Origin of the sequence: Spongorhabdus nitratireducens (genome assembly GCA_947387575.1) — a bacterium.
GTDB lineage: Bacteria > Pseudomonadota > Gammaproteobacteria > Pseudomonadales > Endozoicomonadaceae > CANDOC01.
This window is the reverse complement of record CANDOC010000008.1, coordinates 114,850-230,192: the sequence shown is the minus strand read 5'-3', so window position 1 is coordinate 230,192 and position 115,343 is coordinate 114,850. Positions and strand designations below refer to the sequence as shown.

General features: G+C 49.7%; 100 protein-coding genes (2 of these 100 only partly in view). 57 read left to right on the top strand and 43 right to left on the bottom strand.

Annotated elements, in window-relative coordinates; all coding sequences use genetic code 11:
* From ACYZZ0_RS15860 to ACYZZ0_RS15850, 3 genes are all read left to right on the top strand, one after another.
* A protein-coding gene (locus ACYZZ0_RS15860) for an ABC transporter substrate-binding protein (RefSeq protein ID WP_461537620.1) crosses the window boundary here: on the top strand, positions 1–1,125 show its 3' portion. It extends 159 nt beyond the left edge of the window; 1,125 of the gene's 1,284 nt are visible here — the last part of the coding sequence; the start codon falls outside the window, past its left edge; its stop codon occupies positions 1,123–1,125.
* 222 nt (positions 1,126–1,347) lie between these two features.
* Positions 1,348–2,724, top strand: coding sequence for a xanthine/uracil/vitamin C permease (locus ACYZZ0_RS15855; protein WP_461537619.1), 1,377 nt, complete (start codon positions 1,348–1,350; stop codon positions 2,722–2,724).
* Between the two features lie 137 nt (positions 2,725–2,861).
* Positions 2,862–4,478, top strand: coding sequence for an acyl-CoA synthetase (locus ACYZZ0_RS15850; protein ID WP_461537680.1), 1,617 nt, complete (start codon positions 2,862–2,864; stop codon positions 4,476–4,478).
* 751 nt (positions 4,479–5,229) lie between these two features.
* Here the strand turns inward: ACYZZ0_RS15850 and ACYZZ0_RS15845 are convergent.
* Positions 5,230–5,589: a hypothetical protein gene (locus ACYZZ0_RS15845; RefSeq protein WP_461537618.1), complete on the bottom strand. Its 360-nt coding sequence runs from the start codon at positions 5,587–5,589 to the stop codon at positions 5,230–5,232.
* Here ACYZZ0_RS15845 and uhpC (ACYZZ0_RS15840) point away from each other — a divergent pair.
* Entirely contained in the window at positions 5,580–6,902 is a 1,323-nt protein-coding gene (gene uhpC, locus ACYZZ0_RS15840) for an MFS transporter family glucose-6-phosphate receptor UhpC (protein ID WP_461537679.1), read from the top strand. The genes ACYZZ0_RS15845 and uhpC (ACYZZ0_RS15840) overlap by 10 nt on opposite strands.
* Positions 6,903–6,950: 48 nt before the next feature.
* Here uhpC (ACYZZ0_RS15840) and ACYZZ0_RS15835 read toward each other — a convergent pair whose 3' ends face one another.
* Positions 6,951–8,183, bottom strand: a complete 1,233-nt coding sequence (locus ACYZZ0_RS15835; protein WP_461537617.1) for a threonine/serine exporter family protein — start codon at positions 8,181–8,183, stop codon at positions 6,951–6,953.
* A gap of 271 nt (positions 8,184–8,454) precedes the next feature.
* Between ACYZZ0_RS15835 and ACYZZ0_RS15830 the strand changes: the two genes are divergently transcribed.
* Positions 8,455–9,264, top strand: a complete 810-nt coding sequence (locus tag ACYZZ0_RS15830) for an enoyl-CoA hydratase/isomerase family protein (RefSeq protein ID WP_461537616.1) — start codon at positions 8,455–8,457, stop codon at positions 9,262–9,264.
* A gap of 75 nt (positions 9,265–9,339) precedes the next feature.
* Here the strand turns inward: ACYZZ0_RS15830 and ACYZZ0_RS15825 are convergent, their stop codons facing one another.
* Both ACYZZ0_RS15825 and ACYZZ0_RS15820 read right to left on the bottom strand, forming a co-directional pair.
* Positions 9,340–10,053: a hypothetical protein gene (locus ACYZZ0_RS15825; protein ID WP_461537615.1), complete on the bottom strand. Its 714-nt coding sequence runs from the start codon at positions 10,051–10,053 to the stop codon at positions 9,340–9,342.
* Positions 10,054–10,210: 157 nt separating this feature from the next.
* Positions 10,211–11,092, bottom strand: coding sequence for a helix-turn-helix domain-containing protein (locus ACYZZ0_RS15820; RefSeq protein WP_461537614.1), 882 nt, complete (start codon positions 11,090–11,092; stop codon positions 10,211–10,213).
* Positions 11,093–11,309: 217 nt separating this feature from the next.
* On the opposite strand from ACYZZ0_RS15820, the gene ACYZZ0_RS15815 reads away from it, so the two are divergent.
* The 5 genes from ACYZZ0_RS15815 to ACYZZ0_RS15795 all read left to right on the top strand — a co-directional run bounded on the left by ACYZZ0_RS15815 (position 11,310) and on the right by ACYZZ0_RS15795 (position 17,120).
* Positions 11,310–12,812, top strand: a complete 1,503-nt coding sequence (locus tag ACYZZ0_RS15815) for a CoA-acylating methylmalonate-semialdehyde dehydrogenase (RefSeq protein WP_461537613.1) — start codon at positions 11,310–11,312, stop codon at positions 12,810–12,812.
* 85 nt (positions 12,813–12,897) lie between these two features.
* A complete protein-coding gene (gene mmsB, locus ACYZZ0_RS15810; protein WP_461537612.1) occupies positions 12,898–13,788 on the top strand; it encodes a 3-hydroxyisobutyrate dehydrogenase in 891 nt (296 codons plus the stop codon).
* A 157-nt stretch (positions 13,789–13,945) separates the two neighbouring features.
* Positions 13,946–15,430, top strand: a complete 1,485-nt coding sequence (gene betB / locus ACYZZ0_RS15805) for a betaine-aldehyde dehydrogenase (RefSeq protein ID WP_461537678.1) — start codon at positions 13,946–13,948, stop codon at positions 15,428–15,430.
* Positions 15,431–15,498: 68 nt separating this feature from the next.
* Positions 15,499–16,563: an SMP-30/gluconolactonase/LRE family protein gene (locus tag ACYZZ0_RS15800; protein WP_461537611.1), complete on the top strand. Its 1,065-nt coding sequence runs from the start codon at positions 15,499–15,501 to the stop codon at positions 16,561–16,563.
* 182 nt (positions 16,564–16,745) lie between these two features.
* Entirely contained in the window at positions 16,746–17,120 is a 375-nt protein-coding gene (locus ACYZZ0_RS15795) for a hypothetical protein (protein ID WP_461537610.1), read from the top strand.
* A gap of 52 nt (positions 17,121–17,172) precedes the next feature.
* Here the strand turns inward: ACYZZ0_RS15795 and ACYZZ0_RS15790 are convergent, their stop codons facing one another.
* Positions 17,173–19,311 carry a hypothetical protein gene (locus ACYZZ0_RS15790; RefSeq protein WP_461537609.1) on the bottom strand — a complete coding sequence of 713 codons (2,139 nt, stop codon included), beginning with the start codon at positions 19,309–19,311 and terminating at the stop codon, positions 17,173–17,175.
* A gap of 501 nt (positions 19,312–19,812) precedes the next feature.
* On the opposite strand from ACYZZ0_RS15790, the gene ACYZZ0_RS15785 reads away from it, so the two are divergent.
* Entirely contained in the window at positions 19,813–21,096 is a 1,284-nt protein-coding gene (locus tag ACYZZ0_RS15785) for a pyridoxal phosphate-dependent aminotransferase (protein WP_461537608.1), read from the top strand.
* Positions 21,097–21,108: 12 nt separating this feature from the next.
* Here ACYZZ0_RS15785 and ACYZZ0_RS15780 read toward each other — a convergent pair whose 3' ends face one another.
* Positions 21,109–22,140 (bottom strand): NADP(H)-dependent aldo-keto reductase, encoded by a 1,032-nt coding sequence (locus ACYZZ0_RS15780; RefSeq protein ID WP_461537607.1) that lies wholly within the window; start codon positions 22,138–22,140, stop codon positions 21,109–21,111.
* A gap of 282 nt (positions 22,141–22,422) precedes the next feature.
* On the opposite strand from ACYZZ0_RS15780, the gene ACYZZ0_RS15775 reads away from it, so the two are divergent.
* The gene (locus ACYZZ0_RS15775; protein WP_461537606.1) at positions 22,423–23,049 is read left to right on the top strand and encodes a LysE family translocator; all 627 of its coding nucleotides are present in this window, start codon (positions 22,423–22,425) and stop codon (positions 23,047–23,049) included.
* A 61-nt stretch (positions 23,050–23,110) separates the two neighbouring features.
* Here the strand turns inward: ACYZZ0_RS15775 and ACYZZ0_RS15770 are convergent, their stop codons facing one another.
* From ACYZZ0_RS15770 to ACYZZ0_RS15740, 7 genes are all read right to left on the bottom strand, one after another.
* Positions 23,111–23,251 (bottom strand): hypothetical protein, encoded by a 141-nt coding sequence (locus tag ACYZZ0_RS15770; RefSeq protein ID WP_461537605.1) that lies wholly within the window; start codon positions 23,249–23,251, stop codon positions 23,111–23,113.
* Between the two features lie 117 nt (positions 23,252–23,368).
* Positions 23,369–23,773, bottom strand: a complete 405-nt coding sequence (locus ACYZZ0_RS15765; protein ID WP_461537604.1) for a hypothetical protein — start codon at positions 23,771–23,773, stop codon at positions 23,369–23,371.
* A gap of 194 nt (positions 23,774–23,967) precedes the next feature.
* Positions 23,968–26,019 carry a heavy metal translocating P-type ATPase gene (locus ACYZZ0_RS15760; RefSeq protein ID WP_461537603.1) on the bottom strand — a complete coding sequence of 684 codons (2,052 nt, stop codon included), beginning with the start codon at positions 26,017–26,019 and terminating at the stop codon, positions 23,968–23,970.
* Positions 26,019–26,279: a YtxH domain-containing protein gene (locus tag ACYZZ0_RS15755; RefSeq protein ID WP_461537602.1), complete on the bottom strand. Its 261-nt coding sequence runs from the start codon at positions 26,277–26,279 to the stop codon at positions 26,019–26,021. The genes ACYZZ0_RS15760 and ACYZZ0_RS15755 overlap by 1 nt, the downstream gene beginning before the upstream one ends.
* On the bottom strand, positions 26,272–26,574 hold the full coding sequence (locus ACYZZ0_RS15750; protein ID WP_461537601.1) for a hypothetical protein: 303 nt from the start codon (positions 26,572–26,574) through the stop codon (positions 26,272–26,274). The genes ACYZZ0_RS15755 and ACYZZ0_RS15750 overlap by 8 nt, the downstream gene beginning before the upstream one ends.
* A complete protein-coding gene (locus ACYZZ0_RS15745) occupies positions 26,567–27,265 on the bottom strand; it encodes a hypothetical protein (RefSeq protein WP_461537600.1) in 699 nt (232 codons plus the stop codon). The genes ACYZZ0_RS15750 and ACYZZ0_RS15745 overlap by 8 nt, the downstream gene beginning before the upstream one ends.
* A gap of 11 nt (positions 27,266–27,276) precedes the next feature.
* The gene (locus tag ACYZZ0_RS15740; RefSeq protein WP_461537599.1) at positions 27,277–27,606 is read right to left on the bottom strand and encodes an HMA2 domain-containing protein; all 330 of its coding nucleotides are present in this window, start codon (positions 27,604–27,606) and stop codon (positions 27,277–27,279) included.
* A 216-nt stretch (positions 27,607–27,822) separates the two neighbouring features.
* Here ACYZZ0_RS15740 and ACYZZ0_RS15735 point away from each other — a divergent pair, with 216 nt between their 5' ends.
* From ACYZZ0_RS15735 to ACYZZ0_RS15715, 5 genes are all read left to right on the top strand, one after another.
* Entirely contained in the window at positions 27,823–28,179 is a 357-nt protein-coding gene (locus ACYZZ0_RS15735) for an HMA2 domain-containing protein (protein WP_461537598.1), read from the top strand.
* A 355-nt stretch (positions 28,180–28,534) separates the two neighbouring features.
* On the top strand, positions 28,535–28,801 hold the full coding sequence (locus ACYZZ0_RS15730) for a FeoA family protein (protein ID WP_461537597.1): 267 nt from the start codon (positions 28,535–28,537) through the stop codon (positions 28,799–28,801).
* A complete protein-coding gene (gene feoB, locus ACYZZ0_RS15725) occupies positions 28,770–31,103 on the top strand; it encodes a Fe(2+) transporter permease subunit FeoB (RefSeq protein WP_461537596.1) in 2,334 nt (777 codons plus the stop codon). The genes ACYZZ0_RS15730 and feoB overlap by 32 nt, the downstream gene beginning before the upstream one ends.
* Positions 31,093–31,353: a FeoC-like transcriptional regulator gene (locus tag ACYZZ0_RS15720; protein ID WP_461537595.1), complete on the top strand. Its 261-nt coding sequence runs from the start codon at positions 31,093–31,095 to the stop codon at positions 31,351–31,353. The genes feoB and ACYZZ0_RS15720 overlap by 11 nt, the downstream gene beginning before the upstream one ends.
* An 85-nt stretch (positions 31,354–31,438) precedes the next feature.
* Entirely contained in the window at positions 31,439–32,365 is a 927-nt protein-coding gene (locus tag ACYZZ0_RS15715) for an HAD-IIA family hydrolase (protein WP_461537594.1), read from the top strand.
* 65 nt (positions 32,366–32,430) lie between these two features.
* Here ACYZZ0_RS15715 and ACYZZ0_RS15710 read toward each other — a convergent pair whose 3' ends face one another.
* From ACYZZ0_RS15710 to ACYZZ0_RS15690, 5 genes are all read right to left on the bottom strand, one after another.
* Positions 32,431–33,471, bottom strand: coding sequence for a DUF2157 domain-containing protein (locus tag ACYZZ0_RS15710; RefSeq protein WP_461537593.1), 1,041 nt, complete (start codon positions 33,469–33,471; stop codon positions 32,431–32,433).
* Positions 33,472–33,513: 42 nt separating this feature from the next.
* Complete coding sequence (gene parE, locus ACYZZ0_RS15705; RefSeq protein WP_461537592.1) at positions 33,514–35,403, bottom strand: DNA topoisomerase IV subunit B; 1,890 nt, start codon at positions 35,401–35,403, stop codon at positions 33,514–33,516.
* A 147-nt stretch (positions 35,404–35,550) separates the two neighbouring features.
* Positions 35,551–36,180, bottom strand: coding sequence for a YqiA/YcfP family alpha/beta fold hydrolase (locus ACYZZ0_RS15700; RefSeq protein WP_461537591.1), 630 nt, complete (start codon positions 36,178–36,180; stop codon positions 35,551–35,553).
* A 113-nt stretch (positions 36,181–36,293) separates the two neighbouring features.
* Positions 36,294–37,178 carry an inositol oxygenase family protein gene (locus tag ACYZZ0_RS15695; protein ID WP_461537590.1) on the bottom strand — a complete coding sequence of 295 codons (885 nt, stop codon included), beginning with the start codon at positions 37,176–37,178 and terminating at the stop codon, positions 36,294–36,296.
* A 425-nt stretch (positions 37,179–37,603) separates the two neighbouring features.
* Complete coding sequence (locus tag ACYZZ0_RS15690; RefSeq protein ID WP_461537589.1) at positions 37,604–39,001, bottom strand: sodium:solute symporter family protein; 1,398 nt, start codon at positions 38,999–39,001, stop codon at positions 37,604–37,606.
* A 299-nt stretch (positions 39,002–39,300) separates the two neighbouring features.
* Here ACYZZ0_RS15690 and ACYZZ0_RS15685 point away from each other — a divergent pair, with 299 nt between their 5' ends.
* Entirely contained in the window at positions 39,301–39,615 is a 315-nt protein-coding gene (locus ACYZZ0_RS15685; protein WP_461537588.1) for an ArsR/SmtB family transcription factor, read from the top strand.
* Positions 39,616–39,754: 139 nt separating this feature from the next.
* The gene (locus ACYZZ0_RS15680; protein ID WP_461537587.1) at positions 39,755–40,186 is read left to right on the top strand and encodes a hypothetical protein; all 432 of its coding nucleotides are present in this window, start codon (positions 39,755–39,757) and stop codon (positions 40,184–40,186) included.
* A gap of 120 nt (positions 40,187–40,306) precedes the next feature.
* Here the strand turns inward: ACYZZ0_RS15680 and argR are convergent, their stop codons facing one another.
* Both argR and ACYZZ0_RS15670 read right to left on the bottom strand, forming a co-directional pair.
* Complete coding sequence (gene argR, locus ACYZZ0_RS15675) at positions 40,307–40,765, bottom strand: transcriptional regulator ArgR (RefSeq protein ID WP_461537586.1); 459 nt, start codon at positions 40,763–40,765, stop codon at positions 40,307–40,309.
* A gap of 115 nt (positions 40,766–40,880) precedes the next feature.
* Positions 40,881–42,272, bottom strand: coding sequence for a YfcC family protein (locus ACYZZ0_RS15670; protein WP_461537585.1), 1,392 nt, complete (start codon positions 42,270–42,272; stop codon positions 40,881–40,883).
* A 677-nt stretch (positions 42,273–42,949) separates the two neighbouring features.
* Between ACYZZ0_RS15670 and arcA the strand changes: the two genes are divergently transcribed.
* The 3 genes from arcA (at position 42,950) to arcC (ending at position 46,509) form a co-directional block, all read left to right on the top strand.
* Positions 42,950–44,170: an arginine deiminase gene (arcA, locus tag ACYZZ0_RS15665; RefSeq protein WP_461537584.1), complete on the top strand. Its 1,221-nt coding sequence runs from the start codon at positions 42,950–42,952 to the stop codon at positions 44,168–44,170.
* 168 nt (positions 44,171–44,338) lie between these two features.
* Positions 44,339–45,340, top strand: coding sequence for an ornithine carbamoyltransferase (gene argF / locus ACYZZ0_RS15660; protein WP_461537583.1), 1,002 nt, complete (start codon positions 44,339–44,341; stop codon positions 45,338–45,340).
* A 230-nt stretch (positions 45,341–45,570) separates the two neighbouring features.
* The gene (gene arcC / locus ACYZZ0_RS15655) at positions 45,571–46,509 is read left to right on the top strand and encodes a carbamate kinase (protein ID WP_461537582.1); all 939 of its coding nucleotides are present in this window, start codon (positions 45,571–45,573) and stop codon (positions 46,507–46,509) included.
* A gap of 68 nt (positions 46,510–46,577) precedes the next feature.
* Here the strand turns inward: arcC and ACYZZ0_RS15650 are convergent, their stop codons facing one another.
* Together ACYZZ0_RS15650 and pdxR are read right to left on the bottom strand one after the other, a co-directional pair.
* The gene (locus tag ACYZZ0_RS15650; RefSeq protein ID WP_461537581.1) at positions 46,578–47,957 is read right to left on the bottom strand and encodes an MATE family efflux transporter; all 1,380 of its coding nucleotides are present in this window, start codon (positions 47,955–47,957) and stop codon (positions 46,578–46,580) included.
* Between the two features lie 97 nt (positions 47,958–48,054).
* Entirely contained in the window at positions 48,055–49,557 is a 1,503-nt protein-coding gene (gene pdxR / locus ACYZZ0_RS15645; protein ID WP_461537580.1) for a MocR-like pyridoxine biosynthesis transcription factor PdxR, read from the bottom strand.
* A 102-nt stretch (positions 49,558–49,659) separates the two neighbouring features.
* On the opposite strand from pdxR, the gene ACYZZ0_RS15640 reads away from it, so the two are divergent.
* Positions 49,660–50,322: a pyridoxamine 5'-phosphate oxidase family protein gene (locus ACYZZ0_RS15640; protein WP_461537579.1), complete on the top strand. Its 663-nt coding sequence runs from the start codon at positions 49,660–49,662 to the stop codon at positions 50,320–50,322.
* Between the two features lie 4 nt (positions 50,323–50,326).
* Here the strand turns inward: ACYZZ0_RS15640 and ACYZZ0_RS15635 are convergent, their stop codons facing one another.
* The 6 genes from ACYZZ0_RS15635 to livH form a co-directional block, all read right to left on the bottom strand.
* A complete protein-coding gene (locus ACYZZ0_RS15635; RefSeq protein WP_461537578.1) occupies positions 50,327–50,923 on the bottom strand; it encodes an AAA family ATPase in 597 nt (198 codons plus the stop codon).
* A gap of 143 nt (positions 50,924–51,066) precedes the next feature.
* Complete coding sequence (locus ACYZZ0_RS15630) at positions 51,067–51,675, bottom strand: HAD family hydrolase (protein WP_461537577.1); 609 nt, start codon at positions 51,673–51,675, stop codon at positions 51,067–51,069.
* A gap of 48 nt (positions 51,676–51,723) precedes the next feature.
* Complete coding sequence (locus ACYZZ0_RS15625; RefSeq protein WP_461537677.1) at positions 51,724–52,425, bottom strand: ABC transporter ATP-binding protein; 702 nt, start codon at positions 52,423–52,425, stop codon at positions 51,724–51,726.
* 56 nt (positions 52,426–52,481) lie between these two features.
* A complete protein-coding gene (gene livG, locus ACYZZ0_RS15620) occupies positions 52,482–53,249 on the bottom strand; it encodes a high-affinity branched-chain amino acid ABC transporter ATP-binding protein LivG (RefSeq protein WP_461537576.1) in 768 nt (255 codons plus the stop codon).
* Between the two features lies 1 nt (position 53,250).
* Positions 53,251–54,600 carry a high-affinity branched-chain amino acid ABC transporter permease LivM gene (locus tag ACYZZ0_RS15615; RefSeq protein ID WP_461537575.1) on the bottom strand — a complete coding sequence of 450 codons (1,350 nt, stop codon included), beginning with the start codon at positions 54,598–54,600 and terminating at the stop codon, positions 53,251–53,253.
* Between the two features lie 11 nt (positions 54,601–54,611).
* Entirely contained in the window at positions 54,612–55,538 is a 927-nt protein-coding gene (gene livH, locus ACYZZ0_RS15610) for a high-affinity branched-chain amino acid ABC transporter permease LivH (RefSeq protein ID WP_461537574.1), read from the bottom strand.
* A 199-nt stretch (positions 55,539–55,737) separates the two neighbouring features.
* Here livH and ACYZZ0_RS15605 point away from each other — a divergent pair, with 199 nt between their 5' ends.
* A complete protein-coding gene (locus tag ACYZZ0_RS15605) occupies positions 55,738–56,286 on the top strand; it encodes a hypothetical protein (RefSeq protein ID WP_461537573.1) in 549 nt (182 codons plus the stop codon).
* 36 nt (positions 56,287–56,322) lie between these two features.
* On the opposite strand, the gene ACYZZ0_RS15600 is transcribed toward ACYZZ0_RS15605, so the two are convergent.
* The 3 genes from ACYZZ0_RS15600 to rpiA form a co-directional block, all read right to left on the bottom strand.
* The gene (locus ACYZZ0_RS15600; protein ID WP_461537571.1) at positions 56,323–57,216 is read right to left on the bottom strand and encodes an aspartoacylase; all 894 of its coding nucleotides are present in this window, start codon (positions 57,214–57,216) and stop codon (positions 56,323–56,325) included.
* Positions 57,217–57,376: 160 nt separating this feature from the next.
* The gene (locus tag ACYZZ0_RS15595; protein ID WP_461537570.1) at positions 57,377–58,492 is read right to left on the bottom strand and encodes a branched-chain amino acid ABC transporter substrate-binding protein; all 1,116 of its coding nucleotides are present in this window, start codon (positions 58,490–58,492) and stop codon (positions 57,377–57,379) included.
* A gap of 296 nt (positions 58,493–58,788) precedes the next feature.
* Positions 58,789–59,460, bottom strand: coding sequence for a ribose-5-phosphate isomerase RpiA (rpiA, locus tag ACYZZ0_RS15590; protein WP_461537569.1), 672 nt, complete (start codon positions 59,458–59,460; stop codon positions 58,789–58,791).
* Between the two features lie 199 nt (positions 59,461–59,659).
* Here rpiA and ACYZZ0_RS15585 point away from each other — a divergent pair, with 199 nt between their 5' ends.
* Together ACYZZ0_RS15585 and ilvA are read left to right on the top strand one after the other, a co-directional pair.
* Positions 59,660–62,275: a pyridoxal phosphate-dependent decarboxylase family protein gene (locus tag ACYZZ0_RS15585; protein WP_461537568.1), complete on the top strand. Its 2,616-nt coding sequence runs from the start codon at positions 59,660–59,662 to the stop codon at positions 62,273–62,275.
* Positions 62,276–62,480: 205 nt separating this feature from the next.
* On the top strand, positions 62,481–63,995 hold the full coding sequence (ilvA, locus tag ACYZZ0_RS15580; protein ID WP_461537567.1) for a threonine ammonia-lyase, biosynthetic: 1,515 nt from the start codon (positions 62,481–62,483) through the stop codon (positions 63,993–63,995).
* Positions 63,996–64,071: 76 nt separating this feature from the next.
* On the opposite strand, the gene ACYZZ0_RS15575 is transcribed toward ilvA, so the two are convergent.
* From ACYZZ0_RS15575 to ACYZZ0_RS15565, 3 genes are read right to left on the bottom strand one after another with little or no spacing between them, the layout of a single operon-like run.
* A complete protein-coding gene (locus ACYZZ0_RS15575; protein ID WP_461537566.1) occupies positions 64,072–64,383 on the bottom strand; it encodes a hypothetical protein in 312 nt (103 codons plus the stop codon).
* 9 nt (positions 64,384–64,392) lie between these two features.
* Positions 64,393–65,700 (bottom strand): ADP-ribosylglycohydrolase family protein, encoded by a 1,308-nt coding sequence (locus ACYZZ0_RS15570; protein ID WP_461537565.1) that lies wholly within the window; start codon positions 65,698–65,700, stop codon positions 64,393–64,395.
* A gap of 37 nt (positions 65,701–65,737) precedes the next feature.
* Positions 65,738–66,622 carry an ion transporter gene (locus ACYZZ0_RS15565; RefSeq protein ID WP_461537564.1) on the bottom strand — a complete coding sequence of 295 codons (885 nt, stop codon included), beginning with the start codon at positions 66,620–66,622 and terminating at the stop codon, positions 65,738–65,740.
* 217 nt (positions 66,623–66,839) lie between these two features.
* Between ACYZZ0_RS15565 and ACYZZ0_RS15560 the strand changes: the two genes are divergently transcribed.
* The 5 genes from ACYZZ0_RS15560 to arsJ all read left to right on the top strand — a co-directional run bounded on the left by ACYZZ0_RS15560 (position 66,840) and on the right by arsJ (position 72,018).
* Complete coding sequence (locus ACYZZ0_RS15560) at positions 66,840–67,313, top strand: phasin family protein (RefSeq protein ID WP_461537563.1); 474 nt, start codon at positions 66,840–66,842, stop codon at positions 67,311–67,313.
* A 175-nt stretch (positions 67,314–67,488) separates the two neighbouring features.
* Positions 67,489–68,283 (top strand): metalloregulator ArsR/SmtB family transcription factor, encoded by a 795-nt coding sequence (locus ACYZZ0_RS15555; RefSeq protein ID WP_461537562.1) that lies wholly within the window; start codon positions 67,489–67,491, stop codon positions 68,281–68,283.
* Between the two features lie 184 nt (positions 68,284–68,467).
* Positions 68,468–69,508, top strand: coding sequence for an OmpA family protein (locus ACYZZ0_RS15550; RefSeq protein WP_461537561.1), 1,041 nt, complete (start codon positions 68,468–68,470; stop codon positions 69,506–69,508).
* A gap of 265 nt (positions 69,509–69,773) precedes the next feature.
* Positions 69,774–70,769 carry an ArsJ-associated glyceraldehyde-3-phosphate dehydrogenase gene (locus tag ACYZZ0_RS15545; protein ID WP_461537560.1) on the top strand — a complete coding sequence of 332 codons (996 nt, stop codon included), beginning with the start codon at positions 69,774–69,776 and terminating at the stop codon, positions 70,767–70,769.
* 31 nt (positions 70,770–70,800) lie between these two features.
* Positions 70,801–72,018: an organoarsenical effux MFS transporter ArsJ gene (arsJ, locus tag ACYZZ0_RS15540; protein ID WP_461537559.1), complete on the top strand. Its 1,218-nt coding sequence runs from the start codon at positions 70,801–70,803 to the stop codon at positions 72,016–72,018.
* On the opposite strand, the gene ACYZZ0_RS15535 is transcribed toward arsJ, so the two are convergent.
* From ACYZZ0_RS15535 to ACYZZ0_RS15510, 6 genes are all read right to left on the bottom strand, one after another.
* On the bottom strand, positions 72,008–72,856 hold the full coding sequence (locus ACYZZ0_RS15535; RefSeq protein ID WP_461537558.1) for a hypothetical protein: 849 nt from the start codon (positions 72,854–72,856) through the stop codon (positions 72,008–72,010). The genes arsJ and ACYZZ0_RS15535 overlap by 11 nt on opposite strands.
* A gap of 355 nt (positions 72,857–73,211) precedes the next feature.
* Positions 73,212–74,672, bottom strand: coding sequence for a S41 family peptidase (locus ACYZZ0_RS15530; protein ID WP_461537557.1), 1,461 nt, complete (start codon positions 74,670–74,672; stop codon positions 73,212–73,214).
* Between the two features lie 101 nt (positions 74,673–74,773).
* A complete protein-coding gene (locus ACYZZ0_RS15525) occupies positions 74,774–75,964 on the bottom strand; it encodes a murein hydrolase activator EnvC family protein (protein ID WP_461537556.1) in 1,191 nt (396 codons plus the stop codon).
* 235 nt (positions 75,965–76,199) lie between these two features.
* The gene (gpmI, locus tag ACYZZ0_RS15520) at positions 76,200–77,735 is read right to left on the bottom strand and encodes a 2,3-bisphosphoglycerate-independent phosphoglycerate mutase (protein ID WP_461537555.1); all 1,536 of its coding nucleotides are present in this window, start codon (positions 77,733–77,735) and stop codon (positions 76,200–76,202) included.
* Positions 77,736–77,822: 87 nt separating this feature from the next.
* On the bottom strand, positions 77,823–78,395 hold the full coding sequence (locus ACYZZ0_RS15515) for a hypothetical protein (RefSeq protein ID WP_461537554.1): 573 nt from the start codon (positions 78,393–78,395) through the stop codon (positions 77,823–77,825).
* 68 nt (positions 78,396–78,463) lie between these two features.
* A complete protein-coding gene (locus tag ACYZZ0_RS15510; protein WP_461537553.1) occupies positions 78,464–79,039 on the bottom strand; it encodes a hypothetical protein in 576 nt (191 codons plus the stop codon).
* Positions 79,040–79,168: 129 nt separating this feature from the next.
* On the opposite strand from ACYZZ0_RS15510, the gene mutL reads away from it, so the two are divergent.
* Together mutL and ACYZZ0_RS15500 are read left to right on the top strand one after the other, a co-directional pair.
* Positions 79,169–81,136 carry a DNA mismatch repair endonuclease MutL gene (gene mutL, locus ACYZZ0_RS15505; RefSeq protein ID WP_461537552.1) on the top strand — a complete coding sequence of 656 codons (1,968 nt, stop codon included), beginning with the start codon at positions 79,169–79,171 and terminating at the stop codon, positions 81,134–81,136.
* 65 nt (positions 81,137–81,201) lie between these two features.
* Entirely contained in the window at positions 81,202–81,633 is a 432-nt protein-coding gene (locus tag ACYZZ0_RS15500) for a GFA family protein (protein WP_461537551.1), read from the top strand.
* A 14-nt stretch (positions 81,634–81,647) separates the two neighbouring features.
* Here ACYZZ0_RS15500 and ACYZZ0_RS15495 read toward each other — a convergent pair whose 3' ends face one another.
* Complete coding sequence (locus ACYZZ0_RS15495; protein WP_461537550.1) at positions 81,648–82,319, bottom strand: metal-dependent hydrolase; 672 nt, start codon at positions 82,317–82,319, stop codon at positions 81,648–81,650.
* Positions 82,320–82,473: 154 nt separating this feature from the next.
* Between ACYZZ0_RS15495 and miaA the strand changes: the two genes are divergently transcribed.
* The 18 genes from miaA to ACYZZ0_RS15405 all read left to right on the top strand — a co-directional run bounded on the left by miaA (position 82,474) and on the right by ACYZZ0_RS15405 (position 103,235).
* The gene (gene miaA, locus ACYZZ0_RS15490) at positions 82,474–83,427 is read left to right on the top strand and encodes a tRNA (adenosine(37)-N6)-dimethylallyltransferase MiaA (protein ID WP_461537549.1); all 954 of its coding nucleotides are present in this window, start codon (positions 82,474–82,476) and stop codon (positions 83,425–83,427) included.
* Positions 83,428–83,946: 519 nt separating this feature from the next.
* A complete protein-coding gene (gene hfq, locus ACYZZ0_RS15485) occupies positions 83,947–84,201 on the top strand; it encodes an RNA chaperone Hfq (RefSeq protein WP_461537548.1) in 255 nt (84 codons plus the stop codon).
* A 194-nt stretch (positions 84,202–84,395) separates the two neighbouring features.
* Positions 84,396–85,685: a ribosome rescue GTPase HflX gene (gene hflX / locus ACYZZ0_RS15480; RefSeq protein ID WP_461537547.1), complete on the top strand. Its 1,290-nt coding sequence runs from the start codon at positions 84,396–84,398 to the stop codon at positions 85,683–85,685.
* Between the two features lie 150 nt (positions 85,686–85,835).
* Positions 85,836–87,005, top strand: a complete 1,170-nt coding sequence (locus ACYZZ0_RS15475) for a hypothetical protein (protein WP_461537546.1) — start codon at positions 85,836–85,838, stop codon at positions 87,003–87,005.
* Positions 87,006–87,287: 282 nt separating this feature from the next.
* Positions 87,288–88,481 (top strand): FtsH protease activity modulator HflK, encoded by a 1,194-nt coding sequence (gene hflK, locus ACYZZ0_RS15470; protein ID WP_461537545.1) that lies wholly within the window; start codon positions 87,288–87,290, stop codon positions 88,479–88,481.
* Positions 88,478–89,350, top strand: coding sequence for a protease modulator HflC (gene hflC / locus ACYZZ0_RS15465; protein WP_461537544.1), 873 nt, complete (start codon positions 88,478–88,480; stop codon positions 89,348–89,350). Before hflK ends, hflC begins: the two co-directional genes overlap by 4 nt.
* Before the next feature lie 234 nt (positions 89,351–89,584).
* A complete protein-coding gene (locus ACYZZ0_RS15460; protein ID WP_461537543.1) occupies positions 89,585–89,776 on the top strand; it encodes a DUF2065 domain-containing protein in 192 nt (63 codons plus the stop codon).
* Between the two features lie 42 nt (positions 89,777–89,818).
* Positions 89,819–91,003, top strand: coding sequence for an ATP phosphoribosyltransferase regulatory subunit (locus tag ACYZZ0_RS15455; protein ID WP_461537542.1), 1,185 nt, complete (start codon positions 89,819–89,821; stop codon positions 91,001–91,003).
* A gap of 230 nt (positions 91,004–91,233) precedes the next feature.
* Positions 91,234–92,526, top strand: coding sequence for an adenylosuccinate synthase (locus tag ACYZZ0_RS15450; RefSeq protein WP_461537676.1), 1,293 nt, complete (start codon positions 91,234–91,236; stop codon positions 92,524–92,526).
* A gap of 228 nt (positions 92,527–92,754) precedes the next feature.
* A complete protein-coding gene (gene rnr / locus ACYZZ0_RS15445) occupies positions 92,755–95,412 on the top strand; it encodes a ribonuclease R (RefSeq protein WP_461537541.1) in 2,658 nt (885 codons plus the stop codon).
* Positions 95,413–95,526: 114 nt separating this feature from the next.
* Entirely contained in the window at positions 95,527–96,264 is a 738-nt protein-coding gene (gene rlmB / locus ACYZZ0_RS15440) for a 23S rRNA (guanosine(2251)-2'-O)-methyltransferase RlmB (protein ID WP_461537540.1), read from the top strand.
* Between the two features lie 99 nt (positions 96,265–96,363).
* On the top strand, positions 96,364–97,308 hold the full coding sequence (locus tag ACYZZ0_RS15435) for a D-2-hydroxyacid dehydrogenase (RefSeq protein WP_461537539.1): 945 nt from the start codon (positions 96,364–96,366) through the stop codon (positions 97,306–97,308).
* A 297-nt stretch (positions 97,309–97,605) separates the two neighbouring features.
* Positions 97,606–98,034 (top strand): 30S ribosomal protein S6, encoded by a 429-nt coding sequence (rpsF, locus tag ACYZZ0_RS15430; protein WP_461537538.1) that lies wholly within the window; start codon positions 97,606–97,608, stop codon positions 98,032–98,034.
* A 48-nt stretch (positions 98,035–98,082) separates the two neighbouring features.
* Entirely contained in the window at positions 98,083–98,307 is a 225-nt protein-coding gene (gene rpsR, locus ACYZZ0_RS15425; protein WP_461537537.1) for a 30S ribosomal protein S18, read from the top strand.
* Between the two features lie 27 nt (positions 98,308–98,334).
* Complete coding sequence (locus tag ACYZZ0_RS15420; RefSeq protein ID WP_461537536.1) at positions 98,335–99,201, top strand: hypothetical protein; 867 nt, start codon at positions 98,335–98,337, stop codon at positions 99,199–99,201.
* A gap of 115 nt (positions 99,202–99,316) precedes the next feature.
* Entirely contained in the window at positions 99,317–99,763 is a 447-nt protein-coding gene (rplI, locus tag ACYZZ0_RS15415; RefSeq protein ID WP_461537675.1) for a 50S ribosomal protein L9, read from the top strand.
* A 182-nt stretch (positions 99,764–99,945) separates the two neighbouring features.
* Complete coding sequence (gene dnaB / locus ACYZZ0_RS15410; RefSeq protein ID WP_461537535.1) at positions 99,946–101,379, top strand: replicative DNA helicase; 1,434 nt, start codon at positions 99,946–99,948, stop codon at positions 101,377–101,379.
* Positions 101,380–101,591: 212 nt separating this feature from the next.
* Positions 101,592–103,235 carry a hypothetical protein gene (locus tag ACYZZ0_RS15405; RefSeq protein WP_461537534.1) on the top strand — a complete coding sequence of 548 codons (1,644 nt, stop codon included), beginning with the start codon at positions 101,592–101,594 and terminating at the stop codon, positions 103,233–103,235.
* A gap of 62 nt (positions 103,236–103,297) precedes the next feature.
* Here the strand turns inward: ACYZZ0_RS15405 and uhpC (ACYZZ0_RS15400) are convergent, their stop codons facing one another.
* Positions 103,298–104,605 (bottom strand): MFS transporter family glucose-6-phosphate receptor UhpC, encoded by a 1,308-nt coding sequence (gene uhpC, locus ACYZZ0_RS15400; RefSeq protein ID WP_461537533.1) that lies wholly within the window; start codon positions 104,603–104,605, stop codon positions 103,298–103,300.
* A 442-nt stretch (positions 104,606–105,047) separates the two neighbouring features.
* Between uhpC (ACYZZ0_RS15400) and hppD the strand changes: the two genes are divergently transcribed.
* The 4 genes from hppD (at position 105,048) to maiA (ending at position 108,027) form a co-directional block, all read left to right on the top strand.
* A complete protein-coding gene (gene hppD, locus ACYZZ0_RS15395; protein WP_461537532.1) occupies positions 105,048–106,145 on the top strand; it encodes a 4-hydroxyphenylpyruvate dioxygenase in 1,098 nt (365 codons plus the stop codon).
* A gap of 18 nt (positions 106,146–106,163) precedes the next feature.
* Positions 106,164–106,952: a phenylalanine 4-monooxygenase gene (gene phhA, locus ACYZZ0_RS15390; protein ID WP_461537531.1), complete on the top strand. Its 789-nt coding sequence runs from the start codon at positions 106,164–106,166 to the stop codon at positions 106,950–106,952.
* Positions 106,953–107,015: 63 nt separating this feature from the next.
* Positions 107,016–107,354 (top strand): 4a-hydroxytetrahydrobiopterin dehydratase, encoded by a 339-nt coding sequence (locus ACYZZ0_RS15385; protein ID WP_461537530.1) that lies wholly within the window; start codon positions 107,016–107,018, stop codon positions 107,352–107,354.
* A gap of 46 nt (positions 107,355–107,400) precedes the next feature.
* Positions 107,401–108,027, top strand: coding sequence for a maleylacetoacetate isomerase (gene maiA / locus ACYZZ0_RS15380; protein ID WP_461537529.1), 627 nt, complete (start codon positions 107,401–107,403; stop codon positions 108,025–108,027).
* On the opposite strand, the gene ACYZZ0_RS15375 is transcribed toward maiA, so the two are convergent.
* Positions 108,024–111,293, bottom strand: a complete 3,270-nt coding sequence (locus tag ACYZZ0_RS15375; protein WP_461537528.1) for a mechanosensitive ion channel domain-containing protein — start codon at positions 111,291–111,293, stop codon at positions 108,024–108,026. The genes maiA and ACYZZ0_RS15375 overlap by 4 nt on opposite strands.
* Before the next feature lie 240 nt (positions 111,294–111,533).
* On the opposite strand from ACYZZ0_RS15375, the gene ACYZZ0_RS15370 reads away from it, so the two are divergent.
* Both ACYZZ0_RS15370 and ACYZZ0_RS15365 read left to right on the top strand, forming a co-directional pair.
* Positions 111,534–114,890 carry a hypothetical protein gene (locus ACYZZ0_RS15370; RefSeq protein ID WP_461537527.1) on the top strand — a complete coding sequence of 1,119 codons (3,357 nt, stop codon included), beginning with the start codon at positions 111,534–111,536 and terminating at the stop codon, positions 114,888–114,890.
* A 383-nt stretch (positions 114,891–115,273) separates the two neighbouring features.
* Positions 115,274–115,343, top strand: the 5' end (the start) of a protein-coding gene (locus ACYZZ0_RS15365) for a hypothetical protein (RefSeq protein ID WP_461537526.1). 2,930 nt of this gene lie beyond the right edge of the window; 70 of the gene's 3,000 nt are visible here — the first part of the coding sequence; the start codon lies at positions 115,274–115,276; its stop codon lies beyond the right edge, outside the window.

Genomic DNA, 115,343 nt, shown 5'->3' with positions numbered 1-115,343 from the left:
GCGGCTGCCGGTATTGAAATGGCGCTGGATCATGTGAATAAAAGTTATCCACAGGTGCCGCGTATACGGGTGTATATAGCGGATACCATGGGTAAGCAGTACCGCTCAAGGGAGATCGTTCAGCAATTGCTGCAGCAGCGTAAAGTAGATGTGCTGTGTGGTGTTGTTAACTCAAATATTGCGTTGGAAACATCCCGGCTGGCAAGAGAGCATCAAACTCTGTTTCTGGGTGCCGGCCACAGTACCTCTCGGGTATCCGAGGAAGAACTTCATCCCTGGTATTTTCATCTCAACAATGATGCCCAGCAGTCAATGTATGTTGGAGCGCTTTATCTGAAAGAGCTGCAACAGAAAGAAGATTGGAAAACCATTGCCTATATCGGTCCGGACTATGAGTACGGCCACCAGATCTGGCAGCAGCTGATAAAGAGCCTTGATCGTCTGGGAGTTAAATATAAGGTCATAGATGAATACTACAGTCTGCTGAATGAAACGGACTATGCCGCCTATATCGAAGCCCTTTCAAAAAATCCGCCCGATATTCTGGTGAATGGTCACTGGACCCGGGATCTGGTGCGCTTTATAGAGCAGGCGAATAATGCACGACTGTTTGAGAAAACCCAGTTTGTGAATTTTGATACCGGCGGTGGCTACTTTGTGCTGGATCGCCTGAAAGATGTGTTACCTGAAAATCTGGTGCTATCAGGACGGCATCATGTGAACTGGCCACGCACTGACAGAAATATGGCTTATGTTGCTGAATTTGAGCGGCGTAATAAACGCCTGCCGACTTTTGTGGCGCAGGGTGCCTATACGGTTTTTATTGCGCTGGCAGAAGCATGGCAGCAGGCACCAAAGAAAGATATGGCCTCTATTCGACAGACGCTTGAGGGATTGAAGTTATCTCTGCCAGAAGACCCCGAAGGATTTCAGTCGTGGATAAATGCTGAAACCCATCAGATTATGCAGGTACAGGCTATAGGGAGAACCAGGGCTGTACTCTCAGATGAAGATGCTGCTCATAGTCTGGTTCGTAACATCAGATTAAATAACTGGTCTGTCTATTACCCTTCCGATCTTACTACTAGAAAGTTACTGAATGGGCGCGAAACGCGCGCAGACTGAGCGATTTGCGATCAGTTTTATGAGCGAAAATCGCTCGCTTCTGGTGTAAATCAATACAGCTATTTTCGCTTTTTTATTGATAAACCCCGTTATATAAGCACTTTCTGATAATTGGCACTGTGCTTGCTAAACAGTCGTTGCAGACATAAGCAACCATGAGCCAGCAAGCTTTCATTCAGAACTTTCTGGCCTGGTACAAAAATAAAAACGATTGGAAGTACTATGTCGGTAATCAAGCGAAAGCACGGTGAGGAACAACCTTACTGGAGCGCTGGTCCTTTTCACGTTCGCCTGCCTTTTATTCACTATCGCTGGGAGTGGGCTGAAGCCATCCAGGGCATGATCATGTTCGTGGTCGGCATGGCGATGATCCCTTTGTTGGAAAAATACCTTGGCCTGCCATACGACGTAGCACTGGCTTACGTTGTTGTGTGTGGTATCGGCTTTATGCTGCCTAACCTGCTGGGTGTACCGCTGGTGCCCGGCTGGATAACACCTGCGATTCCTGTTGTTCTTCTGTTTCTGGGTGACTTCGAACCTGGCCCGGAAGCAATCAGAGCTCTGGTTGGCCTGCAGCTGATTGTCACCTTTATCTTTTTCTTCCTCGGTGTAACCCGCCTTGGCAGCAAGATGGTAGATCTTTTCCCGGATTCCATGAAAGCGGGCATCCTGATTGGTGCCGGTATTGCTGCCCTGACCGGTGAAATCAGTGAAGGCGGACGAGTTGCCAATACCCCGATCTCTTTGACGATCGGCTTTCTGGTAACTGCCTATGTATTGTTCTCACTGTCATTTAAAGACGTGATTGCCAAGAGCAAGATTCTTACCATTATCGCCGGCTACGGTATGGTACCGGGCACTCTGGTTGCCATGGGTATTGGCTGGGCTTTCAATGAATATCCGCTGCCGGATATCCAGTGGGGCTTCTCTGCACCGGCCTTTGGCGAAATGATTGACTACCTGCCATTTACTGTCGGCATGCCTTCAATGGATATGCTGATACTGGCCATTCCTACGGCAGTTATCGCCTACATTATCGCTTTCGGTGATATCGTAGTTGGCAAGAGCCTGCTGGATCGTGTTGACCATCTGCGTCCGGATGAAAAAATCGATCTGGATGTTGACCGTCTGCACCTGGTTACCGGTATCCGTAACCTGATTCACTCCTTCTTTGCTCCTTATCCTGGTCTGGCCGGGCCGATGTTTACCGGCGCCATGGCGACCATTGCCGAGCGGTACCGTCAGGGTCGCAACGCTATGGACAGCATCTACAGTGGCGCCGGTATCTTCTGGATCGTAGGCTTTATTGCACTGTTTGTGCTGCCGCTGATCACTCTGTTCAAACCTGTTCTTCCGATTGCCCTGTCTATCACTCTGCTGATTACCGGTTACCTGTGTATCAGTGTGGGTGTTGAGCAGGTCAAGAATGCCACCCAGATGGGTGTGGCTGGCACCATGGGCGTTATCCTCGCAGTTTACGGTGCGGGATACGGTCTGCTGGCCGGTGTTGTGCTCTACCTTTTGATCGAATGGCGTGGCAAGAATGCCAAGGCCAGTGATTTCGCAGACGAAGAACCTATCGAAGTGGTTGAAAGCTAAGCCTTTTAAAGCCAGGCCTTGGAAAATTAAGGCCGCTGGAAACTGATAGTTGAGGCTGGTCGTGTTATTAGTAAAAGAAAACACGACCAGCTGGCTGTGAGCTGTAATCTGCAGTAAAGGGAATAATAACAATGATAATGCATAATATTTACGACATTGGTCTGGACAAGAACGAAGCGAACTACACCAGTATGACGCCGATTTCGTTCCTGTACCGTGCAGCCCAGGTGCACCCCAACCGTACCGCTACCATCCACGGTGATGTTCACCGTAGCTGGAAAGAAACCAAAGAGCGTTGCGTCAAGCTGGCTTCTGCCCTGAAGGCGCATGGCATTGGTGAAGGTTGCACTGTTTCTGTGGTAGCGCCAAACCTGCCGGAAATGTTTGAAGCCCACTTCGGTGTGCCCATGTCAGGTGCGGTATTGAATGCCATCAATACCCGGCTGGATGCTGAAGCGATTGCCTTTATCCTTCAGCATGCCGAAAGCAAAGTTGTTATTGTTGATAAAGAGTTCAGCAAACTGGTCAAGAAAGCCCTGAAGATGGTGGCTCACCGTCCACTGGTTATCGCGATTGATGATCCGCTGTACCAGGAAGGGGAGCTGATTAGTGACCTGACTTATGAAGATTTCCTCGAAAAGGGTAACAGCAGCGAACAGCTGGAAATGCCGGCTGATGAATGGAATGCCATTTCCCTGAACTACACCTCCGGTACCACCGGCAACCCCAAAGGTGTTGTCTACCATCATCGCGGTGCCTACCTGAACGCTGTCAGTAATGTATTGTCATGGGATATGGGAAAGCATCCCGTATACCTTTGGACACTGCCCATGTTCCATTGTAATGGCTGGTGTTTCCCCTGGTCGATTGCGGCGACCGCCGGGGTCAGCGTCAGCCTCCGCCATGTCCGGGCTGACGCGATTTATTCGCTGATCAAAGAGCACAAGGTCGATCACTTCTGTGGTGCGCCGATTGTGCTGAATATGCTCAATAATGCTGATGATGAGCTGAAAGCAGGCATTAGCCACAATATCAAGGTTATGACTGCTGGTGCTGCGCCGCCTGCCTCTGTAATCGGTGGTATGGAAGCGATGGGCATCGAAGTGACCCATACCTACGGCCTGACTGAAACCTATGGTCCCTGCGTAGTCTGCGACTGGCAGGAAGAATGGGCGGATCTGGATCTGGAGCAGAAGGCGCGCAAGAAGGCCCGTCAGGGTATTCAGGCACCGATGCAGGGCGGCATGATGGTCGCTGATCCGGAAACCCTCGAGCCGGTGCCGCAGGATGGTGAAACCATGGGTGAAATCTTCCTGCGCGGTAACGTGGTAATGAAGGGCTACCTGAAGAACCCGACTACCACTGATCAGTCCATGGCTGACGGCTGGTTCCGTACCGGTGACTTGGCGGTATGGCATGAAGACAGCTATGTCGAAATCAAGGACCGTTCCAAGGACATCATTATTTCCGGTGGTGAAAATATCTCCAGTATTGAAGTGGAAGATGTGCTGTATCGTCATCACGATGTTGAAGAAGTGGCCGTTATTGCCATGCCGGATGAGACCTGGGGTGAAGTCCCCTGTGCCTTTATCAAGTTGAAGGACGGTGCCAAAGAAGACGAAGCAGCGATGATCAGCTTCTGCCGTGACCAGATGGCCCACTTCAAGGCGCCGAAGAAAATTGTGTTTATGGATCTGCCAAAAACATCAACCGGCAAGATTCAGAAGTTTGTGCTGAGAAAGGAGTTCGATTAACAGCAAACCAGTTTTTAGTTGGGAGAGAGCATTTGCTGTTTCCCGACTAAAAAGCGCGAGAGTGTGTGTGAGTGATTGTGGTTTGTAAAAACCATTTTTCGTAGATGAGTGCCTGCGCTTGCCAGGTCCGGACGGCCCCCCCCGTCCCATGACCTGGCTTTTTTATTGTTGAAAAAAGGTACTGTTGGTTATTGCTCAAGCTCGGACGGGTCGAATATAAATTGCTGATATTCAACAGGTACATCTCCCTCATTAAAATAACAGTACACCTCAACACTGTGATGAATTTCTCCTTCAATGTAATGAATGATATCAGGGTTATAAATCTTTCTTGAAACACTCTGCCCCTCCATCATGATTGCGACATCGGTAACAAAAGCAGGTTCGTTGTACGCTACATCAGGTTCATCTGCAGCAGGAAATATATAGAGCTCCACACCAGAGTTGAGTTTGAGATAACCTGGAACTTCTTGGGATACAGGTTGATATTGGCTCTGGCGTTTAATTACTTCGTCAAGAATCCATTGATATGTTTGCTCAAGGGCGAAAATGCAGTCTTGTACCGTAACTGCATGCAGCTTGGATACAGAAAATAAAAAAACAAAGAGAAAAACAGACTTGTTAATGAGTCTTTTTTTTCATGGATATAGAGCTTTAAAACTGTTTCAGAGCAATATCGTAGTCGATGAATGATATGTTTGCCCAAAGGTTACCCTGACAGAAGGAGGCAGTCTTTGGAGTATATGTGTGATCAAAGCGTCTTTCTCGAAGAGGAAATTATATTGGCAAGTATCATCTCCGCCAGAATCGACATAAAGATAATAAATGCCTGTGCTCCGACCAGGGGCAGATTCACAAAAATATTATGGCCGACGGCCTGATTTGGCTCGATATAAGCCTTGCTTCCCAGCACCAGTAGACAATAACGGACCAGTCCATGACCTAATTTTTTAGGCTCCTGAACTCCAAAAGCCTTTTTCTGTATTTTATTCAGTGCATCACCTGCTTGTCCTAACCAATAAGTACTCAATAAGTTGAACGAAAAAATAATTATTGCATCTAATGCGCATAAATATTGTTTTGGGCGGTGAGGTGTTTTTGATGGGGACATCAAAAGTATTATTAAATACTCATCTGAATCAAGGATATATAGATAAACAATATCAGTATTGGCGGCTGCATGTTTTTATTGGAATCTATATTGGCTATGTAGCGTATTACATTACACGCAAGTCTTTCACATATGTAACACCTGCCTTAATTCAGGATCTAGGTTTTGATAAAGCTGATATTGGATTAATAGGAACACTTTTTTATTTCATTTATGGTCTCAGTAAGTTCGTCAGTGGCCTTTTGAGCGATCATGCTAACCCACGCTATTTTATGGCAATCGGCCTTTTTATTACAGGTGTTCTAAATATTCTGCTGGGCTTGAGTGCTTCATTAATTGTTTTTGCTGCGATTTGGTCGATAAGTGCTTTCTTTCAGGGCTGGGGCTGGCCGCCTTGTTCAAAAGTGCTTAATTGCTGGTATTCACGCACTGAAAGGGGCTTTTGGTGGGGGCTATGGAACACCACTCAAAGCGTCGGCGGTACTATTGCTCCCGTCTTTCTGGGGTGGCTGGTTATGATTTTAAGCTGGCAGTATGGTTTGGGAGCCGCCGGCTTGCTGGCCATACTGGTGTCTTTTTTTATTGTATATCGGGTGCGGGACAAGCCGGAAACCATGGGACTGCCAACTGTCGGGCAGTGGCGAAATGATCAGCAGGAAATTGCTCATGAGCAGGAAGGGCTGGGGCTGAGCAATAAGGAAATTCTGCTGCAGTATGTGCTTAACAACAAAATGCTCTGGCTGTTGGGGCTGGCCTACATACTGGTATTTATCGTCAAAACGGCAATCAGTGACTGGGGCAACCTTTATCTGATTGAGACCCATGGCTACTCACTACTGGAAGCAAATTCTGCGCTGTCAGCCTCGGAGATTGGAGGCTTGATTGGCTGCCTTGTAGCCGGGTGGGGTTCGGATTGGTGGTTTCAGGGTAACCGTGGCCCCATGAACAGCATTTTTGCTATTGGGGTCTGTATTGCGGTTTTTGGACTCTGGATGATACCGGATGCCGGTTTTATCGCCCAGATAGCCCTGTTTTTTATCTTCGGCTTCTTTATCTATGGCCCTCATATGCTGATCGGGATTGCGGCAATTGAGTGTTCACATAAAAGCGCAGCAGGAGCATCCAACGGTTTTGTCAGTCTGTTTGCGTACGTTGGAGCTGCTATTTCCGGTTATCCTGTTGCTCTGATCATGGAGAGCTATGGCTGGAACGGTTTTTTTGTCACGCTCGCTACTTGCTCTGTCATTGTTATCGCTTTGTTTATTCCATTTATTGTATCCAGAGGAAAGTTCGGATTTACGCGCAGCACATGAAGGTTGATCTATATGAAAACACCCTGGCATTTGCCAGGGTGTTAAAGATTAGAGAGTTTTTCGTGACGGGAAAATAATGTTGGCAAATATCATCCCCGCCAAAATCGACATAAAGATAATAAATGCCTGTGCGCCAAGCTGGGGCAGGTTTGCAAAAACATCATGGCTGATAGCCTGATTCAATCCGATATAAGCCTTGCTTCCCGGAACCAGCAGTACAATACCGTGTAGTAAGACCACCATTGACGGTGCATTGGCGATTCTGGAGTAGGCATTGCTATAGATCCCGACCAGCAGGGCTCCGACAAATGGCCCGACACTGTCACCCAGATAAGCAGCTCCCATCACACTGCCGGCGTAGGCTATCAGTGCGGAAAGTACACCCCAGGGAATATCTCGCAACCGGTTTTTGAAGACGACAATCAATGTCAGCGACAGCAATGGTACGGCCAGCCAGATACTCCAGTCCGGAATGGGGACCTGTGGACCAACCAGTGCTTTTGGCTCCCAGATTAATTCCCCGAGAGCTCTGCCCAGCACCGATCCGAAGTACAGCTTGCACAGGCACATCAAACTATCCATCAGACGGTTGGTACCTGACAACAAATGTCGTGCGGCAAGATCCTTGAGCGCCATAGTGATCGAAAGACCGGGGATAAAGACAATGATCCCTGACAGGACGACCAGGGGTACTTTTATTCCGGGAACATAATGAGCGACAAAAGAAGCAAAAAGTGCAGATGCTGTCGCCGCCAATGCTTCAAGTGCTTCACCGTACTGACTGTTCTGTTCCGCTATATACAGGATGCCAAAAACCAGCAGACCGGTAAGGCTGGACACAATAATATTGGCCCAGCTTAATCCGACCAGCATGGCAAAGGCACCGCTGGTCACAATAAAGGCCAGCATGGTTGTGTATATATTGTAGGGGGCAGGTCGGGTATTTATTTCTTCCAGCCGGGCAATGGCCTCATCGACATCACAGCTTCCTGATGTCACTTCATCGACTAACTGATCAGCCAGTGCCAGTGCGCCCAGGTCCAGATCACCGGGTTTTACCCGGATATGGTAATTGTGTTTCTTCTTGTCCGGGTCTTCATTTGACCACAGCACAATAGTCTGCAGGGTCGGACTGACCATGAACTCACCTTCCATGCCGAGACTCTGGCAGACATTGGCCAGATGAGCTTCCAGTCGAAAGGCGGGGGTACCAAATTTATGCAGAGCCTTGCCGAGCTGAAGAACGAAGTTTCTCCGCTGGCTATAATTTTTTCGATCCATCCAGGTGTCCGGGTCAGAAGACGCTAGCAGAGAATGTCGCCCCCTCTTGAATCTAAAACAGCGACATTCTGATGAATAAAAACGGTGGATGATTGAACCGTCACGTTGGGCGGCATGTTATCGCAGTACAACCCTTTTGGTTACAGGGATTTACTGCATTTTTAAGGGGACTTTCAGCAGCAATTTCCCATCATCGGAAAATACATGACGGGGATAAATTCCCTGCTACCTTGATTAGCTGAAGAATCAACAAAAAGCAGGAAATTATCTAATGTCGGTTCAGTTAAAAAGTGATAATTGCTGGGTATCTATTGATCGTGTAGATGATGTCGCAATTGTGTATCTTGACCGCAAAGATGGTCGCCGCAATGCATTAAACGACAAGTTTCATCAGGAAATCGGAGATGCCTGGCATCGGCTTGGAAAAGATGAAACGTTAAGAGCGGTTGTGGTAACCGGTAAACGTGGCTGGTTCTGTGCCGGAGGTGATCTGGACTGGCTTAGTGCCGAGCATAGTCCCGATAATGTTCCCCTGATTAAAGCTACGCTGGCCTTCACTCGAAACCTGACCGGACTAAAAAAGCTGCATGTACCCGTTATTGCGGCGATTAACGGTGGCGCTGTAGGCGCAGGATTTTCACTGGCTCTGGCCTGTGACATGCGAATCACCAGCGCTGACAGTATTTTCTGTACCCGCATGATGGATGTAGGGTTAGGCCCGGGAGTGGGTTTATTGCAGGCCATGAATGCAATGATTGGTTCGGCCAAGTCATTTGAGTTGATGGCATTGGCTGAAGAGTTTTCCGGGCAGAAAGCGCTGGAGCAAGGGCTTGTAAATGCTGTTGTCGAACCGGATCAGGTTCTGAACAAGGCCATTGAGATTGCTCAAAGGCTGGCCGCAAAACCTGCCATTGCAATGGTGCCTTTTATCAATACATTCCGGGCACTGAATGTCGGTCAGAGCGATCTGTCGCATGTGGCGGAAGCTTATCAGCAGTGTTTGAGCTACTACAGTGATGAATACTTTGATGCGATTGAAAATGTGCGCAACACCAAAGTGAAAAGCTCAGCGGTAAAATAGCGCGTCCAGTGTACGGGTTCGGAAAAGTGAGGCTCTCATCCTTTTGAAAGCCTCACTTCTGCTATTCACTCAAAATTATGAGCAATAGTTTTTAATATCGCTGGTGGATTCAATTTCCACAGTAGCGCCTGCCTTTATCACAAACTCACTCAGACCTACTTCAGAATCCGGGTTGCCCCAGTCATAGGTATAGCCCAGGCGGGTCCAGGGGTAGCCATTGGTGCCGTATGAGGATTCTTTCAGATCATTGATCCACTTCTTGTGACTTTCGCTGACTTCCATACCGGCAGAAACCGGGAAGTTCAGCTCAGCTTCGTGGTCGCTGACTGAAGGGTCAGGACTGGGACGGAACATATCCTGTGGTGAAACCCACAGCTGAACAAAGCGGGTTTTACCACCATTGGGCGGCAGTCCCATTAACTGTTCCAGTCGCAGTGACTTATCAGCGTCGCTGGAAGTGAGATCCTTGCAGAATGCCTGAAGCTGGGGAGCAACGGTGACCCAGACATCACGAGACAGCGTCATTGAGTCGTTAACTTTCTTGTCGTAACCATTCCAGCCGGTCCAGGTTACAGCCAGCAGCTTTTCCTTTGATGCCTCTTTCCAGACCAGGTTTTTGTTGGTGCGGGAGATGGCTGTCAGATCAAAGGAGATCTCATCAGGTTCTGCCGTCTTGGCATCTTCTACTGCTGCCTGATACGCCTTGTTCAGGCTGTCAGTAGTTGCTGCAACTGATGAAATGGAGATAAGTGCGACGGGTAGTGCACATAGAAGGGCGCGATATCTCATGTTCAAACGATCCTATGTTTGAAGTAAGACCGCTAAATGCGGAATTGTTTTTGTTGTGAGAGCGAAGGATTGTGAGTGCTATTACCTGCTCAATCAAGCATTAGTAAAGGATTCTTGTTGGCTTTTGGTTAAGCACCTGACGAAAGGCCTGATCTTATTAGCCCTTGTTCTGTTTTCGATACAGCGTTGGAGAACTCCCAACGGTTTTACGAAACTGGCGCGAGAAATAAAGCGGATCGTCGTATCCCAGCTTGCTGCTGATTTCACTGATGGATAGTTGACTGCTGTCCAGCATTTCACAGGCCCGTTCCATTTTCATGTGGATAAAATGGCGAATCGGTGAATATCCTGTCAGCTGCTTGTACTTAGTGGCAAAGTGATATTTTGAAAGGTTAACGCTGGCCGCCAGTGTATCCAGATCCAGGCTGCTGCTGAGATTGGCGAGCATCAGCCCGTGAATGGCATCGAGATTGAAGTTATGGCGCGTGATAGCTGTCGTGTTTTTTACTTCAAGCGAGAGGTAGCACAACATTTGTCGCACCAGACTGGCACCATAAATAAAAATATTATGACTGTAACCACTGTGGCGCAGGCTCAGCAGTCGTTTAAAGTCAGCCATAAAGGAAGGCTGCAGACCAAGCTGAACAACCGGTTGTTCCGGAGTGTAATCCAGATCTTCAAGCAGCCTTTCCGACTGTAGCCCGGCAAAGTGCATCCAGTAGATTGTCCATGGCTGACGGGTATCGGCCCGGTAACGATGACTGGAGCCCTTTGGTAGCAATAGCAAGTCGCCCGCTGTTATCTCTCCGGAAAATGAGTTTGTGGTGACATGACCTTTCCCTTCCGCGCAGTAAATCAACAAGTTGTCATCATGCTGTTGGCGCTGCATCCAGTGTCCGTTGGCACGAGGGTAGTACCCGCAGGCAACGGGATAGCACGCCCTTGATAATGGGTTATTCGCAAGATGCTCCAGCATAAAGCGAGGGGTAACATAACGAACGGCGCCAAAGGTTAAAGGCCACTGTGATGGCTGGCTCATAATGCGGTACTGCCTTACTTTTTTTTCTGCTACTTGTTCCTGCTAGCAGGGATTATTTTTGGCTTTGTCGCAATATAGTCCATATTCACCGCAAGATCGTCAATCGGGCAATTGTGAATCAGCGTGCTAGGATGAGGGCGTCTTGAAAATAAAAACAACAAACACAACAAATGCGACGTTAGTCTTTAATGATGTATCGTTGCCGAGGTATCGCATTATGGTGCAACAAGTTCCTCTGTTCCTTGATGGTGAGTTCGTCACCAGTGAAAGCTCTCAGAAAATGCCTGTAACCAACCCTGCATCCCAGGAGTTGTTGGCAGAAGTTCCTTACGCCACTGAAGCTGAAGTTGAAAAAGCGATTGCCAGTGCCAAGGAAGCGTTCAAGACCTGGCGCAATGTAGCGACCCCTGAACGTGCCCGTCTGATGATGCGCTATGCCGTGCTGTTGAAAGAACATCACGACGAGCTGGGTGAACTGCTGGCCAAGGATACCGGCAAGACTTTTGAGGATGCCAAGGGCGACGTATGGCGTGGCATTGAAGTGGTTGAACAGGCTGCCAATATTCCGGCACTGATGATGGGTGAAACTGTCGAAAATGTTGCCGGTGGCATTGATACCTACAGCTACATTCAACCGCTGGGTGTTTGTGTCGGTATTACCCCGTTCAACTTCCCGGCCATGATTCCGCTGTGGATGTACCCGATGGCGATTGCCTGCGGTAACACGTTCATTATCAAGCCTTCCGAGCAGGATCCGCTGACACCGGTTCGCCTGATTGAACTGTTTGTTCAAGCCGGTGCTCCGAAAGGCGTGCTGCAGATGATTCACGGTGGCAAAGAACAGGTTGATATGCTGCTGAACCACCCGGAAACCAAAGCAGTTTCCTTCGTGGGTTCTGTGCCGGTCGGTGAATACATCTACAAGACTTCCACCGCCAATATGAAGCGCGCCCAGTGTTTCGCCGGTGCCAAAAACCATTCTGTGATTATGCCGGATGCAGACCCGACCAAGGTTGTGAATAACCTGGTGGGTGCTTCTGTCGGTGCTGCCGGTCAGCGTTGCATGGCGATCAGCGTGGCGGTGTTTGTCGGTGACAGCAAGAATATTATCCCTGAACTGAAAGAGTCCATGTCTAAAGTGCGCCCCGGTGCCTGGGATGATGCTGAAGCCGGTTATGGCCCGCTGATCAGCAAGGCGGCCCATGAGCGTGTAATTGGCTTTATCCAGAAGGGTAAGGAAGAGGGTGCAACCTGTCTGCTGGACGGTTCTGACTGCACTGTTCCCGGCCTGCCGGATGGTAACTGGGTAGGTCCGACCCTGTTTACCGATGTAACCCCTGAAATGTCTATCTATCAGGAAGAAATCTTTGGCCCGGTACTGTGCTGTATCTGTGTCGATACTCTGGAAGAGGCGATCGAACTGGTTAACAGCAGTCCGTATGGTAACGGTACTTCTATCTTCACCGAATCCGGTGGTGCGGCTCGCAAGTACCAGCATGAAGTGGAAGTGGGTCAGGTCGGTATCAACATTCCGATTCCGGTACCGCTGCCGTTCTTCTCCTTCACTGGCTGGAAAGGTTCCTTTATGGGTGACCTCCATGCTTATGGCAAGCAGGCGGTTCGTTTCTACTCTGAAACCAAAACCATCACTGCCCGCTGGAACTACAGTGAACCCTGTGACACCAGCAAGCAGCCCAACCTGACTATTCATCTCAAGTAAGTCATCTCAATCAAGTGCGGTGCGTCACAGAGTCCATTTTTTGACTCTGTGACTGCTTCAGAACTTTGTAGATAAGGAGAAGAATATGGCTAATGTAGCGTTTATCGGGCTGGGCAACATGGGTGGCCCTATGGCAGCCAACCTGCTGAAGGCCGGTCATAGTGTTACCGTTTTTGACCTGGTACCGGAGGCTGTTCAGCAGCTGGTGGATCAGGGTGCGACATCTGCTGAAAATGCGGCGGCTGCCGTTGAAGGTGTTGATTTTGTTATCAGCATGCTGCCTGCCGGGCGTCATGTTGAAGGACTGTATCTGGGCGAAAGCGGACTGCTGAACGTCCTGAATTCCAGCGCAGTTATTATTGATTCCAGTACCATTGATGCAGCTACTGCCCGCAAAGTGCATGCAGCTGCTGCAGAGAAAGGTATTGCCATGGTCGACGCACCGGTATCCGGTGGTGTTGCTGCCGCTGCAGCAGGCACCTTGTCGTTTATGTGCGGGGGCAGCGATGAAGCCTTTGCCAGCGTCAAGCCGCTGCTGGACGGTATGGGCAAGAATATCTTTCACGCCGGAGACAGTGGTGCAGGGCAGGTTGCCAAAGTCTGCAACAACATGTTGCTTTCAATCTTGATGGTGGGTACTTCAGAAGCTCTGCGACTGGGTGCGGATAACGGTCTGGATCCGGCCCGTTTGTCGGAAATCATGCTGGCCAGCTCCGGCCGTAACTGGACGCTGGAAGTCTATAACCCGTACCCGGGTGTAATGGAAAATGCACCGGCCAGTAATGACTACAAGCCTGGCTTTATGAATGATCTGATGCTGAAAGATCTGGGCCTGGCAATGGAAACTGCAGTTCACAGTGGTTCTGCCACTCCACTGGGTGCGATGGCTCGCAGTCTGTATGCCAGCCATGTCAGCAAGGGTAATGGCAAGCTGGATTTCTCCAGTATTCTGCAGTCACTGGGTGGCAATGACTGATCCGATTCTGGATAGTTATTGGCTTGCATAGGCCAGACTTGCTGCGCATGTCTGGCTGAGCCTGCATTCATTCTTCACCATTGATTTATTGACCCTTTCCAATCTTGAATTAGCCTTGATGCTGTGTCGTTGTAACTCTTGCAGGTGAGAACCGTTGATACAGCATTCAGGTTTCTATATTCACGGTAAGGTATGTGAGCCACGTCCTCGAAAGACCTTTACTTCGCTGAACCCGGCAACGTCTGAAACCGTTGCCACAGTCTGTCAGGTTTCTGTTGAGGATATAGAAGACGCTGTTTCATCATCCCGGGCCGGTTTTGCAGAATGGTCAGAGATGCCGGCGGCTGAAAAAGCAAGAATCATGCAACGGGCTGCAGTTTTACTGCGGGCAAGAACAGACGAATTGGCAGAGCTGGAAGCCAGAGATACCGGTAAGCCTTTGCAGGAAGCATTGCAGATTGATATCCCGACGGCTGCTGATGCGATTGAATACTTCGCTGGTTTAACGACGACGCTGCATGGTTTGCATCACGACCTGGGGACGGAGCAGTTTTTCTATACCCGGCGTGAACCATTGGGTATTTGCGCCGGAATCGGCGCCTGGAATTATCCGTTGCAGATTGCTTGCTGGAAATCTGCACCGGCACTGGCCTGCGGTAATACCATGATATTCAAACCGTCCGAACTGACACCATTGACGGCGATTCGGCTAGCTGAAATTTATACCGAGGCTGGATTACCCGACGGTGTATTTAATGTGGTTCAGGGCGACGGAATGGTTGGCCAAAGGCTGGTTCGTCATCCGGCAATAAGCAAGGTGTCGTTTACAGGCTCAGTGACTACCGGCCAGCAGGTGATGATTGATGCAGCTTCGTACCACAAACCGGTCACGCTGGAGCTTGGAGGTAAATCACCGTTAATTATTCTGGATGATGCTGAACTGGACGTTGCAGCAGATACAGCCGTGCAGGCCAATTTTCTGACGCAGGGAGAGGTCTGTACCCAGGGCTCACGGGTTTTTGTACATCATTCACTGCAAGATGATTTTCTGCGTCGGGTAAAAATGCGGACTGAAAAGCTGGTCGTCGGTAACCCGCTTGACCGTAAAACCCGGATTGGGTCACTGATTTCAGAACGCCACCTGCAAAAAGTGCTGTCATATATTCAGCAGGCAAGAAGTGCCGGTGCAAAGCTGATTACCGGTGGTCACAGAGTCACTGACGGATTGCTGGCCAAGGGCTGCTTTGTTGCACCGACAGTCTTTGCTGACTGCACTGATGAAATGCCACAGGTAAAAGATGAAATTTTCGGGCCGGTGATGTCGGTGCTGACCTTTACCGATGAAAAAGAAGTACTGAATCGAGCCAATGCCTCAGAGTATGGTCTGGCGGCCGGTGTCTTTACTCGTGATATCAGCCATGCTCACCGCATGGCCAGCCAGTTACAGGCTGGAGTCTGCTGGATTAACAGCTGGGGTGCCACGCCGGTTGAAATGCCGTTTGGTGGTTTCAAGGCATCCGGCCTTGGCTATGAGAACGGGCTGGAAGCATTGCGTCAGTACACCAAAGTGAAAAGTGTCTATGTCGAGTTGGGCAGGCAAAAATTGTCAATTCTGGATAACGGTAGTACAGCGGACAGATAAACCGAACCAAAGTCGTTATACTCGAAAAAATGCCTGATTATAAAAACTAAGAAAGATGGATCTTTTATATGTTTTCACCTCTATCAAGGTTAATGCCTGCATTGGTGGCTTTAGGGCTTGCCGGGTGCAGTCTTGATTCGGCGCCCTGGTTACCGGAGCGGGCTCCGAAGCTTCAGGGTGTCTTGGCACCCAATCAACAACTGAAAAGTGTCGTTAAAATTGATACCGCTGACTGTGAAGGTCCGGAAGATGTTGACCGTGATAACCAGGGGCGCATCTATGGTGGCTGCAGTGATGGCCGGATCATCCGTTATGCACAGGATGGTCAGCGTGAGATTTTTGCTGATACCGGCGGTCGTCCGCTGGGACTGCACTTCGATCAGGAGGGTAACCTGATTGTCGCAGATGCCTGGAAAGGCCTGCTGTCGATTGACCCTGAGGGAAATATCAAGGTTCTGACAACAGAAGCCGAAGGTGTTCCGTTTGCCTTTGCCGATGATCTGGATATTGCATCGGATGGCACCATTTATTTCTCTGATGCCAGTAGTAAATATCATCAGCCGGATTACTTGCTGGATTTGCTGGAAGCACGTCCTTACGGCCGACTGCTGGCCTATGACCCGAAAACAGGAAAAACGTCGGTTTTGCTGAAAAACCTGTTTTTTGCCAACGGAATTGCCCTGTCCCGCAATGAAGACTTTGTACTGGTCAACGAAACCTACCGTTATCGAATCAAGCGATACTGGCTGAAGGGGGAGAAAGCCGGAACCCACGATACCTTTGCAGACAATCTGCCGGGTCTGCCGGATGGTATATCCAGCAATCGTCAGGGCATGTTCTGGGTTGCCATGGCGACACCTCGCAAAGGTGTGCTGGACTTTATGCACCGCCACCCGAAGATCAAGAATACGCTTGCCAGTCTGCCTCGCAGCATGTGGCCGGAGCCTACAGAGTACGGGTTGGTACTGGCCCTGAATGAAAAGGGGGAAGTTATCCACAGCCTGCATGATCCTGACGGTGAAAATGTGCATATGATCACTTCGGTTCAGCAAAGTGGTGATGAGTTACTGCTTGGATCACTGACACATCCGTGGATTGGGCGGTTGCCTGTTCCTGAGCTTGATAGTGAATAACCTTTGCATTGATCGAGCCTGAAAAGGCCTCTTGGCAGTCGTGAGGGTTAACGATAATCTGTAATTTCAGCCTGAAATAATTCCGGGCTGATTTGCGAATACAGTCACCGCTGCTGTCATGGATAGACAGCAGGTGACAGTACTTTTTTATACCCGTCGTTCTCAGGGACCGAGGCGATTATATGACAGACCCCATGTCACTGGATGAGCTGATCGATGTGATTTCCCAGCTCAGCAGGGAAGAGCGTGATGTAGTTTTCTTTGCACTGTTTGCAGACATCCATTTGAAAGATGCGGTTACACTGCAGCGGCATGATCTTAAAACCCGCCCCTGGCTTCGTGCTGAAAGCGGTGCTGTGGCTGACAGGATTGTGCGTAACGCACCGTTTTATATCCGTTCCCCCTATGTTTTCTGGGAGCTGCGTGCCGGCCATGCCGAACCTTTGACCGATATTCACAAGCGACTGTTTGATGTGACCGGTATGTCATTTGAAGAGTTCAGGGAGCGCTCACAGGATTCCCTGAAGTTGGTAGCAGACAGTGTGGTCAATGGATAAGCAGCATTCGAGGTTATGCCCGAATGCTGCGGCTTGAGATTAAGATATGGTGTCAGAAGCTGAAAGTCGGGAAGTTATTACCGCGACTGAAGCCATAACCCCGGCCGTTTGCTGCCCGCTTGTTGGAAGTTGACCACTTGCCGCAACCTCTGTTGTCCAGCGAGAAGGAAGCACCGACCCAGTGGCTGTCATCCCGGTAACAGAGAGAACCTGTCTGACCGCTGTGCAGTGGCACAGGTATTCTTTCACCGGAGATAGCGGCACCTGCTGCAGCATCCACGACCTGATATTCATCGCTGGCAAAGCCTTTGATGCCTTCCAGCGAGTTGTTTTCACCAATAGAACACTGGTTATCAGCGGTCACAAAGCCAAACTCCTGAGTAAGCTTGTAGCTGAAACGGCAGAGGGTTTTGTCACCGACTCTGGTTGATACAACCAGTGGCTGGTCAACTGTACCGGGTGCTCCCCAGTAAGGACTCTCAGGCAGAGGCCTGAGCTTGCCGGTATCAAGCATGGTGTGAGTTGAGCTGCGCTCACTCCAGTTCTTGCCACCGGCATTGGTCATGGAAGCTTCACATCTTCCGTTATCGTTATTTTTAAAACCAAGTCCGTCATAGTTTTCATCCGAACCGGAATGGAAGCACAGCTCCATAACCTGATCACGCTGGGTGACCATAGATTTCAGGTTGCCATAAGCCAGATCAGGGTCGTCTGTTGCTACCATCTGAAAACTGGCAGATGAGAGTCCCTTTTCTCCCTTGTAGGCATTGTCTTCACCGATAGTACAGCGTTCTTCGGCTACATATCCAAACAGGGTGATAACCTTCAGTCCCTGTTTAACTTCCTGGAATTTGCAGACAGGAACCTGCTGGCTTTTGTATTTAAAAGTCAGGGGATTGCTGACCGGATCAGAGGTCCAGAGATCAGAAGCCGGGAACTGGCGTTTCATCTGTTCCCTGAGTTCAGCAAGCTCAATTTCTCTCTTCTCGTATTCAGCCGGGGTGGTATCAACCAGAGCCTCGAACTCATCGGGAGAAGCGACACCAATATCCTCAGCATCAAGAATCAGGTTTACCGACTGTAGTTTGCCTTCAACTTCGGCATTGATCAGGATTTTAAAATCACTCTGGCGGGCGGCCATTGGCAGGGTAATGGTGTCAGTTGTATGAGCTGTGGCGCCGACTTTGGTGGTGTCGGTATCGTAGATGATATCAACCCGGTCAAAACTGAAGCTGCCATCAGTATTTCTGGCGTACAACCGCAGTCCCTGTTCCTTGTCGTAATGCCAGAAATAGTTATTGGTTGTCGGCAGCACTGTTTCATTGGATGTCAGCTCGTCCAGAATTGTCTGGAAGGTAATGCTTCCCGCGTGACCATCCCAGCCGTAGGCCATACCTGACCAGTGTTTGAAGCCCATGGTGTGAGCATATTCATGGCTGTAAAAGGCATAGGCACCGGTATAGTTTGGTTGGGTCACAACTTTATCCAGATGCTGTCCGCCGACCGCCAGCCAGCTGCCACTGGCAACTCCGGTTTTAGCTGTTACCTTGTGCGCCTTGGGAATGTCATAGGTCATGGTACGGAACCACTTGGCCCAGGCATTACGACGGGGCTCGTCACGCTCATTGGTAAAGTAATCCAGATAGCGTTCATAGTTTGCTGCCCGCCCGTAGGCAACCTTGAAGTTATTCTGGATGCGGTGATAAGCCAGTATTTGCTGCGAACTCAGCAGTTCAGAGTAATTATGGCTGTTGGGATTAAAGAGAGGATCTGGATCAAGGAAGGTGATATCGGATGAGTCTTCAGGAGTGATGTCTTTAACCAGTATTTGTAGCTCGGTAAAGTCATCCAGTGGCTGATTCAGCGTAATGCCCGAGCCATCGATATCCAGGTTGATATCCATAAACCGGCGCATGGTTCGGTTGGTTAGCTTGAGCAGTATTCCGTCTGCCCGAACCTCCAGTATTTCCGGAACAATATCGCTGACGGTAATACCATCATTTTCAGTGCGTTCTACCTGAACTTTGGACTGTACTTCATATTTTGCGGCCTGAAGTAATGTCGGTGCAAAACCGTCGGTGACAATATCCTGTTTAACAACAGGCTGAACCTCGTATGCTGCCTGCGCTGTGGAACCAATAGCCACCCCCATGGCTATTGCCAGCGGCAACAGTGTTGTTTTTATTTTCAACTTCTATTCCCCCGGTATGGCGTAAATACGCCAGGCAATTCAGAAGAGCCTGAAAATAGGCATTTCCTCAATAAACAAAGCTAGATTTATGCCAATACGATTATTCTGATTCATATCAAGAAAAGCCAATCGGACGACGCCGGTTCTGTATATTTTTTGTTTCAGGGAGGATGATCAGAACAGAGGGACGTTGGAACCTCTATGGCTTCAATCAAGCCGCTGTAATTGATTTACGGAAAAACAGTTTTTATCGACTATGTTTGATTACTTTCTGTCTGCTTATGCAGAAAGACAGGAGGTGTTATGTCGATAGCGTCCAATTGCAGCGTGTTATTTAGAAAACAGGCACTGTGTTCTCATCCATGGATACAGGGAATTCGGGCAAGCTTTGCGGTACTTGTCTGGTTACTGCTTGTTTGGTTATTAGTAGTGCCTGGTCTGACTGAAAATGCAGTGGCTGCCTGTTCTTCACAGGACAATGCTTCAAAGGAACTTGTCAGCATGAGCCAGCTTAATACCGCTGTTAGCAGTCTGCAGCCTTCAGCAACGTTGCAGATTAATGAACTGTCTGAGCGCCTGATTCGGGAAGGCCGGGATATCATCCGGTTGGGATTTGGCCAGTCTCCCTTTCCGGTACCTGAAATTGTGGTGGATGCATTACGTCAGCATGCCGCCAGCAAAAGTTATTTACCGGTAAAAGGTTTGCAGCCTTTACGGGAAACGGTTGCAGCGTATTACCAGCAACGGGATGGCATCAAGCGAACCGCTGACTCAGTAATGATAGGCCCCGGTTCAAAAATGCTTTTGTTTCAACTGCAGGAAGTATGCAAGGGTGAGTTGATACTGCCTTCACCCAGTTGGGTGAGTTATGAACCCCAGGCTCATCTGCTGAATAAGCCTGTACGTTATATTCCGACTTCTCTGGATACCGGCTGGCGCATTTCACCGGATCAACTGGATCAGTTGGGGCCACCGGAAAAAGACACTACCCGGCTATTAATCCTGAATTACCCTTCTAACCCCACCGGTGCGACTTATGAGCCGGAACAACTGAAAGCACTGGCCGAAGCGGCACGACGTAATCAGATCATCATGGTTGTCGATGAAATTTATGATGAATGCCGGTTTGATGGCGAACATCACTCCCTTGCCAAATGGTACCCGGAAGGCACGATTATCAGTGGTGGACTCAGTAAATGGTGTGGTGCGGGCGGCTGGCGGCTGGGAGTAATGATCTTTCCTCACGAACTGATGCTGCTGCAGGACAAGATGGCGGTCATTGCCAGTGAAACCTGGAGTGCTGTAGCTGCACCGATTCAGTATGCAGCGATCACTGCCTATCAGCAGCCCCCGGAAGTCAAGGCCTACCTTGGGCACTGCAGACAGGGACTGAAAGCCGTTGCGGGATATATGCAGGAACATTTGACCCGTTCCGGCGTAGATGTTGCGCCTTCAAGCGGAGGTTTTTATCTGTTTCCCGGCTTTGACAAGTATCGGGAGCCTTTGGCTGCAAAAGGGATAAAAACGGCAGACCAGTTCTGTGTGAAACTGATGGAAGATACCGGCGTGGCTCTCTTGCCGGGTACAGCCTTTGGCTTCCCGGAAGACCGGATTTATACTCGGCTGGCTTATGTTGATTTTGACGGAGGGGCTTTGCTAAAAGCTATTGCTCAGAAATCAGGGCAGCCATTGGACAGTTCATTGGACAATGCCTTTGTTGAAAAGCATTGTCCAAAGATAGCAGAGGTTTGTCGTAGAATAGATGGCTGGCTTAAAGCGCTCTAAGTACCAAAACAGTTATAAAGCGGGATCAGGAATCCGTTTGTGAATGGCTTCAATTTCATTCAGAACGGTTTCGCTCAGCGTCAGTTCTGTAGAGTCAATATTAGTACGGAGCTGCTCCAGTGTGGTAGCTCCGATAATCGTGCTGGTGACAAAGCTGCGACTGTTGACGTAAGCCAGCGCCATTTGTGCCGGATCCAGTCCATTATCTTTGGCAAGGGTAACGTAATCGCGAACAGCGGCTTCGCATGCTCCGCTGACGTAACGCTGGTAGCGGGGGAATACGGTGATACGTGCCCCTTCCGGGCGAGCACCATCCAGGTACTTGCCACTTAATACCCCCATTCCCATGGGAGAGTAGGCCAGCAGGCCAATGTCTTCCCGGTGGGCAATTTCAGCCAGCCCCACTTCGAACTGCCGGTTCAGGAAACTGTACGGGTTCTGAATCGAAACCGCTTTGGGCCAGCCTCTTTCCTTGGCAAGTTGAAGAAAGCGCATGGTTCCCCAGGGCGTTTCATTGGAAAGGCCGATATGTCTGATTTTGCCGGCTTTCACCATATCGTCCAAAACTTCCAGCGTTTCTTCTATAGGTGTGGCATCTTCCTGTTCGTGGTGGGTATAGCCGCGTTTTGCAAAGAAGTTGGTGTTACGGTCAGGCCAGTGCAGTTGGTACAGGTCGATGTAATCTGTCTGCAACCTTTCCAGGCTGCCATTCAGGGCACGCTCAATATGCAGGCGGGTAAACTTTCTTCCGCCGTCGATATAGTTAAGCCCCGGGCCTGCGATTTTGGTGGCCAGCACAAGATCATCTCTGCGGCCACGCTGTTGTAGCCAGTTACCCATCATGGTTTCGGTTCGGGTATAGGTTTCTGCACGGGGGGGAACCGGATACATTTCGGCAGTATCAAAAAAAATCACGCCCCGTTCGACGGCATAATCCATCTGGGCAAAAGCATCCTGCGATGTGTTCTGTTCGCCCCAGGTCATCGTTCCAAGGCAGATCAGACTGACACGGGTATCGGTACCACCCAGATAATTGTATTTCATTAGTGTTATTTCCTTATCCGGTTAAATATTCAGGCAGGCCGGTCTGCCGAGTGTATCGAAGTTTGGAGTCTCATCAGGTTAGCTGCAAGAGGGTTGTAGTTCGAATCATTATGCTGGTTAACCCGGTGCTTCACTGCTTTGGCTGATTAGGTAAAGATTGCTGATTGGCGATAATTTATTCCGCAATACCCCGGTTTTTTGATAAAAAATCGTGTAAGGGCGTATGTCGGGGAAAAATAAACTGTGAAAGAATGGACGCCTGTCGTTTGAAAGGAGGTTCGTATGCTATCTACAGAAACAATTATTACATTTTTAACGACTGCTACACTCCTTTCGTTTATCCCCGGGCCAGACAATATTTTTGTGCTGATGCAGTCTGCAACCATGGGAAGAAGGTCCGGTATCTTTGTTACGCTGGGACTGTGTACCGGCCTGATTGTACATACTTTGGCTGTTGCCATGGGTGTTGCAGTGATTTTTCAGGTCAGTATTGTAGCCTTTACAGCACTTAAAGTTGTGGGTGCGGCCTATCTGCTTTACCTGGCATGGGGCGCATTCAAAGCATCTTCCACACAACTGGCCGAGGGCAGCAAGAAGTCGGTGAGTAATTTCGCGTTGTACAAGCGCGGGATTATTATGAATATCACCAACCCTAAAGTGGCTATTTTCTTTATGGCCTTCCTGCCGCAGTTTACTGACCCGGCTGCAGGTTCTGTTTCCGTTCAGATGATCATGTTGGGTGGTTTGTTTATTGTGGCGGCGCTGGCAAGTTTCAGCCTGATTGCTGTGCTCTCCGGTTCGCTTAAGCAACTGCTGACAAGCTCTCGCCGTTCCCAGGAAATGCTGAACAAGGTAGCAGGCTGTGTCTTTATCGGTCTGGCAGCCAAGCTGGTGACCAGCCAGAAATAAAACAGTCCATGTTCCTGTGCAGATGCACAGGAACATGCTTATGGTCTTTTAATACTTCTTTTCAGCTCTTTCCTGATTCGCCCTTACGGCTGCCCAGCCACATCAAAAAGGGCTTCACACTGAACATAAAGGCAAAAAATCCCAGACCGATTAACAGGGCAAGAAACGGGTGATCCTTGGTTATCCACAGTACAGTATCCATGCGCTCTCCCCTCTGAGTAAAAAGTTATATTAGCTAAGGCTAAATTAGCTGGGAGAGGTGGATTATGCGATAGATCAAAAACCGCTGGTTTATTCCTGCTCAGACAAAAAAGAGTGGTTAGGCTCTTCGTTTTGCCTTCTTCTGTGCACACTTGCACAGGCCGCCAGATTTAGCCGGACAGGCTTTGCAAGGTGGTGACTTGTACGGAAAGCGTGCCATGGATACGACTTCGGCAGGATTTTTCCGGGGTGGCGTAGCGGTTCTTACAACACTCTGTTCTTGCTGGGGTGTGCCCTGCTGCTCCAGCCCTTCTGACAGCCAATCCAGCAACGGATTCAAGGGTGCCATCAACTCGCGTACGGCACTGGCACCGGCATTTTTTCCAACCCGGGTCAGCTCCACCTTGAGTTTAATTTTTACATCTTTGGTTTCTGCAGACAGCGAGAGACGCTGGCGGTTGGCCTTTTTGTAATACTTCCCTTTCTTGGCCAGCTTCTTCAGCTTTTTTTTGGTCGACGACATAATTACGCGGATACAGGCAGTAATGTTCTGTTTGTATGATTCGTTATGCTGCTGCGAAGTTAAATGATAAGCGCTCGCATTCGCAATGTTTGGCAGGGATTGTAACAGGTGCCTGACCACCCGTCAGAAGAAATCTTCAGGTGATCAGGTTTGAAGTGTCATCAGGTTGTTGTTACGGAGGCATACCGTGGTGGCTAGCCGTTTCTAATAGCAACAGCTCTGGCAAGCACCGCCAGTGTTGTACCATTGTGTAGCAAGGCACTCATTCCAGGGCTGAGATAACCCATTGCTGCAGCCAGCATAATGCCGCTGTTAACCCGCTCTGCCAGACGAATATTGCTCTGAACCAGGTTAATTGCTTCATTTGCCAACTGTCGTGCATCAGCGACGCCGGCCAGACAGTCATTCAGCAGTACTGCGTCAGCTGCCATATGGGCAAGCTCGGTCCCTTTAGACATTGCCAGACCAACATCAGCCTGAGTCAGTGCGGGGGCGTCGTTAACACCATCGCCGACAAACAGTACTTTATGCCCCTTTCGCTGCAATTCAGCCACAACCTTGGCCTTGCTTTCCGGCGTCGCTTCGGCAAAGAACAGGTCAAACCCAAGTTCGGCTGTCAGCTGTCTTGCCTTGGATGCAGTATCTCCGGTAAGCAGCACCAGATTTTTAATGCCACTGTCCCGCAGTGCTTGCAGGGTTTCCCTGACTTCAGCCCGCAGCGTGTCCTTCAGCCCGATAACACCGATCGGCTTTTGGTCGCTGGCAATAAACAACATGTGCTTTCCGGCCTGCTCCAGCTCGCAGATTGTTTCTTCGAGCAGAGTGAAATCAACATTCTCATGTGATTCCAGATAGTGCCGGCTGCCAATCAACAGTGGCATGTCGTTTATGCTGCTTTTGAGACCATGGGCAATAACATACTGCACTTCACCATGATCGATATGAGGCAATTCATGGTGATGGGCCGCATCAACAACAGCCTGCGCTAATGGATGATTACAGTGCTCTTCGACTGAGGCCGCCATAGCCAGAAGCTCACGGGCGTTTTCCTGTTCTCTCAGACAGATGACGTCAGTGACTTCCAGATCGCCGTAAGTCAGAGTGCCGGTTTTGTCGAAAATACAAGTATCGGCTTCGGCAAGGTTCTCAATCGCCCGTCCGCCCTTAAGCAACAGACCATGTTTTGCTGCACGATACATGATGGACTTGAATGTTACCGGTGTGGATAACTTCAGGGCACAGGAGTAGTCGACCAGGAAAACAGACGCCAGACGTTCAAAGTCCTGGGTCAGAGCAAACACCAGAGAGCCGATGGCCAGGGTGATTTTAACCCGGCGTTCAGCCATCTCGGTGGTGGTCATCTGGGTCTGGCTTTTTTCCGACAACGACTGGGCAATGATTTCACCAATCTTTGCTGTTGTCGTTTCCGAACCTACCTTGTCGATCTCCAGTTCGGCCCTGCCATCATGAATAACAGTACCGGCGTAGAGATAAGCACCGTCTTCACGTCGTACAGGCACTGACTCACCTGTCAGTGAAGCCTGATTGACCAGTGCATTGCCGGAAGTAATCGTGCCATCGGCAGGCACTGCATCACCCGGTCCCAGCAATACCCGGTCACCAATGACCAGTTCATCAGAATTTAGCTGGACTTCTGCATCACCCCGTCTGACCCAGACCTTGCTATGCCGCGGCTGCATCAACTCTGACAACAGGGCATCACTGTTGCGGCTGGTCTGCTGCTCCATGTATTCACCGGCACTCAGTAGTGTCTGGGTCAACATGGCCGTGCGGTAATCACCGCGTGCTGCAGACAGACCGATGGCGGTAGCGTCAAGAACCTCTGTGCCTATCTTGCCCTGACTTAGCTGGCTGACACCTTCAACCAGGGTATTGGCTATCAGGGGGTAGGTTGTGAAACCGCTTACACCTTTGGGTATAAAGCTGGCTGCCAGCAGCCCCAGAAGGTTGAGGGCAATATCACCGCGGGTAAACACCGGCTCCGACTCGGACTGTGTCGCACTTGACCAGTTCAGCTGATCCAACCACTGCTCCAGTTCATCCGGCGCAGTTAACTGGGAGTCGTAGTCAATAACAATCGAGGCTGCGGCCTCATTGATACGGACAGCCTTGACTCCCTGAATGGCCAAGAGGCCCGTACGTAACCACTCTGACAAGCCATCCAGTTCTGTTCCGGAAACCCTGAAACGGATTCGCCCCGGGAAATGGTGCCTGATGGAGATCATTACTTGTCCTTGTGCAGGTTGCGGTAATACTCCAGTTCGGCCTGAGTGTCTTCAAGCCGTTCTTTCAGTTCTTCAACTTCACCGCGCACGGCAGACCATGCCTTGTTACCTACATTGGACATACCCTGTTGTACTTTTTTATTGGACAGCAGGTAGGCGACAGCAGCACCGGCAACGATGCCGGTCAGCAGATGGGTGCGGCTGTTTTGTTGCTGATACGGTGTGGTCATGTAGCCGTTACGGTTGTACTGGTCAGCCATGATTCTTTTCCTTCATTTCATCAATCAGGTATAGCCCGGCAGCGCCTGCAGCCAGCAATGTCGTGAATGAAAGTAGTGGTCGCCCTGCCATCTGGCTGGCAACTGCTGTTGCGATACCGCCTGCCACGCCGGCTTTGGCAGCATCCTTGAGTACTTTCTTGCTGAGCTGCTGCACGTCGATTTCACCCTGCTGGTAATCAGACCACTGGGTGATGACCGAGGCACTGCCACCTAACAATGCACTGGCAAGCATGGTTCGGCTGGCAGGACTGAGCTCGTTGCCTGAGTTACTCATTGGGGCCAGCTACGCTGTTGTTGTCATCGGAAGTCTGAGCTGGAGTCTCGGCCTGTTGCTCGGCTTTTGCTGTCTTGTGACGTTCAACCGATTCCTGGAAGCCGGCTTTGCCTGCTGCGAATGTGTCGCGGAAGACGTCGCTGCTCATGGAAACACTGTCGCTGACAGAGCTGGCTGTTGATGCGGCCCCCTGTTTGACCTTTTCACCGCCGGTCTTGAGCATGCTGCCGGCATTACCTAATAGTCCCATCAACTGATTACGGACATTTTCATTGCTGAAAATCAGTGCGGCTGCTGCACCGATCATGGCGCCTTTCCAGAATTCCTTGTCGTCCATGCCCAGCTTGTGCATCAGATCTTTAAACAGACCGGCCTGTTCTCCCATAACGCCTTCAAGCATCTGCTGGGAATGAGCGAAGAAAGCATCCTGCTGTTGCTGGTTATGGTTGTGGTGATGAGCATGATGGTGGTCATCATGAGGCATCTGTTGTGGCGCCGGCTGTGGTGCTTGCTGAGGCATCGGCGGCATCTGTGGCGGGTAAGGGTAGCCCGGAGGCGGCATGTGAGCATGTGCCATACCATGATGTTGATGATACATGCCTGGATGAGGTGGGTAACCCGGATGAGGAGGATAGCCCCAGGGATTGGGATGATAATAGCCGTTAGGAGGTAACTGTTGTTTGTCGTTCATAGGGTTAAATCTCAGATTTGATGTGCAGCAACAACATCATGAAACAACTGGTGGCAGGCACTCTCTGCATCACCCATGTCTTCACTGAATAACCGGTGAAGGAGCTGTGGATCTATGATCGCCGGGTCATATTCCAGAATGGCACTGCGACTGGCAGGGTGGACTTCATAACTTTTCAGGGCATGAAATCGGCTCAGCTGCTCCGACATACTGTCAGCTTTAAAATTTGCCCACTGGGTTTCCAGACCGGAGTTGAATTTCAGCCGGATTCTGCCGGGAATATGATGAGCAAGCCGTACCCGGTTGCGAAGTTGCAGTAAATAGGCGTTGAGTTCTGTCATTTAGTTATGATGAGAAAAGCCCGCTTACTTGTGTCTGAATCCAGAGGGTACTTCAGGTATGAAGTTATTCAGATAAACCAGCAGGAGAGGTTAATTTTAGTGGATGGTGGCACTTTTGATAGGTGACCAGCTTGAGGCATATCAACAAACATTCATTGATGGGTTGTTATTTGGGTAGTATCATGAATGAAAATCGCTCTCATTAAGGTTACGGGCATGTCCACTTACATTCATCAGACTGAAAGCAGATTGCGCGTTCGCTCAGACTATATTCTGGATAATGCAGAGCAGGTTCGTTCACTGATCGCGGAGCTGGAACAGATTCCGGCTATTACCGATATACGGCATCGCAAGTTTGCCGGTTCAGTCACTATTCGTTTTAACCATCAAGAAGTTGAAGCCGAGTCGCTGCTGGAAATGCTGGAAAGCCATGGTTGGTTGCGCTCCCGTCAACGTAGTGACTTTGTGGGTAACGCAGTACGAAATGGTTCCCGTACCTTGCTGAAAGGTATTACTGTTATGGCAGTAAAACAAATTGTTGGCGGTAATTTATTACGTACTATTTCGGCCTGATGATTTTAAAATAAAAATCAGAATATTTTTAAATACAAAATTCACTCAAAATCATTTGTATTTAACCTGTCGTCAAGATTCTATTATCCGACCCTGTTGGTTGATTTGTATCAAGAGGGTTTCGAATCTTACTGGGTATGATTCTCAATAAGATTCGCTTACTGCAAAAGTATCAGTGCTTATCGAACCCTTCCTGCCGGTAGCTCCTGATGCGAACAATTCTCACTTTTTTATATGCTGACTGTTCTTGATCAGTTGCCGTTGCGAATCCTCTCAACTGCAAATCGCTGAATGATTATTCTGTTGCCCTTGTTCATCTGGCGAGTTGCCTGATCTGTGAATTAAGGAATACCAAATGAAGTTAACGCTGGGTGATCTCGAGGTTGGCGACGCCGGCCGGGTATCTGGCTATGCCGGTGGGGGCGGATATCGCCGCCAGTTGTTGGCCATGGGGCTGACACCGGGAACAGGCCTTAAAGTTATCCGTCGAGCACCGATGGGTGATCCGATCGAGCTTGAGATTCGTGGTTTCAGTTTGAGTCTGCGTCGTGATGAGGCTCAGTGTGTACTGGTAGAGAAGGAGTCTTGCAATGGCGCAGGTAACTGTTGCTGTCCTCGGTAATCCGAACTGCGGCAAAACAACGCTCTTCAATGCCCTGACCGGGGCGAAGCAGCAGGTTGGTAACTGGCCGGGTGTAACGGTTGAACGTAAAACCGGTAGCTATGAGCATGCCGATCGTTCCATCGAGTTGGTTGACCTGCCCGGCACTTATTCTCTTGATGTTGGCATCGGCAATACGGCGATTGATGAAAAGCTGGCCCGCGACTATGTGCTGGCCGATGAAGCTGATCTGTATATCAATATTCTTGATGCCGGCAATATCGAACGAAACCTCTATCTGACGACTCAGCTGCTGGAAATGAACCGGCCAATGCTGGTGGTTCTGAATATGATGGATGTGGCTCAAGAGAAAGGCGTGAAGATCGACGTCAAAGCTCTGGCTACCCGTCTGGGCTGTGATGTGATTCCGGTTATTGCCAGTCGCAGTAATGGTGTCGACCCACTGAAGCAGGCAATTGAGAGCTATCTGGCAGGGAATAAAAGAGATAACCGGGTCAAAGTCAGCTACACCGATGCCATTGAAAATGCACTGGAGCCTCTGAAGCCGGTTGTTGCTGCCAAGGCGGCAGAGCTGAATGTTTGCAAGCGCTGGCTGGCAGGTCGCCTGCTTGAAGGTGATCAGAGCCTGGAAAGCATGATGCCGGCTGAAGCCATGGCCGAAGTCATCGGTGCCCGCAATGAGCTGCAGGCAGTTGATGACGAAGATGTTGATATCCTGTTTGCCGATGCCCGTTATGGCTTTATTGATGCCCTGACCAGTGGTGTTGTATCCCGCAGTCAGAGTATCAGTAAGTCTGTAACCCAGAAGATAGACTCTGTCGTATTAAGCCGGGTGTTTGGCCTGCCGATTTTCTTCGGCATCATGTACCTGATGTTTATGTTCTCAATCAATCTGGGCAGTGCCTTTATTGATTTCTTTGATATTTTCTTCGGTACCGTTTTCGTTGATGGCGTTCGCCATGTGATGGAAAGTCTCGGGGCACCGGAGTTTCTGATAACCCTGCTTGCCGATGGTATTGGTGGTGGTATTCAGACCGTTTCCACCTTTATTCCGGTGATCGCATTTCTCTATTTATTCCTGTCGATACTGGAAGATTCGGGTTATATGGCCCGCGCCGCCTTTGTCATGGACCGGGCAATGCGGGCACTGGGATTACCGGGTAAGGCGTTTGTTCCGGTGCTGGTGGGCTTCGGCTGTAATGTCCCGGCTGTTATGGCAACCCGGACATTGGAGCAGGAACGTGACCGTAAACTGACTATCCTGATGAGTCCGTTTATGTCTTGCGGCGCTAGACTGCCAGTTTATGCCTTGTTTGCCGTAGTGTTCTTCCCGCAAAGTGGCCAGAACGTGGTATTTGCACTTTATCTGACCGGTATTCTGGTTGCTGTATTGACCGGTCTGATTATGAAAAACACGCTGCTGCCAGGCAATATGGCGCCTTTCGTAATGGAATTGCCGCGCTATCACCTGCCGACGCTGAAAGGTATGGTGCTACGAACTTGGGATCGTCTGAAGTCGTTTATTGTCCGTGCGGGTAAAACTATTGTGATGGTAGTAGCTGTACTGGGCGTGCTTAACTCTATTGGCACTGATGGCAGCTTCGGTAATGAAAACACCGAGAAGTCGGTACTGAGTCATATCGGTCAGGCCATTACCCCGGTGTTTGCGCCGATGGGTATGGAGCAGGATAACTGGCCGGCAGCAGTAGGTCTGTTTACCGGCATGTTTGCCAAGGAAGCAGTGGTCGGTACCCTGGACTCCCTGTACAGCAATATGTCTGCAGATACCGGGGAAGAAGCTTCTGATTTCAGTCTGATGGCCGGGGTCAGCGACGCGCTGGCCACCATTCCGGAGAACCTGTCCGGTGTTGTTGATACGCTGACCGATCCGCTGGGCCTGAGTGTAGGGACAACAGATGATGTTGAGCTGGCCGCTGAGGAACAGGGTGTTAATGTTGGCACCTACGGTGTGATGCGCAGCCAGTTTGGTAGCGAAGCTTCTGCTTTTGCCTATCTGCTGATGGTGCTGTTGTATGCGCCTTGTGTGGCCGTTATGGGTGCAATCAACCGTGAAGCTGGCCGGGCGTGGATGTGGATGGCCGGTGGCTGGTCCACCTTTATGGCTTACACCGTTGCCACTGTTTACTACCAGGCTTCTACCTTCAGTCTTCACCCCGGAGCCTCCGGCAGTATTCTGTTAGTGACCGGTGTTGTGTTTGCTGCAGTGCTGATGCTGCTGCGCAGAGCGGGCCTGAAAGAAAGCCAGAGTACTGATATGGCAGGGGCTGTCGGTGCTAAGTGATATTCGTCGCTTATTAATGTCCCGGGCAGAAATGGTCAGCTTGTATGAGTTGGCTAACCACTTTGATGTGGAAGAGTCTGTTATGTCCGGGATGTTAACCCACTGGCTGCGCAAGGGCAGGGTGATTCGAATGGAATCACCCTGTGATAAAGGCTGTGGCGGTTGTGATAAATCCAGTGATGGCGAGTGGTATCAGTGGGTTGTTGCGGCACAATCTTCAACACTTATTTCGTTGAGCTGCCAGAGCTGACTTTAGATTCGCGCTATATACATACCATCAGATTAGCGCTGGTTCAGATATAATGGCGTTTTGATTCAACTCCCATGAGCCCGCGATGATTGAAATTAATCTGTCGATTCTGAACCAGTGTTATGCCCGCAGAATGAACTGGTACCCGTCGGTAAATAACCCTGAAGGTGCTTCGGTTCGGGTAGGTGGTATTGAAGAAATACTGGATCAGTTCGATCTGATTATGCTCGATTCCTACGGGGTGCTGTGCCGCGGAGCAACGCCGATTGAAGGTGCGATTGATGCCATTGCCATGATGCGCCGTCATAACAAGGCGCTGTGTGTAGTTTCCAATGACACCATGACCAACAAGGCGGTGGCTGCAGAAAAGTATGCTGCCAGAGGTTTTGACTTCAGTGGTGATGAAGTGGTGACCAGCCTCGATATTACCGAGAACTGGCTCAAAACCATTGATAACCCCGGTCGCTGGGGTGTGATTGCACCGGATGTTCACCCGTCTGATGAACTGTTACAGGGTATGGTTCGCCTGAACAGCCAGAATGGTGTGATTCCCGAAGAAGTCGACAGCCTGCTGTTCCTAGTCGGTGGTATGGGTTGGACGGCTGAAATGCAGGCCAACCTGATTGCTTCTGCCAAAGATCGCCAGTTCACCATGGCACTGGGCAATCCGGATATGGGTGCACCATATTTCATCGACGGGAAAATTCATCTGGGTGCGACGCCGGGTTACTTTGCTGACTGTCTGGTTAAAGAGACCGGACAACAGGCGACACCAGAATTGTTTGGCAAACCGGGCGAAACCATTTTCCGTACAGTCATGGAACGTCACGGTATTACTGACCCGTCTCGTGTACTGATGGTGGGTGACACGCTGTACACCGATATTCTTGGAGGTAATGCGGTTGGCTGTAAAACACTGTTGCTGGAATGCGGTGTTTACCGGGGAACGGATATTGAGCAGGCGATTGCGGATGCCGGTATTGTTCCTGACTTTATTGCGCCGCATCTGTAAGTGGATAAAAAAACCCAATCAACCAGTTGATGCTGGTTGATTGGGTTTGATGAAAAAAGTCGTTTTCAGCCTGCTCGATTTTCCAGTAATTCTCGAACTACTGTAGGCATTTTTTGGCGCAAATGGCTGGATAAGCGGGCCTCATGTTTTTGCCACAAGACACCCAGCCAGATAATGCCCAGGCCAATCAAGGTCAATGATATCGGGAACAACCAGCTTTCCCTGAATACTTCCCAGGCCAGGTGTCCCAGATACCCGGCAACACCTAGTGCTCCGAAAATAACAAACACGCGCCGGATAATAATCACGCCAATACCGATCAAAACCAGATTGATACAGCAGTAAATAAACTTGTTCAGTTCACTGTCTGAGTTTTGTGATGAAAGCCCACACCAGAATGCAATGACGCCAAACAGATAAAGCCAGAAAGCAAAATCCAGTGATTTACGAGACCTGATATCCACCCAGAAAGCCAGCAGGGTGATTGCCAGACCAAACCACATAGTAAACAGACTTCGTTCATCCCAGCTGTAGTCCAGTCCAAAGAACATGGATGTCATATCCATCGACATATACCAGAGCGTGACCGCAACCGGCATCACCATAAACGGAAAGCGGTAGTGCCAGAGCATCAGCGAACCGACAACCAGAGTGCCGAGCTCCATATAGATCCACAAAAACCTGATTTTGTAGTGGTAATCGCGATAGGCCAGGTCGTCAGGCCATAACCCCATTGCCTGCTGCAGGCCATAAATCGCCAGTGGTGTGAGTGCTATAACAAAGGCAGCAATAATCCCGGCAGGAATCAGGCGCCCGGTACGCTGAAAAAAATTGGTAAGACCCAAACCTGCAACAGCATATAGACAGGATATGGCCATAATTCCCCAGCCACCAAACTGTTCCCAACCCAGGTTCATAAACAAAGTCAGTGCGCCGATGGCAATCATGCCGCCGAAGTAATAAAGCACATGGGTGAAGTCAAAACGGGGGCCGGGCTGGCTGTTCAGAAAGGTATGGAGCGGAGCAACCTGATCAGGTTGCAGAAGGCCTTGTTTGACTGCTTCGTTGAGTACAGCTTTTGATAATCTGGCCATTGTTTCCTCCATATCGGCTCCAGGAGCCGTATGGAGGAAATGGTGCCTAATTGCCTAGGCAATTTCAATCAGATTGCCTTTGGCCTCCAGCCAGGACTTGCGATCACCGCTTCGCTTCTTTGCGAGCAGCATGTCCATATTTTCTTTGGTAGCTTCCAGGTCATCCAATGTCAGCTGAACCAGACGGCGGGTGTCAGGTGCCATGGTGGTTTCGCGGAGCTGCAGCGGGTTCATTTCACCCAGACCCTTGAAGCGCTGTACATTAACCTTGCCGCGTTTCTTCTCGGCCCGCAGGCGATCCAGAACACCTTCTTTCTCGGCATCATCCAGTGCGTAATAGACTTCCTTACCCAGATCGATACGGTACAGGGGAGGCATGGCGACATAGATATGTCCCTGTTCTACCAGCGGACGGAAGTGCTGGGTGAATAGTGCGCAGAGCAGGGTTGCGATATGGAGACCGTCAGAGTCAGCATCTGCCAGGATACAGATCTTGCCATAGCGAAGATCTTCCAGCTTATCTGAACCCGGGTCGACACCCAGCGCCACAGAAATATCATGAATCTCCTGTGAGCCCAGTACTTCAGCAGAATCTACTTCCCAGGTATTCAGAATCTTGCCACGCAGCGGCATGATGGCCTGGAATTCACGGTCACGTGCCTGCTTGGCAGAACCGCCCGCAGAGTCACCTTCTACCAGGAACAGTTCTGTGCGGGTTACATCCTGACTGGCGCAATCGGCCAGTTTGCCTGGAAGCGCCGGTCCTTGAGTAACCTTTTTACGGGCGACCTTCTTGGCTTTACGCATCCGGCTCTGGGCATGACTGATGCACATTTCAGCCAGCTGTTCAGCCAGATCAATATGCTGGTTCAACCAAAGGCTGAAGGCATCCTTAACAACACCGGCTACAAAAGCTGCGCATTCGCGGGAGGACAGACGTTCTTTGGTCTGGCCGGAAAACTGGGGATCCGCCATTTTGGCAGACAGCACATAACTGCAGCGTTCCCAGATATCATCCGGTGTCAGCTTTACACCGCGGGGCAGCAGATTGCGGAACTCACAAAATTCCCGCATAGCTTCCAATAGACCGGTTCGCAGACCGTTAACATGGGTACCGCCTTGTGCGGTAGGAATCAGGTTAACGTAGGATTCGGTAATCAGTTCACCGCCTTCCGGCAGCCAGATAACAGCCCAGTCTGCAGCTTCCTTTTCACCGGCCAACGCACCGGTAAATGGAATTTCAGGCAAGCGATCCCAATCAGCACAGGCGCCGAGCAGATAATCTTTCAGACCATCTTCATAGTGCCAGGTTACCGTTTCTTCGGTAGCGACATCCGTGAAGGTGACTTTAAGGTTCGGGCACAGTACTGCTTTGGCACGCAGCACATGCTTCAGGCGGGGGACAGAAAATTTGGCAGAGTCAAAATATTGACTGTCTGGCCAGAATCTTACACTTGTTCCGGTATTGCGTTTGCCACAGCTGTCGATCACTTCCAGTTCACGGGTTTTGTGACCATCGCCAAAGCCAATGCTGTACACCTGACCGCCGCGACGAATGGTGATATCCAGCTGAGTGGAAAGGGCGTTCACCACGGATACACCCACACCGTGCAGACCACCGGAGAACTGGTAGTTCTTGTTGGAGAACTTGCCGCCGGCGTGCAGCCGGGTCAGGATCAATTCAACCCCGGAAACTTTATGCTGTGGATGAATATCCACCGGCATGCCGCGGCCATCGTCCACGACTTCCAGTGAGTTATCCGGGTGCAGGGTGACCTTGATCTCTGTGGCATGACCGGCCAGAGCCTCGTCGACACTGTTGTCGATGACTTCCTGGGCCAGATGATTGGGGCGGGTGGTTTCCGTATACATGCCCGGGCGCTTGCGAACCGGGTCCAGGCCACTCAGTACCTCTATGGATTCGGCGGTATAGTCGTTACGCATGGAGTCCTTGCGTCTTGTAGGCTGATATCAGTGAGTACGCTTCCATGAAAGACGATTCAGGGGGCGCGCGTCAATGGAGAATTCGAATAACAGCGGAATTCTAACGACTTGAACCCGCTCTGACTATCTTACTGTCAGGTCGGCCTTTCAGCTTGTACCTTGGCTCATCCCCAGGCCAAAGAAGCTGATGACTTCAGGAATAATTTCTTTTGAGCCCTGGAAGCTGTGGTCGCCACCTTCCTGAATAATAAGGTGGCATTCTTTGTATTTAGCTTCAGCATTGCGGTAATCCAATACTTCGTCACCCGTCTGAAGCAGCACCATAATATCCTTTGGCTTGTTCAGTGTTTCTACTTCGAGTGGTCTGAGCTGTTCGGCATGTTCCTCTTTTAGCTCATATTGCTCTCCGGTGTGATAATTGGTCTGGGTACCAAGATAATCCCGTAACAACTCCCAGGGACGAACAGCGGGATTGATGATTGCCAGTCTGCCGGTGTTTTCAGCATTGATTTCCTGAAGCCAGTTCTGCAACCAGGTACCCATAAATCCTCCCATGGAGCTACCCACGATATGTATCGGGCGGGTCATGACCTCTGCCAGCAATCTAGCCTGCAACAGCTTTACCACCTCTTCGGCTTCAATCGGGAGTTCCGGTATCCAGTAATCAGCCAGCCCGGGATGACGGTCAAGCCACTGCTTGAACTGCTGCGCTTTGGTTGAAGCCGGTGAGCTGTTGAAACCGTGAAGGTACACAATCAGAGGTAGAGGTTTGGTCATGGGTCAGATTAGGCGTTGTTATCATCGTAGGTCACAGTGTCCTTGATGAGAACGGGCTTCACAATGGTAACTTCTGGGGAAAACACTTCTTTAGTGATCCACTGATATTGCTTTCACCAGTTGACTTTTCCCGGGATATATTTTTCCACCAGACTTTTATAGTGTTTTTGAAGGGCGGGATCGTGGGCAACTGAGGTATCAGACTTACTGTACAGATCATGCTGGTTCAACGTCAGTACTGCAGAGAAGAGTCGCCGGTCATCATTATTCATCAATGCCAGATATCTTGGTTCCCTGGCCTGAAGCAGCGGGTAACAGGAGTGAAAACGAATGGCGAATAAAGCTTCTTCCGGCAGGCTGGATTGGGCACGTAGCACCTGATAGAGATACTCATCATGCCCCCAGGTCATGATGACATTATCCAGTCCGATACCTTCGTGATAAATACCATAGTCAGATTGATAGGCTGCAACCTTGCTGTCCGGGTTATCTGCCAGAAACGGATACTGGACAATGGATTCTGAAAAACGAAGTCCGGTTGGGTAAGTGTCGCCAACCACAGCCCACTGAGGTTCCCCCCACAACAGCAATGCCTTGCCCATATCATGTAACAAGCCAGCGACAACCATCCATTCCGGATGACCTTTTTGATGAATACTCTCGGCAACCTGAAAGGCGTGCTCCATTTGAGACAGGCTGATATCCGGATCGCTTTCATCTTTTATCTTGTCCAGCTGTTCCATCATATCCCATGCAGCATATTGTCCCTGCTGCAAGCGACCATAGTTTTCTCTTTTGCTGCTGGCAAAGTCGTAAGTCTGGTGGCGATGATGCTCTGCGTAAAAACGGGTGACGTGTTCGGGAGCAGCGTCATAATCGCGGAAAGAGCGTTCCTTTTTATCCGCAAGTATTTCTGTTGCGCTGAAGGTATAAACCGGTGGAGCCAACATCAGGGCTGATGAAGCGGTAATTACAAAACGACGGCGGGACAGTACCACGAGGTATCTCCTGCGGGTTTGTATTGTAATTAAGGTAGCAGCATAGTTATTCGGTTAATCCGGCAGATTCAGCCGTTTGTCGAATAATGGAAAAACGCCTGCAGGCACAAGGGTGGGGGGTAGCTGGCCTGCAGACGTGTAAAAACTGTATTGGTTCTTCATTCCTGAGAAGAGGATCCACATCCCTGTGGCTGCACTGTGACCTTAATTCAAGGGTGAAGCGTTACCCGTGACAGAGCTAAGGTACGGGAGTTATTGTGCAGCCAACGCAGTCATCAACATACAGGCATATGTCGACGCTGTCTGACGGATATATGAAGTGTGTCGTTCGGACTGCTTACATCGGTGTTGATGGGGTTGTGATGACATACCGCAACACCGGGCAGGGACTCCCTGCTTAAGTTAGTGAAAAACGAGGCAGGACTTCAGCTCATCATCATATGCTGGGGCTCGGTGCGTGCCTTGCGGGATAACCAGAAACTGACCATATTGCCACCGACTCCGGCTATCACCGGAGTAAAGTGCAGGGTGCCCTCCAGCACAGTTGACCATAACAGCATGCAGCATATACCAGTGAGTGCGCCGGCCATAAAATCGATCGAACGAGCCGGGATATCAAAGAACACTGCGAGCAATGGAACCAGCACGACCGGAGCCCAGAAGTTGTAGGCGTATAAAAGAACATCCAGCATATTGGTTGAATACATTGAGAACCCGACAGAAGCCATACCGATAACCAGTGTGGCCAGTTTGGCCAGTCGCAATAGTTGGGACTCAGCCAGCCTGTCACCGTAAAGTGGTTTCACAATATCGTTTACAAATGACACGCTGGCAGCATTCAGGAAACCGGCTGCAGATGACATGATGACCGCGACCAGGGCACTGATAACAAATCCTGTCACGCCTATGGGCAGCACATTACGAACTAGCCAGGGTAGCGCCTGATCAGCAGCCATATCCGGGTTCAGTGCCAGAGCAACCAGACCGGATGCACCGATAATCAGGAAAAACGGAATGGAAAGCAGACCGCTGAGGACTGTAGCATCACGGGTTTTTCGTGCATCTGCTGCCATAAAAAGGCGCTGGGTATAGGGAGGAACCAGTGTTTCACCCAGCATAAAGGTGATAAACATGGCGACAAAGAAGCCAAGGTTTTCGGTACTCGGCAACAGATTCAGGCGTTCGGGCGGAACATGCAATGCAACATTTTCCAAACCACCTGCCTGAAAAACACCCAGAATAAAAACCAGAGGCAAACCGACAAGCAGTACCAGAAACTGCAGGATATCGGTATAAACGACGGCCCGCATACCTCCCAGGGTGCAGTAGATGATGATAATCAGAAAGCTGGCCAGAGTGCTTTCAATAACACCCACTTCAAAAAAAGCGCTGAAAATAGCGCCCAGAGATCCTACCTGGGCTCCCAGTATTCCACAGCACACCAGCACTGCGAAAATACCTGTCAATATCCGGGCGGTTTCACCATAACGGCGGGCCATAATGTCGCCAACCGAGATGCAATCACGAAACCGGTTCATACGGGGTGCAATCAAACTGCCGACCAGAATTTCTTTCAGGCTGAAACCCAGCAGTGCAACTGCAAACAGCATGCCGCCTTCATAGACCTTGGCGGCGTTTCCCAAAGTGTAACCACCGCCAATAAATGAAGCCGATAATGTAGCGAGAATGGAGAACGTTCCGAAGTTACGGTTGCCGACCGAGAACTGGTTAAGTGATCCGATACCACGACTTGTTATCAAGCCCAGTAGCAGGTTGGCGAGTAAAAAGACCGCTATGATCAGGACATCAATGCTGACCGACATAAAATTTGGTTCTGTTTGTGGTGAACACCAACCATTTTTTTTCTGGAAGTATTTTCCTGAAAGCAGTGTTCAGCAGGTAGTAAAAATATCAGTGTTATTCCTGTATAGAACAGCTTTCAATATGTTGCACAGAAAAGTCGGCTTTGTTGGAGATTGTGATAGAACTGTACAGATCTGGCATCTGCATAGAGACAGATTCCATGTACACTATAGGCACGTCGGTAATAAATTTGAGTGTGCGTGCCAAGGTGCAAATTGTTTGCTCCGGGTACCAGAGAAGTAAATGGACTGGAGGACTTATGGCTCCGAAAGAGAAACTGGATATTCAGGAGATGCGATCGAGTGCCGGCGAAGCAGTAAAGCTGCTGAAAGCACTGAGCAACGAGAACCGTCTGCTGATTTTGTGCCATCTTGGACAGCAGGAAATGTCGGTATCGGAACTCAATAATCAGCTGGATCTGAGCCAGTCAGCACTTTCCCAGCATCTTGCTGTACTGAGGAGAGATGGTCTGGTAGCCACCAGGCGTGAGTCTCAGGTTATCTACTACAAGCTTGCCAGCCGGGAAGCTTCAATGATCATCGAGCTGTTACACCGTGAGTTCTGCAGCCAGTGAATATCAGGTGCTTGTCGGGCACCTGGAATACCGGCAAGCTGAGTCGTGAGTACTGGGATTTGCATTGAGCGAATCCTGACGGGCAATAAATAAAAATGCTGTAAGACAAGACCCCTGATTTCAAAAGCATGGAGGCTTTATGAAACTGAAAGTTTTTGTCCCTTCCCTGATGCTGTTTGGTGCTATTACCGGCAGCAGTCTGCTCCAGGCTGATAGTAGCCCCACCCCCAAATCCATTCTGTTTGACTATGGCTCATTGAATGAAACGGTTCTCCAGAAGGGGGGCGGTGGCGGCGGTGGTCATGGTGGTGGCGCTGGTGGTGGCCGTGGCGGTCATGGCGGCGGAGGCAAGGCTGGTGGAGGAAAAGGCGGAGGTTACGGTGGTGGTCATGGGCAGGGTGGTGACAAGGCATCCCAGCGAGGAGGTAATCGCGGTAAAGGTGCGGGTTCACGAGGTGGCACTCGCGGAAGCAAGGCTGATAGCACAGACAAGGATACCAAAGCCGGTAACGGGCGTGGCAAACGAGGCTCTGACAGTGAAGCGACCCGTGGTGATGTGTCTGAGAGTTAATACAGGTCAGCAGGCCGTTTTATGATACGGAAGTGACCTGACCACAAGTTGTATGGGGTTGTGCTCAGGTTCTTCCGATACTCTTTTCCTAGCAATTTCCAGAGTTATTTCCAGAGCGAGTCAATGCTTCAACAGCGCTGTCACCGTTTCGTAGAGACTTTCTACTGATGTACCACGCACCGGTGAGATAAACATGGTGTCATCTCCGGCAACACAGCCAAGAATACCATCTGATTTGCCCAGGGAATCCATCAGGCGGGCGATGATCTGGGCGGCTCCCGGTGTGGTTTTTACGACCACCATATGGTCGTTATAGTCGATGCCGATCACCATGCTGGACAGTGAGGCATTGACGGACGGTACACTAAGTTCTGCTGGCAGGCAGTAAACGCTTTCCTTGCGCGCATTGCGAGTCCGCACGGCTCCCAGCTGGGTCAGGATCCGGGATACCTTGGATTGATTGATACTATCGAACCCCTGCTCCTTCAGAGCGTCAACTATTTCAGCCTGGGAGCTGAACTGTTGCTCCTGCAAAAGAACCTTGAATGCTTCAATCAGAGTAGGATCCTGTACACGCATTGGATTTGATTACCCGTTTTTCAAATGACAAATAAGACAACGGGCAGAATATGAATCCTGCCCGGAAGTCAGATTAAGACAATATAGTGTCAAGCGGCACTAAATGTTGCATTTATTACATGGCTGCGATGCTCAGTGCAGTGACAGAGATTGCACCCAGGATCAGCAGCATGGGCCACATGAAGCGGAACCACTGAATAATTGATACGCGGCCAATCGCCAGCGCAGCAACAACAACACCATATGTCGGGGTTACCAGATTCATCAGGCCTGCCGCAGTCTGATAGGCCGTAACGGCCAGCTCACGTCCAACTCCTGCAAAGTCAGCCAGCGGCGCAATAATTGGCATTGAAAATACCGCCAGGCCGGAGGTGGACGGGATAAAGATAGACAGAACCAGATGGATCAGGTACATCACATTGACGAACAGGACAGACGGTAATTCAGCCAGTGCACCTTCACCCCAACTCAGGATTGTACCGGTGATCAGGCCATTGTCCATAACCGTACCGATTCCGCGGGCAATACCCAGAACCAGCACGACACCCAGCAGATCCTTGGCACCTTCAACAAACTGGGTCACAAACTCTTCTTCATTCAGGCCACCGATGATGGCTGCCAGAATGGAAGCGGCAAGGAAAAGGATGGACATTTCATTCATCCACCACCCTTCAGAAGCCACACCCCAGATCATAATGCCAAAGGTAGCAGCAAACAGGCTCAGGATGATTTTGTGTTTGGTGGTAAATTCAAGGCTGTCCTGCTTGCCTTTCTTTTCCAGAAAGTGCTTTCTGTTCGCTTCGGCCTTGTCTGCGACCAGTGAAGTTTCCGGATTGTTGCGTACCCGCTTGGCGTAACGCATGACATAAATTACAGCCACGATATAGCTGAGCGCCAGAATAATAATACGCAGAGCCATACCCTGAGTGAATGAAATACCGGCTGCATCAGAAGCGATAACCGTCGCGAAAGGGTTGATAGTAGAACCCAGCACACCAACACCAGAGCCCAGCAAGACAATGGCAACACCGGTAAGTGCGTCATAACCGGCAGCGATCATGACGGGAATAACCAGCATATAAAAGGGAATGGTTTCTTCCGCCATGCCGTAAACAGTACCGCCCATGGCGAAGAATGCCATCAGGATCGGGATCATCATCTGCTCGCGACCTTTCATTACAGTCACTGAGCGGTCGATTCCGGCATCAATAGCACCGGTAGCGGTGATAACCATCAGGAAACCACCAATAATCAGAATGAACAAACCCAGATCGATAACGCTCTGAACACCGGTAACTGGAGCCAGCAAAATATCAATAAATCCCTGGGGATTTGCTTCTGCCGATGCGTAGGTTCCTGCAACGGCAACATCACGGCCAAGTGTTTCGTTAAATACGGTTTGATATTCACCTGCCGGAATAATCCAGGTCATGGCGGCCATAAAGGCAATAATGGTAAACAGGATGGTATAAGCTGAGGGCAGCTTAATCTCCTTGACTGAACTCATGTTCAACTCCCGGGTCTTTTTCCATTAGCCGTTCAAACATTTTTTCTGCAGCACAAATTAAATGTTTGCCGTTAAATGGTTTGCATCTTTAAGGGGGGCTGTTTACCTGGATGCTTGTTGTTTCATTCACACAATTAAACATGCAGGCATTAAGCCGTTCGAAAATGTGCGGCAAGTTTGTGAGATAAGGCTGTTGTTTTGCTTGATGTGCATCAAATTGTTGAGACTGCATACTTAATGCATAAATACTTAATAAGTGATCGAATTATTCGATATTTTGAATAATTAATGTGCGAATCAAATCGTTATTACCGTTTAATTACGCTTTAAAACCAAAAAAACGGGTTTTTGTTTCGGTTGTTGTCTTGATTTGAATCAATATTGACGGGAAGGTGCGGTGCTAATTTTCGATCCCGTAATTCAACGGGCGAAATAAAAAGCGCGGTTCAAAATTATTTGAATCTGTTAAATTTTTGTTTTGCCAGATTTTTTGATTTGATCCAGTTGAATATTGCCTTGTTATAGCTTGTTGTTAATTAAAGGCGCATTGTTGTTAATCGGTTGATACGCTGATTAATAGGTTTATACCGAAATTAAATGCGAAAGATTAATGACAATGTGACAAATACCGGAAAATGGTTCAGCAGGCATATCAGCGTATAAACAGGAATCAGGAAATGAACAAATTCTACGTCGGATCCGAAGTTGGCCAACTGCGTAAAGTATTGCTGCATCGTCCGGAACTGTCCCTGCGTCGTTTGACTCCTTCCAACTGTGAAGGCCTGCTGTTTGATGACGTACTGCGTATCGAACAGGCGGGTCAGGAACACGATGCATTCCAGCAAGTGCTGCGTGATCAGGGTGTAGAAGTTTTCCTGCTGCGTGATGTGCTGGCTGAAACTCTGGCCAACCCGGAAGCCAAAGCCTGGGTACTGGATCGTCAGGTAAACGAATTCCGTTACGGTCCTGCACTGGCTCGCGAAGTACGCTCCTACTTCGAAAGCATGAGCAACAAAGATCTGGCATCTCACCTGATCGGTGGTCTGACTGTAAATGAGCTGGGTTCTGAAATCGGCAGCCCGACACTGGGCATGATGGGTGAAACAGACTTCATCCTGGATCCGATCCCCAACCACCTGTTCACCCGCGACACTTCCTGCTGGGTATACGGCGGTGTATCTGTAAACCCGATGGCCAAGCCGGCTCGCAAGCGTGAAACCGTTCACATGCGTGCCATCTACAAGTTCCACCCGATGTTCAAGCAGGCTGACTTCCACACTTACTACGGTGACACCGATCGCAACTACGATCTGGGCACTATTGAAGGCGGCGACGTACTGGTCATCGGTAAGGGCGCAGTCCTGATCGGCATGTCCGAGCGTACCACTGCCCAAGGTGTTGAAAACCTGTCCCGTGCACTGTTCAAGACCGGTCAGGCCAAGAAAGTTATCGCGCTGGAGCTGCCAAAAGCTCGCAGCTGCATGCACCTCGACACTGTGTTCACTCACATGGATGTTGACTGCTTCACCTACTACCCGGACATCATGAAGGGTAACAACTGCTGGGAGCTGACTCCGGGCGACAACGAAGACATCGTCTTCTCCCAGGTTAAGGACGGTTTCACCAATTCCATCAAACGTGCACTGGATCTGGATTCCCTGCGCATGATCCCGACCGGTGGTGACGTCTTCGAAGCAGAACGCGAACAGTGGAACGATGCCAACAACGTACTGGCAGTGAAGCCGGGTACTGTTGTGACTTACGAGCGTAACGTCCACACCGTTGAAAACATGCAGAAGGCCGGTATCGAAGTACTGACCATTCCGGGTGAAGACCTGGGTCGTGGCCGCGGCGGTGCTCGCTGCATGAGCTGCCCGATGCTGCGTGACGATATCTGATAGATAGACAGAATTGACTCGGGGAATGTAGCATCACGCGACATTTCCTGAATGTAACCGAAAACAAACGACAGTCGGCTGTGGATAACTCGTCATGGCTGATTGTTAAAAAGCATTAATTCTCTTTCCTGTGAATAGCAGGAAAATTGGAAGATCAAGGAAACGAACATGGCTTTTAACCTGCGTAACCGTAGCTACCTGAAACTGCTCGACTTCACTTCCAAGGAAATCCAGTACCTGCTGGACCTGTCCCGCGACCTGAAGCGCGCCAAGTATGCCGGTACTGAACAGCCTCGCCTGCAGGGCAAGAACATCGCCCTGATTTTTGAAAAGGCTTCTACCCGTACCCGTTGTGCATTTGAAGTTGCTGCTTTCGACCAGGGCGCTCAGGTAACTTACATTTCCGGCGGCTCCCAGATGGGCAAGAAGGAAACTGTTAAAGACACCGCTCGTGTACTGGGTCGTATGTACGACGGTATCGAGTTCCGCGGTTCCAAGCAGCAGCACGTTGAAGAACTGGCTGAATTCTCCGGTGTTCCTGTATGGAACGGTCTGACTGATGAATGGCACCCGACTCAAATTCTGGCTGACATGCTGACCATGCTGGAACACGGCCGTGGCAAGCAGCTGCACGAAATGAAGTTCTGCTACCTGGGCGACGGCCGTAACAACATGGGTAACTCCCTGATGGTTGGTCTGGTGAAAATGGGCGTTGACTTCCGTATTGCTGCACCGAAGCAGTACCAGCCTGAAGCATGGCTGGTGGAAGAGTGCCAGAAGATCGCTGAAGAAACCGGCGCCAAGATCACTCTGACCGAAAACGTTGACGAAGCGGTTAAAGACTGTGACTTCCTGTACACCGACGTATGGGTATCCATGGGCGAGCCGGCTGAAGCATGGGATGAGCGTGTTGCCCTGATGAAGCCTTTCCAGGTTAACGCTGATGTGATGGCCAAGACCGGCAACCCGCACGCCAAGTTCATGCACTGCCTGCCTGCATTCCACAACGAAGACACCACTATCGGTGCTGAAGTTGCCGAGAAGTACGGCATGAACGGTCTGGAAGTTACTGAAGACGTATTTGAGTCTGAAGCTTCCATCGTCTTCGACGAAGCCGAAAACCGCATGCACACAATCAAAGCTGTAATGGTTGCTACCCTGGGCAGCTGATACCGCTGAAACCTTTTTAAGGTTGTGCGGTGAGGGAGGTCCTTTTCTTCCTTCCTCCTTCACCGCTTTTTCTTTGAGTTTTCATTTTTTCTGACCGATTTTTACCGATTTTTATTGATCTCGGACAGGGTGTCTTGCGCCTTTTAAAAGGATACTTGCACTCGAATACTCGACAAAAATCGAGTTATTAGAAGGTTGTCGTTCAGAAATACATCATCGAGACAGAAACAATGCGCGTAGTAATTGCTCTTGGCGGTAACGCTATTCTTCAGCGGGGACAGGCTCAGGAAGCTCACATCCAGCGTGAAAACATCCGCACTGCAGCCAAATCCATCGCTCGTATCGCTCGTGATCATCAGGTTATCCTGACTCACGGTAACGGTCCTCAGGTGGGTATGCTGGCGCTGATGAATGAAGCATACGACGCTGTGGGCAATTACCCGCTGGACGCACTGGGTGCACAGACTCAGGGTATGATCGGTTTCATGTTTGAACAGGAGCTGCGCAACGAGCTGGAAGGTCATGAGATCTGCACCGTTTCCACCCAGACTATCGTTGATACCGCAGATCCTGCGTTCCAGGATCCTGACAAGTATGTTGGCCCGGTTTACACCAAGGAACAGGCTGATGAGCAGCTGAAGCTGAACCCGGACTGGACCATGAAAGCTGACGGCGAATACTACCGTCGTGTTGTTCCTTCCCCGATGCCGGCTGAAGTGCTGGAAATGAAATCCCTGAAGCAGCTGGCTGCTTCCGGTGAAATCACCATGATCTGTGGTGGTGGCGGCGGTGTGCCGGTTACCCGTGATGCTGAAGGCAAACTGGTTCCGGTTGAAGCGGTTGTCGATAAAGATCGGGCTTCTGTAGTACTGGCTGAAGGCCTGGAAGCTGACGCTCTGCTGATCCTGACTGATGTTCCTGCGGTTGCAACCAACTTCGGTCAGCCAGACTCAAAGAACATTCACAGTGCGACTCCGGACGTTATGGACAGCTTCGGCTTCGCTGCCGGCTCCATGGGCCCGAAAGTAGAAGCTTGCTGCAACTTCGTTCGCAAGGGTGGCAAGATGGCCGCTATCGGTTCTCTGGATCAGGCTGCTGAAATCCTGACTGGCGACTCCGGCACTGTAGTTCGTGCTGACGTTCGCGACGGTGTTCGTTACTACGACTAAACAATGATAGGGCTGGTTCACTTGTTGATTCAGCCTGATTATTGGAGAAAAACCGGCTCTGATGAAAATCAGTGCCGGTTTTTTTGTGGGAATATTTTTTTACTTACTTCATGTTTCATTAACAGCAGACTGATAACACCGGCCAGACTGTTACCAACAAATATCCCGTTTAGCGCACCCTGATAACCATTTAGAATTCCCAGAGCCCAGCTGAATCCAACAACCAGAAAAAAATGCCAGACGAATGAGAAAATCAGTGCTTTTACGGGAGCATCGAAGGAAATAATAATGCAGATAGAAAGATAACATAGACCCTGCCCAATATAGCCAAACGGGACAATAGAAAGAAAATCGGTTGTTATTCGTTGTATTTCAGGTTTTGGACTAAAGCTTTGACTGATTTCAGTAGAAAACAAAACAATACATAAACAGATAAAAATTTGGGCAATAAAAATAAATATTACCGCATTGAAAATCGATCGTTTGATGTGTTCGTACTGTTTTCTTTTGAGGTTGTAACTCAAGTAAGGTGCAAAAATCTTTCGAAGTGAAAAACAGCAGATAAACGCAATTAACTCCAACCGGGCTCCTATGCCATAGCCTGCAACAATATTGCTGCCAAATAACAGCATCTGATGGGCAATCACTGCAGCAGACAGCGGTTCAAGCAAAATTGAAATACTGGCAGGCAGAGCGACAGGCAGAAACAGCTTTGCAGCATGTTTATAGTATTTTAGCTTGAAAGAAGGGCGGGTCAGTAGGCCGAAATTATTCAGTGTAGCTACAGCTACAAAGAGCATGAAGGTTGAATTGCTCAGTACAGATAATGCTGCTCCCCTGATACCAAACTGTGTGATAAAAAACGGCAGCATCAGGGTATAAATAGCGGTGTTTATAATATTTAGCAGACTGGCAACCCAAACCATACCTGCAGCACGCAAAATGGTTGTTGTGATGAAAAGTGGAGCAGAAACAAAAAGAGCTGGCAGCCAGATATTCAGGTATTCAAGCACTGACTGATGAATATCTTCCGGTACCTGCAAGAGACTGTACAGATAGGGAAATACAGCCATCAGTCCCAGGCCAAGTACACCACCTGCCAGAGCAGAAGTTAAAAGCAGGCCATAGGTTGCATATTTTCTGGCTGACCGGACGCTGCCCCTGCTCCAGGCGCCGGAAATTTTCAGTACAACGGCATTGCTCATCCCGAACTGGAAAGATTGAACACAGAAGCAGAACGGGAAAATAATGCCTAATGCAGCCAGTTCAGGGCTGTCTATCTTGCTGATAAACCAGGCGTCGATACTGTAGGTCAGTACCACGAAGGAGAATTCGATGGCTCCCGGTGCAGAAAGCCTGACTATAGCTGGTATGGATAATCGCCGGTTATATTTGCGCGCTACGGTTGCATCAGCGTAAGACGAGTCAGCCGGGTGAAAAATATTCATAGGGAGCAGTTTTTCAAGACCGGATAGCGAGGCATCAAAAGGGTTAAGAATATGCCTCGTGTAGCAAAACTGCTTTTATATTTGCCTCATAGCGCGCTCAAGCTTGATGGCTGTAACGACTTAGTACTTTCTTGATTCCTGCGATTCCGGTTTTGATTTGCTCTGGTGTGCTGTTGGCAAAACCAAGTACCAGTCCCTGCTTCTTGTCTGTTCCAACAAAATAGCTGCTTAACTGCGAGCTCAGAATCCGGTTTTTTTGCAGCTCATCAAATATTTTTTTCTCAGGCAGCCATGCAGCAAACTCTAGAACGATATGCATACCCGCGCCGCCAGAGCAGACTGAACACCAGGGCTTCAGACTTTCGCATGCCGCCAGGATAGTTGTCATTTTTTCACTGTAACTCAGTCGCATACGCTTCAAATGACGGGAAAAGTGTCCTTCTTGCATAAAACTGGCAGTGACAGCTTGAGAGTGAAGAGGTGTTTCACCGGAATGCTCTGATTTGGCTTTGATAAAGGTATCGACCAGGCTTTCTGGTAAAACCAGATAGCCTAGGCGCAACGAGGGGAACAGTACCTTGCTGAAGGAGCCGATATAAATCACCTGTTGGTGCCGGGCTAATCCCTGCAGGCTGGCCAGCGGCCGATGAGCATAGTGATACTCACTGTCATAGTCGTCTTCCACAACCCAGCACTGCTTTTTCTGAGCCCAGTCCAGCAACTGCATTCTTCTTTCAAGTGAAAGCACTGACCCCAGCGGATATTGGTTCGCCGGAGTCACATAAACCAGTTTTGGTGATTGAGACATCTGCTGCAGTACATCAATTTGCATTCCGTGCTGGTCTACAGGGCAGGGATGAATACGGGCATCAGCTGCCTGCAGTGCCTTGCGTGCACCCATGTATCCAGGGTCTTCTATAACCGCATCATCGCCGGGATTGAGCAAAACCCGGGCACATAAATCCAGTGCCTGCTGTGCACCGGTAGTAATGACAATCTGGTTTACTTCGCATTTAACCGCACGGGATGTTCGCAAATAATCAGCCACGGCCTCCCGCAGAGGAAGGTAACCGGTGATATCACTGAACCCCATTAAATGCTGAAAACCAGCTGCAGGTGTTTGCTGGGCAAGCCGGTTCCATACCTTTGCCGGAAAGGCGTTCAGATCAGGCATTCCGACGCAAAAACACTGGTTACCCTGATGGCTGCTGATGCTTTGTTGCTGTAGCTGGCTGGCATAGTCTGAAAGATGGCCTGAAAGCTGAAGAGCTGGTTCGGCTGTTTTCTTGGACTTGCATGCTGCTGGAGCCAGATGCCAGTTTTCAGGCAGTTCGGCGGCTACAAACATTCCGGAACCTGGCTGGGACTGGAGATAACCTTCAGCAGTTAGCTGGTCATAAGCGGCCAGTACAGTATTGCGGCCAATACCCAGCTGCTTTGCAAGGGTTCGACTCGAAGGCAGGCGAAGCCCTCCCCGCATTTGACCATCGAGAATACGTTGCCTGAAGGTTTCATAGAGCTGCTGGAACAGCGGCACCTGTTGATCAGGTTGCAGGGTTATATCCCGGATTTCAGCCAGTGGCATTCTTTTTGGGTTCAAACTGGTTCCATTATTTTTTAAAAACCGGTTCTCTTCAGAGTACCAGATTCAACCTAACCTTCCATGCACACCATGCACACACTGCAACGAGGAGGGCAAAACATGAAAGAACTGGGTTCAACAGATAAAACCAGAATTCGCCGGGGACCAAAGCGTGCTGTTTTCGATCGCGCTATGTTGTATCAGATTTTTGATCAGGCTCATGTTGCCCATGTGGGATTTGCGGTGGATGAGCAATCTTATGTGATTCCGATGCTGTGCTGGAGGGTTGATAACCGGCTCTATATCCATGGCAGTAATGGCAGCAGGATGATTAAGGCTTTGACGGAAGGTGGGCAGTGTTGTGTTACTGCAACTTTGCTGGACGGGATGGTACTTTCAAAATCAGCCTTTCATCACAGCACTAATTATCGGTCAGCGGTAGTTTTTGGCAGATTCAGCAAGGTGACTGATGACGCTGAAATCAATGAGTCACTCAAGCTCTTTCTGGAGCATATTGCGCCTGGGCGCTGGGATAAAGTACGTCCGCCTTCTGAAAATGAACTCCGTGCCACGACCATACTTTCAATTGAGCTTGAAGAAGCTTCAGTCAAGGTTCGCACCGGAGGGCCTAATGAAGATAAGGAAGATATTGATTTACCGGTCTGGTCGGGGGAGATGGTAATAAGACAGAAGGTTGGGCAGATGATTCCCGATCAATATTCACCCGAAAATGAAGCAGCGCCTGATTACAGTGCCGCCTGGGGAGATCGTTGGGAACAGTAATAGGCTAACACTTAGAAGGAGTTGTGGTTTTCCCAAAAAGAATCGGGTTTTCTCTCGCTAGTGCCTGACAAATACATTCCACTGATGCGTCCGGTTCCAGCCGGGCAGTATCAATCTTGATCAGTGGTACTATGGGCATATCAAAATGGAAGAAGCCCTGCTGCTTTAATCGTTGGTATGTCTGTACGTCTCTCAATTTTCGGAATCTGGCCCTGTCTTTATTGGCCAGCCTTTCCTCAAGTATCGGTTCAGGACAGTGCAGCTGGATATAATGCACCTGTCCGCCAGCTTTCAAAATTATGCGTCTTAACCGTTCGTGAAAGTTGGTTGGAACCGATTTTTCCGTACAGAATGTGTGAATAAAGCTGAGTTGCTGGGCCGCTGCAAGCCGAAATGCATGTAACCAGATCATGTTTCGTAAGCGACAATAGGGTTGAGTGGCGTGGGCAAACAGCGGAGTCACTGCATCCAGACTGGCATGATTATGCCAGTTTGGCAGTTTCAGCCGCTCTGCCAGCTTTTGCGCAACGGTATATTTACCGACGCCAGGCAACCCGAAAAGAATGATAACAGTGAAGTTCTGTTGCGCAGGAACAGGCATGTTAATGACCATTCAAATTGATAAGCAGTAACATCGGTGCTCATATCACTCTTTTGATCAAACAGAGGTCAGTTTAGGTGACTTTTTAGGTGGCTTTATTTCTGGCAGTGAAGAGAGCCCCTGTACTTACAGAGGCCTGATGCTTAAAAAGCGTTACTGATATCCGATACATGAATGATCTGACAACCTGCGGTGCGGGCAGATTGCATACCGGGCTCGGAATCTTCTACCGCAATGGCTGTAGCGGGTGAAACCGATAACAGCTTGCAAGCCATCAGGTAAGGTGCCGGATGTGGCTTGTTATGGGCCACATCGTCGGATGTTATGGTGTGGTTCAGCACCTGAAGCAGAGGAAACCGGACAAGCATCCGGTCAACATGGGTACGACCGGATGAAGTAACCAGCGCCGAGGGTTTATTGTTATCCCTGACCCACTCCAGAAGAGCTTCAGCTCCCGGTATAAACTGGATCAGTTCATCCACATTGTTATCACGGCGATATTGCCGTTGAAGCTGACGAAACTGCGACGGATCAAAGTCATTTCCTGCTCGAAGTCGAAGCTCATCCAGAAACTCTGAAGACTTGCGACCATGGCCAATCCTGGCCAGTTCGTCATCGTAGTGAAAACCCATCTGTTCCGCTGCCCAGCCCCGGGCCTGAGTATAGAGCGGTTCTGAATCCAGCAGGGTACCGTCCATATCCAGCAGTAGGGCTGAGGCTGCTTCAAGTTGTTGTCTTAATGATTCTTTCATTGTTCTTTTATTGTCAGTACAGCAATCAAATATCTGACAGGAATCGTCCTAGCCTCCAAGATAGGCTTTGCGGACATCCTCATTCGCAAGAAGGTTAGCACCGGAATCCTGCAGTACGATCCGGCCGTTTTCCAACACGTAGCCACGGTCTGCCAGTTTCAGTGCCTGGTTGGCATTCTGTTCGACCAGAAAGATCGTGACACCTTCTTCCCGCAGTTTTTCAATAATCTCGAAAATCTGCTGAATAACGATAGGAGCAAGACCCAGAGAAGGTTCATCCAGAAACAGCAGTCGCGGTTGGCTCATTAATGCACGACCAATGGCTAGCATCTGTTGCTCTCCGCCAGACATAGTGCCACTGCGTTGCTGATAACGTTCTTTCAGGCGGGGAAACAGTTCGAGCACATGCTCAAGTCGTTCATCAAACGCCTCGTTCGGAGTGAAGTAACCGCCCATGTGCAGGTTTTCTTCCACAGTCAGGCGTGAAAAAACACGACGACCCTCAGGTACAATGGCGATGCCATCACGCATTATCTGGGAAGTGTTCAGGCGGGTTATATCCTTGCCTTCAAACATAATCCGACCAGTTGTGGCATGAGGATCGCCACAGATGGTCATCAGCAGGGTGGTTTTACCCGCACCGTTGGCACCGATAAGTGTCACGATTTCACCAGGCCTGACATCCATGCTGACATTATCCAGCGCCTGAATTTTGCCGTAGTGAGTCGATATGTTTTCAAGGCTTAGCATTGCTGCTCTTTGTGAAGAAACACCAGCCTGGTCCGGTTTTACAGCTGCAACAGACATCAGGTTTCTCCCAGATAGGCTTTGATAACATCAGGATGGTTTTGCACACTTTCCGGTGTACCGCTGGCCAGTGGGCGGCCCTGGTTAATGACATAGATTCGGTCTGAAATGCCCATAACCAGCTGCATATCATGCTCGATCAGCAGTACAGAGACCTTATGATGATCTCTCAACTCACAGATCAGATTATCCAGCTCTTCGGTTTCTTTCGGGTTCAAACCAGCTGCAGGCTCATCCAGCATCAACAGATCCGGCCTGGTCACCATGCAGCGGGCAATTTCCAGTCGACGTTGCTGACCATACGCCAGATTACCGGCATTACGGTTAGCCATATCCAGCAGGTTTACCCGTTCCAGCCATTGCATAGCCTTATCGAGTGCCATGGCTTCACTGCGCCGGAATCCCGGCGTATTGAACAACCCTGCCAATAAACTGGTATTCATATGGCGGTGCTGGGCAACCAGCAAGTTTTCCAGCACGGTCATATCCTTGAACAGGCGAACATGCTGAAAGGTACGCACAATACCCTTGCGGGATATTTTATGACCGGGCAGACCGGCAATATCTTCGCCCTTGAAGCGAATAGTGCCGGCTGTGGGCTTATAAAATCCGGTCAGGCAGTTGAAGACTGTCGTTTTACCGGCGCCGTTGGGTCCAATAATGGAGATAATCTCGTCAGAGTGAACTCTCAGGGCAACATTATCGACGGCAACCAGTCCGCCGAAGCGCATATTGAGATCGGATGCTTCCAGTAGTGGCTGGCTCATATTACACCTCCCGGACCAGTTGATTGCCTGATGTCGTCAGGTTGTCTGACTGCATGCTGACAACGCCCTGTGGCTTGCGCTCGACTTCAATATGGGGGCGTTTCATTGGTAGCAGCCCCTGTGGCCGCCAACCCATCATGAATACCATCATCAGGCCGAACATCAGCATCCGGTATTCGTTAAATTCCCGGGCAAACTCCGGCAGTAGCGTCATAATAATGGCGGCCAGAACAGTACCGATCTGGGAACCCATACCACCAAGTACCACGATCGCCAGAATGATGGCGGACTCGATAAAGGTGAAAGATTCGGGACTGATAAAGCCCTGTCGTGCAGCAAAGAAGGTTCCGGCAAAACCGGCAAAGGCCGCACCAATGGTAAACGCCGAAAGTTTGACGGCTGTCTTGTTCAAGCCAAGCGATTGACAGGCAATATCATCTTCCCGCAGCGCTTCCCAGGCACGGCCGATCGGCATACGCAGCAGACGATTGATTACAAAGACCGTGGCAATAACCAGCAACAGTGCAACGAGGTAGAGGAAAATGACCTTGTAGCCACTGCTGTAATCAATACCAAAGAACTCATGGAACGGCACATTGCCTTCTTCCTTGGCGCGGCGTGAGAACTCCAGTCCGAACAGATCTGGCTTGGGGATCTGGCTGATGCCGTTCGGGCCTCCGGTCAAGTCGGTCAAGTTATTCAGCAGAATCCGGATAATCTCACCGAAGCCGAGGGTAACAATGGCCAGATAGTCTCCACGGAGTCGCAATACCGGAAAGCCGAGAATAAAGCCAAAGAATGCAGCCAGCAGACCACCTGCCAGCAAACCGGTCCAGAAATCGATGCCGAAATACATATTCAGCAAGGCATAGCTGTAGGCACCTACGGCATAGAAACCGACATAACCCAGATCCAGCAGGCCGGCCAAACCGACCACTATATTCAGGCCCAGTCCCAGCATAATGTAGATCAGGGTCAGGGTTGCCAGGTCGACAGAACCTCTGGAGGCAAAGAATGGCCAGATCATCAGGCCGGCAACCAGAAAGCAGAGTGCAGTGGTCTTCAAGCCGGATAGCTGAGAAGTTGTCTTTACTTTCTCGGAAATACTGGTGGGTACAGCATTGCCCATAGATGAGCGGGTGTTTTGCCAGCCTTGAGATATCTCATTCCGAAAAAACTGAAACAGGAAGACAATCACTGCACCGCTGATTATCCAGGATAACCGGGTGCCCTCAGCAACCTGAATAACAAGTTCAGTGCCGTTTGATTCCAGCGTCAGGCCCAACAGCATGGACGTCAGCAGTAACAAGACAAAGGTAGCCGCAATGGCGTTGAAGAAACGTGTTTTCATGCGCCACACTCCTACACTTTTTCAACTTCAGGCTTGCCGAGCAAACCGGTTGGTTTGAACAGCAGAATCAGTACCAGCAGGGAGAAAGCGACAACGTCTTTATATTCCGTGCTGAAGTAGCCGGCAGTAAAGGCTTCTGTTATGCCAAGGATCAAACCACCCAGCACTGCTCCGGGAATACTGCCGATGCCGCCCAGTACTGCGGCGGTGAATGCCTTGAGTCCGGCCATAAAGCCGATGTAGGGATTGATAACGCCGTAGTACATGCCCAGCAGTACACCGGCCACTGCTGCGAGTGCAGCGCCCAGCACAAATGTCAGGGCAATAATGCCGTTGGTGTTGATACCCAGCAGGTTGGTCATACCCTGATCTTCAGCGCAGGCTCGGCAAGCGCGCCCCATCCGTGAGCGTGAGATGAACAAAGTCAGTGCCGTCATGCTGATAAAGGTGACAACAAATATCAGCACCTGCATGTACGACAAGGTTGCGCTAAAGCCGTCAGCAGGACCAATCGTCCAGCCACCGGTAATCAGGCTAGGCATTGCAATATCTTTGCTGCCCTGAGCCAGTCGAACATAGTTCTGCAGGAAGATGGACATACCGATAGCGGATATCAACGGAATCAGACGATTTCCGCCCCGTAACGGACGATAGGCGATTCGTTCGATACTCCAGCCATAGGTGCTGGTGATAATAATGCTGACCAGAAAAGCGCCGAGCAGCATCAAAGTGACGCTGTCGATACCGATCATGGCCAGCCCGGCCATCACAATAAACGCTACATAGCTGCCGATCATATAGATCTCGCCATGCGCAAAATTGATCATTCCGATGATGCCGTAGACCAGGCTGTAGCCTATGGCGATAAGTGCGTAGGTGCTGCCGACGGTGAGCCCGTTCAGCAACTGCTGGATAAAGTAGTAGGCTGATTCTGGCATATTGTACTGCTTTTAGTATTTCCGTTCTGGCCGTCTTTTAGACGTACCGTGACGAATATTTTTTTATTGGTAGCAACGGTGAGCTGCCTGCTCAGATCGAAGCATACTTGATCCGTATTGGTACGTATAGGTCTGTAGCGAAACTTGCGGCTGTCGACTACTTTGATTTTTATGAATCATTTCAGTGTATTGCGGTGCCATGGCTTCACTGTTTCTGGCAATACCCGATCTTGAGCTCAAAGTGCAGCCTCATGTCACCTTTGCCGGATTCAAGGCTGAGGGTAGTTTGCTGCCCATAGAGTCACTGGATTTCAGAATCATGCGCCCGATCGGAATGCAGATCGGCAATCTTCCCAATCAGGACGCAGCTCATCTGAGATTTACGCCACTAAAGGTCGTACGCCAGCGGGATGAAGCCTCGGAAAATATCCTTTCTTATCTGCTGATGCCGGGAAAAAAAGGCTTTGAGTGCTGCTTTTATAAGTGCCGGTTGTTAACCATGAACTCCGGAGAGAAAGCCATTTGCCCTTTTTTTAATGTGGATATTTTTGGTTGCCGGATAATTAACCTGAACTATGACTTGCGGGGAGACAGTTTCGTTGAAACCTTTTATCTGGCTTATACCCGAATGTCCATGTGGGGTTGCAATTATGATGAGATGGTTGAGGGGATGCCTACCGGAATAAAGAAAACCTGGGCCTATGATCTATCGTCCGGCAAGGCCCAGTCTCGACGAAAGGGTAAATAGAGAACAGTTATGAGCAATAAAGGTTGCTGCTGAGTATCACTGAATCAGCTTGAGGCTTTGTTTCCGGGTCATAACATAAGCGACCTTTTCATAATAATAAGCCGCTTCATTAATAAAAATTGGAAAGCCGGCTTGCCCTGTATGGGGTAACTCTTCGCCCTCAAACGTATAGAAAGACAGGTCGCCGGGTTTTAGATACTCAAAATCCCGGTCCTGTAGGTTCTGATGAACCATTGCATTGATATTTCCTGAACTGCCTGCGGGGTAAGGGATTTTCTCGATGGATTGATAAACAGTCAGTTCATCAGAAGTGATGCTAGTTTGTTGTTCAGACGACAGCTGCAGAAATTCCACTAGCTTGTGAATAACCTGCTCCGTCATATCAAACAAATCCTGTCGTATCACACCGTTAGGAATAGGGCCGACTTCGATAGCCAGGCCAAAATGGGAAATACTGTTCAGGACACCGTTTGCCCGTTGTGAGTCACTGACAATAATGCGAACTTCCGGGTATGTCTGCTGGACAAAAGCTGCTGCCTGTAAATTCAACAGTTGGCCTTCACGTACAATCAGTGTCATACCCATGTTCGACGTAGTGCTGTGAAGATCGATGATAAAACGGTCATCTACAGGTTTTGGTCCGAGCAGATCATTTATTTCCCGCGCCCGCTGATGTTCATAGCTATCGGTATAACCAGTTGTGTAACTATCAACATCCTGCGTTTGTAAAATCTCGTCAGAAAAAGAGCGGTTCAGATCGGAATCGATAAACCGGACTGACTTTTTATGGGCTTCCGGATTGGCTAGCAGAAAATCGACAGGAATTGAGCTGGCAGCGAAGGTCTTTTGGTTTTGCAGTTTGTGAATCAGATACGGTCCAAGAAACTCATTACCGTGGGTTCCACCGACAATGGATATATTCTTTATCATTTAAAAGACCGCCTCTGTTTTCTGCTCAGCAGAATCCATTTTGCTTGGGAAATTTGATCGTCAGTTTTCTGGCAGCATAGATGCTGGTTCCAATAACGCAAAAGCGGCAAATACCATGAATAGTATCTGCCGCTTGTATGAGGCTAATTAACCATTTTTATTAATTTAATGGTGTTTTTGAGCCATCAGAGTGCCATTCGTAGACCACAAAGTTGAAGTCTTTCAGATCACCCTTTTTGTCAAAAGCCAGAGAGCCTGTCGGAGTCGAGAAAGAGGCGCTGCGCAGGGTAGCAGCGATTTCTGTCGGATCTTCGCTTTTAGCCAGTTTCATACTGTCGGCCATAACCTGTACCGCAGAGTATGAAGGGAATACAAACGGGCCGGTGGCATCCTGTTCTTTTGCCTGGAAAGCATCAACCAGCGCCTTGTTGGCGGGATCCTGATCAAAGCTCTTGGGCAGGGTTACCAGCAGACCTTCAGAGGCTTTGCCGGCAATGGCAGAGATGTCCTTGTTGCCGACACCTTCCGGGCCCATAAACTTGGCATCCAGCTTCTGGTCAGCACTCTGACGCAGAATCAGACCCAGCTCCGGGTGGTAGCCGCCGTAGTAAACGAAGTCGACATCTTCTTTCTTCAGTTTGGCGATCAGAGCGGAGAAGTCCTTATCGCCTGCAGTGACACCTTCAAACAGCACTACATCGATGCCGGCTTTTTCGACGGTTTCTTTAACAGCGGTGGCAATACCTTCACCGTACTGCTGCTTGTCGTGGACAACAGCCATACGCTTGGGCTTGATGCTCTGGGCAATATAACGGCCGGCAGTCGGGCCTTGCAGGCTGTCGAGGCCAATGGTACGGAAGATCATTTCATAACCGCGGGAGGTGATGTCCGGGCTGGTGGAAGCCGCGGTAATCATCAGAATGCCCTCTTCCTCATAGATATCGGAAGCCGGCTGGGTAGATGAGGAGCACAGATGCCCCACCACAAAGCGAATATCTTCATTGACGATTTTGTTGGCAACCGCAACAGCCTGTTTCGGGTCGCAGGCATCATCAAACCGGATAGCTTCCAGCTTTTTGCCGTTCACACCACCGTTCTTGTTGATCTGTTCAACCGCCATTTCAGCACCGATAAACTGCATGGTGCCATACTGGGAAACCGGCCCGGATTCAGGCCCTGCCAGTGCAATCTTGATGGTGTCGGCCTGGACCATACCAGCGGTCAGGGTTAAAGCAGCACCAAAACCGGCCAGGGTCTTGTGGAATGTTTTGATCATAAGCGCACTCACTTGGTGTTGTTATTATTGCGTTCCCTACTGCGAAGGCTGTTGCCGGAAAATGCAGCAATCAATATCCCTTATGATGCACACTGCACTTCTTCGCTCATGGCTTTTTATTATGCTGAAGCTGTTTATTGTTTTATTGCAGCTGAATTCATTCTACGTATTTTTACTTGAAAGCAAAGTGTCGTGTTTAATCCTGGTGCAATCTTTTTGTGAATTGGAGTGATAAAGAGGTAGTACAAGAAGAGCTAAAGCGCTTTCACAGGCTATGAAAGCGCTTGTAAAACAGATCAGGGCTTGATGGTTTTCACGCCATCTTTGGTGCCCAGAAACAGCACGTCAGCAGGACGGGCTGCAAACAGGCCGTTTGTGACGACACCAGTAATCTGGTTGATAGCCGCTTCAGTTGCTTTCGGGTCGATAATTTCCATATTCCAGACATCCAGAATAATGTTGCCGTTATCGGTTACAACACCTTCACGGTAAGCCGGATCACCACCCAGTTTTACGATTTCACGACCCACATGGCTGCGTGCCATCGGAATCACTTCTACCGGCAGCGGGAATTTGCCCAGAACACCAACCAGCTTGCTTTCGTCTGCAATGCAGATGAACTCTTCGGCCACGGCGGCAACAATCTTTTCCCGGGTCAGGGCTGCACCACCGCCTTTGATCAGGTGTAGCTGGTCATTGGACTCATCAGCACCGTCTACATAGAAACGCATGTTGCTGACAGAGTTCAGGTCATAGACCGGGATACCATGGCTTTTCAGACGCTCGGCAGAAGCCTCAGAGCTGGCAACTGCACCGTCAAAGTCATCCTTCAGCTCGGCCAGCATATCGATAAAGAAATTGGCGGTTGAGCCGGTGCCGATACCCAGAATCATATCGTCTTCCAGATGAGGCTTGATCAGCTCGATAGCGGCACGGGCAGTGGCTTGCTTCAGTTCGTCCTGGGTCATACTGCGGTCCTGAAAAGTATGGGTGTTTAAAGCGGGGATTATAACGGAGTTGAGGCGGGCTGGAGAAAGTAAAAAATTGTTTTCTTCTGCAGATATTAGAGTGGCTATGCCGACTATCGGGATAGATGCCGCTCAGGCTGCGTTTTGTCTATGCTTCTGTCTTTGCGGCCTGCTTTGCACTTAGACGGGAGTCCATCACATGCAAAAAAAACAACTGTGTGGTTGGCGTAGTTTTCTGTTGGTCTATTTATGTGCTTTGTTTACTGTCTCATCATCATGGGCAATGGTTTTTGTTCTTCCTGATGGAGTGAAAGTTACAGTCGAGCAGAAGTTAGATGATGGCAACATTGTTGAAAATCATCATATTGAAACAGTGTCTGGAGATGAAAAGCTTGAATTGAAACTGTTCAAGGAAGAAAAGGGCTACTTGGAGACAGAAGCTTATAAGCACTCTAACAGAAATGGTGTCGGATTTATTTGCTTATCATCCAAGTCAGAAGAAAAGTGCACTGGACCTGTCAGATACAAGGGGCGAGTGGAAGTCGTTGTTATTGGTGTAGATTCTGAATCTGATTTAAGCACGTTATTGTTGCCGGACAGGATGAAGGCATCCTGTTTACAGCAATCCTCTCGCTCATCCAGTGATGGATATCTGGATGTCACAGTTCCCTCTTCAAAATCAATGGCTCATTTTTACTGTTCTGATATTCCAAGAAACAAAGTTGACTTCAGACAGCTTTTGATTCGTGGTGCTGATGAGCAAGCGATTTGTGTTCCCGGCCGTTTATTACCTGATCAAAAAGCGGACATGTTCTCTGCTATTGTCATCCGATTCAAGCCTAATGATAGTAGTTATCCTGTGGAGCTGTTTGTGCATCTGGCTGATGTCCCACGGGTACAGGAAGCTCAGGCAGCCTTGACCGAAATGTCCACGGTTCTTAGAAAATCTGAAATGTTTGATAAATTAAAGGCAAAAGCTCTGCCTTTAAGGGGAATGTCACTGAATGACGAGTTTAGGAAAAAAGGCACTTGGGGGTTTTCACGGCTTATACAGCGTGCTGTGGCATCCTACTATTATGGTTACTTTCCAGGCTCTTTGTTCCCCAGCTTTGATGATATTCCTAGAGAGGGAATACCTGCCAAAACTATCCTGGAAACGGTGAAGTTACTTGCATCAGAAGAAAACAAAGAATGGGTTGAAGGACTGATTTCGGGGTCAATCTACAGTGGAGATTTAGCGCACTACAGGTTTTTGGGTGAGGGCTTCACCTGTTTTGCTCATACCAACTTGATTCAGCGTCATCTGAATGTCAGTGGTGCCTATTTTGAAGATCAGGTTGTCAATATGCTGCTGAACATGCTGCATGCGCCCAATATGCCCGTACAGCCTAAAAAAGTTGTCTCTGAAGACAGTGATGAAGAAAGCTCTGATGAGCCTGCAAAGGTCGTGGTGACAGATCCAACAGGTGAAGGTGATCTTGGGGTTGGCTTTGATCAAGACTTGTTTAGTTCACGTCCGTCAGGTGTTATCACGCCAGGAGGAACAGATAGCATCAAAGCCGCCTTGCTCGCTTGCAGGAACGTTGCAACAAGAAGTCCTCGCTATAAGGGAATAAAGCGGTTTGAAGTTATTGTTCCCAGAACAGCACACCCCGCTTTTCGTAAGGGTGCTGAAGCTTGTGGTATGGATCTGATTTATGCTGAAGTGGATAAGACAACCTTCAAGGTGGATACTGATGATGTGCGTGCAAAAATTAACCACAGCACTATTCTGATTGTTGGCTCGGCATTCAGTTACCCGCATGGTGTCGTAGATAACATCAGTGCTCTGGCTGATTTGGCTAGAGAGTTTGGGCTTTTCCTGCATGTTGATGGCTGTCTGGGCGGTTTCCCTCTTCACTGGTTACAGGAAATAAGACAGGCTCAGCTGAAGGAGGGTGTGCAGGAGGGTGACGATGATCTTGTTTCAGAAGTCCCGCTTTTTGATTTCAGTATTCCCGAAGTAACCAGTATTTCAATTGATACCCATAAATATGGTTACTCGCTGAAAGGAAGTTCGGTCATCCTTTTCAGAACGAAAATGCTAAAAGATGCTTTGGCTTTTGTAGAGCATGACTGGCCGGGTGGATTTTATCTGACAACGAATCAGCAGGGCAGTACTTGTGTTGGTAACTTTACAGCAGCCTGGATGGCATTGCTGAAAACCGGAAAGGCAGGGTATGAGATGCTGGCTTATGAGTTACATCACAGAACCAGAGATTTTGCAGAAATAATTGGCTCTTATCCTGAACTGGAAGTGATCGGTGTGCCATACACTCAGGTTTGCTTTAAGGCAAAAGATAAGTCAGGAGTCAGCATTTTGCATGTCAATGACTCTCTGAATGAAGATGGCTGGCAACTTACTGTTTGTCAGAATCCGCCAGTACTTCGCTTTTGTGTGACCGGGCCTCAGATCCAGAATGGTAATATTGTCGAGCGCTTTGAGGCATCTATGAGGAAAGCTGTCGAGCATGCAAGAGTAAAAGGTACCCGCGAAAAAGCTAATTCAGCCAGTTTCTATGGGTTGGCTAAGTATGGGGTAAATCTCGAATCTCGTGAAAACAAAGAGGCATTTGCCAAAACAGCGATACAATTAATGGGTGCATCCAGTAACCAGCCTGACGACTCTATAGTGGAAGACTTCAAGCAGAACTGGAAGCGGGAGCTTTATAGTTTGCTGGGTATCACTGAGCTAGAGCATCCGCATTGTGGTCGTCCGGATGCCTTTTTATTGGGACCTTTTATGGGTAGGCCTCTTGTACAGCCAGTACTCTAGATATTGTCATCAAAGAAAGGATGGATATGCGAACCTAAATATCTATCCTTTTCCTTACTATCATATCGATTCAGAGTGATCTCATACCTTATAAGTACACCGTTCTAGAAAGTTAATGGCATTTCATTAGAATACAGGGCAACGGAAGACCATTCTGCATGCAGAAGCGGTTTTACAGCAGCCACAATAAAAACAGTGAAGTGCCATGCCTGACCAGTACATCCGCAAGATCCTTGAAGCTCGCGTCTATGATGTGGCTGTCGAAACCCCGATTACTGTTGCCCCGTTTCTGACCCAGCGTCTGAATAACGACATTCTGATCAAACGCGAAGATCTGCAGCCGGTTTTTTCTTTCAAGATTCGTGGTGCCTATAACCGCGTGGCGAGATTATCAGAGGAAGAGAAAGCGAAGGGTGTAATTGCTGCATCAGCAGGTAATCATGCCCAGGGCCTGGCGCTGGCAGCAAAGCAGTTGGGTATTAAGGCTGTGATCGTTATGCCTCGCACGACACCGGAAATTAAAGTGAAGGCGGTGCTGGCCCGTGGTGCCGAAGTGGTTCTGGAAGGGGATGCTTTTGATGAAGCGCTGGCTCATGCCATGAAATTGGTGGATGAGAACGGCTATACCTTTGTTCATCCCTATGATGATGTGGATACCATCGCCGGTCAGGGCACAATTGCAATGGAAATCCTGCGTCAGCACCCGGACCCGCTGGATGCGATTTTTATTCCGGTAGGTGGTGGCGGTCTGATTGCTGGCGTTTCGGCCTATATCAAATATATCCGCCCGGATATTCGTATTATCGGTGTTGAGTATGAAGAGTCAGCTTGTTTGAAAGCTGCGCTTGAGGCCGGTGAACGAGTGATATTACCGCATGTGGGTATCTTTGCTGACGGTGTAGCTGTAGCTCAGATTGGTAAAGAAACATTCCGCATCTGTCGTGAATGTGTCGATGAGGTGATCACTGTAAATGCTGATGAGATCTGCGCAGCCATCAAGGATACTTTTGACGACACCCGATCTGTAACCGAGCCGGCAGGAGCCTTGGGAATTGCGGGAATAAAGAAGTACGTGCAGCAGAATAAGGTGAAAGGACAGACATTACTGGCGATTGAAAGTGGTGCCAATATCAACTTTGATCGACTGCGCTATGTTGCCGAACGGGCAGAGCTGGGTGAGAAGCGTGAAGCCATCATGTCAGTCTCTATTCCTGAGCGCCCTGGTAGTTTTAAAGCCTTCTGTGAAGCCATTGGCAGACGCAATATTACTGAATTCAACTACCGCTATCACAGTACTGAAAGTGCCAGCATCTTTGTAGGTGTCCAGACTCACCCTGAGAAAGATCCACGGGAAAAACTGCTGGAGGAGCTTAACAGTAAAGGCTACCAGGCTCAGGACCTGACCGAAAATGAGCTGGCCAAGCTGCATATTCGCCATATGGTGGGTGGTCATGCTGCCAACGTTGAAAATGAAGTGTTATACCGTTTCGAATTCCCCGAGCGCCCTGGTGCTTTGCTAAATTTCCTGAACAAACTTGGAGAGCGCTGGAATATCTCCATGTTCCACTACCGTAACCATGGTGCTGCCTATGGCCGGGTGGCTGTCGGGCTACAGGTACCCACAGGAGAGCGGCGGGATGTTGAGGCATTTCTGGACGAGATCGGTTACTACTATCGGGAAGAAACCGGTAACCCGGCATACGAAGCATTTCTGGCATAGATGCCCGGGCAATAGTCAGCTGAGAAATAACAATTCAGGTCGTCAATCTCTTGATGCAGCCTCATAAGCCAAAAGCTTATGAGGCTTTAGCTTCTCTGGTTCCCAGGGAGGCTTGCATCAGAGCACATAACTCGTCGACTCTTTCCGGCCTGACATACAGCTCCTGATAGCTTTCAATCAGATATTTTTTACCGGATTCTGTCAGTGTGAATGCGCCTATGTCCGCGGTAGAAAGTGGACTTTTGAAGCTAATCAACCCGGCTTCCAGTAGATCACGTTCAGAGATGCCAAGCAGTGCTTCAAGTTCTCCGAATGACATGAAACCGTCATTCTTCAACTGTACAGCGGCCTTATCTCTCTCAATAAAGAATTCTTCGGTCAGACTCATTTATTAACTTCAGATATCATGCAGGTGATATTCAATTCTGTTCAGCAACTGGTTCATGACACCATGCCGAATAGAAAGAATAATGACACCACGCAGAAAACATTTTGCTTGAATTGTCGCAGTAAAAAATGCAAGACAATCACCCAGTCCAGCTTTCTGTATCCAGCCAATCCGTTCACTCGGCAGCATATGCCGAATTCCGTTTCTTTCAACCCATCCAAGCCAGTTTAAACCGGGAATACAGATATCATGGTTTGCTGTTGCTGTCAGAAATTCAAGCTCCAGCTTTTCGTCTGATATTTTGTCTTCTGTTTCCAGATAACTCAGGCCTTTTCGTGCAGCCTTCAGAAAAGTCAAAATATCCTGCTCTGCTGGAAAGTTGACCAGCATAACCGCGATATTTTCAATATGGCTGTACCAGAATAACTGCGATAACCAGTTGCTCGGGAGTTCACTATAACCATAGTAAGCACCGGCCAGCTGACCATAGATGGCTGCTGTCGTATCGGCATCATCACCCAGATTGGCGGCCATTAAAGCGCCCTGCTCGAAACTATCGCTATGCAGAAAACACCATAAGGCGGCTTCCAGTGATTCAACAACAAAGCCACTGCCTTTAATATTATCGACAGACTTCTCGCTTAAGTGGCCGTTGGCTAACTGTTTGATATCAGGATGCCAGTCTGCCATCTCTGCCGTCATTTCACGTCCAAACTCAAATAGCAGCTGCTGCTTGTCTGGTGTCTGCTGTGAACAAAGTAGTTTCTGCAGGTAATAGCAGAACAGCTGGCAAGCCTGAATGCAGCGAATTTCCCCGTGCGTTGTCCGGCTGGAAACAGCTGCAGCATCCAGTAATACAGGGAGCGGTTCAGCGTGATGAAACAGGGCAATGGGAGCAATGCGCATCAGACTACCATTGCCTGCGCTCCATTCATCGGTACTACCGGCCAGGGGGTTGGCTGTTATTGTGTATCGTTGCAGAGCTTTGCTGACAGTGGAACCGATATCAAAACAGCTGCCGGTAGAAGAGTTTTCCCCGTGCTGTTGCCAGCGAACATAGCGATTGATTTGATCATCCGGGTCATTTTCGCCAGTAGCCAACAGACTGTCGGCCAGACAAAGCATCATGGAAGTATCGTCAGTCCATTGCCCTGATTTCAGATTAAAAGGGCCGCCACCACAAAGACCGGTTAATGGCTCAAAGGATCCCCGTTCCCTGAATTCAACGGTTGTCCCCAGCGCATCCCCCAGAGCCAGTCCCAGCAATGCCCCCTTGGCTCGATCCATCGGAGAGATAGAAGTTAATCCTGTCATCATGACTTCCAGATTTTATGTCCGGCTGGTTATTTGAATTTTATCTTTGCTGACTCAGTAGCGCTTTGATTTCCTGCATTTCCCTGTGGATATCCTGCAGTGATGGCTCGCCTGAGTCCGCCTGTTCCTCTTGCCGGATTTGTTGTCTTTCCTGCTCAAGTACATTGACGACAATACCGATGATCATATTAAGAAAGGCGAAAGCGGTGAAAAAGATAAAGCTGATATAGTAGGCCCAGCTGAGTGGGTACACTTCCATTGTTTCGTACATGACATCCGTCCAGTCCTCGAAAGTCATGACTCTGAACAGTGTCAGGATACTGATGGCGATGTCACCCCACAACTCGGGATTAATCTTGTAAAAAAACGTGCTGCCGACAGCGGCATAGATATAGAAAATTATAAACATCAGTAGCATCACGTAACCGAGTTGTGGCAGTGCCTTGACCAGAGCACCCAGTAGCAGGCGCAGCTCGGGTATCATCGATACCATACGCAGTACCCGGAAAATCCTGATCAGGCGACCGACAAGGGCAAGCTCGGTATCTTCAGCCGGAATCAGGCTGACGACGACAATGATGGTATCGAAGATATTCCAGCCTGATTTGAAAAAGTGCCGCTTGTTCTCTTCCGCCAGAAATCGAATGGTAATTTCAATCAGAAAAAACAGAGTGATTCCCCAGTCGAGAATGGCGATGATCCGACTCATGGCATCCGGAATGGGGAATGTTTTTACCCCGATAACCATCGCCGAAAAAATAATGATGCTGATAACAAATAGCTCGAATAACTTGTTCGAGCGTATTACCTGAAAGCGTGCCTGAAGCGTGTTGTTATGCGACTTGCCAGGAGACTCGTTAGGAGGATTGCTAGGAGAAGTGTTAAGAGAATTATTATGAGAGTTATCAAGAGAATTGGTTTGCATGCTACCTGCTAATTAGATTTTGTTCTTTCCTGATAGAATTTTAACCTTGATAACAGATCAGATATAGATCAAAAAGAGGCATGAAATATCGCTTATTTGTCGGTTACTTCATAAAAGTCATATGAAAAGGATGGTAAAGTTATCTTATCTGCAGATGTTGTTTTAGGACAGTTTGCAGGCGACAGGTCGTACATAATAATGATGAGGGGGAATAAACATGTACGAGAAACTATTTCTTGCCAGTCTTGGTACCTATGCCCGTTATGAAAAACTGGGTAAGGAAGGTCTCAAGTTTTTTGATGCGCTTGTTGAAGAGGGGGAGTCTGTCAACGAGCGAGCGAGTGACAAGCTTGATGACATTAAAAGCCAAACAAAAAGCCGGCTCCAGGAACAGCTGGACAAAGTGAAGGACCTGTTAAATCTGCAGGATACTCACTCTGAAGTTGAAGCGCTGACTAAACAGGTTGAAGCACTGGCTGTATCCGTCAAAGCCCTGAGTGCCCGGGAAAAAATGCTGCGGGAAGAAATTGCCCAGCTGAGCACCAGCACCAAAAAGGCGCCGGCGCCCAGAAAAAAAGTAGCGGCGACTAAAGTCACCACTGCCCGCAAAACCTCAACCAAAGCAAAACCGGCTCCTGCCAAGACTGCAATAGCCAAAGCGGTGACGGCCAAATCCAAAGCAGCATCCTGATGCTTTGCCAGAGCTTGATCGCAATCAGGCTCTGGTAGTTGATTCTGAAACATCAAAACAGAAAAGGTATGAGGCTGTTTCTGGTCTGTCCCGGGTCTGTGGAATATTGCTGAAAGGCTACAGGGTCGATAGCATAGCGGGAATTTGAAACTAGCAGGTACCCGCTTTGTACTCAGTGTTGTTTTTATGCACGGGAAACTCAGCCCGTTCACAGCTGGCAGAAGTGATGTTTCGGCATATGGCTGATGGCTCGGCTGAAGTATTCAGTGCCGGTACAGATCCACAAACGATCGACCCCCGGGTATATGAAACGCTTGAGCAGAGGGGAATACCCTGTGGCGAGCTTTCCAGCAAAACCATTGAGCAGCTGCCGCAGCAATCTTTTGATTATGTGATTTCCCTGTGTGATAAAGCCAAGGATGAGTGTGAGCTTTACCCACCGTCACAGGCACTGATGCACTGGGATTTGACCGACCCAAAACCCCTGTCAGGTATTGCGCCTTTTACTGCCGCTGCAGATGAACTGGAAGAACGGATCAGGCTATTTCTGAAACTTAATACCGGTGCTGAAACATTAAATCCGTCGATACCCACCGAATTCTTTAAAATTCTCAGTGACAATACCCGTCTGCGTATTCTGATGCTGATTGAAGATGAAAAGGAACTCTGCGTTTCTGATCTTGCAGACGTCATGCAGGAAATCCAGCCCAAGATATCACGCCACCTGGCTCAAATGAGAAGTCTGAAAGTTTTGGATGTAAGACGACAGGGACAACAAATGTTTTACAGACTGGCTGATGATTTGCCATTGTGGGCGGCGCAAGTATTGCAAACCGTGCGCATGGGACAACCGGGATATATCAATTCAGAAAAAAAACGACTGAAAATAAAAGCGTTGTCGAAATTGGAGCATAAGCCGAAATTGGAACAAAAACCGAAGCTGGAACAAAAACAACCGGCATCAGTATGACAACTTTTGCATGATACCTGCATAAGTGTGAGATTATCACTTTATAACAAATGTTTGATCCCTTAAGATTCGAAACTGTCTCAACACATTACTTGTCATAAAAGCGTCGTTTTCAGGGCTGAATAACGATGCTTCCTATGGCTTTTGAGCACACACAAGAAAAAGACGAATTGAGGGGACTATTATGAAAGTGCGTTTGGTCACGCGCACACTGATCAGTGTTGCTGTTGCAGCCGCTGTCAGTGGAACAGCCATTGCTGAAGAAGTTGTTGATAAAGGCGTTACCCTTTCCATTGGTGGTGCCTATAACGATTACGACAGTCAGCGTGGTATTGATAACGCTCTTGCACCTCAGCTGGGGCTGGGTTATCGCTTTAATGATCGTTACAGCCTCGAAGCTGTGTATTCCGAAAAAAAGACTGACCTGAAAAACAGCAGCAATGATGTTCGGGTCAAAAACTACCGTCTTGATGGCTTTTATGACCTGTCACCCTGGTCTGATGGCCTGACACCTTACATCGTTGCCGGTATCGGTGAAATTGATGAAGCGGTTCAGCATGGCAAGGACCGGGATGATACCCGCGTGAATGGCGGTATTGGTTTGCGTACAGCGCTTTCTCCATACCTGTCTCTGCGTGGTGATGTTCGGGCTGTTCGCAGTCTGGACTACCATCAAACTGAAAGTATGCTGAATGTTGCCCTGACCTGGACTTTTGGTACTCCGGGCAAGCCGGCACAACAGCCAGCTCCGGCACCAGCGCCTGCTCCTGCTCCCGAGCCGGTAAAACAGCCGTTGGATTCTGATAACGATGGTGTTATCGACAGTAAGGACCAGTGCCCTGACACCGCTCCGGGCGTTGTCGTCAATGAGCTGGGCTGTGCACCGGCCGAGAAGATTGACCTGCAGGTTGAATTCGACTTCGACTCTGCGGTTATTCGTTCCGAAGCGGTCAGCCGTATTGCCGCCATGGGTGATTTCCTGAAGCGTCATCAGGATGTTCGAATCCGTCTGGAAGGACACACTGACAGTACCGGTCCTGCAGCGTACAACAAGCGTCTGTCCCAGAAGCGGGTAGACTCTGTACGACAGATGCTGATCAGTGACTATGGTATTGATGGCAGCCGTATTGATGCTGTCGGCTTTGGTGAAGAACAGCCTCTGGCAGATAACGGTACCCGCGAAGGTCGTCAGGATAACCGTCGTGTTATCGCAGTAATTCTGTAATCTGCAATAAAACTGCCTATTGAAAGAAGCCTGCATACCTAAGGTGTGCGGGCTTCTTTTAGTTATAACTTCAGCCAGCGTTTCTGACGTCCCTTGATATTTGGCAAGAGATCTTGAAAACAAATATATACGAATATACGTATATATTTGTTTTTCGTGCAGCTATACTCTCATCAAAAATTTTCACAGCCCTTTGTCTGTCAGTTTGAGTTTATTGGGTCAATCAAGTTAAAGGGCTGTTTGTCACAGCGGGAGTAATAGCACCATGACGATTAAAATCGGAATTAATGGCTTTGGTCGTATTGGACGACTGGTAATGCGTGAAGCTTTCACTGATAAAGAATTCAGTGTCGCTCGAATCAATGATGTTGCAGGTGATCCAAAAACGCTGGCTCACCTGCTGCAGTTTGATTCTGTGCATGGTCAGTGGGACAAGAGTGTGGAATCAACTGATTCAACGGTTGTTATTGATGGTCAAACGGTTCAGTGCACTCACGAACGGGAAATTGGCAAGGTTGACTGGTCTGACTGTGATGTCGTAATTGAAGCGACCGGTGTCCACAAAATCAGAAAGCTGCTGGATCAATACCTGCAACAAGGCGTTAAAAAAGTTGTGGTATCCGCACCGGTAAAAGACGAATCTGTGCTGAATGTAGTGATGGGGGTGAATCATCATCTCTATGACGCTGAAAAACACGACATTGTGACTGCTGCTTCCTGCACTACAAACTGTATGGCTCCCGTCGTTAAAGTGATCCAGGAAAAACTGGGTATCGACCGTGGTTCAATGACAACTATTCACGATCTGACCAATACCCAGACTATTCTCGATGCACCACACAAGGATCTGCGCCGGGCACGGGCCTGTGGCATGTCACTGATTCCGACCACAACCGGCTCAGCCAAGGCGATTACAGCAATCTTCCCGGAATTGACCGGCAAGCTGAATGGACATGCGGTCCGGGTTCCTCTTGCCAACGCTTCTATCACCGACATGGTGTTTGATGTGCAGCGCGATACCACTGCAGAAGAAGTGAATGAACTCTTGAAAGAGGCAGCTGAAGGAGAACTGGCTGGTGTCCTGGGTTATGAAGAGCGTCCTCTGGTTTCTATTGATTACCGCAGTGACAGACGTTCTTCGATTGTGGATGCACTGTCCACTATGGTAGTCGAGGGTCGAATGGTGAAAATCTATGCCTGGTACGACAATGAAATGGGGTACGCCTGCCGTACTCTGGATCTGGCCCGACTGGTCGGTTAATGCTGGTCCGTTAATATAGGAAGCCGGATCAATGTTTGCTGCTCTGAATCAGCTGGACCGTCAGGTTCGGCAATATCTGCTGGTAACCTTTAACTACTGGAACTTCACCATCACCGACGGCGCATTGCGGATGCTGGTGGTGCTGTATTTTCATCAGTTGGGATACAGTCCGCTTGAAGTGGCCATGCTGTTTCTGTTCTATGAGTTCTTCGGCGTGGTCACCAATCTGGTCGGTGGTTGGTTCGGAGCACGGCTGGGGCTGAATCGCACCATGAATATGGGACTTGCGATGCAGATTCTGGCGCTGGGGATGCTGGCTGTGCCGGCTTCCCTGTTGACCGTACCCTGGGTTATGGCGGCCCAGGCACTGTCCGGGATTGCCAAAGACCTGAACAAGATGAGTGCCAAAAGCTCCATCAAATTACTGGTCAAAGGTGGTCAGGAAGGCACGCTTTATAAGTGGGTAGCCATTCTCACGGGTTCGAAGAATGCCTTGAAAGGATTTGGCTTCTTTATCGGTGGCGCTTTGTTATCTCTGCTGGGTTTTCAACTGGCGGTACTTGCGATGGCTGTAGTACTGGTCGCTGTGCTGTTATTGAGTCTGGCAAAGCTGGATAAAGAGATGGGGCGCTCAAAGTTCAAACCCAAGTTCAGCCAGATTTTTTCCAAAAGCCGTTCCATTAATATTCTGTCTGCTGCCCGTCTGTTTTTATTTGGTGCGCGGGATGTATGGTTTGTAGTGGCTTTGCCAATCTATCTGGGGGCGATGTTTGGCTGGAGCCATGCCGAAGTAGGCGGATTTCTTGCGCTGTGGGTAATCGGGTATGGGGTGGTACAAAGCATTGCTCCTCGTATTACCGGTGAGCAGAGCGGGAAAAACGGTGCTGTCGTATGGGCTTTTCTTTTGACAGTAATTACTGCGCTGGTGGCAACCGGAGTTCAGTTTGAGTGGTACCCCCAGCTGACGATTGTTGTCGGACTGCTGGTTTTCGGGGCGATATTTGCTGTGAACTCTTCACTGCATTCCTTTCTGATTGTCAGCTATGCCCGGGGTGATGCTGTTTCTCTGGATGTTGGCTTCTACTATATGGCCAATGCGATGGGACGGTTGATGGGCACAATACTGTCTGGCTGGTTGTTCCAGTTGGCAGGGTTGGAAGCTTGCCTGTGGGTATCCTGTGTTTTTGTGCTGCTGGCCTGTGTTATCTCGCTTTGGCTCCCTGCAGATCGGGCGAGTGCTAACACATGACAAAACTTCGCTCCAGGTGATCAGGATTGCTTATTTGGTCGAAATCCTGATCCGGATTTTCAGTAACGGGCAATTTCCATACATAGATAATGGCGTTACAGACTCTGTGTCGGCGTGCTTCGGCTCCAACAAGATTGTCGACCAGTTCTGCCAGATCGGCCTCTGAATTCAGAGCCTGTAAGGCATATCCCTTGAAGCTGCGGGATTGCCCTTTGGAATTAAAATAACACCAGCCGCCACTGCTGGTTGGGAACAGGCTGGTAATATGGCTGTTGCCACCGGTAATAGCGGAAATCAGAGAGCAGGCTCCGGGGTTTTTATAAGCTACGGAAATCGCATGGCGGCCAGGCCACTCACCCAGGTAAATCTCCTCCAGACCACTGCCCCGTTGCAGCAGTTGTAACAAATTTTGCTGTGATCCCGGATCCACCGTCATAAACTCCTGAAACCGGTCGGTATCACCTGCAGCAGCGGCAATATCATCATCCATTAAAGACATAGTGCTCATAATGCTGGATTCAAAGCTTGCCTGAGGAGCCGCGGTCGCCGGAGCACTGATACTCAATTCAAAGTTGACGCGCTCAAGCCCGAACCAGGAGAAGGCCTGAAACTGCATTTGTCTGAAGCGGGATGTACTGTGTGCTGTCTTCCACTGGCGACAGGCCAGAACACCTGAAGTGACCAGTGCGCCAAGACCTTCACGACTGATAGTTACCTTTCCGGTAATGGCTCGGTACAGGGTGCAGGCTGTAATGAAGGTACAGGCTTCAGAGGAGTAAAATCCTGAAGGAAATAACTGGCTGGTCTGGCCACAGCTGGCAGTGATGAGAGCGACCATCGACAAGCACCGGGCTGATATCAGCAGAACCTGAATACAAGCGAATATAGTCGAACCTGTATCACTATCGTATAGTGTTATTTATTCTGAGCGTGAAGAATTGTGACTGCATTTCACAGGGAGGTGGTTATGCGGCGAATCTTGCTTATCTTTTCGGTGCTCGGCTTTACCGGGATGCTTACGATGATGCTGTTGTTAGCCCAGTACTATGATTTTCCTCCATCTGAGTCAGATGTTATTGATTTTGGCGGGCGTGCTTTCAGGAAACTTTTTCGGGTGCTGTCAGGGGAAGATTAAATGAGAGTCAGGGAGAGAAGAGGCGGACAACTCAGATAAAGCTGTCCGCCAGACAATCTTATTCTTTCTCTTCTACAGGCTGGTCGTCTGTTTTCTCCGGTGTTGTGGTAACAGGTGCTGCAGTTTTAGCGATATGCAGCCCTTTTAGAATATTCAGCGCCTGACTCAACTGGTAATCACGGGTTTCAAGCGGCTGCTCTTTCTTCTTACCATCCTTGCCAGCGCTTTCCTTTGCTGAAGACTCTGACTTGTCTGCCTCGGCTTTGCCGTTGCCATTATTCAGGTGTCCCTGCAAATCGGCTTCGCGGTAGGTCAGCTGGTTTTCCAGCAGAGTTACCTTGGCGCGCTGGGCAATGACATCCGGCATAATACCTTCAGCCTGAATGGAGCGACCATTAGGTGTGTAATACAGGGCAGTTGTCAGCTTCAGACCACGCTCGTTATCTGCGCTGAGAGGCAGAACTGTCTGAACAGAACCTTTACCAAAGCTGCGGGTACCAACGACGACCGCACGATGATGATCCTGCAGGGCACCGGCAACAATCTCGGATGCAGAAGCGGTACCGCCATTTATCAGTACCACGACAGGCACATCTCTGGCGATGGTTTCTTTGGTTGCATTGAAGCGCAGGTCAGAGTTGGGAATACGTCCTTTAGTATAAACAATCAGACCGTCATCGATAAAGGCATCGCTGACACCAACGGCGGCCTGCAATACACCACCCGGGTTGTTGCGCAGATCCAGCAGCAGTCCGTTCAAACCTGACTCACCGGCTTCCTGCTTCAGTTTTTCAATGGTTTTAACAACTTCTTTATCAGTATCTACCTGGAACTGGCTTAAACGCAGATAGCCATAACCCGGTTCGATAAAGCGGGAGCGAACACTGGTTACCCGAATCACATCCCGTTTAACACTGATCTCCAGTGGCTTGCTGGCACCTTCCCGAATAATTGTGAGGCGAATCGGCTCCCCGATCTTGCCGCGCATTTTATCCACAGCTTCGGTCAGCGACAGACCTTTCACATTTTCTTCATCCAGCTTGATGATCAGGTCACCAGCCAGGATACCGGCTTTCGAAGCAGGAGTATCATCAATGGGGGCAACGACTTTTACAAAACCGTCTTCCATGCTGACTTCCATACCCAGTCCGCCGAACTCACCGGAGGTGCTGATCTCCAGCTCTTTATAATCTTCCGGCTTGAGGTACGCAGAGTGAGGGTCCAGTCCTTCCAGCATGCCGCGGATTGCCGAGTCCAGCAGGGTCTTGTCATCAACCGGCTCGACATAAGCGGTTTTGATACGCTGCATTACTTCAACAAAAACCCGCAGGTCCTCCAGCGGCAGCAGGGGCTTGCCCTGGGTGTCGGTAGCTTGCTGAGTAGAGTGCTGGGTAGATTGTTCTGATGTTGCCGGTGCCGGCTCTGCGGCTTTGTCCTCTGCAACCGCGGGCAGCATAAACGCAACAGCCATGCATAGAGAAAGTCCGCGGCAGACCTGTCGAATCAAGGGGTTGGGCATGGCTGTAAAAGCTCCTGCTTTGTTTCTGTAATTAGAGTGTCCGAGTGGTCGAGTATAGCCAGTCAGCTTTTGTGCTGCATGGCCGTCCTGTTACTGCTGTATCAGGTTTTCTTTAACCAGCGTTTGGGGTTGACGGGGGTACCTTTATGCCGGATTTCAAAATACAGCCCTTCCCGGGGTTGTCCTCCGCTATTGCCGACGGTTGCTATTGCTTCACCGGAGAGCACCTGTTCTCCGGTCTGTTTTAACAGAGTGGCATTATGCGCATACAGTGTCATGTAATTATTGCCGTGATCGACAATCACCAGCATGCCATAACCCCGAATCCAGTCTGAAAAGACAACCTTTCCGTCGTGTACGGCACGGACTTCATTACCGCCCCGGCTATCGATATAGACGCCTCGCAGTGGTAAAGCCGAGTCTGAACTTTTCTGGCCAAAACCATAACGAATGCGGCCGTTTACAGGCCATGGCAGGCTGCCACGAATTTTGGCAAAGGGTTGCCCGGAAGGCTGCTGCTGACGACGCTGCAGTTCCTTCATGATCAGTTCCAGTTCCCGCCGCTCTTCCTTTAACCGGCTGAGACGCTGTTGACCGGACTGGGCCTTGAGATCCAGAGAGGCTAGCAGCTGTTTCCGTTTATTCTGTTCACCGCCCAGTGAGTCGCGCCGGCTGCTCAGGCTTTGCTGTTGCTTTGACAAAGCCTGCGACAGTTGTTGCCGCTCCAGCTGAACCTGTTGCAGCGAAGTAATGGTCTGATTGAACTCGGTAATCTGTGTCGTACGCTGCTGGTTGATATAGCGGTCATAACTCTGGATGCGGGCACTGCGGGCAGGGTCCTGCTGGTTCAGCAATACCTTGATGTTGGCGCTGCTGTCTGACTCGGGGCCGGCAAGATAAGCGGCACGAATACTGTCAGTTACAGCATTCTGTTGCACGGTCCGGTTGCCGGCCAGCTCTGTTTCCTGTCGTTGCAGTTGGCGCAAATCTTTCCGGGTCTGGCGGAAACGCTGGCTGATATCCCGAATTTCGAGGCCAAGGGATGCGATCTCTTTTTCGACGCGCTGGAGTTGCTTCTGGCTCTGGCTGCGCTCTGCGGTAATGTTGGCGAGAACAGTCTGCAGTTCACGAATATTCTTGTCGACTTCCTTGTAACGGCTGGCGGTATCTTCTTCAGCGATTCCGGAAGGAGAACAGAGTAGCAGGCAGGCGCTGAATGCCAGATAAACGGCTCTGTTTCCAGACCCCTGTAGTGGTGAAAAGTGTCTCAGAGCATTCAGACAATCAGTCAATAAGTTCATCAGGTGAAGGTGTACATTGCTTGGGCAGCTTCCATGTCTTATCGGCAGCAAAAAATGTGCCTGCAATCAGTAGCGTTGCCGGATTTACTTCCAGAGTACAGATTTACAACAGGGACGGAAATAGCAGGTACAGATGTTTTAGTTATAGGGTTTACAAGTCAGCAGAGTTTCCCCTGCGAATCATGAGATTCGCAGGGGAAGGCTGTCAAAAAACAGCTAAGGCGTTTCAGGCAATCAGCGATGAACCTGTCATTTCCTTCGGCTGATCAACTTCCATCAGGGTCAGGAGGCTGGGGGCAATATCAGACAGCACACCAGGCTTCAGGTCGATCTGCTTCGGACCTACATAAACCAGCGGCACATGCTCACAAGTGTGTGCAGTGTGAGGTTGGCCGGTTTCAGCATTTTCCATCTGCTCGGCGTTGCCGTGGTCAGCGGTGATCAGGCATTGAGCGCCAGCTTTTTCCAACGCTTCAGTGATTTCACCGATGCAGCTGTCGACACATTCAATGGCTTTGACGGCAGCATCAAATACGCCGGTGTGACCGACCATATCGCCGTTGGCATAGTTGCAGACGATCAGGTCATATTCGCCGCTTTCAATAGCTGCAACCAGTTTTTCGGTCAGCTCGGGTGCACTCATTTCCGGCTTCAGGTCGTAAGTGGCAACCTGCGGAGACTTGATCAGGGTGCGGGTTTCGCCTTCGTATTCGGCTTCACGGCCACCGCTGAAGAAGAAGGTCACGTGCGCATACTTCTCGGTTTCAGCGATACGCAGCTGGGTTTTGCCCAGAGAGGACATGTACTCGCCCAGAGTGTTAACCAGCTGCTCCGGCGGGAATGCACAGGAGGTTTTGATGTCGGCAGCGTATTCGGTCAGCATCACGAAGTCAGCCAGCTGCGGATGAGCGGAACGGACAAAGCCGTCGAAGTGCTCATCAACAAAGGTGCGGGTCAGCTGACGGGCACGGTCGGCGCGGAAGTTCATGAAGATAACCGCATCGTTATCCTGAATGAACGCCGGAGCCTGATCTTCGTCGGCAATCACTGTAGCCTGAACGAACTCATCGTTTTCGTCACGCTCGTAAGCAGCTTCCAGACCGGCAATGGCAGTTTTGGCACGGTGTGGCGCCTTGCCTTCAGTCAGCATTTCCCATGCAGACAGAATACGGTCCCAGCGATTGTCACGGTCCATTGCATAGTAACGACCGATAATGCTGGCAACACGGCCAACACCCAGCTGCTTCAGTTTGACATCCATGGCTTCCAGAGAGGCGGCAGCACTGCGTGGCGGAGTATCACGACCATCCAGGAATGCGTGTACATATACTTCCTTGGCACCACGGTTAGCAGCCATTTCAGCCATGGCATGAATATGATCTTCGTGGCTGTGAACACCACCGGGGGACATCAGGCCCATAAGGTGAACCGGACGGCCATTGGCAACGGCCTTGTCGACAGCTTCACACAGCGCCGGGTTCTGCTGGAATTCACCATCCTTGATGGCCTTGGCAATGCGGGTCAGATCCTGATAAACCACGCGGCCGGCACCCAGGTTCATATGACCGACTTCAGAGTTACCCATCTGGCCATCGGGCAGACCGACATCGCCACCGGAACCGGAAACCAGGGTGTGCGGGCGGGTTTGCCACAGTTTGTCCCAGACCGGAGTGTTGGCAGCAGCGATGGCGTTGGAGTGGGTTTCTTCCCGATGGCCCCAGCCATCAAGAATCAGGAGAAGCGTTGTTGATTTGCCGGCCATATGGATTCAGCTCCTTGCTGTAATGGAAAGCGATAAAATGAGGGGGCGACGATTGTAACCACTGTTCGGTGTTGGAACCAGTGTGAGTCACCGCGATAGCAAAGTGGCAGATTCTTTCTCGCCAGCTCCGGCGCCTGAAGTGATCCTGAAAGTCCGGGCTGCTTCGATCAGTTCGGGCAGGTCAGGCAGATCATAGGCAACATCAGGCAACCGGTACTGTCGGGTACCGTTTCCATCCTCATAATAGTCAAGAGAAACGATAAGAGTGGTGCCGGCTGGTGGAGGCGAAGGCTTTTCATTTCCATCCAGCCATTCGGCTGTCCATGGCAGCAATATGACTTCTTTGAGTATGCCTTTATAGGTATCAATAACTGAGCATTCGAGCTGCCAGGTGACATAGCTGCCACCCTGTCCCTGATCAATATCCTCCTTGCTGTAATTCTGAATCGTAATCAGAGCCGCTATCGGTTGCTCACGGAAGTTCTTTTCCAGCAAAGTTTTCCAGACTTCTATTTGCTCTTCATCTGAGTGTTCTTCATCAGGCTCGATGATGGATACCGGAGCATCAGTTGAGGCCGGTAGATGTGGTGCACAGGTAGTAATCAGGATGGCCAAAAGACATGAATGCAGACACGTCGAATTGAATAATGCTCGATGCATGAAATAGTCTCCTGATCCAGGGTAATCAGTTTGTTGGACACTGGTGCTTGTTTGATGTTCAAAGCCTGCTAGATAACTTTCTCAAACACCGGAGAAGGCAGCCGGTAAAGGTAGGCTTTCATATTGATGCTGATAGGCAGTTTATCGATAGCGCCACTGTGCCATGGATCATTTCCCAGTGACTGCAGGATTGTCATGGCTGCAAGGTACTGGGCACTGAAACAGAAGGGCTGCTCAAGGATGCGTTCAGCCGCTGCAAATACGGTGTCTTTTTCAATGGTGGGATCGAGCTCTGCCAGCCCAAGGAGGATGTACTGGATAATATCGCTCGCATTAGGGGCGTTGGAGTCAAAGTGAAAGCAGTTACGGTCGGCAGGGATACGTTCTTTCAGGCTGGTTAAGGATACAGATATTGATCGTAAACCAAGAACCTGGAGTTTGGATATCAATTGTGGGTCGCGATTCTGTCCGCCGGGCATGACCGAGCAAACAACTGCATATTGAGCTGAATCCCCGTATCCATGACGGCTGATCATCAGATCATCGATCAGCGAGTACTCCTGATGCAGACCGACAAAGTAGGCAACCATGACGCCGGCCGGGTTTGTATCATCACTACGAAGGTACACCTGAATCATAAGCATGGGCGGTTTATGAATACTGTAAGTTAGTTTTTAGCAGATAGCGCGGGCTTTGGACGCTGACGTAACAATTTATTGGCCGGTAGTGATAGGATTAACAGGATTCCACTTACCTGTTGTTTCCGTATTGATATGAAGCCCATTCATCTGCTTTCTCCCCGTCTTGCCAACCAGATTGCTGCCGGTGAAGTGGTCGAGCGCCCGGCATCTGTTGTAAAGGAGCTGCTTGAAAACAGCCTGGACGCCGGGGCGGATCGCATTGATGTGGATGTGGAGCAGGGTGGCGTCAAACTGATCCGGACTCGGGACAATGGTCATGGCATTCCAAAACAGGATTTGCCGCTGGCGTTGTCCCGTCATGCCACCAGTAAAATCAGTGAGTTGGAAGATCTTGAAGCAGTAGGAACACTGGGCTTCCGGGGCGAAGCGCTGGCCAGTATCAGCTCTGTTTCAAGGCTGACACTGACGGCTGCAGTTGAAGGCCAGGAATCCGGTTGGCAGGCACGGGTTGAAGGTCGTGATATGACTGCAGAACTGGCGCCGGCAGCACATCCGATCGGTACTACGGTCGAGATTCGTGATCTGTTTTTTAATACCCCGGCCCGGCGCAAGTTTCTGCGCACAGAAAAAACCGAATTCAGTCATCTTGAAGAAGTTGTTAAACGGTTGTCGCTAAGCCGGTTCGATGTCGGTTTTACCCTGCGACATAACCAGCGGGTTGTTCATCAGCTGCGACCGGCTCGTACTGATGCCGAACGGGATCGTCGTGTAGCATCGCTTTGCGGACCGAAGTTTATTGATAATGCGGTTCGGATCGAGATGGAAGTTGCTGACCTGAAGCTCAGAGGCTGGGTTGGCTTGCCGACATTCTCCCGGGCTCAGGCCGACCTTCAGTACTTCTTCGTGAATGGCCGTGTAGTTCGTGATCGGCTGGTTGCCCATGCGATCCGCCAGGCCTACCAGGATGTGCTTTATCATGGACGACATCCGGCATTTGTTTTGTTTCTGGATCTGGATCCGATTCAGGTTGATGTCAACGTACACCCCACCAAACACGAAGTGCGTTTTCGTGATGGCCGGACAGTGCATGACTTTCTGTTCCGAAGCTTGCATCGGGCGTTAGCTGATATTCGTCCGGAAGATCAGTTGCCGCCAGGAAAGCAGATAGATACTGGTGCTTCGTCATCGGGAGATAATCAGAGCCAGCCTGCTACCGGTGGAGCAGCTCAGGCCATGGTTGAAGGACTAAAGGAGCAATCCCGCCTGACGTTTCAGCCGCAGCAATCTTCGACAGAGTATCGAACTGGGTATGGTGGTAACGCTGGTAGCGAATCTGCAGCAAGTGGCGAGGCAGGAAGCAGAGATTTCGGTGGACGCAGTTTCAGCTCCGGTAATGGTATATCCGGTACCGCGGTGAAATCGGAAATGGCCGCTTATCAGGCGCTGCATCAACCGGCTGCTACGAATACCGTTGCAGAACCGTCAGTATCAACGCTGCCCGAAACCGATGATGATGTACCGCCGCTTGGATTTGCTCTGGCGCAGCTGAAAGGTATTTATATCCTGGCCGAAAACTCTGAAGGGCTGGTGCTGGTGGATATGCATGCGGCTCATGAGCGCATCACCTACGAACATATGAAGAATGCAGTCTATGGCGAAGGGTTAAAGGCTCAGCCTTTGCTGGTGCCATTGTCGATGGCCGTCAGCAGTCGTGAAGCTGACTGTGCTGATGAACATCAGGATACCTTCTCTAAACTGGGCTTTCGTATTGAGCGTATGGGGCCGGAAACTCTAGTAGTACGTCAGATTCCGGCACTGCTCTCCCGTGGCAATAATGAACAACTGGTGCGTGATGTGCTGGCTGATCTGGTGATGCACGGTACCAGTGACCGAATCAGAGAACACCTCAATGAAATTCTGGCGACCATGGCATGCCATGGTTCTGTACGCGCTAATCGTCGTCTTTCTGTTGAAGAAATGAATGCCTTGCTGAGAGATATGGAGCGCACAGAGCGGAGTGGTCAGTGCAACCATGGTCGCCCGACCTGGACTCGGTTAAGTCTGGATCAGTTGGACAAACTGTTCATGCGGGGGCAGTGAGTCATTGATTTTGACGACAATTCCTCACATGATCGGGATACTTTAACTGCCGGATAAAAATAATAATGAAAGGCCAGTGTCGCTGTGGTGAGGTAACGTACGAAACCTCCCGTGACCCTGTATTCTCAGGCTATTGCCATTGTCATGCTTGTCAGAAGCGTAGCAGTGCGCCGTGTACAGGTTTTGTAATGGTTCCCTGGGAGGGCTCGACCCTGTCAGGAGAAACTCGAACTTATCAGGATCTGGGCGGTTCAGGTCAGCCCGTAGTCGAACACAGTTGTATAAAGTGTGGATCACTGGTGCTGATGGAACTGAAGGTGCTGGACAATATTGTTGCCATCATGGCATCTACACTGGAAGGGCCGAATGACTTCATTCCCGAGAGTCATGTCTGGTTAAGCAGCCAGGATAAACGTTTTGAAATTCAGGATGATTTGTTGAAGCAACAAGGGCCACCGAAACAGATGGCACTTTATCTCGCCCGCAAACCGGTTTGAAACCGTGTGCGACTTCAGCCATAAATTATCTTCAATAACGGGCGCAGGGCATAACGCAGATCATTTAATGGCGGTGCCATCCAGAACAGGGTGGCAGTCAATGCTGCAATGGCCGATGTCCACCACGGCGTACAGGCCTGAAAGGGTTTCAGTGCTGAACCGAACGATTTTTTCAGGGTCAGACCTTCCAGATTGATTGCCCATATTTCATCGAGTATCAGATGAATCAGGAATCCCAGACCAAGACACAGTCCGGTTAGCCAGCTGATTTGAGCGGGTAGCCGGAAAAAGTGGTAACACAGGTCGGTTGTTACCAGTGTCGAAGCGGTGGCTGTCAGTATTGAGTGCCAGTTGCCTCGGTGAACAGTAATGCGTTTGATCAGAGGCAAAATGACCAGACGCAGACATACCAAACTGGTCAGGGTCAGAATTAACAGCGGCTTAACGTCAAGATGGTTAAAACCGGCCATCAAAAAGCAGAACAGGAAAACAGTGAGAACATTGGCAACAATTCTCAGTGATTTCGAATTATCAGCATCAACATCGGGCAGCAGGCCGCCGAGTGTGCCAGCGCCCCAAAGCAGCAGGCCGTAAACGGGAGAGATATTAAGTCCGGCGACAGCTGCCATAGTTACAGCACCGGTGCCAACGGCAGCAACAGAAAGATGAGTTCGAAAGTTGGCCATGAAGATTAATTACCGGCCTGATTGCGGGAATGGTGATTTAACAGTGCTACAAGATATGTATATATGTACAGTTTATCGAATTTGCCAGTGAAAAGCCCGTGTTTTCTCTGGTATACAGATGCTATTAACACAGGTTGTAACCAGATTAATTGAAATGAGTGAAACTTCCACCAAGCCTCTGGCTATTTTTCTGATGGGGCCGACGGCTTCAGGAAAAACTGATTTGGCGATCAAGCTCAGCCAGCAGTTGCCTTGCGATATCATCAGTGTCGACTCAGCCATGGTGTATAGGGATATGGATATCGGTACTGCCAAGCCTTCTGCTGAGGAGCTGGCTCAGGCTCCTCATCGGCTGATTGATTTTCAGGATCCGGCTGAGCCCTATTCGGCTGCTGACTTCCGGCGCGATGCACTGGATGAGATCAACCAGATTGTTGCAGCTGGCAGAATTCCTTTGCTGGTGGGCGGTACAATGTTGTATTTCAAAGCATTGAAAGAAGGGCTTTCCACTCTTCCTCCGGCAGATGAAAAAATACGTGCCCAGCTGTTGCAGGAAGCAGAGGAAAAGGGTTGGCCTGCACTGCACGAAGAGTTGCAGCGGGTTGACCCGGTAGCGGGAGCCCGGATCAACCCCAATGATCCCCAGCGAATGCAGCGCGCACTGGAAATTTATCGCCTTACCGGTCGCTCGATGACTGAACTGCAGCAGGAAACACCACCGGGTGGTGATGACTTTCCCTGCCGGATACTGAGTCTGGCGGTAGCACCAGAAGAACGGTCGGTACTGCATGAGCGTATTGCATTGCGTTATCGCAAAATGCTGGAGCAGGGCTTTATTGATGAGGTTAAGGCTCTGCGCCAAAGGGATGATCTCAATATTTCCCTGCCTTCTATTCGAGCTGTGGGATACCGACAGGTATGGGAATATCTGGATGGTAACCTGAGTTACGATGAAATGGTTGATAAAGGCATTATTGCTACCCGCCAGCTGGCTAAACGGCAGTTTACCTGGCTGCGAAGCTGGCCGGATCTTAACTGGCTGGACAGTTTGTCCGATACCTTGTTGGAAGACGCCATGGTACTGGTGGAAAATACCCGGTCTACCTAATCTGTGCAGGGTGATAAAACAGGTTATAATGGTGCCAATTGCTCTGAGCAGACCCTCAGTGAAGTCCAGACCTGTCATTGATTCCGTATGAATGTTCCTGACATTTCCTGATTCCGGGAGTGGGCAGGACCAGGAAATACTGCGGAAAGTATTATGTCATCAATTCAGCGATGGATATGTCTGACAGGCAGGCCGGTTCAATGTATTGCGTATATTCCGGCCAACGCCTGCCATAGCGGTATATCTGATGGTAGGAGCTATTACTTATTGAAGGGCATCAGAGCGTGAATTAATGTGCTCAACCTTTACAGGTTGTCTATGCTGGATTGGTGAACGGAAGCTATCAGGGCTGGTATTCGGCGCTGGCATTGACCAGGCGATATCTTGCAGCCGGTTTTCCCTCAAACCCTGTGATACTCCAACCGAGTGATAACAGAAAGCGCTGGCCTGATAGTAAAAACAGAACGTTGTCCGCAAACAATACAGATTTATATATTTACAAATAATAGGAGTACAGCAATGTCAAAAGGGCATTCCTTACAAGACCCTTACCTGAATGTTCTGCGTAAAGAGCGCGTTCCGGTTTCTATTTATCTGGTTAACGGCATCAAGCTGCAAGGTCAGATTGAGTCTTTCGATCAGTTTGTTATTCTGCTCAAAAACACTGTAAGCCAGATGGTTTACAAGCATGCCGTATCAACCGTGGTACCGAGCCGCCCGGTTCGTCTGCCGATGCAGACTCCGGAAGGTGGTGAAGCTCAGCCGATGGTTTGATCTTTTGATCTGACTCGCTGATCTGAATGATATGCTGGCATATTGAAGGCTTGGGTTAAACACGCGTACTTAATGCTGGGTTAATAGCATGGTATTGTGAGTTTTTCCGAATTTAATTTGCCAGCAAAAACTCAAAGGCAGTTTTATTTTTAATAATTCGAATTTAAACAGTTTCTGTCTGCAGGAGTATTTGGTTGTTTTTTGATCGCTATGAGGGCGGTGAAAACGCCGTACTCGTACACCTCGAATTCACCGATGAAAAAGATCGGGAAGATTCCAGAGAATTTCAGGAATTGGTTCACTCGGCAGGTGTCAATGCCGTCGATTTTGTCACAGTCAGTCGCCATGAACCGAGCCCCCGTTATCTGATCGGGATTGGCAAGGTAGAAGAGCTGGCTGAAACAGTGCGTGTGTCACAAGCCGATGTCGTATTGTTTAACCATGCATTAAGCCCCAGTCAGGAACGTAACCTTGAAAAGGTACTTGGCTGCCGCGTCATTGACCGTACCGGTCTGATCCTCGATATTTTTGCCCAGCGCGCCCGAACTCACGAAGGTAAGCTTCAGGTGGAACTGGCTCAGCTACAGCATCTCAGCACCCGTCTGGTGCGTGGCTGGACTCACCTTGAACGTCAGAAGGGTGGTATCGGCCTGCGAGGACCGGGTGAAACCCAGCTGGAAACAGACCGTCGTTTGTTGCGGGGTCGTATAAAGTCGATCAGCGCCCGGTTGGAAAAGGTCAGAAAACAGCGTAATCAGGGACGCAAGGCGCGCCGCAAAGTGCAGCTGCCAACGGTTTCTCTGGTGGGTTATACCAACGCCGGCAAGTCAACCCTGTTTAACAAAATGACTGATGCCGAGGTATACGCCGCTGATCAGCTGTTTGCGACACTGGATCCTACGCTTCGTCGTTTATTGCTGCCGGATATCGGCCCAGTTGTTCTGGCTGACACTGTAGGTTTTATCCGTCACTTGCCGCATAAGCTGGTGGAAGCTTTCCGGGCAACACTGGAAGAAACCACTGACGCCGATCTGTTGTTGCATATCATCGATGCCTACGACCCGGAACGTCGGGATAATATCGAGCAGGTTGAAATGGTGCTGGCAGAAATTGATGCCCATGAAATTCCCTGTCTGCAGGTCTACAACAAGATTGACCTGCTACCCGGACGTGAGCCTGGTATCGATTACAATGACAAGGGCCAGCCAGTCAGAGTCTGGTTGTCTGCAGTAACCGGTGAAGGTATTGAACTACTGCATCAGGCGATTGCGGAAAGACTGGGTAATGATCTGGTGCGCTGTGAACTGAATCTCGGTTATCAGCAAGGCAAGCTCAGAGCCCGGTTGTATGAGTCCGGTGGCGTCGTCAAGGAATGGTATGACGATGAGGGGCAAACCCGACTTGAGGTATCCATGCCTCGTGCGGATCTGGATCGTATCTTTAGTCAGGAAGGTGTTGATTCCGAGGCGCTGATTTCCGGCTAGTCTTATGGCTCCTGCTGTATTCCGGAGCCAAACCTCATGGTGCCTGTACGGGATAATACGGGCATCAGTTATCCCGTTGTACTCTATCTGTGCCTGTATATTCTTCTTGTTACCCACTGCACTACTGCATTTGCCGGGCATACTGTCACTTTGCGTAGTAACAATGACAGAATTGTTCGTGTAACGACTGTAGCCGGGCAGGATGCTCGTGTTGAAGTAGATAAGAAATACCTGACCCGGTATGTGGATTGTACGTCTGGCCTTCGTGGCATATTTAATCGTTATACGGCCTGGTTTGTTGAGATTACCCCTAAAGACGGGAAAGAAATTCTCCCGCTGGCAAACAGTATTCAGGTCAATCAAGAACCGTTTTCTTTTGGTACACCGATTCAATATGAGGGCGTGCTGCTCCCGCCTGATGCTGAATCAGAAGGTGATATTTTCCAGTTTTGTATCATTTCCGCTTCCGATGTTGTGAACTCTGAGAGTAAAGACAGACCTGTTGACTTGTCAGAGCCTTTGAAGCCAGAGGACAAACCGTTTTCAGCAGCACCTATGCAATCTGTGTGTATGCCGGCGGTCACACTGAAATGGACTTTTGTATTCAGTGGAAGTGTTAGTGTTCATGGGCTTGAGTCAGCGAATTATATAGAACAAACAACTGAAGACGTATCTGATGAAACCGTCTGCTCGTTCTCTCTGTCATTGCCAGATATGGTGTCCCCCCAATTTGCGGTTCAAATACTACCTGCGGGTAAATTAAAGCGACTTTCAGTAGAGTCTGTCAGTGGGTCCGGTACATCGGATATTATTGTTGTTACATATCTGCGGTGTTCCATTCCTTCTGAGCTTGACCCTGAGAGGCTGCTGCCGGTTTCAGGGCTTGGTTTTAACCGGTTGAATCAACGCCTGGACGTCGTTTGTGAGATTGTTAACCGTAAATATGTATTACAGCAGACACTTGCCCGGATAAACGGTGCGATGGTGCATGTTCGCGAAAAAGGGGCAACCCAGATAAACAGCTATTCTCTAATGCCGCTATCTGAACATGATACATTCACCCCCCCTCAGCATCGAAGACAAAGAGATGAAACCCGATATCAAAAAATGCGAGAGGTGCTGGAACATTATCTCTATCGCATGGGAGCAACTCCCAGTAGAGAAGGGTGCACCCTCAAGTTGATGTCTGCTTCCTTGCTTGAAGGTTTGAGGCAGAGTGAAAGGGAGAGCATTTGGGATACTGAAGATGACTGCTTTCGCCGTGTACTCAAGAAGAGTCTCTACTCTGACTTTGAGCAGACAGAAGATGAACTGTTGTAATTTTTAACATTTTTACCCCGGTCAGAAATAAAAATGCTATGGCTTGAACACCAATTAGTGGTTTACTTGATATCCGGGGTAGAAAAATTTGGGTTTGCCCCCATATCGATTTCGGAAGACCTGTGTCAGGGCGCATTGCTTCCGGGTAATTATGGCATATCATATTGTTGCCTTGCGCTATAGTCAGGGCAAACCCTACAATTGCCTCCGTATGTAGCCGTCCTGACCGGGTGCCAGCGAGCCGGTCGACATTTATTGAACGCTGACGCGACGGAGATATCTATGGCCTGGAACGAGCCGGGTGGAAATAATCAGGATCCTTGGGGTGGCGGTAATCGCGGTAACGGGGGACGTGGTAACAAGAATCAGGGGCCACCTGATCTGGATGATGCTTTTCGTAAAGTACAGGATAAACTTAATGGCTTCCTCGGTGGCGGCAAGGGCGATAGCTCTGGCGGCAAGGGAGGCAGCTCCGGCAATGCGGGAGGCGGAAGCCTGTTTGTAGGTATTCTGCTGATTGCCTGTATTGTCTATTTTTGGAATGCGGTTTATACCGTTGATGAGAAAGAACGCGCTGTCATTTTGACTTTTGGTAAGTTCTCCGAAACTGTGGGCCCCGGTCTTCATCTCTATTTTCCGCCACTGCAGTCCAAATATCAGGAAAACGTAACCGAGCTGAGGACTTATAACCTCAAGCAGCAGATGCTGACAGAAGACGAAAATATTGTCGAAGTCTCCATGTCGGTTCAGTACAAAATATCTGATATCAAGCAGTATGTACTGGAAGTGGCTCAGCCACTGAAGAGTCTGGAAGAGGCGACTCAAAGCGCCTTGCGTCACGTGGTGGGTAGCTCCGAGATGCACCAGGTTCTGACCGAAGGTCGGGAGCTGTTATCTGTCGAAGTGAAAGATCGCCTGCAGACATATCTGGACAGCTATGGCACCGGTCTGGAAATTTCCAGGATCAACGTGGAAAGTGCCCAGCCACCTCGTGAAGTACAGTCTTCCTTTGACGATGTGATTCGTGCCCGTGAGGACGAAGAGCGTGCCAAGAACAAGGCGGAAGCCTACGCCAACCGGATTGTTCCGGAAGCCCGAGGTAAGGCTCAGCGGATCACAGAGGAAGCCAATGGTTACCGTGAAACCATCGTAGCTCAAGCTCAAGGTGATGCTGATCGTTTCACCAAGCTACTGACAGAGTACCAGCGTGCGCCGGAAGTAACCCGCGAGCGTCTCTACCTGGAAACCATGGAAGAAGTTCTTGGCAATACCAACAAGGTGCTGGTTGATGTGGAAGGTGGAAACAACATGATGTATCTGCCACTGGACAAGCTGATGGAAAAGCAGTCCGGCACTGACAGTGCATCAGGACGTAACGAGATGTCCAGCCAGGAACTGAATGAGTTGGCCGGCAAGGTTGCTGACGAACTGAGCCGACGTGTGAATTCTGCCCGTTCAGGGAGGACCAGCCGATGAGCTCCAGAGCATTAAACTTTTTGATTGTAATCGGCCTTATCGTACTGGTAGGAAGCTCCAGTCTGTATGTGGTCAGTGAACGTGAGCGTGCCGTGGTGCTGCGTTTTGGTGAGATTATCAAGCCAAATGTTGAACCAGGGCTGCATTTCAAAATGCCGCTGATTGACAAGATGCGCGCATATGATGCCCGACTGCAGACTCTGGATGTGCCTTCCGAGCGTTTCCTGACACTGGAAAAGAAGGCGGTAATTGTAGACTCCTACATCAAGTGGCGTATCTCTGATGTCTACAAGTTCTATCGTGCAACTGCCGGTGATAACCTGCGTGCCAACAGCCTGCTGGCGCAGCGTGCTGAATCCCGGATGCGTAACAAGTTCGGTGGCCTGACCCTGAACGAAGTAGTATCCGGCCAGCGTGATGAGCTGATGGCTGATATCACTTCCAGCCTGGACTCTGTATCCCGTGAAGAAATGGGTGTGGAAGTACTGGATGTTCGGGTCAAGCGTGTTGACCTGCCGCCTCAGGTAAGTGACTCCGTATTCGAGCGGATGTCTTCCGAGCGTGAGAAGGAAGCCCAGGAATACCGCTCCAAGGGTAAAGAGGTTGCCGAAGGTATCATGGCGAATGCTGATCGTGAGCAGCGCGTACTGATGGCCAAGGCCTACCAGGAAGCCGAGAAGGTGCGTGGTGAAGGTGATGCGGAAGCTGCGGCGATTTATGCTAAAGCCTACGACCGTGATCGCGAATTCTATGCGTTCTATCGTAGTCTGAAAGCCTATCGTGAAACCTTCAAGGGATCCGGCGATGTTATGCTGCTGGAACCTGACAGTGACTTCTTCCGTTATCTGAACAACCTGCAGGGTAAGTAATTGTGAGTGCAGTCATCTCAGGTGTTTCCGGGATGGCTGTACAACAAAAAAGCAGCTCATGTTCGAGCTGCTTTGTGAATACACCAGCACAGTTAATGTGATAGAATTTCAAAAACCGGGCCCGTCCCGGTTTTTTTATTGGCCAAAAGCCTTTTGCTGGCGACTGAATGGGGCATCCCCCTACATCGCATCCTAGACTCAGGATGAGTCAATCTCGGGATAAAGGAGCGCTCAATGGAAACATGGCGACTGCTACTGGTTGCTTTTTGTCTGATGTTGGTATTTGAGGGCATTATACCTTTCCTTTATCCCGGTCGGTGGCGTCGCATGGTGACGTTGCTGGCTGTGACCGATGACCGGTCCCTGAGAATGATGGGGCTGATCAGTATGGTACTGGGTACAGTGTTGCTGTATCTGGTGAACTGACCTTACAGCGAAAACAAGGTCTACCGCCGTATCGAGAGAATAATGATGACAATGGCAGATCGCTGGCTGTTACCTGATGGTATTGAGGAAGTCCTGCCCCCGGGTGCGTGGCAGATTGAAGATTTACGTCGCCAGCTGCTGGATCTTTACTGCAGCTGGGGATACGAGCTGGTGATTCCACCACAGATTCAGTATCTGGAATCGCTGGCCGCAGGTGTCGGACAAGACCTGACCCTGCAGACATTCAAGCTGACAGATCAGCTGACGGGACGAACCATGGGGCTGGTGGCCGACACGACACCGGCCGTTGCCCGTATTGATGCTCACACACTGGGAGCAGAAGGGCCCAGTCGGCTGTGTTATGCCGGTCGGGTTTTTCACACCCGTCCCGCAAACCCCGGTGCATCCCGAACTCCGATTCAGGTTGGTGCTGAACTGTATGGTCATGCCGGTATCGAGAGTGATATCGAAGTTATTTCCCTGATGCTGGAAACGCTGATCTCTTCCGGTGTGAATAACATCACACTGGATCTGGGACATGTGGATATTTTCCGGCAGCTGACGCTGGCCGCAGGTCTCGATGAAGAACAGCAGGACGAGCTGTTTGAAGCCTTGCAACGCAAGTCAGCAACCGAAGTTGATGCCTTTGTTAGTCATCATGTGCAGGAAGCTGTACTGGCTCATATGCTGCGAGAACTTCCAGAGTTGGCCGGAGATGAAACAGTCCTGGATCGGGCAACAGGCATTCTGGCGGCTGCTCCGGAACCGGTCAGAGTTGCACTGGAAAACCTCAAGGCACTGTCAGAAAGAATTAAAGCGGCATACCCGGAAGTAAATTGTTATTTCGATCTGGGCGAACTGCGCGGTTACAATTATCATACCGGCGTGGTGTTTGCCGCCTATGTCCCTCAACTGGGACAGGCTGTAGCCAAAGGTGGCCGCTATGACGGCATTGGTGAAGTTTTTGGGCGAGCCAGACCTGCAACAGGTTTCAGTACTGATCTGGGGCTGTTGCTGCAGCTTGTCGGGCCGGCAGAAAAGAAGACAGGTAAAATTCTGGCGCCTGCTGATGCTCCGATGGCTGAAGTCCGCAAACTGCGCAATGCCGGTGAACAGGTGGTTCAGGTATTACCGGGCATGATGCAGGAACCAATAGCTGCAGGGTGCGATCGCATATTGCAGCAGACGAGTGCAGGATGGGTGATCAGCTCACTCACGGACTCATAACACAGCTTTTTTGACGGCGACTGTTTTAACAGTCGCCGTTTTTACTGGTGGATAGCCGGTTTGCAGACATTATTGAATCTATTCATCACTATCGATGAATGGATTTTTGTGGCTGTTTGCCGGCAACAGGTGCCGGTTTTGGCATCATTCCCGGATTTGTTGCTGAGCATTAATGCAGGGACAAGTTACGCCGGGAAGGTATAGCGCTTCACGTTAACAGAGACGTAATGATGGGTAAGAACGTAGTCATTCTGGGCACCCAGTGGGGTGACGAAGGCAAGGGTAAGATCGTCGACCTGCTGACTGACCAGGTTAGCGCAGTGGCGCGCTTTCAGGGCGGCCACAATGCAGGTCACACGCTGGTTATCGACGGTGAGAAAACCGTCCTGCACCTGATTCCGTCAGGCATTCTGCGTGAAGGCGTCAAGTGCTACATCGGTAATGGTGTGGTGCTGTCTCCTGAAGCACTGCTGAAAGAAATTGCCCAGCTGGAAGAAAGCAATGTGCCGGTGCGCGAGCGTCTGCGTCTGAGCCCTTCCTGCCCGCTGATCCTGCCTTATCACGTGGCACTGGATATGGCCCGTGAAAAGGCGCTGGGTAAAGACAAGATCGGTACCACCGGTCGTGGTATCGGCCCGGCTTATGAAGACAAGGTTGCCCGTCGTGGTATCCGTCTGGGTGATGTGCTGGATCCGCAGCTGTTCGAAACCAAGCTGCGCAGTGTGATGGAATATCACAACTTCGTGCTGGAACACTACCTGAAAGCCGAGCCAGTAAGTGTGGAAAGCGTGCTGCAGGAAACACTGGCGATGGTTGAACAGATCAAGCCGATAATCGAGCCGGTTGCTGACAGCCTGCATGACCACCGTCGTGCTGGTGAGAACATCCTGTTTGAAGGTGCCCAGGGTTCCCTGCTGGATATCGATCACGGTACTTACCCGTTCGTAACCTCTTCCAACACCACTGCCGGTGGTGCTGCTACCGGTAGTGGCATGGGCCCGCTGTATCTGGATTATGTGCTGGGTATTACCAAGGCTTACACCACCCGTGTTGGCAGTGGCCCGTTCCCGACTGAGCTGTTTGACGACAATGGTCGCCATCTGGCCGAGAAAGGCCATGAGTTCGGTGCAACTACCGGCCGTGCCCGTCGTTGTGGCTGGTTTGATGCGGTTGCCCTGCGTCGTGCCGTTGAGATGAACAGTGTTTCCGGTATCTGTCTGACCAAGCTGGATGTACTGGATGGTTTGGAAACTGTGAAAATCTGTATCGGTTATCAGGATGCAGAAGGCAATGAACTGGGCTTCTCCGCTGCCGCTGAAGACTGTGCCAAGGTTGTTCCGGTTTATGAAGAAATGGCTGGCTGGAGTGAAACCACTTTCGGTGCCAAGTCCATGGACGCACTGCCTGCCAATGCAATCGCTTACATCAAACGTCTGGAAGAACTGACCGGTGCTCCGGTTGATATCGTTTCTACCGGTCCTGATCGTAACGAAACCATTATCCTGCGCCACCCTCTGGCCTGATAATGATCTGATACCTGAAGGCCGGTCGGCCTTCAGGTATTACGCTTATTCCTGTCATAATCCAGCCCGATAATTCTGTTGCCCGCTATTGTGTGGGTGTTAATCTGTTGAATAAGCAATCATAAATCAGGAAATACGCAGTGAGGTTATTTCAACAGAACCTGGTATTTCCGTGGTAACAATCCTTTTGAATAAATTTTATTTCCCTGACCAAAACAGAGTAAGCCGATGAGCCAATGGTGGAAAAACGCCGATCCGCAGGCAGCGGCTGAAGCGAACAAATATGACAGTCCGATCCCCAGCCGCGAACTGATTATGGAGCAGCTGGAAACACGCCGCGGGCCTGTGAAATATCATGAGCTTTGCGCCATTTTTGAGCTGACTACTGAAGAAGAACTGGAAGCCTTGCGCCGGCGTATGATTGCCATGGTGCGGGATGGTCAGCTGCTGGAAACACGTCGAGGGGCGTATGGCCTGCTGAGCAAGATGGACCTGGTAACCGGTAAGGTTCAGGGGCATCGGGATGGCTACGGTTTTGTTATTCCCAAAGATGGCTCGGATGATCTGTTTATTTCTGCCAGGGAAATGCGTCAGGTTTTCGATGGCGACGTTGTGGTGGTGCGTGAAACCCGCGTTGATCGCAAGGGGAAGCGTGAAGGCAGTATTGTTGACGTATTGGAACGCAATACATCTCAATTGGTTGGGCGCTATTTCGAAGAGGGTGACTCCAGTTTTGTAATGCCTGACAACAAGCGGGTCAGTCGTGAAGTCTTGCTGAAGCCAGGTCCGCTGCAGCCTCGACCAGGACAGTTTGCGCTGGTTGAAATTCTGGAGCAGCCTTCACGCAGTCGTCCTCCGATTGGCCTGGTAAAAGAAATTCTGGGCAATCGCACTGATCCCGGAATGGAAATTGATGTGGCACTGAGGACTCATGAAATTCCTCATGTCTGGCCAGAGAGCGTAGAAAAAGAAGTTCGCCGCTTTACTGCTGAAGTTGCAGAAAAAGACAAGGGACACCGAATAGATTTACGTCACGTGCCTTTTGTGACCATTGATGGCGAAGATGCCCGCGATTTTGACGATGCGGTTTATTGTGAAACCAAAAAGAGTGGCGGCTGGCGTCTCTTTGTTGCGATTGCCGATGTTTCCCATTATGTAGCTGTTGGCTCTGCCCTTGATGAAGAGGCACAAAACCGGGGAACCTCGGTTTACTTCCCGGGACATGTGGTGCCGATGCTGCCGGAAATTCTGTCCAATGGTTTATGCTCCCTGAATCCGGAAGTTGATCGGCTGGCGATGGTATGTGAAATGACCATCAGCGCCAATGGTCGCCTTTCCGGTTACCGTTTTTATGAAGGCCTGATTAACTCCCATGCCCGTCTGACCTACACCAAGGTCTGGGATATGCTGGACCAGCCTGAAAGTGATAAGGGCAAGCAGCTTCGAGAACAATACGCCAGTGTAGTATCCCATGTTGATGAACTCTATAACCTGTTCCATGCCCTGAAGCAGCAGCGCAAAAAGCGTGGTGCGATTGATTTTGAAACTACCGAAACCCAGATCATTTTCAACGATCAGCGCAAGATTGAAAAAATTGTGCCTACCGAGCGCAATGATGCTCACAAGTTGATCGAAGAATGCATGCTGTGCGCCAATGTGTCGGCCGCACGCTTTCTGGAAAAACATGGGCTGCCCGGACTTTACCGGGTGCATGAAGGCCCGAATCTGGAAAAACGACTGAACCTGAATAGTTTTCTGGGGGAACTCGGGTTATCACTGCCTGGCGGCAACCTGAAAACGGGCGATTTTCAGAACCTGCTGGAATCCATCAAGGATCGGCCAGACTTCCACTTGATTCAGGTGATGATGCTGCGCTCCATGAGTCAGGCGGTTTATACCCCTGAAAATCAGGGTCACTTTGGTCTGGCCTTTACCGGTTATGCCCACTTTACTTCACCGATTCGTCGTTACCCTGACTTGTTGGTACACCGGGCGATTCGCCATATTATTCGCTCGGAGCGTGAAACCGATAAGGTTCGTCGGGTTGAAGGTACGAAACTTATCCCGGCTCATCGTATTTATCCTTACGACACGACAGCGATGATGGCGCTGGGCGAACAGTGTTCCCAGACCGAGCGACGAGCGGATGAAGCCACCCGTGATGCGATGGACTGGCTCAAGTGCGAATACATGCAGCAGCATCTTGGTGACGAATTTGAAGGTGTTGTTTCTGCTGTAACCGGCTTTGGCCTGTTTGTCGAGCTGAAGGATGTTTATGTCGAAGGTCTGATTCATATCAGTTGTCTGCCGGGTGACTACTATCACTATGATGCCAGTCGCCAGCGTCTGGTCGGGGAAAAAACCGGAATGTCCTATCACTTGGGAGATGAACTCAGCATCATCGTGGCCCGGGTGAATATGAACGACAAGAAGGTTGATTTCGAACTGTCCGGAGCACCGTCTCCACGCCGTCGTCGTAAAAACCGGGATGTGCCAAAGAATATGGTCGGGCAAACCGATCGTCGTAAAAAAGGCAAGACTAAAAAAGAATTGCTGGAGGAAGCAGCTCGTGCAGTACAGGCTGCAGGTGATAGCTCTGGTAAGGGTTCGGGTAAAGGCTCTGGTAAGCGCACTGGTGAGAAGCCCGGTGACTTCCCCAGTGTAGCCAGAAAGCCCGGTAGCAAACGACGCAAGTCCAGAACCCGGGGCAAGAAAAAGCAGCAAGCTGCTCAGAGCGCACAAGGTACGAATTCTTCTGCCGAAAAGAGCGGACCTGCTAAAAATACGAAAAAGAAAACCAAGTCGAAAGCTGCTAAACGCACGTCCAGAGCAAGTGCCAAGCCGACAGGAAAGCAGCCTCGTAAAAGGCCGGTGAAGAAATCCTGACGCCGAATCCGGTTTTTGGATACATTGGTTTTTAAAGATATTTCGGGATCAATGCCGGATAACCTCCGGCATTGATCTTTTCATTTCTCAGTTAAGTAAATTGCAAACCGTTTTATGAGTGAAGATATTGTTTTCGGCCTGCATGCAGTGCAGAGCCTGATGGAACGCCAGCAGGATCAGGTGCGTGAAATTCAGGTTCAGCGCGGCCGTAAAGGTGGTCGTATCGAAGATGTTATCGAGCAGGCTAAAGCCGCCGGTATCGATGTTCGCTTTGTAGATAAAGCCCGACTGGATCGTCAGGCTGACGGTGTGCACCAGGGTATTCTCGCCCGAGTCAGTGCAGCAACCGTTCATCGTGAGCATGATCTGGATGATCTGCTGGATAAACTGGATGAGCCGCCATTCCTGCTGGTGCTGGATGGTGTAACCGATCCGCATAACCTGGGTGCCTGTCTGCGTACAGCTGATGCAGCTGGTGTCCACGCTGTGATTGTGCCCAAGGATAAATCCGCAAGCTTGAATGCGACCGCAAGAAAAGTAGCCTGTGGTGCTGCTGATAATGTGCCGCTGGTGCAGGTGACCAATCTTGCACGCTGCCTGAAAAGTCTGCAGGAGCGTGGTATCTGGATTACCGGTACTGCCGGTGAAAGCAGCGGTAATGTTTATCAGGCAAACTTGAAAGGCCCGATGGCGCTGGTGATGGGTGCTGAAGGTAAAGGTATGCGCCGTCTGACCCGCGAACATTGTGATGCCTTGGTGTTTATTCCGATGGCTGGTAGCGTCAGTAGCCTGAATGTTTCCGTGGCAACCGGCGTTTGTCTGTTTGAAGCGGTACGTCAGCGCAACAGCTGATTAAAGCTGAAGCAAGGTGTCCGCCCGGGCATCTTGCGAATCTGAAAAAAGACAGCCAATAATGTCTCCCCTGATCAGATTATAAATGTAGGGGATGTCATGAAACTGACGGGAGTGATGCTGGACGCCGACACGCTGGGAGCTGATGTCGATCTGTCGCCAATAACAAACCTTCCTGTTGAGTGGGCAAAGTATGGTGTTACAGCACCAGATGATCTGCTGGCCCGCGCTGAAGGTAAATCTGTTGTTCTGACCAACAAGGTCTGCCTGAGAGAAGAGCATTTTCGTCACCTCCCTGATTTGAAATATATCGGTGTTACAGCAACCGGTACCAATATCATTGATATGGAAGCTGCTGCAGCACGAGGTATAATCGTGACCAATGTCAGTGGCTATGGCACTCAGTCTGTTGCCCAGCATGCATTTGCTCTGATGCTGGCTCTTGCCAACCGGTTACCTTTCCTTCAACAGCAAATGCAGAACGGTCAGTGGCAGCAAAGCCCGATTTTCTGCCGTCTTGATTATCCTCCAATGGAGCTGGCTGGCCGAACCTTGCTGGTTGTCGGTTATGGAGTGCTGGGGCAGGCGATGGCAAAACTGGCTGAAGGTATTGGAATGACGGTACTGAAAGCTGCAGTGCCGGGGTCACCCTCCAGTCATTCTGACCGTATTGAACTGGAAGAAGGCCTGAGACAGGCCGATGTAGTTTCCCTTCACTGCCCGTTGACGGACGCAACCCTTAATATGCTGGATGCGGCACGACTGGCTATGATGCCGAAACATGCGCTGCTGATTAACACTGCACGGGGCGGCCTGATTGATGAACAGGCGCTGGCAGATGCCCTGCGTGCTGGAGAACTGGGTGGTGCTGCAACTGACGTGCTGACTCAGGAACCTCCGGTTGATGGCAATCCTCTGCTGGATAACGCCATTCCCAACCTGATTGTGACACCCCACTGTGCCTGGGCCAGCCCGGAAGCACGGCAGCGGCTGGTGAATATGGTTGCTGATAATCTCCACAAATTTATTGAAAAACAGCTCTAATCTTCGGTTTTGATCAATCATCTAAGGCGGTGCAGTGGCCTTATTTGCCGAGCAATGGCAATAAGGCCTTTTGCTATACGGGCAAACCTGTAGCCCTTCGAGGTTGCATCTTGGGCCGCCGTTCTCTAGAATTTCCGCTCTTTTATCGCCGGACGCCCTGTTTTGACCCGCAAGGTTGCAGGTTAACGGGATATTTCGGGCTTTATCAGTGTCGACTGTAAAGGCCGGATTATTTTGCATCCGGTTCTCCTTGCCTCACCGTTACGACGGGAGGCTATAAACCCGTAAGGAGCAAATATGCGTCATTACGAAATCGTATTCCTGGTTCACCCGGATCAGAGCGAGCAAGTGCCGGCTATGGTCGAGCGCTACAAGAAGACCATCGCTGAAGGCGAAGGTCAGGTTCATCGTCTGGAAGACTGGGGCCGTCGTCAGCTGGCTTACCCGATCCAGAAGATCCACAAAGCTCACTACGTGATGATGAACATTGAGTGCGGCAGCGCCACTCTGCAGGAACTGTCCGACAGCTTCCGTTACAACGACGCGGTTATCCGTAACCTGATCGTTCGTCGCAACGAAGCCATCACTGAAGCTTCCATCATGATGCAGGAAGAGAAGCGCGAACGTCGCGATGACCGTCGTGACGACCGTCGCGAAGATCGTCGTGAAGAGCGTGCTGAAAAAGCACCTGCTCAGGAAGCCAAGGCTGAAGAAGCTGCTGAATAATCAGCGTTTCTATCGGATCTGTAACTGAATAATTAAGGAGACGCTGTTATGGCACGTTTTTTCCGTCGTCGGAAGTTTTGCCGTTTTACCGCTGAAGGTGTCCAGGAAATTGATTACAAGGACATCAACACCCTGAAAGCATACGTGAGCGAGACCGGTAAGATCGTACCGAGCCGCATCACTGGCACCAAGGCTCGTTACCAGCGTCAGCTGGCAACTGCTATCAAGCGTGCCCGTTACATTGCCCTGCTGCAGTACTGCGATCGTCACTAATCGTATGCCTCTGAAAGAGGGATACTGATGGGTGGTATTGCGGGATTCATCATGCGTGGCCGCTGGCAGGCGGTAGCATTTGCTGCAGGCATGATGGCCCTGCCCATGATGTACTGGCTCGGAGCCGCTGCGGTGGCTCTGGTCTGGCTCAGATTCGGATCCCGGGAAGGCGTCAGCACTTTGATGTGGTCTTCCCTGCCGGCTCTGGCCTGGGCAGCAACCGGACAACCGTCAGCACTGATTTGTCTGCTGACGACTGCAATGATGGCAGCCTGGCTGCGTCGCAGTGTGTCCTGGACCCAGACACTGTTGCTGGTTATTCCAGCCAGTGCTGTGTCCGCAGGTGTGATTCTGGGGTTGATGCCCCAGGCAGTGGATATGCTAGTTTCCATGGTCCAGCAGTTTGTGGCAACACAGCTGAAGAACTTTGGAAACAGCGGGGTTGATCAGGATCAGATGGCACTGGTTTTACGCTATATCGTAATCGGTGTTCTGGGCTGGTTTAACCTGCTGCTAAGCGTGATGGCGCTGATTCTGGCGCGACGCTGGCAGGCGGCACTGTATAACCCGGGCGGGTTTCAGAGCGAACTTCATCAGCTGCGGCTGAGTGCCGGCATGGCCGGTGCCCTGTTGCTGACCATGATGCTCGGTGCCTCGCTCTGGAAACCACTGGCGGTATTGCTGCCGGCACTGTCGATTCCGTTGCTGATTGCAGGAATCGGATTGGTGCACGGTACTGTGGGACTGCGCGGACTGAGCCATCACTGGTTGATAGTTTTCTATCTGCTGCTGATGTTCATGACGCAGGTGATGTATCCCCTGATCGTATTACTGGCTTGCCTCGACAGCCTGATCGACTTCCGCGGCAGAATGCGGAAACGACTGCAAGGTTGAGGTGGCAGGTAAAATTTCATGGTTAAAACCGTGAGTGACTGTGCCGCATTAGAGCGCGGTAAACGCCTCGAAACGGCGATAATGCAGCACTCGTGGCGATAAAGAGGTAAGCGTGATGGAAGTCATTCTGCTTGAAAAAATTGCCAACGTTGGCAACCTGGGCGACAAAGTAAACGTTAAGGCTGGTTACGGCCGTAACTTCCTGATTCCTTTCGGCAAAGCTGCTCCGGCTACCAAGGAAAACCTGGAAGCTTTCGAAGCACGTCGTGCTGAACTGGAAAAGGCTGCTGCTGAAGCCCTGGCTTCTGCTGAAGCTCGTGCTGAAAAGCTGGCTGAACTGGAAGTTACTCTGGCTTCCAAAGCTGGTGACGAAGGCAAGCTGTTCGGTTCTATCGGTGCGCGCGACCTGGCTGACGCCATCGTTGCAGCCGGTGTTGAAGTGAACAAGAGCGAAATCCGTCTGCCGGTTGGCGCTCTGCGCATGGTCGGTGAGTACGACGTAGCTGTTCACCTGCACACTGACGTTGATGCTACCGTCAAGGTTAACGTTGTAGCTGAATAATCAGTTACTGCGCTTGATCTGCGGCTGACGGCCTGATGCTGTTGGCTGCCAGTCGCCCGCCCCGGATGCGTTCCGGCGCGGGCGATTTTGTTTCATGCCGGATTTTGTTTCATATGACATAGATGGCATGATAAGAGCTAGGACTATTTCTTCTCTCGCATTGGCTTGATAACCGGGCAACCATGTTAGACCCTCAATCTCCTGACGCCATGATTCCGGATGAAGCCAACCCGGAACCGCAATTGTCTCTGGACGGTGCCATGATGGCACTGAAGACTCCCCCACACTCTGTTGAAGCCGAGCAGTCGCTGTTGGGCGGATTGCTGCTGGATAACAAGGTCTGGGATCAGGTCGCTGACACCCTGACGCCGGAAGATTTTTATAACCCTTCACATAAAACCATCTACGAAGCGATGGTGGGGCTGGCGGCTGAAAGCAAGCCATTTGACCCGATTACCCTGATGGGGCATCTGGAGAACAGGGAGCTGCTAGAGCAGGCCGGTGGGCTGGATTATCTGACCGAGCTTGTTGAAGCAACACCCAGTATTTCCAATATCAAAGCTTACGCAGACATTATTTATGAGCGAGCGGTTCTGCGCAGGCTGATTTCTGTCAGTCAGGAAATCGCGGATAAGTCTTATCAGCCGGAAGGGCGTAACAGTGCCGAGATTCTGGATGAGGCTGAGCGATTGGTCTTCCAGATTGCTGAATCACGCCCGAAAACGGGTGGTCCGGTTGATGTTAAAACGCTGCTGAACAAAACCATCGATAAAATCGATGAGCTGTTCAATGCTGGTGACCAGATTACCGGTATTACCACCGGCTTTACCGATCTGGACGAAATGACATCTGGTCTACAGGCATCCGATATGGTGATCGTGGCGGGTCGTCCCTCAATGGGTAAGACCACGTTTGCCATGAATTTGGTTGAAAATGCCTTGCTGAATACTGAGAAGTCGATTCTGGTATTCAGTCTTGAAATGCCTGCTGAACAGTTGATGATGCGTTCACTGGCATCGCTGGGAAGAATTAGCCAGACCTCTGTTCGAAACGGCAAGCTGACCGATGATGACTGGCCCAAGCTGTCGTCTGCCATGACACTGATTCAGGATCGCAAGTTGTTTATTGATGACACGGCCGGTATCAGCCCTTCTGAAATGCGATCCCGTGCTCGCCGGGTAGTAAGAGAGCATGGAGATATTGGCCTGATCATGGTGGACTATCTGCAGTTGATGCAGATACCCGGGTTCAGCGAAGGTCGTACCAATGAAATTTCTGAAATCTCCCGCTCTTTGAAAGCGATGGCCAAAGAGTTTGAGACGCCGGTTGTTGCATTGTCACAGTTGAACCGTTCCCTTGAACAGCGGCCCAATAAACGCCCGGTTAACTCTGACTTGCGTGAATCCGGTGCGATCGAGCAGGATGCTGACGTCATCATGTTTGTATATCGGGATGAGGTCTATAACCCTGATACTGAATACAAGGGCGTGGCTGAGATTATCATCGGTAAACAACGAAATGGTCCTATCGGCACCTGTCGTCTGGCATTTCAGGGACAGTTTTCCCGGTTTGATAATCTGGCTGCAGAAATGTATGGGCAGTTTCAGGATGATTGATTCTGATATTGAGCATACTTGAGACGATCGCTCGAGTACTTATTTGATCGCAGCATGCATTCCTGACTAATTTGCTATAGTCAGGAAACATTTTCTACTATGCTCTCAGCGCTACAGTGGCGGTTTCAAAAACAGTTTGGCTCTGTTCGATAACGGGGTTCTTTAGCAGAGTCATTCTGACTGCTTTTTTTTCGTTCTGTTATCTGACTACTGTGATAGCTGATGAATGCCCATCTCCATTTTTGGCACCAAATACATCTTCTGAAGCATCCCCATCCCCTTCAGTTATCAGGAAAGAAACCGGCGATATAGCTATTGAAATGGACGCATTGCCTACATCACCTATGACGTATGATGGTATGGATGCTGACGAAGTACAGAGGGGGTTGGCAAGAAGAAGAAAAGCTGTTTTAACACAAGAGTTCTTTTCAAGTGATGTTAAACAGTTTCTGTGTGCACTTATTAGCGTCAAAGACCCGGAGCTTTCCACTAAAATTATCCGGTCGATGAAAAGTGAAGAGTTTAGAAATGCTTGTGAGTTTTTTTTACGACTCCCTCCTGCCAAAAGAAGAGAGTTATTATATGAAGATTATGATCATCTAATCCCAAAAGAGTATCATTTTACCACTGTTGATAAACTCCAGCGTACGGAATGGGTTGCTGGTTTTATCGAATCATCAAATGAACTGCTTCATAATCAAAATGTCCACTACTTGATGCATGTTTTGGTGAATGTATTTATATATTCCATGATCGGTATTTTGAATATATCCGAGATGGCATTTATTAACAGTCTCGTTCTTGATGGGGCGCGTATAACAATTCTTGAAAATAATATGCCCCTTGTATGTGGCTTGACTAGTCATGGTGCTTCTTTTTCAATTAGAGGTCCCCTGTATGGAGGACTGTTGAGTCGTCTCGATCTTACGATAATTGGGCTGGTCAGCAGTATTGGAATAGGTTCTGCAATTTCGTTGGTTCCTGCGCTATTGCGCCCTATCATTATGCCGATTCCTGTTATTATCTGGCTTTTATGTGCCGAAAAATATCTCAATAATAAGCGAGAGAATGAAGAAAGACATCGAGAAGCGATATCTCTGCGAAAGCTTGATCTTTTGGTCGAACAGACAGGGTTGGACGAAGAGGAACTGCAGAGTATTTTAAGAGATCTGGATGTACAGGCATTTCTGAATAGTATTTCTTATAACTCTAGCTCAGCACTAAAATATGCTGCTGTTGATGCTTCTGTAGATGAAGAACAAAGAAAATTTTTGCGAGACTGGGTAGCATCGCTGGTGAGATTTAATCGTTATGAAAAAGAAAGTGAATATTTAAAATCAAATAAGTTTAAAAAATACCTTAGGATTGAAACAAGTAAAAAAAAGAAACCATGGACAACCAATATTTATACTTCTGGCTATCAGCTCTGTAAGAATCGTGAATCCAGGTATTGCTTGAACCTGACAGGTATCGGCTTGGCTATTTTTATTAATGGATCATTGATAATGATAGTGAATGCCTTATCGCCATATATAGCGGTGACAGGAGAAACAATGGGGGTTATTGCTCCTCCTGGAGACTTAAATCAGACATGCCTTGAGCTGAATGCAACAGACATGCTGAATCAGACAACACCTCTAACAGGATATGTTGAAGATGTAAACCCATCTCCAACAGGGAACATTACGGTTTTTGCTTTAGCTCTCGGAATTGATGTGCTACTGCCTGCAGCCAGTGGCTTTATACAGGTTGTCACTATAGCCACATGGAATGGAGGAAAAGCAGCAATTCACTGTATTACAAGCCCGTTTAAGCGGTGTTTTCGTCGTAGAGCCAGATACTCTGAGGATGATTGAAAACTTAAAGTCGTCTTCCCCGGCACCTAAACATATTACCGGGGAGCATAATTGATTAACTGTTATTTGAAGCGGCCTTTAAAAAGAAGAAAGGGAATAAACAGCAAAATAACCAGCATTGCACATACCGATAACGTAGAGAAAAAGCCATTCCAGCCATAGGTCTCCATGATTTTTGCTATTGGATAGCCCGACAGAGCTGCTCCGACATAGGCAAAAAGGCTGACAAAACCATTGGATGCTCCCGCAGCATTCTTGTGAGAGCACTCCACAGCCGCCATTCCTATCAGCATTTGAGGGCCGTAAATGAAGAAGCCTGACATAAAGAAGAGGCCCAGCTGGACAGAATAATCCGCTACTGGAACCATCCAGAGGCCCAGTACAGTAAGACCAACGCCAACAGAAAAAATAAAGTTCATAGGACCACGGTTACCCTTGAACCACCAGTCAGAGCCCCATCCAGCAACCAGACAGCCAAGAAAACCGCCGATTTCTGATGCTGATAATGCAGAGTTCGCAGTCAAAAGAGAGTAACCGTGTACTTCTGTAAGATAGAGATTACCCCAGTCACTAATCGCAGTCCTGACGATATAAATCAGGATGTAGGTCAGTGCCAGCAGCCATAGCATTCGGTTGTTTAGTACGTAACGAACTAAAATTTCTTTATTGCTAAGTCCCAGTCCCTCCTGCTCATGGGCAATTTCCTTTTCATCATTACGCCAGCGTCCGACAGTGGGCAGCCCCATGGTTTGAGGTTTATCACGAACCCGGGAAATAAGGAAAAAGGTCATTGCCATCGCCAGCAGGCCGGCAGCACCCATGCCAAATTGCCAGCCTACAGTCATAACCAGCCAGCCAAGTAACACCGGAGCTAAAGCGCCTCCAATATTATGGGTTGTGTTCCAGATTCCCCACCAGAATCCACGCTCTGTGCGGGAGTACCAGCTATTCAGCACCTTGGAGCAGGGAGGCCATCCCCAGCCCTGAAAGAAGGCATTCAATGTCCATATCGTGGCAAAAGCAGTAAGGGATGAACTGAGGCCAAACAGCACATTGAGAACACCCGTCATAAACAGGCCAATAGCCATAAAGTAACGGGGATTTGAATTATCACTCAGAATGCCACTTATAAATTTACTGGCACCGTAAGTGAAATAGAAAAGCGTTCCGATCAGCCCTATATCAACCTTGTCCAGCCCCAAATCCTGTATCAGGGCCGGGGTCACATATGTGAATGACTTTCGGGTAATGTAAAAAACAGCGTAACCTGCATAAATACCCAGAAAAACCTGAAGCCGCCAATATTTATAAAGCTGATCCGTGTCTGCCTGATCAAGATCAGCGGTGCTCGACATCTCACTGCTACTCATAGTTAGGTATCGTTTAGGTTTCAGTTTATGTTTCGTTTTTGGGAAGCTGTTTAGACACTTTAGTCTGATTTTTGCGCGTCAGACGATATTTAATCCTGTTTAAATGTTTTGTTGTGTTGCTTGGTGTTAACAGCTTGAAGACAGTAAATTGGCCTGTTCTGATGCTGTAGCTGTACAGGATTCACCTACGTAGACTGATATTTGGAGCAGATGGGAAGGTGATTTGTTCCGCATGGAATGTTAAAAATGGAACAGAATCGAACAATTTGCCGATAAGAGGTTGATTACTATTGACTGCACCTGCAGTGGTGGATAATGGTATGACAGCCTCTATAAATAATAACAATAACTAATGGCAAGCCTGCCGGTTTGTGAGTGCTGTATACCGGGTGGCGACCCCTCCGGTAAATCTCACATGCTTTCTGTAATCCAGGAGACATGTATGCCCCCTCGCCTGAATACTGCTTTGATTACCGATCACAACCCCATGGGGACGGATGGTTTTGAGTTCGTAGAGTATGCTGCACCTGATCCTCAGGAGCTGGTATCCCTGTTTGAAACAATGGGCTTCCGGGCTGTTGGCCGTCATCGCTCCCGTAATGTCATTTTGATGCGGCAGGGTGATATCAATTTCATTATTAACGGTGAAGCTGAAAGCTTTGCTTCTGATTTTGTTGCTGCCCATGGCCCCTGTGCATGCGCCATGGCATTCCGGGTTGCAGATGCCGGTTATGCTTTCAAGCGGGCACTTGAACTGGGTGCCAAACCGGTTTCGGATTTGCCTGGGCCGATGGAATTGAATATCCCGGCAATTGAGGGCATTGGCGGTAGCCGGATTTATCTGGTTGACCGGTATGGTGATGCGGGCTCGATCTACGATGTGGATTTTCTGCCTTTTGACGAAGCTGACTCCGAAATCCCCGACCATAAGGGAGAAGGCCTGCAGGTGATTGATCACCTGACTCACAATGTTTACCAGGGTGCAATGGACAAGTGGGCCGGCTTTTATGAAAAGTTGTTTAACTTCAGGGAAATCCGCTACTTCGATATTTCCGGCAAGCTCACCGGACTCAAGTCCAGAGCACTGACCGGACCCTGCGACAAGCTGCGAATTCCAATCAATGAATCCTCCGATGACAAGAGCCAGATTGCAGAATATCTCGAGCAGTATAACGGTGAGGGTATACAGCATATTGCCCTGACAACAGGCAATATTTATCAAACCATTGACGGGTTGCGTGAGCGTGGAGTGAAATTTATGACGCCTCCACCAGATACTTATTATGAAATGCTGGATGAACGTCTGCCGGGACATTCGGAAGATGTGGATGATATGCAACGGCATGCCATACTGATGGACGGTTCGAAAGGTGGCCGAGTGTTGTTGCAGATCTTTACCGAAACAGTGATCGGCCCGATTTTTTTTGAAATCATCCAGCGCAAAGGTGATGAGGGGTTTGGTGAAGGTAACTTCAAAGCCCTGTTTGAAAGCATGGAAAGGGATCAGATTCGCCGGGGTGTGCTGAAAGAAGAAGCCTGATTGGCAGAGGTCCTGACAATGAAGGGTACCCGGTATGTTGCCAGAAAGCCCGACTCTGATGGCACTATTCACTACCCTGAAGAAGAACACGAAATCTGGCAACTACTGGTCGAGAGGCAGCTTGAAGTGCTGCCTTCTCGTGCCTGTCAGGAATATCTTGATGGCCTGAAACAGTTGGGTTTGCCTGAAGACAGAATTCCCCAGCTGGATGAAATTAATCAGGTACTGGAACCTGCTACGGGTTGGAAAGTAGAACGAGTTCCTGCACTGATTTCATTTGACCGTTTCTTTGAGCTGCTTTCCCGCCGACGCTTTCCGGTAGCAACCTTTATCCGCAGCATCGATGAGCTCGAGTACCTGCAAGAGCCGGATGTTTTTCATGAAATATTTGGTCATTGCCCGTTATTGACCAATCAGGCCTTTGCCGATTTTACTCAGGTCTATGGCGAGCTGGGCTACAAGGCATCCAAAGAGGACCGGGTCTTTCTGGCCAGATTGTACTGGATGACGGTTGAGTTCGGATTACTTGCAACGGATGACGGTTCGCGAATATACGGCGGAGGGATTCTTTCCAGTCCGGGAGAATCCATATTCAGTCTGGATAGTGATCAACCGGAGAGAAGACCCTTCAAGCTTCTGGATGTACTACGAACACCTTATCGCATTGATATTCTTCAGCCGGTTTATTACGTGATTGATGATCTGGAAGTGCTGCACTCGCTTGATTCTGCCAGCATCACTGAAAATATCGCGAGGGCAAAAGAGCTGGGTCTTTTCGAGCCTCGTTATCCGAGAAAAGCCTCATAGTTTTACCATATTAAAGAAAATTCATCACTGCACAGCCTAGAATGACACAGGCAGGAGTTTTCGATGTCCGAGTTATCGCAGGAAAAGTGTGGCCCCTGTAAGTCAGGTGCTCCTCAGGTAAGCGCTGAAGAAATGCAACAGCTGATGTCCATGGTGAAGGACTGGAATGTCGAAGAGCGCGAGGGTATTTTGCAGCTTGAGAAGCGATACAAGTTCCGGAATTTCCGTCAGGCTCTGGAGTTTACCAACAGGGTTGGTGAACTAGCTGAAGCCGCAGGACATCATCCAGCACTGCTGACAGAATGGGGCAAGGTAACGGTTACCTGGTGGACTCACTCTATTCGCGGACTGCATCGTAATGATTTCATCATGGCAGCCCGAACTGATAGTGCTGCTGAGTAAACCAAACTCTCCCTAACTTCCACACCTATAAAAAGGAGCACAGGGAATGATTCTATATGGTTACTTTCGTTCATCTGCCGCTTACCGGATTCGTATTGCCCTTAACCTTAAAGGGCTGGACTATGATCAGGTGGCGGTCAATCTGAGAGAAGGGGCACAAAGCGATGACGGTTACTTGGGGATTAACCCCCAAGGGCTGGTGCCGGCACTGGATACCGGTGAACACATACTGGAACAGTCCATCGCTATCCTGGAGTGGCTGGAAGAAACTTATCCCAAGGTTTCATTGTTGCCGGGTGACAGTTTTGCGCGAGCCAGAATTCGCAGTCTGGCCCAGCATATCGCCTGTGATATTCACCCGCTGAATAACCTGAGAATTCTGAACTACCTGAAGAGTAACCTTGATCAGGATGAAGAAGCTCGTAATCGCTGGTACCGGCACTGGATAAGAAAAGGTTTTTCAGCACTGGAACAGCAGGTAGGCAGCGACCCGTTTTGTGTTGGTGCCCAGCCGACAATGGCAGATATCTGTCTGGTTCCACAGGTTTATAATGCCAAGCGCTTTGGTGTGGATATGCAGGATTTTCCACGGTTGGAAGCAATTAATACCCATTGCCTCACATTGCAGGCTTTCAAGGATGCAATGCCGTCAAATCAACCGGATGCAATTTAGTCTTCCTGTCTGATATCCAGCTTGTTGCGTGCCAGACGAATGCCTTCTTCCTGGAAGAGTTCGTGAATCCGGCGCAACAGGCTGTCGCTGACGGCAATCCGCTCTTCCACAGTACCAACATGCACTCTTAACTCATGGTGCAGGGCATTTTCATCCTGTCCAACCAGCATGACTGATGCGTGTGGTTCTTTCAGTACCTGAGAGTTTTCTGAAGCGGCCTGAAGCATACAGCGCTTAACGCGCTCCAGATCACTGTCGTGCTCGACACCAACCGTAACCACTGTCCGAATAACTGAGTCACTAAGCGACCAGTTAATCAACTTCTCGGTAATGAACATCTTGTTGGGAATGATGATTTCTTTATGATCCCAGTCGGTAATTGTTGTCGCTCTCATTCTGATCCGGCTGACGACACCGGACAGATCTGAAATGGTAACTGTGTCGCCAATTCTGACGGGGCGTTCAAACAGGATAATCAGCCCCGATACAAAGTTGGCAAAAATTTCCTGCAATCCAAATCCGAGACCAACACCCAGTGCGGCAATAAGCCACTGAACCTTATCCCAACTGACCCCCATGGTGGACAGGGCAAAAGAGAAACCAAGACCGGTAATCACATAGCTGAGCAGGGTGGTGGTAGCGTAGCTGCTGCCTGGGCGCAGCTGAAGTCGGGAAAGTAATAATACTTCCAGAAAACCTGGCAGGTTACGGGCCAGTACCAGACTGGCAATAAATATCAGTATGGCTATCAGCAGGTCATTTAAAGTTACTGGAATCAGCTGCCCCTGGCTGTTCGCTGAGCTTTCCCATAACCGGAAGTTTTCCAGATAACTGAACAGACTGAAGACATCCTGCCACACCCAGTACAGGGCAATACAGAAACCGATAAACAGCCCGGTATTAATCAGGCGCAGGGAGTGCTGATTAATCGTTTGAATATCGAGAGCAGGTTCTTCGTAATTGTCACTGTCATCCTTGTCCTCTTTTTGAGCGGCTCTTTTGCTCAGAGCCCGGGCAAAAGCGAGTCGTCTGGCAGCAACCTGCAGGCTTCGAATAACGATAGCCTGGAGTAAAAAGCTACTGGCAATCAGCATTAAGGTCAGGACCAGTTTCTCTTCAAGTTGCAGGGCGGTGTAATAGTAACCTGTGACTGTCATCACGATCAGCGACAGCGGCAAGGCAACCAGCAGCATGGAGATAATCAAATGAGCAAGGCGGGACCCTAACAGGTAATGGCTGGTATTCAGCATTCGAGACAGAACCAGACTTTGCAGAGCGAGGCAGGTCACCATAATGATCACCCCGGCACGATCTCTGGCCAGATCCGAGAAATTCAGTCCGGACAGGCTTATTATCAGTACCATGGGCAGAATGATCAGCTTCATCTGCTTTAACTGTCGATGTAGTCTGCGGTTCTGTGCCGGTGGCCAGCTGAAGTGGCTGGTGGCAATTCCGTGAGATTGGGTGATGTGGACAGCCATATTCATAAATAACCAGCACATAGCCAGATACTGCAATGCCGTTCCTGCCATCATATAGGCGGGGTGCTCTATGCCTGCTGTGTTAAGGCTCAGGCCAACACCAAAAACAAGCAGCGGGACAGGGAGTTGACGAACCAAAGCCAGAAATAGTGCCAGAGGTGTCATCAGCAGGCTGTCGCTGCGAACATTGCCGATTTTAAGTACCAGACTTCTTTCTTTCAGTAGCAGCCATCGTCTTCGAATTGTAATCATCACGGCTGCAAGGATCAGAGCGCCTAACGCCTGCCAGTACTGACCAATATACAGGGCACTGCTTGTCCATAATGAATCGACAGGCCAGCGTCGTAACTGGTGTAAAACATCGGCAGGAAGGGTTTGTACCCAGCTCAGGGTCACGGGTGGTGTACTGGCAACCCAGAATAGCTGTTCCTCCAGTGTTTTCGCCAGAGACGCGCTGGTCAGAGTCAATTGCCGCTGTCGAACCTGGAGCGTCAGGGCCTGACTCAACAGACTGTTGAGTTCCGTGGTCAGGCTATCCAATAACTCTCGGCGACTTTCCAGCAGCTTCCCCAGCTCCTGCTGCTGATGTGAGAGCAGCGATTTGGCTCCCGGGTAGCGTGCCAATGCCTCTTTCGAGGAGATATTCAGTCGGTTTAGTTGACGTAATTCCTGACTTAAACGGAATTGCTGCAGACGGTACTGGCTAATGCGTTCATTCAGGTTCAGGTTGATAGTAACCTGTGGCAATGCTTTTTGTTGCTCTCTGAGAATGCGGGCCAGTGCCATATTGTTACCCAGAATCACAACTTGCTGATCCAGACTCTGGCGAATATCGGTCACAACCTGCAACTGCTCGCTGACATCATGGCTTTCATGGTTCAACTCAGCCATCTGGTCGGCATATCTCAATAGCATTTCACTTAGCTGAACATTCCGTGCAGCCTCATGCTGTAGCATGGCTGGCACGTTTTCCTGCTCTTCTATCATGCTGGCGGCATCGGCAACCGCTTCTTCACTGGCTTCCCTACGCTTCTCATTGAGTAATGTTTGAAGTACTTCGATATGGAGATTGGCAATATCAATGCGCTGCTGTAGCAACTCCCCCTGCACCTGCAACAGCTCGGTTAATGGAGTACTAGCGCTGATTTCAAAATTGAGGCGTGAGTTCTGCTTCTGTATCAGATAAAGCCGGCTATTCAGCATGTCTTTACGCGGTTCCCGCAGACTATCTTCACTGCTTAACAGTTGGGTTAATTGATCCGATAGCTCCTTTTCTCTTTCCTGATTGCGGGTTAGCTCGGTACGTGCTGTCTCCGGTCTTGCCTGAACAGCGGTAAGGCGATTGCGGGTATGAGTCAGTTGGTTTTGCCACTCGACAAGGCTGACTTGCTGTTGATCCAGCTGCTTTTTAAGACTCTGTTCTTCAAGGTGACGGTATTGGTGTTGAAGTCGGGACTGGTTTGGTACCCGCTCTTTAGCAAGCTGCTGCTGAAGAACCTGAAGCTTTTCCGGGGCTTGCTCCAGTTCAGCCTGCTGTTGGGTAAGACGACTCTGCTCATCCTGTATTTGCTGTAGCAGGGTGAGAGTTCTCTGGTAGATATCTGTCAGACGCTGGGATGATTCGTCCTGATTATTCTGCTCCTGCGAGGCGACAGCGTCCCGTATTACATTAATTGATGGCAAGTTTGTACTGTCTTGAACCGGGTTGGTACTCGCAGAGGTAAACAGGCTTAGAGAACTGATAAAGAAGGCCAGAATCAGTGTGTAGCCGGTTTTAATCACCATGGCAGGGTATCCTTTCCCGGTCGGGTGCTAATTGCAGATATATTTCAAACCGCTATATATAAATAAATGTATCGCCTTATTAGAAATAAAGAAGGTCTAATCAGGTGATTTGACGGTTAAAAATGCTTCTTTGGTAAAGATATATTTCGCCAATCATTTCTATACTTTTAGGGATAACAACAGTAATTACAGGCCAAAATGAGTCAAGGATCGACAGGTGTTGGCACAGGGGGTGTTGTTGTGCCATCAGCCCCGCCTCTGGATGTCCTCGAAGATGGAGCTCCTGAGCCAGGAACGGCTTTTGGACGACCGGTTGTGCCTGTCCCTGAAGTATCCAGAACCCATGCTCCCGCTCTTTCCATAACGCTTAAACCCATTCAGACATATTCAGTGTCGCTTGAGCAGGCTGCCAAGCCTTACATCGCGAATGGCATTTTTTCGGAAAAAGACCTTGAGGCTTTTGCGGCAAAGCACGGAGAGAAGCCGCTGGCTGTTCTGTTATGTGCTGAAGGTATGAAAAGGCGATTGGAGCAAGCCTGCCCGTTAACTGAAAAAGAAGGACTGCAACTGGATAAGGCTGCTGCCAGACTCTCTGATCTGGTGAGGGAAAAGCGACCTGATGATGTGCTGGAGTGGTGGGCCAATGCCTTGATTGGCCAGGATCAGGATCTGGATGAAACCTCAACGCTGTTATCTTTGGCTGGCAAAACAGTGGGCGCGGTTCTGTATGAAACTGTTGAGCCATTAGAACGCCGACAACTTCTATCCGAAAAGCGTGATCTGGAGAAGCTTCAACGCTTATGTCAGGACGCAGATAACATAAGAAGGCTGAGCACCAGACTGCAAAGTATGCCGCAAGCCAACAGTAAAAGACTGATGCTTGAAATGGAGCTGGCCGGGTATGAAAAAGAGCGTCAGGACATCTTTCAGGTATACGGATATGACCCTGCTGACCCTGACCTTCAGTTCGATTTTCAAAAACAGAAAAGTGAAATCGAGTCAGAGCTAGATGAAGTGGATGGTGATATTGCTGCTATGGCTGCGCTCTCTCAAAGACAGCTTGATAAGGTAGCTCCGGAAGCGGATGGAATTCAAGCCCAGCTGGACCGGTTGAATCAACAGGACAGAGTGAGTCTGGACGATCTGGGCAAGCTATATAAGTCACTGGGCAAAATGTCAGCCTGTATTGGTGATCCTCGGTTGAAGCAGACCGTCACCATGCTGAAAAACCAGATCAGAAGTCAGGTGCTGCACGAACTGAAGCAGGAGTTTCAGCAGCAGTTCAAGAAAAGCTTATCTGAACTGGAACGAGGAGGTGCTTCCCGTTCATTCAGTATCAACATAGAGCTGGGAGCTGCAGTTTCTGTCTTCGGAATGCATCTGGCGGATATCAGCGCAGGGCTTGAGTACAAGTTCAGTGTTTCAGCAAATGATGACTCTCGCCTCGTTGATCTTCATAAACTGTCCCCCAGAGTCAGTCTGGTTCTTGGGCCCAAGGATGTTATTGCTGCAGACGCTGCAGTCATTGGAGAGTTTGGAGATGGAAAGGTATTTCCCAATGTTGATGAATTTGCAGCTTTTCACGCCAATGATCTGCTGGGTGTACTGCTAAACCAGAAAAAAGTGACCGGAAGCAAGGGCGTTTATCGGGCTCGCAAAGCAGATGCGGCAGCTAAAACCGCTACAGCAGAAATTAACCGATTTGAACATGAGCTGCGACGACTGAAGGTGATAGCTCCGGGTGACAGGCTGATAGGAAAGCTGCAGCGTCAACCCAGTTATACCGAGCTGACAAGCAAGGCCGGAACAGTAACTGCGGGAATGTCGGCTCTGGAAGGCCTGATGTCAGCTGGTGTCTCTGCGTCCGCAACCCGTCAGAAGTTTACCCGCAGAACAGATCTGGTTCAGACACTGCGGGATAACTATGGACTGGTACATGCGCTCGGTACACCTCAGCAGTTTGGAGTCCTGTTGCAGGGGCAGTATTGGCCGGGAGAGCTGGGTGACCAAAAGATCAAGCAGCTCGAAATGGAAAGAGATGAGGCGCGACGTACTCTGGTGACAGAAAGTATGGAGGTTGCGTGGCAGGATGCACGACATGACTTGCATGAGCTGAGAGAACAAACCAAAGCTTCAATAGCTGCTTTGGAAGCTGAGTATCAGGCCTACATTCATGCCGTTAACTGCTATGACTCTGCGCCGGCAGAGTCCAAACCCCAGCTACAACTTTTGAAGCATCGAATGGAGCTTGGCCGAGGGGCTGTCGGTCGGGGGGAATGCTTGCGAGCCATGATGCTGACCCATGCAAGGCTTGCAGAAGTTTATCTTGATACTTTCACCGGGGAAGAGTCTCCGGTAACTGATGACAGCGGCTTCTTTTCCGAGTTGGAGAGGATTGAAGCTGCATATCGCACACCTCAGTTAAACCTTAATAATGAAAAGCATATTCGACCCTGTTTAATGCATGCGAGCAAGGCTAAAAGTACCAACCTCGAGGGGACCGGTTTTGTAAATCTTGGCGTTCCTTATACACCGCTTCGCTTCGGGGCTGTGGTTAAAGGCAACAGAATTTCAGGGCATCCAAACCCTGACAATGACGGGCGTTATCTTAATGTCAGCTTTAAGGTTGGTGGCGTTTTCAAAATGTCTGACCTGCTGTCGGTCTGCAAGGGAGAGATTCCTTTTAACAGTTCATCCATTGAGTTTAATGATGACGTCCCGTGGTTTCAGTTCAGTGATGTTGATATGGGCGACTTTGGATATCAAACGACGCCGGGTATGCAGGTGGAATTCAATATTATAAGAACCGATACAGGTCCCAGGCTGCAGTACATTAGAGTTACACAGGAAAAAAGTGACGGGCTCGCGTCGCCACAAATTCCTCTGGGAGAAGGGCCTGGTGTAGGACTTCACTTGAAGCTGGGAGGAAGTAGGGGGCAGGTCGATAATCGATACGAGTATATTGGAAATAACACCCTGACTTATCTTCAAACCCGTTATAACGGCCTGACAGCCGGAGGTAAAACGGCAGGAGGCGACAACCTGTGGCAGCCTTTTGTCAAAAAGAACCGCAAACAGTTACTGAGCCTTTTAAAGAATATGGCAAAGCCGGGCACCAACGCCCATCAGGAAATGCAAGTGCTATTGGAGTCAATGAAAAAGCGCCGGGATATACCGGTGGACTTTTCCGTCAAGTTTGGCGAGCAACTGGAAGGCTATGTCGCCGGAACTGTTTCTGAAGATGATATGTTGCAGGGTTTGAATGAATTTATGGCTTTTCAGTATCGGCTTCATCGAACAGAAGCCAGCAAGCGATTTAATCTGATGCAGCAGCAGAAAGAACTACAAGCCCGGCAGGTCTGGCTCAAAGGTAATGAAATTGAGACGGTCCGGTTTGTAGGGGAATTGGCCAATGGTAAAAATGGGGCTGATAAAGAACTGAAACTTATGCTGAAGGCTATCGGTGATACCGGGTTTGCAGCATCGATACAGCAGCGTTTGAAGGAATATCAGAAAAAAGGCGATGACCCGATAATTGCCTCGGCATTACTGGGAGATCTGGTGCAGCAATATCAGCGTGCAGTCAGGAGAAAATAGACATGGCTGATCCGGTTCAGGGAAGAACATCGGCAGCAACCCAACATTCAACACAGCAGGCAGAATCACCACAACCGGGCAGGCTCCGGAAAATGTGGCGGGCTGCCAAAAGTTTTATCTCCCGTGTTGTTCATGGCATCACTGACCCTATTCGACGTCTAATTGGGCGACAGCATAAAGATAATTTGCCTGATCAAAAGCCGGTTGGAACAAGACAGTCCAGAGTTATACCTGAACCCTCTGTTTCAAAAACTGATTCGTTTTCATCATCAGACTCAACCGAGTATTCGAGGACGCAGGAGACACTAAGATCCGGCAGCTCTTTTTCAGATACTTCCTCTGTGTCGGATGAAGAGGAAACTGAAGCTCCGGAACATTCCGAAATGGCTCTTGTACCCAGACGTACAGATGCCGAGCCGCCTCAGTCAAAACTATCTGATACAGACCAAAGCG

Bases quoted from the DNA above. Each gene is read 5' to 3' on its own strand.
- ACYZZ0_RS15600 (WP_461537571.1), bottom strand. From the start codon at position 57,216: ATGATAAAGAATATATCCATTGTCGGTGGAACCCACGGTAATGAGTTT.
- ACYZZ0_RS15820 (WP_461537614.1), bottom strand. From the start codon at position 11,092: ATGAGCCAGCCATCACAGTGGCCTTTAACCTTTGGCGCCGTTCGTTAT.
- ACYZZ0_RS15740 (WP_461537599.1), bottom strand. From the start codon at position 27,606: ATGACAGAACTCAACGCCTATTTACTGCAACTTCGCAACCGGGTACGG.
- rpsR (WP_461537537.1), top strand. From the start codon at position 98,083: ATGGCACGTTTTTTCCGTCGTCGGAAGTTTTGCCGTTTTACCGCTGAA.
- ACYZZ0_RS15680 (WP_461537587.1), top strand. From the start codon at position 39,755: ATGAAACTGAAAGTTTTTGTCCCTTCCCTGATGCTGTTTGGTGCTATT.
- rnr (WP_461537541.1), top strand. From the start codon at position 92,755: ATGAGCCAATGGTGGAAAAACGCCGATCCGCAGGCAGCGGCTGAAGCG.
- ACYZZ0_RS15535 (WP_461537558.1), bottom strand. From the start codon at position 72,856: ATGGTCGCTCTCATCACTGCCAGCTGTGGCCAGACCAGCCAGTTATTT.
- ACYZZ0_RS15750 (WP_461537601.1), bottom strand. From the start codon at position 26,574: ATGAGTAACTCAGGCAACGAGCTCAGTCCTGCCAGCCGAACCATGCTT.
- ACYZZ0_RS15780 (WP_461537607.1), bottom strand. From the start codon at position 22,140: ATGAAATACAATTATCTGGGTGGTACCGATACCCGTGTCAGTCTGATC.
- ACYZZ0_RS15495 (WP_461537550.1), bottom strand. From the start codon at position 82,319: ATGGCCAACTTTCGAACTCATCTTTCTGTTGCTGCCGTTGGCACCGGT.
- ACYZZ0_RS15795 (WP_461537610.1), top strand. From the start codon at position 16,746: ATGACAGACCCCATGTCACTGGATGAGCTGATCGATGTGATTTCCCAG.
- ACYZZ0_RS15835 (WP_461537617.1), bottom strand. From the start codon at position 8,183: ATGGATCGAAAAAATTATAGCCAGCGGAGAAACTTCGTTCTTCAGCTC.
- livH (WP_461537574.1), bottom strand. From the start codon at position 55,538: ATGCCAGAATCAGCCTACTACTTTATCCAGCAGTTGCTGAACGGGCTC.
- argF (WP_461537583.1), top strand. From the start codon at position 44,339: ATGGCTTTTAACCTGCGTAACCGTAGCTACCTGAAACTGCTCGACTTC.
- gpmI (WP_461537555.1), bottom strand. From the start codon at position 77,735: ATGGCCGGCAAATCAACAACGCTTCTCCTGATTCTTGATGGCTGGGGC.
- parE (WP_461537592.1), bottom strand. From the start codon at position 35,403: ATGCGTAACGACTATACCGCCGAATCCATAGAGGTACTGAGTGGCCTG.
- ACYZZ0_RS15855 (WP_461537619.1), top strand. From the start codon at position 1,348: ATGTCGGTAATCAAGCGAAAGCACGGTGAGGAACAACCTTACTGGAGC.
- rplI (WP_461537675.1), top strand. From the start codon at position 99,317: ATGGAAGTCATTCTGCTTGAAAAAATTGCCAACGTTGGCAACCTGGGC.
- ACYZZ0_RS15815 (WP_461537613.1), top strand. From the start codon at position 11,310: ATGGTGCAACAAGTTCCTCTGTTCCTTGATGGTGAGTTCGTCACCAGT.
- ACYZZ0_RS15635 (WP_461537578.1), bottom strand. From the start codon at position 50,923: ATGCCTGTTCCTGCGCAACAGAACTTCACTGTTATCATTCTTTTCGGG.
- mmsB (WP_461537612.1), top strand. From the start codon at position 12,898: ATGGCTAATGTAGCGTTTATCGGGCTGGGCAACATGGGTGGCCCTATG.
- ACYZZ0_RS15690 (WP_461537589.1), bottom strand. From the start codon at position 39,001: ATGTCGGTCAGCATTGATGTCCTGATCATAGCGGTCTTTTTACTCGCC.
- ACYZZ0_RS15775 (WP_461537606.1), top strand. From the start codon at position 22,423: ATGCTATCTACAGAAACAATTATTACATTTTTAACGACTGCTACACTC.
- arsJ (WP_461537559.1), top strand. From the start codon at position 70,801: ATGTTTGCTGCTCTGAATCAGCTGGACCGTCAGGTTCGGCAATATCTG.
- ACYZZ0_RS15830 (WP_461537616.1), top strand. From the start codon at position 8,455: ATGTCGGTTCAGTTAAAAAGTGATAATTGCTGGGTATCTATTGATCGT.
- hflK (WP_461537545.1), top strand. From the start codon at position 87,288: ATGGCCTGGAACGAGCCGGGTGGAAATAATCAGGATCCTTGGGGTGGC.
- mutL (WP_461537552.1), top strand. From the start codon at position 79,169: ATGAAGCCCATTCATCTGCTTTCTCCCCGTCTTGCCAACCAGATTGCT.
- dnaB (WP_461537535.1), top strand. From the start codon at position 99,946: ATGTTAGACCCTCAATCTCCTGACGCCATGATTCCGGATGAAGCCAAC.
- ACYZZ0_RS15650 (WP_461537581.1), bottom strand. From the start codon at position 47,957: ATGAATATTTTTCACCCGGCTGACTCGTCTTACGCTGATGCAACCGTA.
- phhA (WP_461537531.1), top strand. From the start codon at position 106,164: ATGAAGGGTACCCGGTATGTTGCCAGAAAGCCCGACTCTGATGGCACT.
- ACYZZ0_RS15735 (WP_461537598.1), top strand. From the start codon at position 27,823: ATGTCCACTTACATTCATCAGACTGAAAGCAGATTGCGCGTTCGCTCA.
- argR (WP_461537586.1), bottom strand. From the start codon at position 40,765: ATGCGTGTACAGGATCCTACTCTGATTGAAGCATTCAAGGTTCTTTTG.
- ACYZZ0_RS15825 (WP_461537615.1), bottom strand. From the start codon at position 10,053: ATGAGATATCGCGCCCTTCTATGTGCACTACCCGTCGCACTTATCTCC.
- ACYZZ0_RS15710 (WP_461537593.1), bottom strand. From the start codon at position 33,471: ATGGAGGAAACAATGGCCAGATTATCAAAAGCTGTACTCAACGAAGCA.
- ACYZZ0_RS15605 (WP_461537573.1), top strand. From the start codon at position 55,738: ATGGCTTCACTGTTTCTGGCAATACCCGATCTTGAGCTCAAAGTGCAG.
- hppD (WP_461537532.1), top strand. From the start codon at position 105,048: ATGCCCCCTCGCCTGAATACTGCTTTGATTACCGATCACAACCCCATG.
- arcC (WP_461537582.1), top strand. From the start codon at position 45,571: ATGCGCGTAGTAATTGCTCTTGGCGGTAACGCTATTCTTCAGCGGGGA.
- ACYZZ0_RS15685 (WP_461537588.1), top strand. From the start codon at position 39,301: ATGGCTCCGAAAGAGAAACTGGATATTCAGGAGATGCGATCGAGTGCC.
- uhpC (WP_461537533.1), bottom strand. From the start codon at position 104,605: ATGAGTAGCAGTGAGATGTCGAGCACCGCTGATCTTGATCAGGCAGAC.
- ACYZZ0_RS15500 (WP_461537551.1), top strand. From the start codon at position 81,202: ATGAAAGGCCAGTGTCGCTGTGGTGAGGTAACGTACGAAACCTCCCGT.
- rlmB (WP_461537540.1), top strand. From the start codon at position 95,527: ATGAGTGAAGATATTGTTTTCGGCCTGCATGCAGTGCAGAGCCTGATG.
- ACYZZ0_RS15435 (WP_461537539.1), top strand. From the start codon at position 96,364: ATGAAACTGACGGGAGTGATGCTGGACGCCGACACGCTGGGAGCTGAT.
- ACYZZ0_RS15450 (WP_461537676.1), top strand. From the start codon at position 91,234: ATGGGTAAGAACGTAGTCATTCTGGGCACCCAGTGGGGTGACGAAGGC.
- ACYZZ0_RS15385 (WP_461537530.1), top strand. From the start codon at position 107,016: ATGTCCGAGTTATCGCAGGAAAAGTGTGGCCCCTGTAAGTCAGGTGCT.
- ACYZZ0_RS15760 (WP_461537603.1), bottom strand. From the start codon at position 26,019: ATGATCTCCATCAGGCACCATTTCCCGGGGCGAATCCGTTTCAGGGTT.
- ACYZZ0_RS15530 (WP_461537557.1), bottom strand. From the start codon at position 74,672: ATGCCCAACCCCTTGATTCGACAGGTCTGCCGCGGACTTTCTCTATGC.
- hfq (WP_461537548.1), top strand. From the start codon at position 83,947: ATGTCAAAAGGGCATTCCTTACAAGACCCTTACCTGAATGTTCTGCGT.
- ACYZZ0_RS15640 (WP_461537579.1), top strand. From the start codon at position 49,660: ATGAAAGAACTGGGTTCAACAGATAAAACCAGAATTCGCCGGGGACCA.
- ACYZZ0_RS15570 (WP_461537565.1), bottom strand. From the start codon at position 65,700: ATGATGACAGGATTAACTTCTATCTCTCCGATGGATCGAGCCAAGGGG.
- uhpC (WP_461537679.1), top strand. From the start codon at position 5,580: ATGGGGACATCAAAAGTATTATTAAATACTCATCTGAATCAAGGATAT.
- ACYZZ0_RS15745 (WP_461537600.1), bottom strand. From the start codon at position 27,265: ATGAACGACAAACAACAGTTACCTCCTAACGGCTATTATCATCCCAAT.
- rpiA (WP_461537569.1), bottom strand. From the start codon at position 59,460: ATGACCCAGGACGAACTGAAGCAAGCCACTGCCCGTGCCGCTATCGAG.
- livG (WP_461537576.1), bottom strand. From the start codon at position 53,249: ATGAGCCAGCCACTACTGGAAGCATCCGATCTCAATATGCGCTTCGGC.
- ACYZZ0_RS15615 (WP_461537575.1), bottom strand. From the start codon at position 54,600: ATGAAAACACGTTTCTTCAACGCCATTGCGGCTACCTTTGTCTTGTTA.
- ACYZZ0_RS15585 (WP_461537568.1), top strand. From the start codon at position 59,660: ATGCAAAAAAAACAACTGTGTGGTTGGCGTAGTTTTCTGTTGGTCTAT.
- rpsF (WP_461537538.1), top strand. From the start codon at position 97,606: ATGCGTCATTACGAAATCGTATTCCTGGTTCACCCGGATCAGAGCGAG.
- ACYZZ0_RS15670 (WP_461537585.1), bottom strand. From the start codon at position 42,272: ATGAGTTCAGTCAAGGAGATTAAGCTGCCCTCAGCTTATACCATCCTG.
- ACYZZ0_RS15545 (WP_461537560.1), top strand. From the start codon at position 69,774: ATGACGATTAAAATCGGAATTAATGGCTTTGGTCGTATTGGACGACTG.
- ACYZZ0_RS15845 (WP_461537618.1), bottom strand. From the start codon at position 5,589: ATGTCCCCATCAAAAACACCTCACCGCCCAAAACAATATTTATGCGCA.
- ACYZZ0_RS15630 (WP_461537577.1), bottom strand. From the start codon at position 51,675: ATGAAAGAATCATTAAGACAACAACTTGAAGCAGCCTCAGCCCTACTG.
- ACYZZ0_RS15800 (WP_461537611.1), top strand. From the start codon at position 15,499: ATGTTTTCACCTCTATCAAGGTTAATGCCTGCATTGGTGGCTTTAGGG.
- ACYZZ0_RS15765 (WP_461537604.1), bottom strand. From the start codon at position 23,773: ATGTCGTCGACCAAAAAAAAGCTGAAGAAGCTGGCCAAGAAAGGGAAG.
- ACYZZ0_RS15730 (WP_461537597.1), top strand. From the start codon at position 28,535: ATGAAGTTAACGCTGGGTGATCTCGAGGTTGGCGACGCCGGCCGGGTA.
- ACYZZ0_RS15625 (WP_461537677.1), bottom strand. From the start codon at position 52,425: ATGCTAAGCCTTGAAAACATATCGACTCACTACGGCAAAATTCAGGCG.
- ACYZZ0_RS15375 (WP_461537528.1), bottom strand. From the start codon at position 111,293: ATGGTGATTAAAACCGGCTACACACTGATTCTGGCCTTCTTTATCAGT.
- ACYZZ0_RS15515 (WP_461537554.1), bottom strand. From the start codon at position 78,395: ATGCATCGAGCATTATTCAATTCGACGTGTCTGCATTCATGTCTTTTG.
- ACYZZ0_RS15560 (WP_461537563.1), top strand. From the start codon at position 66,840: ATGTACGAGAAACTATTTCTTGCCAGTCTTGGTACCTATGCCCGTTAT.
- arcA (WP_461537584.1), top strand. From the start codon at position 42,950: ATGAACAAATTCTACGTCGGATCCGAAGTTGGCCAACTGCGTAAAGTA.
- ACYZZ0_RS15420 (WP_461537536.1), top strand. From the start codon at position 98,335: ATGGGTGGTATTGCGGGATTCATCATGCGTGGCCGCTGGCAGGCGGTA.
- miaA (WP_461537549.1), top strand. From the start codon at position 82,474: ATGAGTGAAACTTCCACCAAGCCTCTGGCTATTTTTCTGATGGGGCCG.
- hflC (WP_461537544.1), top strand. From the start codon at position 88,478: ATGAGCTCCAGAGCATTAAACTTTTTGATTGTAATCGGCCTTATCGTA.
- ACYZZ0_RS15575 (WP_461537566.1), bottom strand. From the start codon at position 64,383: ATGAGTCTGACCGAAGAATTCTTTATTGAGAGAGATAAGGCCGCTGTA.
- ACYZZ0_RS15785 (WP_461537608.1), top strand. From the start codon at position 19,813: ATGAGCCAGCTTAATACCGCTGTTAGCAGTCTGCAGCCTTCAGCAACG.
- ACYZZ0_RS15770 (WP_461537605.1), bottom strand. From the start codon at position 23,251: ATGGATACTGTACTGTGGATAACCAAGGATCACCCGTTTCTTGCCCTG.
- ACYZZ0_RS15510 (WP_461537553.1), bottom strand. From the start codon at position 79,039: ATGCTTATGATTCAGGTGTACCTTCGTAGTGATGATACAAACCCGGCC.
- ACYZZ0_RS15550 (WP_461537561.1), top strand. From the start codon at position 68,468: ATGAAAGTGCGTTTGGTCACGCGCACACTGATCAGTGTTGCTGTTGCA.
- ACYZZ0_RS15455 (WP_461537542.1), top strand. From the start codon at position 89,819: ATGATGACAATGGCAGATCGCTGGCTGTTACCTGATGGTATTGAGGAA.
- ACYZZ0_RS15595 (WP_461537570.1), bottom strand. From the start codon at position 58,492: ATGATCAAAACATTCCACAAGACCCTGGCCGGTTTTGGTGCTGCTTTA.
- ACYZZ0_RS15700 (WP_461537591.1), bottom strand. From the start codon at position 36,180: ATGACCAAACCTCTACCTCTGATTGTGTACCTTCACGGTTTCAACAGC.
- ilvA (WP_461537567.1), top strand. From the start codon at position 62,481: ATGCCTGACCAGTACATCCGCAAGATCCTTGAAGCTCGCGTCTATGAT.
- feoB (WP_461537596.1), top strand. From the start codon at position 28,770: ATGGCGCAGGTAACTGTTGCTGTCCTCGGTAATCCGAACTGCGGCAAA.
- ACYZZ0_RS15460 (WP_461537543.1), top strand. From the start codon at position 89,585: ATGGAAACATGGCGACTGCTACTGGTTGCTTTTTGTCTGATGTTGGTA.
- ACYZZ0_RS15850 (WP_461537680.1), top strand. From the start codon at position 2,862: ATGCATAATATTTACGACATTGGTCTGGACAAGAACGAAGCGAACTAC.
- maiA (WP_461537529.1), top strand. From the start codon at position 107,401: ATGATTCTATATGGTTACTTTCGTTCATCTGCCGCTTACCGGATTCGT.
- ACYZZ0_RS15755 (WP_461537602.1), bottom strand. From the start codon at position 26,279: ATGGCTGACCAGTACAACCGTAACGGCTACATGACCACACCGTATCAG.
- ACYZZ0_RS15565 (WP_461537564.1), bottom strand. From the start codon at position 66,622: ATGCAAACCAATTCTCTTGATAACTCTCATAATAATTCTCTTAACACT.
- ACYZZ0_RS15715 (WP_461537594.1), top strand. From the start codon at position 31,439: ATGATTGAAATTAATCTGTCGATTCTGAACCAGTGTTATGCCCGCAGA.